The organism is Planktothrix paucivesiculata PCC 9631 (assembly GCF_900009265.2).
GTDB lineage: Bacteria > Cyanobacteriota > Cyanobacteriia > Cyanobacteriales > Microcoleaceae > Planktothrix > Planktothrix paucivesiculata.
Genome location: NZ_LR734992.1, coordinates 1 through 115343, shown reverse-complemented (window position 1 = coordinate 115343; position 115343 = coordinate 1). Strand labels below are relative to the sequence as shown.

Below are 115343 nucleotides of genomic sequence, written 5' to 3'. Positions count from 1 at the left end.
GATGAAAAAGAGCAAGATTGGTTTTAGTTCCTTCGCTGCTAACGCAGCTACAGAAGTGCTTTTAACACCAATTCTTAAAGTCCATGAATCTGCATTTACCTGTTCATCATTTATCAGGATTAAGCAAAATTAATAGCCGCCTGATCAAAAAACTGGGTATTAACACCATTTTTGACTTATTGTTTCACTTTCCCCGTGATTATATCAAGTACAAACGAGTCAAAATATCAGAGTTAACAATTGGTGATTCTGTTACCGTTGTTGGTAAAATTAAGAAACACGAAATCATCAGTCCGCCCAAAAATCCTCGCTTAACCATTCAGACCCTTATCGTTAGGGATAAAACGGGTAATATTGCCTGTAAACGTTTTTTTAACCATCCCTATTATCAATCTCAGCAGTGGAGAAACGAGCAAAACTCAATCTATATTCATCAAAGTATTATTGCTGTATCAGGAGTTGTTAAACCGGATTGTTATTACGGCAAAGTTTTAACTTCTCCTGAAATCCGATTAATTGACCTTGATGAAGCCAGAGATACGAAAAACTCAATTATCCCGATTTATCCATTAACAAAAGGGGTCAGTCATGAAATTATTCAAGATGCGGTATCCTCAGCTTTAGAAGCTGTCCAACAACTCATTGACCCTCTACCTCAATATCTCCGACAGAAACCGGGTTTAATGGAATTGCAAGAAGCGATCGCTTTCATTCACCAACCTCCCAATGAACCTCAACTCGAAGCGGCCCGTCGTCGCCTAACATTTGATGAGTTTTTCTATCTCCAACTTTCCTTCCTTCTGCGCCGCCATCGATGGTTCGTAAATTCGGCTGTAACTGAGATTACTCCTACTGGCCCACTACTCAAACAGTTTTACTCCCTACTTCCCTTTCCCCTCACCAAAGCTCAACGTCGGGTTATCAATGAGATTCTCAACGATATGACTTCCAAAACCCCGATGAACCGATTGGTACAAGGGGATGTGGGTTCAGGAAAAACCGTTGTTGCGGTTGCTGCGATTCTAGTTGCGATTCAGTCCGGCTATCAAACCGCATTGATGGCTCCTACAGAAGTGCTTGCTGAACAACACTATAGGAAAATTGTCACGTGGTTTGAACCCTTGGGTGTTTCTGTGCAATTGCTGACAGGTTCTGCTAAAGTCGCCAAGCGTAGAGAAATCCATGCTCAACTGGAGACAGGCGAACTTTCTTTATTAGTGGGAACTCACGCCTTGCTGCAAGAGAAAGTGAACTTCAACAAACTCGGTTTGGTTGTTATTGATGAACAACATCGATTTGGAGTGCAGCAGCGACAAGATTTACTGAACAAGGGAAATAAACCTCACGTCCTGACCCTGAGTGCCACTCCGATTCCCCGTACTTTAGCACTGACGTTGCACGGCGATTTGGATGTTAGCCAGATTGACGAATTACCTCCTGGGCGACAGAAAATCCAAACCAAAGTGATTAACCAAGGTACTCCAGCTTATAATTTCATCCGTCATCAGGTACTTCAAGGTCGCCAAGCCTACGTCATTCTGCCTCTAGTGGAAGAATCAGACAAACTAGATTTAAGAGCGGCTGTTGCAGAATATCAGCGATTATCAACCCAAATTTTCCCTGAATTTAGGGTGGGATTGCTGCACGGTCGCATGGCATCAGCCGAGAAAGATGAAGCTCTCAGGGCCTTTAGTGACAACACAACCCAAATTTTGGTTTCTACTACGGTTGTGGAAGTTGGGGTAGATGTTCCCAATGCTACCGTTATCTTAATCGACCATGCCGAGCGCTTTGGTTTAGCTCAACTGCATCAGTTAAGAGGTCGTGTGGGTCGAGGTTCCCATGGTTCCTATTGCTTCTTGCTGAATACCAGCCAAACCGCACAAGCCAAAGCGCGGCTTCAAGTCTTAGAAAAATCCACTGATGGGTTCTTCATCTCAGAGATGGATTTGCGACTGCGGGGGCCAGGTGTTGTGATGGGCTATCGCCAGTCGGGAATTTCGGAATTTGCACTAGCTAATATACTGGATGATGAGGATTTGCTAAATTTAGCTCGTGAAATGGCAGTAGCGATCGTCAAAAGTAACCCAAATTTAGACCAACATCTTTTGATGGTTGCAGAACTCAAACGACGGGGACTGGCAATTTGGGATTGTACCCTTAATTAATCAGTTAACAGCTATCAGTTTCAATTATTCGCGTATTGAACTGATAACTGATAACTGATAATTTTATAGAGGAGTTTTATAATGACTTATACCCTAGAAACACTTTTAACGTTTGAAACCTTCCTGGCTCAATATGGTGATAATCCCCGCTATGAACTTGCTGACGGAGAATTAGTTGAAATGGAACCAACCGGCCCCCACGAAACCGTCAGTGGTAAACTTGCTACTCAAATCGGTATTGCTATTACAACAGAAAAACTTCCTTGGTTTATTCCCCGAACTTGTTTAATTCGTCCTTTTACTGATGTCGCAACCGCCCGTCGTCCTGATATTGTTGTTTTAGATGAAACAGCACTTTCTAGTGAACCATTATGGGAAAGAGAACCTGTTATTACGCTAGGGCGCTCTATTAAATTAGTTGTGGAAGTTGTGAGTACAAACTGGGAAACAGATTATGCCCGAAAAGTTGAAGAATATGCTCTTTTTGGAATTTCTGAATATTGGATTGTAGATTATCGGGGTTTAGGTGGCGTCGCTTTTATTGGTAAACCCAAACAACCAACTGTTACGGTTTGTCAACTGATTGATGAAGATTACACCCAGCAACAATTTCGTCTAGGTGAACCGATTATTTCTCCTCTGTTCAAAAGTTTGCAACTTCGCCTAGATGATGTTCTTCCTCGTTTTAACTAGAGGAAATTCTATCTACATAGAAAATTATTCTTTAAATAAGACTGACGAAACTTTGTCTTCGCCATATAAACAGCTTCCTTAACTTTCCATTGTTTTTGGGGAACTAATTCTTTAACATTTTGTAGTTTAATTAAACCTCTATAATCACCTGTAATTTGAAAAATAACTTGAGCGATCGCTTTACAACACCCCTCTGGACATTTAACAACCTGATACTCGGAAAACCGAATTACAACCCAATTTCGTTCTAAAAAAAATCGATTGCGTTGCTGATCTTTATTTTGATCCACGCAATGATGAGGCTTTCCTGTTTTTCCATCATAAGGTTCGTCAATTTCAATATCTATTGCTAAACCTGTTGCTTGATGAATTAGAATAAAATCAGCCGTGTAACAGAAAGAGGTATTAGGTATAGGAAACTCAACACCCATACAGAAGTCATAAACACCAGAGAAATAACGACATAAGTAAATAAAAAATTGTTTTTCACTGACTCCTTGCTGTACTCCTGTATTCCCTTGATTAGATGGATGCTGAACAATCTTACTCAATAAAAATAAAAGCTCCTTAGAACGCTCTTCTAACAAATTATTATATTGCTGTATTTCCTGAGTTTGGCACTGCAAATGGTGTAATGAATTACTTTCGGATTTAGATCGCTGTTGTTGAGTTTTAGTAAGTTTAGGCTGATAGTGCTTGCACCATTTAAAATTAATAAACCACACATAAAAACAAGCTGTTACTGCACTCACTGACGCACATATCAGCGATAACCAAAAAGCTAGAATACTCATGCCAAATAGTTGATTAACTAACACGACTATTACAACACTCACGACCCAAATTACAATGATCCAATATAAATAAAAATTAGAATAAATATGCTGTTTTTTGGGAGTTAATTGCGGTTCAAAAGATAATCCTACCACTGAATTAGGGCTGCTATTCAATACTGGTATTGGGTTATTAATGCAGAAATAACGAATTGAATCAGGAATCACAATAACGGGATAAAAACCTCTGGGTGAATTCATAATATTAAGAATTGCTAAATTTAATAAAAGTTATAGGCTTTATAGTTTAATCAATTCCTACCCTATAACCTATTAGCGCATAACTTGATCATCCTTGAGAATTAAATAGAACTCGACTTCCTGTTGATTTTAATAAATGATTAATGGGCTAACGCCCAAGCCCAGAGGTGAAAATAACATTTTCTGAGTTATTAATTATGTTTACCAATCCAACCCATAGTACCGAAAGAACAACCCCTGATCCTTTGAAATCTACACGAGAAAAACTAGCCCGAAAAATTAAAACCGCATTGAAAACAACAAGCCCAGAAGAAACACTTCAAATCTGGATGTTAATCAAACAGCAAGAACTTAAGAGAACAACTCCTGGGTTATCTCAACAGCAAATAGAAAGCGTTCTGCAATCTTTAATTTTAGAGTTAGGCTATGATGTCATTGCTATGCCAACTCTACCATTGGCTGCCTCCCTAACATCAGAAGATACAAGAAACTCCAATCCCTTAGAATTAGATGAAGAACAGGAGGATAATCAAACGGATTTCGATAACTCTGATCTTGAGGATGATGAAGATAGTTACTCAGAAGTTTATAGAGAAAAAACTTCCTCTCGGAAACAACGAGTTCCTGCTTTGAAAAAAGTTGAGTCCTTAAGGGCTTCTAACCGAAATGGAAAACACTCCTAACAACCCCAAAATCGATGATGTTCCAAATTATCCTGGTGTTGTAATCACTAATTTCTGTGATGATTCATTCGCTTTGGAACCTTTTTTAGAAAGTTGTGAAGCTGATAATGAACTCACACCAGGAACCTTAGCGATTTTTGTCCAAATTGAAACGTTTGATGAGTATTTTCATTGTTGTGGAAAGTGGTAATTTATGTACTTAGCTAAAAATTTGTTAGCCCGATATTCAATCCAATCGGTTGAACTCTGGACTCAATTGGAAATGGCTGAAACTCCTGAACAAGAGGAGGCGATTGTTAAAGCAATTTGGGACAATCAAACAGACCAAGAAACGACTGTTGATAGTCACGCTGAATTAGCTGATCAATTAGATGCTGAAATTTGTGCAATTAAAGCTCGTTTAAAACATTTAGTTACACTGCATAATCAGGCAATTGAACGACTAGAACGGTGGCGTAGTAACCTTGATAAAACCTTACTTTATATTCACCAAATCGGGGTTATTTCTACTAATGTTGTTGGGCGATCGCGTCACATCCAACTAAAAGAAAATCCCCCAAGTTGCGAAGTTTTAATCGATCCTTCTGACTTACCCAGCGAGTATCGCACAGAAAAGCTTGTTGTTGCGCCCAACAAACGTAAAATCATTGAAGACTGGAAACAAGGTATTCCTGTTGATGGCACTCGTATTGAACGGAAACTTAGAGTAGAATACGCCCTAGTTCCGTCTAATCTAACTGGTACAATTGAAGTTATTTCTAATCGTAGCAGTTCCTCAACTACTCAGAATTTTGATTCAATGTCAATACCCAAAACCAAGCGAAAAGGAAAGACATTTTCTAAAAAAAATACTGAGAAGTCTAATCAGGGAATAAAAGCATAATAGTTTGATTTAAACTATCCCAAGGTTACAAATTATTGTGCTTTATTGATAGCAGATAGCTTTTGTAATAATAGAGCTATCTGTTATTTTTTATTTTCCATTTTTTCTGTAAAGAAGGGCTAACGCCCATCAACATGATGATAATTAATTCATATACCAAAAATGAAATGGTTAACCCCACAACGTGCCGTTGCTTCTGCTGATTTATCACTAACGAATGAGGAGATAATTGAATATACTCTTCAATCAGAAGAGCAAGAAACAATAGAAGAAAGATTTCAAAAAGTTGGCTTGCTATTTGATCGCGATCGCTGGCAAGCTAACAAACCTTATTTAGCTCTACTTTCTCCAGCCAATATCCAAAAAAAAGTAGCCAAACAACCCTCTAATTCTGCTACTGATTCAAATTTAATTAATGATGAAACTTTGGCAGAGGAAGATGAAGAAAACACTGTAACTGAACCAGAAGAACTTAATAATGCACAATCTCAGCAACAGGAAGAACCTTACAATTTTGAACAATGTACCATCGAACTACATCTAACATTTAAACCTGATAATGGTCATCCAGACGGGCGGATTGTGATTATTTCAGCTAGTAGTCACGGCGACTTCCCCATAGGTGAAAAAATTAGAGCCTCAGCCTTGGGAGCATTACCTCCTCCTGTTCAAACATTATTCAAGGAACTTGTTGCTGATTTTCCAAATCGCCAAGCACGACGACAAATGGCTAATATTCGCAACCACAAGAAACCAACTTCTAATCCCAATCAACCACCTACAAATGAAGCCAGTCAAACGGTTAAATCAGAAACTTCTACCCAACCCAAAACTACTGGAAATCAACTGAGTTTATTTTAAAATTGAACCCCTTACCTAACTTTAGGAGAACCCCATGAATTCAAAAAAGAAAGTGCTAGTTTTCTTTGAAGGACAACAGCATCCTGTTGATGAAGACATAGCCAATGATGATCAGGAACTTCGTAAATTGTTAACAACTTACTACCCTGATTGCGCTAACGCAGACATTATTAGAAAACCGGGAGAACTGATTACAATTGCTAAACGGAATGGTTCTAAAGGATGAAAATAACCATGAAAATCAGCCCCCTAGAATTTCTGATTAATGCTCCAGAGGAAGTAAATCCAGCCCTTTCTATGTGTCGAAAGCTCCAACGATTAGAGCTTGCTGGAGAACTCGATAGTACCACCATGAAACAAATGGTAAAAACAATTGAACTAGCAATTTCCCAAGCAACAGACGATATAAAAGCAGTTGAACAAACGAAAGAACGGCTGTTTAATAGTCCCTCTGTTGCTACGGCTATTCCAATAGGGTTTTAATATGCCTATAATTTGGAATGCTAAATTGGCTCTGCAATTGTTACACCAATGCCAACCCATCATCGATATTGAATCAGCAATTGACTATTTATGGTCTAAACTGAACACCTATCAGCTTCTAAATCTTTACCAAGAATTGTTTCCTATTGAATGGGAAAAAAGCCAATCTGAAATTTACTCTGAAAATAACGGTCATAGTCCCAAAGAGTTGGAGTTTATTTCACTGGTGAACGAACATTTATTTCCAATTGATGACCTAATTATCGAGACTGCTTATGAAGAACGTCTGTATCAAATTCCGGTCTCTCCTAAAGGAATAGATTGGCAAGATGAAGAAGAAGGAATTGAAGCCTTGCGAACAGGGTGGCAACTCCTTTTTCCCCTCTCAAAGTCAGGTCGATGGTGGTTGGAAACTGTTGAAGGTACTCAAGGAGAAGCTTGGTATAAATGCACGTTTGGATATAGCTTAAAAGACATTACTCATCCTGGAAGAATTAACCTTAACCTTCTCAAGAAATTAGCTTTTCGGGCAACATCTCCTATTAATGCTTTCCCCACTGCATTAGCACTCCTTGACTTAGAAACCGATAATATTTGGTTAGATAAGATTGTTTGTTCTGAAAGTTATTGGAGTCGTAATATTGAATTAAGACCTTGGAAGCTTGAAGAAGTTAAATTTCTCACTCATCAATGGAATCAAGCGACTCAACTCCTCAATCAAGCTTACGAATTAATTGAATGGATTGAAGCTGACCCAAACACTAATTTTTCACACCTTTTAGCATTATGGAATCTGACATTGGATCTGAAATAATTCAGGAAATTCTGGCAGTTTCCCCTCGGAAATTGTCTGCGATTCAAGCTGAACTTCTTTTTCTGGAGGGTGAGACTTACATTTTCCATTATCAATCCGAAAATGGTTCTAAGTACAAATGTTTGTCTCCAGCAACGCTGAGAACTGCTTTTGCAAATACACCGATTGATTCGGGTTGGATGAACCCAGAATTAGGAATAGTACGTTGGGGAACAGGTAGTAGTGGAGAATGGACAATTAAATTCATTCCCCCACAAAAACATGAAATTAATGTATTGGAATCAAAGTTCTTAATTCCTTTACCTGCATTGGTGTTTTTAGGAATGAAATCGGATTACTGGATTTGGGCAATTAAAGGCTCAAATTTTAACCCAGATGCAGAAGCTTTTCATGTTCCGTTACCCAACGTTTATTCACAGTCTTATCAATCCTGCGGGCGCATCTGTTGGGGAGATCATAAACCGCCTATCGCTTCGCCGAATACCATTACAAGTGCTTGGGAATTATTCATCTCAAGTTCCTTCAATGAGCATTTGAGCAATGGTAAATCTAAGGCGAAACCTAATGATGTTTGTCAGCAACTTGAAAAAGCCGTTAACCGTTCATCTTACCCCGTCAAAGATTTAATCAGTACCCACCAAACCATTACAAAATTAGTCTCAACAATAATTAATGATTGAATTACCGAGTTTTATTACGGATGTTACAGTGAAAAAAAAGAGGGATCAATTTGTAATTTTTACTCGAATTATATTGCAGCACCGTTGTTTAATAACCCGATGCAATTGTAAATTAAAATAGGAGATTTAGCTAATGTTTAATTATGATTATTTGGAAGCTTCGCCACTAATCATCAGACAAGCTGATTCGATTGATTTTTGGTTAATTGGAGCCGGAGGAACGGGTTCTTGGCTATCGTACCATATTGCCCGACTGGCGCGGAGTTTGGGCAAGTCGGGGAAGAAGGTGCAATTGGCGATCGCAGATCCCGATATAGTTGAAGAAGCCAACATCAGCAGGCAGGCTTTCTGTGACAAGGAAATCGGACTACCCAAGGCGCAGGCTCTAGTATTACGATACTCTATAGCTTGGGGAGTGGACGCGACGGCTTTCGTGCAGGAATTTGATCCTAAACTGATCCGAAGAGCTTACGACAAGCTGACCATCCTGGTAGGGTGTGTGGACACGGCTGCCGGGAGATCGGCTATTAACCAGGCCCTTGAGTTAAACCAATACTACAGCCGCTCTGAAATCCCCCGTGTGTGGTATTTGGATTGCGGAAATTATGCCGCAGCCGGACAAATCTTGCTGGGCAGTAGTTTGGAAACTGACCCGGAGTTTTATAATTTTGGGGGACTCGGATGTGCGAGGTTGCCATCTCCGATGCTTCAGGCTCCTGACCTTTTGAAACCAAAACCAGAGGAGTTGACAAATAACCTATCTTGTGATGAGATGGCAATGCTAAACTTGCAGAGCGAGAGTGTAAATGTCCGGGTGGCGGCTGAGGCGGCGGATTATCTGTACCGGATGGCTGCGGGAAATCTCAAGCGGTTTGCGACTTATTTTGATTTGGAGAGTGGGACGGGGCGATCGCTTTATATTACTCAGCAGTCAGTATGGACGGTGTTGAAATCTATCGCCAGTGAAATAACACCATGCTAACCTGATATTAAGCTTCAAAAAAATGTAGCTTTAACAATTGAATTTACTATGAGTTTAACGACTGGCTTGCTAAACCGAATTACCCAAACACCTGGTCAGTGTGGTGGTCGTCCTTGTATTCGAGGGATGCGAATTCGAGTCACCGATATTTTAGAAATGTTGGCTGAAAATGTTAGCGTTACTGAAATTTTAGAAGACTTTCCTGATTTGGAATTAGCAGATATTCAAGCTTGTTTGATCTTTGCTCCGCGACGCACTGATTTCCCTAGACTGACAGCATGAAGATTTGGGTTGATGGGGGGAAAGCCTTTTAACGGTGCATCTAGGGATTTGTCCGTTAGCCATTTGAGGGTGAGGGGTGTACTTTCTGTGGATTTGGAGCATATATTCAAAGGATTAATAAGGACTATGGCAAGCATTACGATTCAAGTTGATGAAGATATTAAGATGGCGTTTGAAGGGGCTACTTCTGAGACTCACAAACAGTTAAGCCACATTGTTCAATTGTTTTTGAGAGGAAATTTACAAAATAAAAGTTTAACTGAAGTTATGGCAGAAATTTCTGATAAGGTACAACAGCGAGGCTTAACGCCAGAAATTTTACAAGAAATTTTGGCGGATGATAATGACGAATAGATTTGTCGTAGATACGAATGTTTTAATCAGTGCTTTACTGTTTAAAAATTCAATCCCATTTCGGGCGATTGAATTGGCAGAAAAGCAAGGAATAATTTTATATTCTGAAGCGACTTTAAATGAATTAGAGCAAGTTTTGAATCGTAAAAAGTTTAACAAGTATCTTTCTTTAGAATACAGATAAGTATTTTTGCTTAAATTTATCAGCGCCTCCGAGTTAGTCTCTATTACAGAAACAATTGCCCTTTGTCGAGATGAAAAAGATAATAAGTTTTTAGAGTTGGCTGTTAGTGGTAATGCCAATATAATTGTTACGGGAGATTTAGATTTATTGGTATTAAATCCTTTTCAAGCAGTAGAAATTGTTACTCCCGATATGTTTATTGATAGATTTAGTTAATTGTAAGTTGATTTAGCGGTAGTTGGGTGGGTTGAGTTTATAGGTTATATTTCTAAAACAGTCCGTTGCAGCCAATTCATAATATTTTGAATCAGGTGCGGGTCTTGGGGTGAGAAGGTGGGAATGGTGGGATGGGGTGAGTCGGTGATAACGCCAATTGTAGCATCAAAGCGAGTGAGAGAATCGAGAAAAGTTTGGCTAAAACCTTGGGGTTTTGCTTCTTCGTAGAAAATGAGGATGGGGTGTTTATCCCAGTCTAGGAGTTGCCAGTAGATTTTGAGTTCGGTGAGGGTGCGCGGTGTGCCTTCTGTGGATTTTGGACAGTGGTGTTTTTTGACGAGTTGCAGGTAGATGTCGGCAGCGGGGTTATCGCGGTTATTGAATTTGCTACCGTCGATGCAGAGGAGTTGCAGGGTTTGGTGGAGGTTGGTTTCGGTGAGTTAGGGTGTTGCTATGGCATGATTAAAAGTAGCTCAGTACCGTGAGGGTTGGTCAATGATGACGTTCTTACTTATGATACCAAGATTTATAAAAATCAGAATAAATCATACTTTGAGAGCAATTCCAAAGTAGTGAGCGACAGGCATCATAGTTTGAACTATCTTTTTGTTCTGTCTCAGATAAATGGACACTTAATTGATAAATAATTTCATACCATTGTTGTTCTTCAAATTTTACTAAAGGTAATTTGTTTAAAATAGTAATTGAAAGGTATGAATTTGATTTAATTACTTTAAGTATATCTTTGACAGTAATTTCATCATAATATTTAATTCTTAGCAAATTTAGCAAATTATTTTTAAAATTGGGATCGTTGTCATTATTTCTCAACAAATGTATTAAAGTTTGTCTAGCAAGTAAATTTTCTGGCTCAATTAAGCCAAGAATTTCTGCTGCTTTCGAGCGTACCCATTCTTGACCATTTCTGTTGATTATTTCAACTAAAACATCAGTAAAAAGTGGATTGTATTTGTCAACTTGCCATAAACACCATACGGCTTCACAAATTTCTTCTTCCCTAAGCAAGTCAGACGAAAAAACGTTAATAAATTCTACTAAAGCATCAATAAAAGTTTGCTTATGTACACTATTTATATTTCTTGAAATATCCCAAGTTATGTTAAACCAGAAATTATCGAATGCTGACGAAAAAGCTTGAAGTACAAAATTGCTACTAATAAGTTCAGATTTTCCAAGTAAACACAAGTACCAAACACCTTCTATAGATGCTGTACTTCCATTACGAGGATCAGACAAAGAAACTAAGTAATCGACAAGCTCATCATTAATAACGGTAGGCAAATATTTACTAATTCTAATTAGGCTAAATACAGCATCCCTACGTATATAAATAGTATCGCCACTCTGGGCAAACCAGACTAACATATCAAACATATCATTAGCGAGTTGATTACGAGGTGCTAATTCTCCTAAAATCTCAGCGAAATGAATAAGATTAAAGCTAGATGTAGGAAATTTGTGACAAATATAATTAATTTCAGAAATGAAATTATCATAAACACGATCTGAATAGTAGAGTCGTTTTTCAGTAACGAATTTAATAATTGTTTTCATTAACCAATCAATGGCTTTAGTACGATCTGTTTCTAGTAGTGTCGCCTTAGCGACCCCTGCCAACAAATCACTCGTACTCCAATCAAAAACTGTGCTTATAATTTCTTGTGTTAATGCACAATCACGATACTCAGATATTCCAGCAGCAGCTAAAAAATAAGCTCTATATTTATAAAATTCTCCACATCCATCATCAAAATTCACCAACTTCTCAATAAACCCTTCCTTCTCCTCATCCGCAACATCCCCACGCCCTAACCACAACAAAATCACCTGCTTCCACTGCGGTTCAAAAATCCGATATTCCTTCCCCTCAACCGGAAAATTAACATGATTACGAGGTAAAAAATAATCCCAATCATCCACCGCCAACGCTGCAAAATACTCCTGAAACGTCGCATGATAAAACACGCAAATCGCCTCTGGAAACCGTTCCACCCGATTCAACCACCCCAATTTCATCACCGCCTGAAAAATCCGCCGACTTCCCAAAACCTTTAACACCCAACTTTCCCGCAACCGTAACCGCAAAAGCTCATCTTTCTGTTCCATCGCCGCCAACGCCAATCGCGCCAAGGCTGTATCAATTGCCTCCCGTTGGTCTAAAATCTCCTTATCCTCTTTCCAGTCATACACCCAATCCACAAACTGCCCGTATAACCCCGCCTGCGTTTCCGGTAAACCGCCCCCCGTCTGCCAAATTTGACACAACATCCACAACCGCAACGGATTTTGAATCAACTCCTTGAGACGGGAATTTTCCGACTCTGCTAACGCCGCCTCTAAACTCTCCCCCGTCGCTGCATCCCGCATCCCCGCAAACCAACGGCGAATATAGTCCGTCACCTGTTCCGGGTTAAACTCCAAATTGCGAAACACATCAAACCCCGAAAAAGCATTCTTATCCGCTTCCCAGACATTCACCCGACAAGTCACCACCACCCGCGCCCCTTGCACCCATCCCCCCAACAGTGCGGAAACATGGCGCGTTTCTACCCTCGATGTCATTTCATCCAACCCATCTAACAATAACCAAATCCGTTCTTTCTGTTGGGTGAGTTCCTCAATAGTGAGGCTTTTACCTGTTTGTTTGAGCCAGATATCTTCAATATATTGGGTAATTGTTGGTTGGGTTAAATCTGCCAAAGATATCCAAATTGGCAACCCCAAATCTTGCTCTAAAATCCAATCGGCAATTTTCTGTAACCGCGTGGTTTTACCCGAACCTGGTTCGCCAATAATGGCAATTTTTCGCCCTTGACTAATTTCGCTTTTCCCTTGTCGCAATACATCCTCAAAAAAGCATTCTTCCGCAATGGGAATAAGTTTTTCTTCTTCCTTTTCTTCTGGCTGATTTCTTGAGGGAAGTTTAGGCGGTTTGCGTTCAACAATCGCTAAAGGAACATAAATCTCATCCAGTTGCGGTGTCACCCCGTTGGCGTTGGTAAAGGGGTTGGTGGTGAGTTGTTTTTGTTGCGCCAGGTTTTGACGACAGATTTCTTGCCAGTCTTCTAACGTCAATGATTTGGGGTTGAGAATATCAATAATTTTTTGCACATTTTGGTCAGTGCGATTAACAACTGAGAGCATATCTGTCATCGTCAAAGCAACTTGCTCTTGTCCAATCCCAATCTCTGTTAAACTGGCATTAATTGCTGGTAAATATTCTAATTCAAAAGCTCTATAGGCACGGTCATTAATTTTTAATTGCTCGACAAAATGAGCGTATATTCTGGAAAATAAATTAGTCTGTATTTGATTTTTGTAATCTGGTGGTATATCAGCAATTCCTTGTAATGCTTGGCTGATTAGTCGGGTTTCTAATTCTTTGAGGCGATCGCCAATCGGTTTACCATGAGACAATAAGAGTTGCTCAATTTCTGCTGTATCTTGCAAAGGAGATGATATCTCTGTCTCGTTTTTGGCATTTTCTACCTGTTTTAACTCGGTTTTCCAGTATTCAATTTTTTGATCTAATTCTGTCGGTAAATAAAGGCGAAATGACTCAATTCTTCCCGCTTTAAACTCTTGGGTAATTTCTAGTAACGCTTGCAAGTAAGCAATCTTAATCGCCTTTTGTAAGTCGTGATTAATGGGCTTTTCCCGATTTTTAAGCCTCTTTAAGAGAACTTTGACATCAAGGGGAGCCGTGACGATGTTGATCATCACGGGCAACAGAATCATGGAAAAAGGATCGATAACCATAATGCCAGAGGTATTGATAGCCATGAAACATTTTAGCATTAAATTGTTACTTAAGGTTAATTTAATATGCGATCGCGCCATCTACCACTTTTGTATTTTCCAGGTTTTACTGTGCATCGGGATGGTTACTATTAACTTTGTTATATTGTGTTTAGATGCGTTGGCGAAAAGAAAGTCATCTTGAACCCAAAACTAAGAACAATATTCGCTATTAGCCAAACATAGAATCTTAAAAGGCGGCTACCACCGCCCACCGAACCCAGTAAAATACCGAACTTTACCGCTTTTTTCCTTACCTTATTGGTAATAAAGGCTATTTCCAGGTTCAAATCTACTTAGACTAATTCCACTAATCTAATCTCCGTTACTTTAAACGAAACCCGACTAACGATGGGGTAGCCGCCTGCCAAGGCATCGCATCAACCTTTAGTCCCATTTCAACCCCCTCAAAAACACTACCAACGGTCAACACCTGACCCAGTTTAAACCTGTTAACGCTTAAATAGTTCCCGCCATACCTTTCCAACAATTCCAACTCTAACCCTTCAACGATTAGGAGAAATCAACTCATGGTCACTACAACTGTTACCGAAGAAGGACTCAAAATTCCTGTCTTTGATGCTGCTTATACTGATGCCAAAGGGCGCAATGTAGGACAGTTTTATAATAACCCAGAAATCCTGCGACACTCAATTCTGCAAGCAATGTTTGAACCAGAGGAACTGCAATCCTTAATGATTGTCAAACTTGACAAATCCAATCCAGATCCTCGCCAACTCCGCGCCAGCATCCATGATCCAGAAGATAGCATCAAACGACGCATGATCTTTCAATCTGGAAACAGTTATTACTTCGGTGATGAAACCCTAGCTAAAAAGATAGGAGACTTATTCATAACCGAAAAAGATACCGCCTGTCGTTATGGTTCTCTTTTAGTCAGCACTTGTATGTCCGGTGTGTCAGAATGTGATACAAATTTACGAGTAAAAATTGTTGATTTCACCGACCCCCAATATGCACAATATCGAACTGGAGATTGTCACGGTGTTATCAGTTCTGAATTACTGAAAAGCATCGGAGGGGAGAAAAATCGAGCCAGTCAATTTCGTTTTGCTTGGCTACGGAGTTGGAATGCAGAAAATTCGGAATCCACGCCTCAAGTGAGCTTTTTAGCAAAAGGAACCCTCCGTCCTGATGATCATTTACTTCACTCATTAGCTGATTCTGAAGGCAATCAACCCCAACTTATTTTAGATCGTTCCAGTATTAAAGGCATCAACAAAAAACAACTCAAAGACCTGATTCCTTGTGGTGATTATGAGTTACCAAAAGCCATCCTGGGTAATCGCAAAAACAGTCAAATTGGCATCACTCAAACAAGCTGGCAATCTACTGGAGTTTGGTTCGATGAAGAAGCTCAAAGACAAGACTTAGTACCCGCCGCTAAAGCCGAATCTCAACGACTCTCAGCCTTGCAACGTGATCCGATGAAATTGCGCCAAGCGATGATTGAAGATCATGACCGACGGGAAACTTTTCTAGCTCGTTTGAACGAAAGAAAAATTCAAGAACAACAGGATAAACTTCCCAGAAATTGTGATGATGAAATGACCGTTGATCATGAAGATAATTCTGAAGAGCAAAAACGGGAAAGACAAGATATTCAGATGCTAAAAGCCGATAAATTAGGATTGATGATCGGAAGCCCTGAATTTACGAATATGGCTCAACGCTGGTTAGCTTCTAAATGGCGAAATCTAGCAACTAGAGGCGCTTTAGCGATGACTTCAGCCATGGCTTTACCTTGTGAAGATTTACCCAGAGGTATTGTTTGTGCCAACCATCTCGAACAAGGAGATTGTATTCAAGGACGATTTCCTATTCTCAATAAAGATGGTTTGAGACAATACCAAAATATCCATGCCAAAAACCTAGAAAATGTTCCTGAAGAAATTCGCACGGTTATGGCAAAAATTAAAGGGGTAATTTGGTTTCATCCTAAAGATTTAGAAAGATTCCACCAAGGGGATTTTGATGGAGATGAACCCTTTGGAATTGAATCTATAAAAATTCCCCATATTGCTCAACAAATCTTACCTGCACAAGAGGGATTATTTGACTTTGGGGAAGTGATTCAAGCTGAGAAAGTTCCTTATACCCAAGCTCGATATCGAGAAGATGACTCCGAAGTTTTAGAAGGTAAAGCCAAAGCAGGCGATCGCAAATTCACCACCCTAGAACAAATTGGTGTAGCCAGTTCTCAAAATGAAGTCGGACTTGTAGCTTTAGCCATTGGTAAAGTTGCGGCTGCACTTCCGAACTCTGGAGAAGATGAAAAGCTATTTCTTAAACAGCAAAAGCGATTTATCTCGGCTTTGAGTATTATGGAACAATACGAAGTTGATTACCAGAAAAATTCCTTACGGGGTAAAGATGCCAAAGAAGTCAAAGCGAAAACAGGTTTAAACCCCGATACTTTACTAGAAAAAGTTGATGAATGGTGCGAAAAACACAAAAGCTGCACTTACTTTTTCCAGTATAAAGGAGATGACCGACTTTATAAACAATTTCCCCTGCCCGCCGATTTTCCTAATGCTGTTTATGTTTTAGCTAAGGAAGCGGTGAACCCCTATTGGGAACAAACGCGACTGGTTTGCCGAAACCGAGATGAATTTCAACATATTCTTCCCCCAATTCCCGCTTATCTTATTGTATCAAAAGAACATCGCAAACAGTTAGATGCAGCAAAGATTGAATACGAAAAAGAAGGCAGTCAATTGCACATTCCTTACCCCTACAAAGATACTTTAATTAACAACAAAATTGAGTATCGTCCTAGCCCAGAAAATGACCTTAATTGGGAAGAAAACGAATTGCAGTGGGCAAAAGATTTAGTGCAACGCTTTCAAGAAGACAAAACGATTATCTACGAACGAACAGGCAATGATATCAAAATGCGAAAGGAGGAAATCGGCAAACTTTATGACAGTTATCGAGTCGAAATTGATGAAATTTGGGATACCCCTGAACGGAAAACCAGAGCCGCTCATGCCCTGTTCCAAGCCACCCACACTTGTGATAACCTCAGCAAACACCGGACAGTCGGTCAAAAGGTAGCCGAGGAACTAGAAATTACTTTTTCCCTCCAGGAAGACTATGAGTTACTCCACGAAGCTTTGCCACGAGATGTCTACGTCCTACAAGTTCCTTTCAAGAAAGTGAAAACTCAAGACGGCCGTAGTATTGACCTTCCTAACCAATGGAAAGATTCACTGGATAGAAAAGGCATTGAATATGAAGCCAGTGCTCATCACGAATTACCCTTAGTTGAATTTGCCTTTAAAGATTTACCCCAGAGCATGGCGGCGAAACTTGATGCTAAATACGGAGATAACTCTAATCACCATATCGATCCTGACGCTTTGAAGGTGACAAATTACTCAGGTAATGAAACCCGATTGCTCATTGTACCTCCGGTCGATTGTCGCTGGATTGAGTCTCACGATAAAGCGGGTCGAGGCGCACTGGTCTATAAACTATTTATGGATGAAATTTGCCATGCGTTGTCCAACTATCAGGTTAACCAAATCGAAGTTGTTAATGTCAAACATCCTGATAACGACTACTCCCAGGAAGATTTCTGCAAGTCTAAATGGAAAGACCGGACTGTGACTCTGCAAGTGGGAACCCTGGACTTACCTCCTACTCACGAGAAATATTACCGATTTCAAGGCACTCCTATTATTCAACTTGACGGGAAAAAATTGGGAACCTTCTCCCCCGATAGTCCAAAGTTGCCCCCTGGAACCACGTTTGAAGCAACGATAACGCTGAATCAAACTGGCAGATCCCTTACCAACAACGACAAGCGCAACTTCCTCCAGATCGCACCCAGCACTTCAAGTTTGGGGACAACCAATGGACAGCTTACGTGCAACCCAACGGGGATTGCTTTGTCAGAAACGAGTCTAAGCGCACCGTGTTTAAAGCCAACGTTCACACCGGAGAGGTTCAAATTCCCTTGACAGAAAAAGCCGCAACTCGTTTCCAAGAAATGATTATGGCGCGAGAGAAAGCGTTGTCCCAACCTCAAACAACTGTCATGTCTACGTCAGAATCAAAACCGAAAGAATTAGAACTGGTTTAGTCGAGAGGGTTGCAGATTTTAAGACGATGCCGCAAGGCGGCGGCTACGCCATCGCACAGGAGTCAATGGAAAATTTTCCATTGGCTCTTGTTACATTTGTAGTATTAAAGCTACAATTTGACTCTTTCTTTCCACACAAGCCCAAAAAACCGCTTGAAACAGGAAGGAAAAAGTAGGAAATAACTGCACTATTTTTCCTCTTATTTCCTTCTGTATTACGTTGTATTATTCAAAATTTGGTATCTTATATAACATTTTGCCGTCTAATCCAAATCACAAAGAGGGAGTTTATGCACTGTTTTCCCTTCTATTTTTCCCGCAGTGGAACAGCAAGCCATGTCAAAATTCCGTACACCAATTTAGTAAGTAAAATTACTCATTTTAGTAGGTTAGGATTTTGATTGTTGATTAATTTCTAAAGTGCTTTAACCCTTTGATTGTTTTGTCCTTGTTGCGATGCCCACAGGCCGTGGCTACGCGATCGCGGAGTCGTTGTTGATTAGCATTGCGATGTCAAGGCGCAGGCGGCTACGCGATCGCATAGACAGACACACATCACCTATCGGTATCGCACCTAGCCAACCTGTGATTAAAGTAGTTATCCACCCACAAAAGCATTAAATATCAGTCTTCAGCCGTCAGGGGGAAGCAGTAGCATCAATTAATCCTCTTAGTGTCTCAACCCAATGGATGATAGCTTTCCTAGTAATAACTTCCAATTTATCTAACTTGTGACTGAATCAAATATAAACCCAAAGAAACAACCTTATTTCAAGCACTATTACCGACAATTAATAACTATTAGAGCCAACAAAAATAATTAGCTGAAATGGAGATTAATAAATGGCTACAAAATCAGCAACTAAGCCTAAAAAGTTTTCCCCACCTAAACGGGATTGGTCTGTTCTAACCGCTACAGATCCCAAGCACGTTAAAAGGCTAGAGCATATTCAAGAAACTTTAGATGCTGCCATTGATGCTATTCAAGAAGAAGGCGGTGTTGAAGATTGGGAGGATTTCAAAAACTTTGTTGAGTCCTTCAATAAACGTCCTGATCGACTCAATGAATCAGGAAATCAAAAAGCCAGTATTAGTGTAGATTTAATCACTGAAGGAAAAAATGATGAAGTTTCTGGCTTTGTTTTCTACCTAACTAAAGATCCCAGTCAAAGAACCAGTGGGGTCTATTTAGTTAAAAATCTCAAACAGGCTGGAGTTGATACGAAAGAAAATAACAATTTCTACACGCCTTCTCATGTCAGCGATTTAATCGATTTAGAAGCTAATGATGAATTAGAAGATGATGACCTTTCAGAAGATTTTGATGATGATTTAACAGATTTAGAAGAAGATGAAGAACTCTCAAAACCCAAGAAAGCTACATCAAAATCAGCTTCTTCTCACCGAAATCGTCAAGAACCACAAAACCTAGAGGAAGATGATTTTGATGAACTACTATCAGAGGATAACGATACTCCTTTGAACACGGGAGCTTTAGGTAAAATCGCTAAGAATCGCACTTCCCAAAAGTCGATGAAAACTCCTGAAACTCAGCAACAAACACCTCAACAGTCAGAAGAACCATATCCACTGCTTGAGTCTTTGGAAGCGTTTCTCAAAGAAAGCCAACACCAAGGTTCAATCATTAATGCTAAATCCAGTGAAATTGATGGGCTAACCGTCACAGGTTTAACCCTTCAAGCGACTTCTTTAATGGGATTATTAGCAGTTAACAGCATCCAAGAACTTATTGATGGAATTACTCAAGCGAAAGAAAACAATCAAGCTAAAAAACTTGAGGAAATTCTGGAGCAAATTCAAACTTTAAATGAACGAACGGAGGAAATTAGCATTCGCGCTCGACAAACTGACGTAATAGCTGATTTAGAAACCTTAGCAGAACGAACTGAAAATCTTTCTGAACGAACTCAAAAGATTAAACCCAATAAAACTTTCCTAAACCAACCAATTAGCTCTAAAGAAGAGAAACAGCAAGTCACCTCCGAGCAAAAAGATCCCATCTTAATTGATGATACTGAAATTAAAGCTGTTGATATTGGAGAGAAAATTGATAAACTCGGAAACCAAATTGATCCGAATTATAAAAGGTCTCCTCCACTCGAAATTAATAAAAATGTCAGCCTTAATCAACAACTTGACCAAATTCAAGATTATTTAGGGAAGTTGTCAGAAAGGTTAGATCGGTTAGAACAAATTGTTGAGGAACTAGAGCAAACCATAAAACCTCAAGTTTCCACTCAATCCCATAGGGAACTTAACTCAACTCTGCCTGTTTCTAACCCTCTAAATTCTTCTGTTCCTTCTCCTTCGGAATCATTGATTGATGACGAACCTGAAGATCTCCTAAGCAAAATTGTGACTCAAAAAAAAGTACAACAGCAACGTGAAGCCGTCGCCGATTGCTTAGTTAATTATGCCATGGCGACGGGACAATCTCCCCCATCTGGAATTCCTTTTGATGGAGGTGGCACACTGTATGTTACTCCTGATCATCACAAAATTCAAGTTTTAGTCACAGGTAGTGATGGACAGGATATCTTCTCAGGGACAAAAGAAGGCGATCGCTGGAAATTTGGGGCCAATCAAGACAAATTAACCCCAGAGGAACGGGAAGCCATCTTTAAATTGCCTCAGACAGAAGCGGAATACGACAAACTGGCAACCGCCCAAGCCCTCGTTGAAACCTTCCAATCTGCCTTTCCCAAGCGATTTAAAGGAGAAACTGAACCCGTATTTTCTTGGAGAGAACCCCGTGAAAGTCAGAATACACCTGGGACTATCAAATACGAGTTTGAAATCCTTGATCTACCTAATGGGTCAAAACAATTAATTGGAACTGACCCACGCCAGAATGATGCTGCTGTATTTGACGCAATTTTAGTATCAGGAAAACCACCCGAAATTCGAGAGTGTCGTATTCCTATTGCTGAAATGGAGCAATTACTCGACTCCTCAGAACAGCCCAGCAAAACTCAATCTTCCTCACAAACTCCTCCAGAACGCAACCGCTCATTCCATGCTCCAAAACCCAAAAATGTGTCTTTGAATGACGACGAATTAGAAGTTTAAATTATCGAACGCAGGAGAAAAACTATGTACAAGAACTCTTTTTACTCCAAATCCTCATCTTCAACCGCTCAATCCATTTTTCATCGCTCTGCAAATCCCTTGAACAAATTAATACGAAAATTCAACCTTAATAAAGCTGACTTACTTTGCATTGCAATTTGTCTGATGGTCACGGTTTATTTAACTTTAGTTCAACCTTTATTCATCAGTGTTTTTAGTTGTGCTGCCTTAATTTTCTTTGGACTGCAAAAAATCCTGCAAACTATCCCCATTCTCGAAAAAGGGTTAGGCAGTAAAATTCGATTTTGGCATTTAGCGGTTGCTGTTATTACAGTGACAACTTTACTTAATAACTTCCAAACCCCAGCCCAAGCTATTTTCTTAAGCGGTCTTGAACAATTTATGACGAATTTAGCAACAGAAGCAGGAGCCGCTGGAGGGGGAACTGCCATTGATGCGACCACGATCGCATTAATTTTTAATGCCATTAGAGGTGTATTCCTTCTCCTGGTTGCCTCTGCCGCATTGTTTGCTTATAACCAAGCCCAACAAGGTAATGATTGGCGTCCGATTGTTACTCAAATTGCTTTAGCCTTCGGGATTGTCATTGCCATTGATGTTATCACTTTTCTATTCGTGGGTAATGGAACAGGCACACCTGCGGCATTTAATCCTAGTTTAGAACTTGGCACAATCTTCACGATTTTACAGTAATTATCAGGAGCCATCTATGACAATACGAGATCCAGAAAAAGACTTTATCCGAGTGAACAAAATCCTGGGAAAACAACCGAGTATTGGGTTTATTCCTGCCAATCAAATTATCCCTTGGTTCTTTCTAACCATTATTTCTTATCTGCTAACAATGGGATTTTTCAGCTTGGGTCTTGGTTGGTTTTTCACCGTCTCACTTTGGTTCATTGTTAGCTGGTGGCTCCTGACTGGAAATCAACCCCATTTGTTTACCGATCAATTCCGAAAACCGCCTGGGGATGAATGGTGCAACGGTGATAGCTTTTATATCTCTCCCTTGCCATCAAGGCATTCTTCCAGAATTGGCAAAAAAGGCAATCATTCACCCCTAAAAATTAAACTAAAACCAAAAATTGTCCCTAATCAATTTGGAGGAAATAGCAGATTTATGCCCTTTCAAAATGAAACTGATATCTGTTGTTTAGTTGAAATCAATAAAGATGGTAGACAAGCATCAGCAATACTGCTTAATCAAGGGTCTAACTATCAACTGGTTTTTGCATTTCGGACTCAAGGATTCCATGACTTACTCTTAAATAGTGAAGTCTCAGGATTTGCAGCATCCCTGGAAGAAGGCATGAGAGAACTGCCTCGGGGCGAAAAAATCACGTTTTGTACAGGTTGTTATAGCGATGACACCCCCAGATGCCAAGAATTAGAACAATTAGCCAATACCACTGACCTTAAAGCAGTGTCTGTACTCACCCGAAATGAGCAACGCCGAATTCAACAATTAACTTATCAAGGAACCCGACAAAATTGGGAACAAATTGCATTTTGTACTTGGACAATTAATGGAGATACACCAACTTCTACAGACTTCCTCGGTAAAGCAATTAATGGTGTTAAATCTTTAGTTGATCAACTGTTAGGAACCTTAACAGGTAACACCAGAATCTACAAAGAACAGTTTTATACTAAGCTGTTGCTCAGTGCCTTTGAAGAAGGATTTCTGCGGTGGGAAATTCTCTTAAATACTAAGATTGGATTAGACATTAATCCTTTGAATACAGTTGAAGTTTGGCAATGGCTTTGGAACCGATTGAACCCAGGTCAAGCTCCTTCTATTCCCCAAGTGATTCGTTTAGAAGAAACTGCAACTGGATATCATCTCAACGAAATTAAAACTACAGAAAAACACATTTGTACAGTTTTAATTGAAGGAATACAAGGTCGTTCTTCTTGTCCTGAGCATCGTCGCAGTAACAACCGTGTTTATTTAACAGGTAAGGGTAAAGAATGTGGTGTATTGACCATGTACGATTCCCCGATGGGTTGGACAAACACAAGGCAACAATTAAAATGGATGTGGCAAATCATGTCTTCAACCTCTGTCCATGATACAGAAGCTTGGGTGGAAATTAGTGTTGGGAATCCTTTGTTAATTCAAGATAACTTAGCTCGGCAAGCAAAAGGTGCAAAAACTGCGAGTATTAGAGCCGTAACGAAAGGACAGGGACGAGATATTGGTGCTGAAATTAAGCAAGAGGAGTCTTTTGATGCCCAACATCGGCTTTATAAAGGGGCGATTCCTTTAAATACAGCCGTTGCCTTTTTAGTATACAGAAATACGGCTGAAGAATTAAACCAAGCTTGCAACGCTCTTTCTAATAGTTTTGGAACTGCTAAAGTGATTCGTGAACGTAATATTGCTTGGGAAATTTGGTTGCAATGCCTTCCCATTACGTTTAAATGGTTGCTTCACAGTGGCTCATGGTTAAGCGAAAGACGTTTAACATTAGATACTGAAACGATAGCCGGAATTCTACCGTTAACGGTTCCCCGTGACATTGATCAAAAAGGAGTTGAATTATTAACTGAACGGGGCGGAAAACCGATTTTTATTGATTTGTTTTACAATCAAATTAGTCGGGCTTTAATTATGGGAGAATCGGGTTCTGGAAAAAGCGTTTTAGGATGGCGATTTGCCACAGAAGCTTTAGCGAATAATATTCCTGTTGTGGGGATGGATATTAGCAGTGGTGGCAACAGCACTTTCAAAACTGCTATTGAACTTTTAGGGAATCAAGGCGCTTATTATGATATCAGCGAAGGGTCAAGTAATTTATTAGAACCTCCTGATTTAAGAAAATTTCCTAAAGCTGAACGAGAACGGCGGATGGAATCTTGGAAAGAATTTATTCGTAAAGCATTAGTGGCGATCGCAATGGGAAAAATCCATAATCCCCACTTAGCACAACGAGTTGATTCTATTCTCTTACGAATGCTTGATTTCTACCTCAAAGATCCAGAAATTGTAGCTCGTTACAATCAAGCATTTGAAAACGGTTGGCAATCTTCTCAATGGCAACAAATGCCAACTTTCCAAGATTTATTGAGATTTTGTAGCAAAGAAAGACTTAATCTCAAATCCTTTGAAGATCTTGACAAATTGGCAATTAATCAAATCCTAAGTCAAGGTAATGCGTTATTAACATCCCGCTTAGGAAAAGCCATTGGTAGGCCTAGTACCTTTTCCCCAGAACCTGCGGTTAAGTTCTTCGCCCTATCGGGTTTATCAAATGAACAAGATGCTTATTTGATGGCGATTAATGCCCATACTGCCTGTATTCGGAATGCGCTTTCTCATCCAAAAAGTTTATTTTTAGGGGATGAATTGAGCGTGTTGTTAAAGAAAGATGGATTTGCATCTGTTGTAGGCGAACTTTGTGCAACGGGGCGAAAAGATGGCATAGCCGTTGTGCTATTAAGCCAAGATTTTGATGCAATTTGTGAGTGTTCAGCAGGTGCTCAAATTATGCAAAATATGGTCTACAAAATTACTGGAAGAATCACGAATACAGGCGTTGTCGCGGCTCAAAAGTATCTTGGTTATGACCCCCGACTCATCAGCCCAAATGCAACAGAAGCCTTCTTACCCAGAGTTTCTGATCTCTATTCCTGTTGGTTAGTTGAAAAAGGAGGTCGGTTTTGGCGAACTCGATTTTATCCGGCGGAGATGATGCTGGCTTCTGTTGCTAATAACTTACAGGAAAAAGAAGCTCGCGATCGCCTTTTCGCTCAGTACCCATCCACTCTCAAAGGGCGACTCCAAGCTTTAAAACAATTCACTCAAGACTATGTTGCAGCCCTCAAAGATGGAAAAGGTTTTGACTCCATCGGACGGAGTGACTCTGAAAAAGCTTCATCTACACCGGACACTACCCCTTCCAAAACACTTGTCACCTATCCATAGGTAATGTTTATGAAATCTCAAATTCTATTGATTACAAAACCAGTAGCCGTAAAAACTGCAATTGTGTTGGGACTGAGTTTAAGTTTAATAAGCTCAAACCAACCCACCTTGGCTCAAACGACTCCTCCTGTTGCAACACCCACCCAAACTTCTGTAGTTCAAACGTCATCAACTTCGGGTGATTTCTTCGCACCTATTGAAAACGTGATTAAGGAAGTTGATCAGTTTATTGGTGATGTGCGTGGCTTTGTACAAAACGACTTATTCGGCACACTAAATGAACTGCTTTCTTCGTCCTTGGGAGCGATTAAAATTCCCGATTTAAGTCAAATTAGTCGCGAAATTTTAAACGCGCCAACCTCCCGCTATGAAGGAACACAACTTTCAGATCAATTAGAGAACAAATTAGGCTCATCCGATAGCCAAGGTTCTACTGCAATTATGTCTGAACTTGATAGACAAGCTCAACGCAATACTGCGACAGGAATTGCAGATGGCTCCACCTTGAGTGAAGAGGCTCAAGCTCAAAGTCGCTCAGTTTTACAAGCCACAGAGCAAGATACAACCCAGAATGTTCAACTCGCTGAACAATCCCAAAGCCTTGATGTGAGCCAACATATTTTGCAAAACCTCTCTCAGCAAACAGCACTCAACGCTCATGTTAATGCTCGAGTTTTGCAAGAAGCTCAACAAGCTCGTACAGATCGGGCAATTAACAACATCTTACTATCCCAAGCGGCTCAGGAAATATCTGCTATCAATACGAGCGATCGCCGAGGCAGCATTACATCCGGCAATCAAGCAAGCTCCCAAGCGGGAATGCTCATGTTGCCAGGAGGGGGTTATCTAGGACAAACAACCCACGACAGCACGAATTAGATAGAGTGCAATAAGAGTGCGGAGTACAGGGTGCGGGGTGCGGTGTGGAGAGTGCGGTGTGCGTCAAGAGTGGGTTGTTTGCTGTCTAATTTTCGCTCTTCACCTGAGTCAACGAAAGGTCTTAAACCCTTATTCCACCGTTGGCGACGATGCTCCGCCCAGCCGAAGGCGATCGCAAACTGTCTGAAGTGTTGTTACTTGAATTGTTCTTATTAAACCCATACTCCGCACCCCACACTTTTATTGCACACAGCACCCCGCACTCTTATTGCACTCCGTACTCCGCACCCAGCACCCCGCACTCTCTCTTCTTGCACTCCGCACTCCGTACTCCGCACTTCGCACTTTCTTATCCGGTCAAACCCATGATGCAACTTTTAGGACAAATAACATCTCCCACCAGTGGTGGGGAAGGAGCAGCATTAGATATTGTTCGTGAATCGATCAATTTAGCTAGGGCCACTTCCGAATCCTGGGACAAAGTTTGGATTGGGACAATTGACCCTATTGCTTCAGGATTGTGGGTCGGTTTAGTATCGTTGGGAATTACCTTAGCCGCCATCAGTATTTTGTTCCTCACCCTTACCAGTGGCAAGGATATTATCGAAAAACAATCTTGGTCAGAACTTGCCTCATTGTTTGTTTGGCCCCTGGTCATCATGCTCTTTCTGGGCGCTAATGGTCGATTACTAGCCAATACCGTCATCGTTAGCCGCAGCTTTGCTTATCAACAAGTGCAAAGCGTTTTGGAAGCCCAATTGGGAGAACTCACTTTTAGAGATGCAATTACTAACGTTACCCTCAGTAGTATTGGTAAACAGCAGCTTGAAAATCTCTATAGTGAATGTCGAAATCAAGTCGGGGAAGAACTCGTAACCTGTTGGAATTCTAAACGCGAAGCGGCTCAAAAAATTGTTGATGAAGCTGAAAGACAAGCGGCTGGTTCTATTCCTTTACAAGCATTGCGAACCTTTGGACAAATGCTTTGGAATCGTACCTTATTCGGTGCTGCTGAAGATGCCGTTACTTTCGTCACTGACCCGGGTTCCGTGTTTCGCGAAAAAGCCATACCCATTCTTCGTTTTATTCTGTACAGCATTCAATGGGCTTTTGTTAACGTTCTTGAAGCTGCTTTACTGCTGACTGGTTTGTTTGCACCGATCGCAATGGGGTTGTCTCTCCTGCCGCTGCAAGGTCGTCCGATTTGGGCCTGGACAACAGGTTTTCTCAGCTTATTTGGTGTCCAGCTTGGTTACAACATTATCGTTGGACTGGCTGCCGTTGTTCTGGTGAACTCAGGAGCAGAACTGGCCAGTGATGTTGCTTTCCTCTTCTTCATCAGTATTTTTGCCCCTGCATTAGCTCTTCTCATCGCCGGAGGAGGGGGAATTGCTTTATACAACGGCATTGCGGGTCATGCTAAACAACTGGTCGATTTATTCAGCAATGCTCTTGGAGCCACAACTAATCTGATTATTTACAAAGGATTCAGATAATATGAAGCTTCAAAAATTAACACACCCTGCGCTACTTCCCGAAGCTAAAAATTGGCTTGCTTTGTGTTTTGTGATTTTAACATCTATCAATTTTGTCACTCTAATTCTGCATTTGTTTATTGCCTCCCGCATGAATTCATTGGCTAGTTTAAGAACAACCCAAGTTCAACTAATCAATGGTCAAACTTATTATGTTTCTGAACGAGATCAACGGTTCCGCTATCCATCAGTTATTCAAAATTTCATCAAGACTTGGGCTGAGTTAACCTTTAATTGGGATAGTAAACTTCCGGGTACGAATGAAACTGACTCAGGGATCAAAGTCAATTCAAAACGAGTTCCAACCAGTACCTACTTTGCTTCTTTATTAATGGAACCTGAATTTGGCAAGGCTTCTCTTGATAAAATTGCTGATTTGGTTCCGAGTACCGTTTTTTCGGGTCAAGTCCGCTCAACAATTATTATTTCGTTTCTTTCTGAACCCAGAGAAATTCGCCCTGGAGAATGGGAAATTGATATGATTGCCACTCGGTTAATTGTTGATCGGAGTTTAGGAAAAGATGAAAGAATTCCGTTCAATCGAACCTTTAGAATTAAAGCCGTTGAGATTCAAACGGCGACATTAGGAGACCAAGCGTCCGCATTTGAGCAAAAAGTTTATGAAATCCGCTCTGCGGGGTTAGAAATTAATAAGATTACTGAATTCAATCCCCAATAAAGTGAGGTCAAAATCATGAGTAATAATGGTTTTCAACATCAACCTGATTTTAACTCTGAATCTGATACGATTGAAGAAGGATTAACCACTTCTAATTTGAAGCAGCAAAATTCCTCTAAAACATCAATCTCTAGCTTTTCAGGAACAATGGATGAACTTAGCCCTGATGAAGAAAGACTATTAGCGGGCTATGATCAAGATGCTTTAGAATTGTTAGCTTCTGAATACAGAATTAAACAGGATGATGAACAAGTAGAAAGTCGAGAACTTTCTCAAAAACCATCCGTTCGGATGTTTTCTGTTTTGACTGCTACAGGTTTTATTTTAGGCGTTTTTGGCTTTTTATGGTTTGTCTTTTTTGCTCCTAAACCCGTTGCTCAACAACCGAAAACCTCAAAACCCGAAGTGACAACATTTTCCCCTAAAGATGAATCAGGCGAATTAAAAAGTCAACTCGCTTTTCAAGATCAGCAACGAACCCTAAACGCTCAATCTCCAACACCTAAAAAACCGCCTACTTCAAATGCAGCGCCACCTTCTAAACCCAAACCTACACCCGCATCTAATTCTGCAACCCCCCAACCTGTAAGACCTGTCCAAGCGACACCACCACCTAGACCCAGAACAGTACAAGTTGTTCCTCCCCCTGTACCGCCTGTACCTGCCCCTCGTCCTGCACCAACCGTAGCGTCTCGACCTTCAAATCCCCCATTAGAAGAAGTTGACCCCTATCAACGCTGGGCGGAGTTAGCGTCTTTAGGACAAAGCCAAGCCGATGTTACAGACTATCCAGCTATCGCTCGCAATTCTATTACACCTCCACCTTTTGGGATGACAACGGCCGTAGCAGCGCCAACATCTATTCCTCAAACTGAACAATTTATGCAGATCAGTTCACCCACTATCCCTTCTCCCAAACAGTCTGAACAACATCAAGAAATCAAAACGGTTGTTATTGGTAATCCTAGCCCAGAACGTTTAACTTCTACTTCAAGGGTTGATGAAATGAGTGCGGGAGAAATCGGTATTCTTAACCGCACAATAGTTGACGAGAACGGAACTGAATATACTTCTTCTAAACAGATTGCAATTGGTTCATCTGTTAAGGGAAAAGTGATTGTACCGATGATTTGGGATGAAACCAACCAAAGCCCAACGGCGGGAAGATTTGCAGTGGAATTAACAGAGGATTTGTTAGCTACTGATGGGGCGATCGCTTTACCCACAGGAACTATTTTAATTACCGAAGTTGATAATGTTACGCCTGGTAATCGCTTGGTTTCTCAAAGTGCTGTCGCAATTGTTTATCCCGATTCTACAGGCAATATTCAGCAGATGCCTATCCCTGAAGAAAGTTTACTGATTCGAGGTTCCAATAACAAACCGTTGATTGCTCAAGGATTATTTGATCGGCGTTCTACAATTGCTAAAACCGATATTTTAGTCGGTGTATTAAGTAGTTTAGGACGGGTTGGACAAATTATTAATCAACCCACTCAACGCACATTAAGTCAACACAGTGGGCTATTGGGAAGTAGCAGTGTGGAAACTCTTACCGGACGCGCTCAACCTAATATTTTAGCCGCCGCTTTGGAAGGTTTCTTTACACCTACGGCTCAACGTTTACGCGAACGCTCAGATCAAACTTTAGAAGAACTGATGAAGCGAGGTAATGTAGCAATTGTGCCGGAAGGGACGGAAGTTTCAATTTTCGTTAATGCTTTTATTACGGTCAATTAATCACTGAATTTAATTCGAGGTTATTGCATCATGAAAAAACTTCTTCAAAAGATGGGTCTAATTGTACTTTCTCCTGTTCTCTCAACAATTCTGATCACCAGTTTATCTTCCCAAAGTTCTGCTCAAAATCCAGCTTTACAACCGATGAGTCGGGATACGGCAACTCGTACAACCACCAATCTCCCAGTCTGGCCAGGTCGCTTTAGCGTGATTGACTTTAGCCAAACCGATGAAATTGTTACTTATATTCGATTAGCTGACCCTTCTAAAGCAGTTTTTAATACTGATATAGAATTAAAAACTAATCAAGCTCGGATGGTATTAGTTCAACCCATTCAACCCTTAAATTTTCCAGGGGCAACCACCACTTCTATTACTAATCTTGTCATTAAAACTCGCTCTAGTCAAGGTATTGAACGCCTCTATTTGTTTAATATTATTCCCCATTCAGGACAGCCAATTAGTAATGGAATTGCGATGACTACGAGTACACTAGGGCAGGAATCAACAGTGTTTGTAGATCGTCATCGTGTTGCTACACTTCAAGATATTGAACAAGGTTTAAAGATTGCTATTCAAAAAGGTTATACCCCTGCCACAGATCCGGTTGTTTTCAAAGTTCGAGAGTTTCTAACGTTGGTTAGAAATGGCATGGGAATTCCTGAAGCATCAGCCAAAACTCAACTGTCAATGCCGATTCTTATTTCCTTGGGAAAACTGGGGCTTGAGAAGCTATAAATTTGATAGAGCTACAATTACTGATTGTAACAAATGGGTAAATTCTTCTTATTCTCTCTAAACAAACCAGTTTTCTATGGTCAGTCCTTCAAAGTCCGCAAAGTCTGAAACATTACGAGTCACCAGAATCAAATGATTGACTTTAGCGATCGCTGCGATCTGCCCATCCGGGTATGACGGCATTCGACCCAAAGCAGTCAGTCTAGCCCGTTCCACCGCAAACCATCCGGCGGCAGCATGACAGTACGGCAAGATGATCATTTTTTCTTGGATCACCTGGGTTAAGTAATCAGATAAATTCTTTTTTCGCCGAGACTCCGGCAATCGATATAACCCATAAAGAAGTTCATGCCATGTCACCGATGCGATCGCCGATTCTTCAAGATTCTGTCGAAAATGTTCCAGAAAAATATCATTAGGCTGTAGTTTGATACTTTCGGAAATGATGTTAGTATCCAGGAGAAATTTCACGCTCATCACCAGCAAGGTTTTTCGGGAGTCGGGGTGCAGTCCCGAACATCAGCAAAGATTTCATCACTATCCAAATCAATTCCTTCTGAAACGATTTTGGAGCGAAAGCCATCGAAAGCCTCTAAAACACCCTCAGATTTAGCCGAAATAATTTTAGCAATCGGTTGGTCTGCTTGAAAAATCACAAAACTTTCTCCAGCTTTAGCCCGTTGAAGATAGTTGATCAAATCTTGAGTAATTTCTTCTAGGGTAATTTTATTCATGGGTTAATCTCCCGACAGAATTGTACGACTGGTCTAGTCTAGTTATATCTTAAATCAAAGCCAAATAGCCGCTTCGGACTGCCTCAATTGAATGAATGGTGATCGCAAAATGCCCCAACCAAAGAATTGGCATAACTCATTGGGAATTGCGATAGAGTATTTCACAGCTAACGCTGAACCCAATTAGTAGTCAACAAAAACCTAACCGTTATGACACAAAATTGGGTTCAACCATCTTTTCAACTCACCTCTCAACAAGATCAAGCTTTAAAACAAATTGAGCAATTTCTCAACAGTCCTCAACAAATCTTTGGATTATTTGGATATGCAGGCACAGGAAAATCAACGATTATTAATTTAATTGCTCAACAGCTTGTCAATACAGGAAAACGAGTTGCATTTACCGCTCCTACCAATAAAGCTGTGGGAGTTTTGCAACGCATGGCAACTGAGAAAAAAGTTAGAGGAGTAGATTTTATGACCATTCATCAACTCTTAGGATTAGCTCCTGTTAAACAAGGACAACATAAAATCCTCAAACAAGTTTTACCTTCATTACTGCATTTATACGATACAATTTTTCTGGATGAATGCAGTATGGTGACAACCGAATTGTGGAATATTATTCAACACCGAATCCAGAATACTTTACTTATTGGTAAAAATCGCCAACTCATCGTTATGGGAGATCCCGCTCAATTATCCCCAGTTAACGAGGATAACCATGAACGAAGATCACCATCTTTTAACGTAGAAAATAAAGTTGTTTTAACCGAAGTTGTTCGCCAAGGAAAAGATAGTCCTCTCCTAGAATTTGTAACCGCTTGTCGAACTGCTGTTAAAAGCAAAACCGTTTTCCAACCCTTCTCCAAATTTGACTTAGAGCGCAAAAATGGAGCCTTTATGGTTCGAGAAGAAAGGTTTCTCAAATACGCACTGAAGAAATTCTCTGCAACCTTTCCTTCAGATCCAGATTGCTTCCGAATTCTTTGTTACACTAATAAACGAGTTGCTTACTGGAACCATAAAATTCGAGCCAAACTCTACGGAAAAAATGCACCTAGATTTGTGGTGGGAGAAAGACTCATTAGTAAAGCTCCTGTGATTGCTCCTGACAAAAAAACCGTTATTCTTTCTACCTCAACAGAAGTAGAAGTGATGGAAGTGGTAGAAGATCGCTATTCGGGTTATAAAGCCTGGAAACTGAAGGTTAAAATCGAGAATAATGGGAGTTTTTATGCTTCCGAAGATTTGCGTCAAATCTATCTTCTTCATGAAGATGATGCTCAAAATTTTCACAAAGATAATATCAAATTATTACGAAACGCTAAAACTAATCCTAGCCTTTGGAAATCTTGGTATAATCATTGTGAAATCTTTGCGGATCTGCGAAATTGTTGGGCTTTAACTGTCCATAACGCTCAAGGCTCTACTTTCCGAGAAGTTGGAATTGATAGCAATGACATCTCCAAAAAAGTTGCTACTAAGTTTTTGTATTTAGCTCAACATCTTCCTAAGCAAAAACTTGAATTTATGAGGGACTATCGCAACAGTGTCTTAGCGTGTAACCAACTTTATTATGTCAGTTGTAGCCGAGCTAAAAATCGAGTTTTCATTATTCACTAATTAGAAGTCAACTACCCAATAGTTTGCAACCAACCAAGCACCCAGTCCTGAACCAATCCAACCCAATAAAGCCATTGCAATCAATGCCATGATTGCTTGACCTAACCCTCCCAACGATCCCGCTTCAGATGGGCCTGTTTGACGCTCATGAAGCTCGAAGTTGTAGTTGCACAAATACATCGCAGCGATCGCCATCAGCACAAATCCAACGATGCCACCGACCGGAATCAACAGTAGCCTCCAAGTCAACCCAAATCGCGCAAAAGCACCCCAGAGAATCAAAAGGCTTGGACTCAGCAATATTATCAAACCCACCATCCAAGGCAATAAAACTCCAATAAAAGCGAGGATAGAGTCAGCCCCGACCGTAACCACCCACTTCCAGGGTCGATGCACAACTGGTGCTGTGTCAATCTTTGAGTTAGACGATCTCAAGATTGTTTCTAGTGTTTCGGGGCTAGAATCAAACTTACCAAACCAGCCTCCGGTGTCCCCTCCAGCCCATCCTTCAACGCCAAACGTCTTACGACATAACGCTTTGAATTCGGGTATCGCACTGATGTCTTGATTTAAGTAGCCTTCGGGGTGAAAAATTCTGCCGATATATCTACCCTTAAGCCGAATTTGTCCCACCACATAAATTCCTCCCCCGACTGAATACACAGCCTTGGCCGGATCTCGCGAATAAAACGCCACATATCCACCGTCTGCACCCTTGTACTGATTGACGGTCGGTAAAATTCGCGGCTCAACTCCCTGCCCCTCACCCCTTGAAGTGCCAAATATACCCTGATTATCCATAAAGATGGGGAAATCTTCTGGTAGCCAGTAGGGAATGAGATCCGATTGCGATGGTTTTTCTGGGATTAAGCTAGGAATCATCGCATCAGGCTGCGGTAGGGGATTGGCGGTTTGTGAAGGTACTTTGGAGCGTGTCCCCATTTCTACAAACTGACTCCCACTCATGAACAAACTCCCATCTTCTTGTACAAGAAGGGTTTCAGTGAAGGGATCAGTTATCCAAGCCAGCAAAACCGAGCGACCATCGGGTAAGATGGTGTACTGACCTCGGCGATCTGTGCTTAACAATCGATAAGAGCCATCGACTTCAAATAAATAACAGTATTTGTCCCTGTGCAGCCAGATTGAGCGGATCAGTTTCTCCCGCAGACTGTTTTCTGGCTCTGTTATGAATGAAGGTGAGGAATTGCTAGGCATAGACGACTTGCGCTTTTTTCTTCTCAAATCTAGCTCAAACTCAATGAACTATATTCTAAAATGTTTCTGAATCAATAACGTTTCCTCCTCCTGCAATGGTCTATTAAATTTAACTCTAACCCAGATAACTAATGCCACAAATTCCCACCTCGGCAGTTACACTTGGATACCGTTCTCAGTCAGAAGACACTAGCATTGATGCAGATGTGCTGATGTTTCAACTACTTCGACAACTGACACCCCAACAGAAAACCCAAAGATTTCGACACTTCAATCAAGCTACTCGCAAACTAACGATAATAGCCATTAAAAATCATTATCCTAATGCTTCTTCATCCAAGATTTATCAAGAATTCATCAGAAGGCATTTAGGTTCAGAATGGCTAACCGTTTTAAAATTAAAAATAACAGAATTTGAAGAAAAATTTATGATTGAAGATCCTTTAGAAATCGCTAGTCGAATGGCAATCCTATTTGAGACTTTAAATATTCCCTATTTAGTGGGTGGGTCTGTAGCCAGTTCCCTGTTAGGAGAAAGTCGTTCAACTCAAGATATAGATTTAGTCATCAGCATTTCGCTGTCAAAAGCACAGCAACTCATTCAAGCAATGGAACGGGAGTTTTATATTAGTGAATCGGCGGTTATCGAAGCAGTGACTGAAAAACGCTCTTTTAATGTTATTCATTTAACCTCATTGGAAAAAATAGATATTTTTGTGATTGGAGATGATGCTTTTTCTCGTTCTAAAATGAATCGTCGCCAACTTTATAAAATTGATGAATCTGAAAAAGGTATTTATATTTATTCAGCCGAAGATATAATTCTACAAAAGTTATATTGGTATTTACTGTCTGCTACAGAATCTCAAAAACAGTGGAGAGATGTCTTGGGAGTTTTAAAAGTGCAAGGAGAACGTCTGGACTTCAACTATCTTAATCAATGGGCAGAAATTCTCCAAGTCCAATCTCTTTTAGAGTTAGCTTTACAACAAGCAGGGTTATAAAAAATAATAATAATGCCTCAGTTTGTAAGCAGCTATCGCTGCTAGGTTTTGATCTATATATTAATGGGAAAAATGCCAACTAAAACCCGACGTTCGGCAACTCAAAGCCGAATTAAAAAGACCAAATCCTCTGACCTTCAAACTGTTCCTTCTAAAACCTCCAAAATTTTAACAGAAGAAAAAAGCCAAGTTGTTAACACCTCTAAAACTTCCCCATCTTCCTCAACTTCAGATGCTACTCTGCAACTGCTTTGCACACAAAATGATTTAGCGACTCACCTCGAACTGGTTAGCCATGCTGTTCCTGCTAAACCAACCCATCCCATATTAGGTAATGTTCTGTTAGCAGCTTGCTCTAAAACTCAGCGTGTTTACTTAAGCGTATTTAATCTGAGTTTAGCCATTCAAACTTCCTTTGAAGCTAAGGTTAACACTCCAGGAGAAACGACAATTCCCGCCGAACTACTAAGTGAAATTGTTCGCAAATTTTCTTCGGGTGATCTCCAATTAAGTAACTCAATCTCCTTGAACGCTGAAAATAACCAGGATCACCCTTTAAATACAACTAAACCCGAACAAAATCCGATTTTAACTTTAGTTTCCGCCAGTGGACGCTACCAAGTTCGAGGGTTATCAAGTGATGAATTCCCCTCAATTCCTGAAGTCAATTCTTGCCAAAATCTGGCTATTGCTGCGGAAGCTCTAAAAAGTGGTATTAAAGGAGCATTATTTGCAACAGCGACCGATGAAACGAAGCAGATCTTAACTGGAGTGCATCTAAAAATTAACTCTAATACCTTAGAATTAGCTGCAACGGACGGTCATCGGTTAGCGGTGGTGGAAACCTCCATCCAAGGGTTCAAGAAAAAGAAAGAAGCCGAGAATACAGAACCTTTGCAATTTACCCTTCCCGCTAAATCTCTATTAGAACTAGAGCGGATTTTAGCGAGTCGGACTTCTGCTGAATCTGTACAACTCTCTTATAATCTGACCACGGGTTATGTAGAATTTTCTTGGGGCGTGCAGCGACTAATCACTCGTTGTTTAAAAGGGGAATATCCCGCCTACCAAGAGCTATTAAACCACGACTTCAAACATCAAGTTTACCTGGAAAAGTTGCCTTTTGTAAAAGCACTGGAACGGCTCTCAGTCTTGGCGGATAAAAAGGAAAAAATTATCAATATTGACTTTAGCCCTGAAAACCAGCAAGTTTCCTTATCCTTATTAAGGGAGTTTGGAAATGGAAGAGAAGAAATGATGGCAATTATCAACTTTAGTCATTCTTTGTCTATTTCTTTCAATATTAAGTATTTGTTGGAAGGGATTAAAGCGATCGCTAGTTCTGAAATTTTAATTCACCTCATTGATAGTGCTCATCCGGCTATCTTAAAACCCTTTGGTAATCGAGAACAACCCCATCTTTTAATCGATAGCCAATACTTGTTAATGCCTGTTGTCAAATCTTAACTTTTCTTGTCATTATGTACACTCCATTTCCTCAGAAATATCGTCCCCGTACTCTATCCCAATTAACCGGACAGGAGTACATTCAAAGAACTCTTTCTAACGCCATTCAAGCGAACAAAATTGCTCCTGCTTATTTGTTTACAGGAGAACGAGGGACTGGAAAAACTTCAACAGCCCGAATTTTAGCGAAGTCCTTAAATTGCACCGCTACCGACCAACCCACTGTTACTCCTTGCGGTCAATGTCAGTCCTGTCGTTCTATCGAAAAAGGAGGCAGTTTAGATGTCATGGAAATTGATGCAGCTTCCCATAACGGGGTTGAAGACGCTCGCAATTTGACTGAACGAGTCCACTTTGCTCCCGCTATCGGTCGTTACCGAATTTTTGTCTTAGACGAAGTTCATTGTCTCAGTTCCCAAGCTTTTAACACCCTTCTCAAGTGTCTTGAAGAACCACCCGCTCATGTTGTCTTCATTCTCTGCACAACAGAAGCACATAAAGTGCTACCTACTATTGTCAGCCGATGTCAAGTGTTTCGGTTTCAGCCGCTTTCTGTTGCTGCTATAGTTCAGCATTTAACCATGATTGCTGAAAAAGAAGCTATTTCTATTACCTCATCGGGTAAAATTGCGATCGCTCGCGCCTGTGGGGGTGGACTGCGAGACGCCTTGCAATTACTGGGTCAGTTAAGCTTGTTGGGAGAAGAAATTACCCATTCTCAAGTTCTAGCGCTATCGGGTCGTGTTTCAGAGTCCGACTTGGTAACAATACTGCACTCCATTAACACCGGAGACACCCTGAAGCTGCTACAACTGTCTCGTGAACTCCTCGATAGTGGAAAAACACCCCTGACTCTGCTAACCTCCTTGCTGAGTTGTTATCGAGACTTGCTGCTAGTCGCCAACGTCCCTGACTGTTCATCCTTACTCACCAGTGGGGTTTCTTATCCTAAACTCAAGGCGATCGCAAAAACTTGGAGTCAATCTTCAATTTATCAAGGTTTTGAACAATTAAGCACTTCAGAATGGCAGCTTAATAAAAGTGTGCAACCGAGTTTATGGCTAGAAGTTTGTTTACTGGGATTAATTCCTAAATCTCCTAAAAATAAACCCCGTAATCATCAAACTCATAAGCGAAATTCAACCTCTGTTTCCTCCTCAAAACCTATTGATCTAAAAAACACTATTTGGGAAACCGTGCTGTCAAAAGCATCTGAAAAGAACCGAGTTTTCCTCTCAGTTGCTTTCCTTGCGGAACTAACCGAGCAGAAAGCCACTTTAGCTGTACCTTCCCCATATCTTAACAAATTTAACCGCAATATTCGGAAGGTACAAAAACTATTTTTGGCAGCAACAGGAATTAACTATCAAGTCTTAATTCAGGAGGGAAATCAATGATTAGCTTGTTAGTCGGCGATGATCGGTATGCAATTTCCAAAAAACTCTTGACTTTCAAAAAAAGCCTTAACCCCGCTTGGCTTAGTTTCAACTATCATCGCTTTCATGCTTCTGCTGTAGATGAAGCCATTTATTGCGCTTTAACTCCGGCTTTTGGTTCGGTTAAAGCTAAATTAGTAATTGTGGAGGACTGCAACTTTAAACAGTTTGATGAATCGGTGATGGACATTTTTCAATTGCTCCCAAAAGTTCCCCAATCAACTGATTTGATTTTTGTAGCTTCCAGCATTGACAAACGATTAAAAGTCTCAAAATTTCTACTCTCCCAAAGTCAACTGTTTGAATTCAATTTGATTGCGCCTTGGCGAATTGATCTCATAGCCCAATATATCCGTACCCAAAGCCTTCGCATCGGTTTATCATTGGATCAAAATAGTAGAGAATATTTAGCTGATGCTATTGGCAATGATTCAGCCCGAATTGAATCTGAACTGCAACTTCTAGCTCTCTACAGTAACGGTGCAAAGCTGAGTTTAAAACAAGTGCGTTCTCTGATCCCTTCTACCACCCAAAATAGCCTCCAATTAGCTAAAGCAATTCGAGAAAATAATGCCCAAAAAGCGGTTAATTTACTCCACGAACTATTGACAAAAGAAACGTTTCCTGTTGCGATTTGCGCTACTCTCATTACCCAATTTAGAACTTGGCTGTGGGTTAAAGCAATAATTGTTAAGGGGGTTAAATCTGATTCTGAAATTGCCAATATTTGCCAAATTGCTAATTTTAAACGAGTCTATTTTCTTAAACAAGAGGTACAAACGATTCCTTTGCAATCTTTAGTAAAAGCTGTATCTTTGTTACTGGATTTAGAAATAGCTTTAAAACAGGGAAAACGAAACTTACTGCTGTCTTCTATTCTGGCAATTACCCAACTTTTTGCAAGCCAACCTGTTAAAACAGCAGCTAAATCGTTTGAATGATTAATAGTCCCTTTACCAATCTCAGGATTTTGTTAGCTAAGAACTAACAAAACTCTGGGATTATTTTTTTATTAATATCAAATTTAATAGAACTTGAAAGTTGATTGATAAAACATCAACTGGAAACGGATTGAGCAAAATTATGCTCTGGGGGATAGTGCTTGATCAAGATTCTCTCCACCTCATTACTGATTTTGCGGTCATCTTTTTGTGCCGCTTGTTTGATTCGTTCCAGCAAATCTTCATCTAAAGATAAGGTAATTCGTTTTCTTGCCATTGCATCCTCCTTGCGAATCGTTAGAGTCGATAGGAGCGTTACCACTCCTACCTCTCCTTCAGAACCGTGCATGAAACTTTCGCCTCACACGGCTCCTTGATATTTCCACTTTTGTTATTGGTACGATTCAAAACGGATTGATGTCGTAATTCTCAACTTGTTCTAAGGGATTAACCTTGTTTTTAGTTAAGGAGCCATCTTGAGCCGTTTTTGTGTCGTGACAATGTTTGTGTAGAAGTTGTAAATTATCATAGGTGTCTTTTCCACCTAATGATTTTGGTTTAATATGGTCAACTTCTACAATGTCTGTACTTGTGAAATACAAACCACAGTGAGGACAAATACCCTTTTGTTTTTTGATTAATTTGGAAACTCTGTTAGGAGTCTCAGGATATTCACCTCTACGTTTGCTCCAGTAAATCCAGTCTCCATTAAACGGACTATCTTCACCCTTAATCTTTGTATGCCTGACGATTGGCGTACTGCTATGGGTAAGTAGTTTTAATCCATCTTCTGTACTGAAACACCAATTTCTGTCATCTACTGTTCTCCAGTATTTGTCTTTGTTGATGTTCCCTTTTCCCCTCGTTCTTGCCCAGGCTCTTAGCTTATCATAGGTTAGATGGTCAACCTTTGAGAAGGTTTCTTTGCTAACCACTGTTGAGTAATAGTTTGACCATCCCCTAATAATTGGATTCAGCTTACTAATTAAAGCAGCTTGCGGGGCGTTCTTATGGGTATCTATTACTCCGGCTATTTTTGCGAGATGAGTCTTGATTTTGGCTTTTGAGGGTGTAATTAATGTTTTAAAACCCAGTATTTTTCCATGGGGATTCTTGGCACTTAAGTAGTTACCTACTTTGTGTTGTTGTATATGAAATCCTAGGAACTCAAACCCAACATTTCCATCAATTTCATTGAAGGTATGGGTTAATTTTGTCTTACTTGGTTTTAATTCCAATCCCATGTCACTTAACCATTTAACGATTATCTCTTGACATTTCTTGACAACTTTTAAATCCTCATGGATTATTACAAAGTCGTCAGAGTAACGGATTAAACTAAGAGATTGACGGTTAGCCAATTTTTTCCCTTTTAGAGTTTCTGCATATTGCATGACTCTTTCTTCCATACCATGTAGGGCAATATTTGCAAGTAAGGGTGAAATTACCCCGCCTTGTGGTGTACCCTCATTAGTAGGAAAAAGTTCTTTTCCGTCCATATATCCTGCTTTGAGCCATCTTTTGAGTAGGCGGTTTAATGTAGGGTATGTGTTTATTTTGGAGATTAACGCTTTGTGGTTTATGCGGTCGAAGCATTTAGTAATATCAGCATCTAGCACGTATTTGGCTTTTTGCTTGATATTGGCAAATATTGCTCCGATTGCATCGTGGCAGGAACGTCCTGGTCTGAAACCATAACTGTTTGGCTCAAATTTAGCCTCCCATTCTGGTTCTAACGCTAGTTTTACTAACGCTTGTAATGCGCGGTCGTTAATTGTGGGTATCCCTAATGGACGGGTTTCGGTTGTACCAGGTTTGGGAATGTTAACTCTGCGAGTTGGTTTTACCTTATTGGTTAACTTTAATCGTCCTACAAGGTTCATACGTTGTTTAGGATTCAGTGTTTTGATTCCGTCCACTCCGGCTGTATTTTTACCTTGGTTATCTTGTGTTACCCGACGAACCGCAATACATTTAGCACTCCAGGAATTAATCAGGGTCTTTTGAAGTTTACGAACTGCTTTAACATCGCCTCGTTCACTCGCTCGAAATATGCGCTTTTGCAACTTGAACGTCAATCTTTCAGCTTTACGCCAATTGATTTCGTTCCATTCCACCGTCTGATTTTTATTCAGCGTTTTAGACATATATATTGCTACTTGTTCTATTTCTTTGGAATTACCGAGCGTCTGTCAGCATATCCCTTGCATTACCAAGGGCATTCGCTTTTGACACCATCCCTTCCCCATATATCGTTCGTTAGCTACTTACTGGATTTCGACCTCTCCAGAAATATATGGGGATTACTTCGTTCCGATTACACATTTGTTTGAAGTCTTTAGCGTGATGCTATCCACCGGGTTTATTGGGAAGTGCTTATAAGTCGGACAGAAAACCGCTTATGCCCTATCCTTGCCTTTTGGCTTGGTGCTAATCAGTCTTTTACCGTATTTTTCAACGGGTTATCTTGATTTAGCCATTACACCATTTATAGTAACGATGGTTCGGACACATCTTTGCTTGCGCTACACATGGACTTCTTGCTCAATAGTTACCAGATTTGGCTTCTAGTAGTTCTACCTTTTAACCCCGCTTTAGCCTAATGGTTGCTACCCATTCAAACTAGGGGTTATGCTTTCACCTCAGCACTTGAGGGATGAGACTTGTCAGAACTTCTAACTCACTCATAAATGTAATCAGTTATCTCCAGTCTTTATAACTGGGTTAACCGTCCCATAAGCTTTTCAGCTTATTTTAGGTTAAACGAATCGCACCTCTGTTACTATATTGCACTTTCTGAGGCATTTTCGCGACATTTCCTGTACAGACGCGCCATGGCTCTACCCGTAACGCTCACCCTAATATTGCCTAAAAGTATGATCTTTATGAAACGTATGATGATTATGCTATCTTAAGGAGATACTGGCAGCAAGCTCAATCCCCAGATAAACGTCAGGGCGATATCATGAATACAAGCCAAACGCAATCGCTGAAAAGCTTTGATGTGATTGAGTACGTTCCGCTTAATCACCTCAAACCCCATCCTCGCAATGAGGCGATTTACGGTCGCAACGAGAATCTGACGGACTTGATGGAGGCGATCGCCCTCAAAGGTTATGTTCGTCCTCTACTAATCAAAACCGATGGGACAATTATTAGCGGTCATCGGCGTTGGCGAACCTTGCTTGCATTGGGGTGGGAAAAAGCTCCGGTTCAAGTCTGTCACTTTGAAAGCGAGGACGAGGAACTATTTGTCTTGATTGCAGAAAACCGTCAGCGACAACAGACAACGGTGCAGAAAATTCGAGAAGGCATGATTGTAGAACCCCTCGCCCGCAAACTCAGAAATTGTTACGCTTTTCAAACTACGCCACGCACTTCCGACTCAGAAATTACAGTTTCATCCCAGAACCCTCAACACCCTTCAATGGAAAATTTTCCATTGGCGAGGTTTAATCTGAATTTGAATGGAAAACAAATGCAATTGACTGAGAATATTGTGGCAGCGATTGTTGGGTTAGGTTGTGGTCGGACTTACCGAAAAGGGCGTGTAGCGATTCAAGCGGCGGATCTCCTCCATATAGATGAACCTAAACTGGCAGAGGTTTGGCTGGAGATGATGAATCAGCAAAGTATTGATGCGGGGTATCAGTTGGCGAAGATACCAGAGGAGAAACGGAAAATGATTCTTGATGCGATCGCCACAGGTGCAGCAAAAACGCCCAAACAAGCTAAAATTTTGCTCAAAGCGCAGACAATTTTTAACCCCATTGATATGAAGGCAGAACCCGATTCACAATCTCCAACTTCCGCAGAAAATCAATCCCTAACAGACGAACCAGATGATATTAAAACAACTCAACAAGAATTTACTCCCGCCATTGGAACTTGGGTGATCATTAAAATTCCTTTAGTACCCAAAGAGAGAATTCCTCAACGGAAATGGAATGGATTTTGGGGTCGAATTACGGCCGTAGGAATCACCGTCAAGGTTGATATGGGAAGCGAGATTTTATCGCTACTTTTATCCGATGTTGAAGTGATTGAAAATCCCCAGCCAGATTTTTGCCAAGTTGCAGAGCGAATTCTCAGATTGCAACGCTTTGATACTGTCCATGAGTTTGGAAAAATGATCTTAAACCGAATGCAAAAACGGTTATCCTGGGATGCAGCCACTTTAACTTATCTTGATGCGGTCGAACAAATTGAACTAGCGCATCGAGCTATTGAACAAGCGTTTTAGATATAGAATAAGCTAAGTTATGCAATAATATACTATCCCTATTGTTCTATCATTTTTTCTTTCATTTTTTCTTTCATCCACCCTACAATATCTGTAATTAAATTCGATTGTCTCGGTGAAAAAGTTTACAAATACCCAAATCCCCTAACCCCTTCCCTCGCAACGGAGAGGGAGTTGGGGAGGAGATTCTACTAAACTAATTCTTCTATAATAAACTATTCGATAGTTTGCTTAACCAAACCATAAGACTCAGCAGTATAGAGGTTAGAGTATTTATCCAACTCTACTGCAACACAAATCGCAAGTAGTCCTGAAACCAAATCAGCTGACGAATCTTCCATGTGAAACTGTACTAGAACTTGTTTTACAGACCATTGGAAAATAAAAGGCACTAGGCACTTACCATAAGGGTTTACAAAAATAAGTTCTCGACATTTCTCATCCAGCCAAGCTAAGAGTGATTCAGTGTCCAAGCCAATCTGCTCTGCAATCTCCTCAGCAGCAGCTACTATGTCTCCCTGAAAACTTTCAACCACATCGATAGCAGACAGTGCCTCTGAATATTCCTCTATAATTTCAGAAGAATCTTCAAATTTAGAGCGAATCTCAGCAATCTCTATTTTCGACAACGACTTTGCGTTCATTGAGCAAATCCCTTAGTTGTTAATCAGTAACTATTTATACTAGCTTATCAATTTTGGTAAAAACTGTCACTGCCATGATTAGATAACATCTGCCAGGCTTCATGGAAGGCTGGGTAAAGTACCCCCCCAGTCGCAAAAAATTGTGATCGCCTAATCCCTGAACGGGTGATAATTTCGTCTCTTTTTTCCTCGGAAAATATTTAATCTTAGAAAAAAGGCGCGCGATTAGTGGAAGGTACTTTTAGACCTCTAACCCCAAATTTAGTGGTGGAGAAAGAAACGAGCCTTGTGGGAAGTTAAGCTAGGAGTGCGATTAAGTTATACGATGGCAAATCCTGTATGTTTTATCAGTCAACTTGCTCTTAACTAATCCCGAACTCCAATGGAAAATTTTCCATTGGTGAAGGATCACTCTTCTCGTTTCCCAATCCCTCCAGTAGAAAAAACTCGTTTGGAACGTCCTGTCTGATGAGCGATCGCATCTAAAGGATCTGAACCATACTTACTGGTCGTCCTCGATGCGTCTGGCGATTGCGGGGGAACATTTCCCCCAGGATCAGGTAACGGTAACATCCGTTCAGCCTCCTCAATACGCTCGTATAATGCGGCGGTAAGTCCCTCCAGATTAGTCAGTTTAACCCGACTTTCCAAACGGGGTCTAACTTGTTCATCCCACAGCGCCTCACTTTCATCTTTGCGCTTCAAATCCGCTTTAGGAATGGGGATTGTCAGTGCGTAAGGAATCGACCCTTCGCCACCGGAACTGTAACCGGGATTGGTAATCACACATCGTCCTTGGGGAAATCGCAAAATTTCGTCAATGGAAAATAAAGGCATTTTTTGCAGAGATTCGTTCCAACTAATCGAGCGATTACTGGCAGATTGACCGCCAAAAGAGCGACTGGTAGACTTACTTTTGATCAAAATTTCTTGATCACCATAACGCTCTGAATATTTTTTTGCCGTGTCCGTATTTCCAGGGTTAAATAGAATGTGGGTGCTGCACGCAGAAGCGATCGCGGCTCCCATTTTCTCCCCATACCCTTCATAAAGTTGTTCCAAACTTTGAATTCCTAACAGAAAACAAGCTCCATTAGAACGATATTCATTAATCCATTGTGGCATCCGTTCTAATCGAATCGATGGAAATTCATCTAATGAAATAATCAACGGATCTTTTCGAGGACGACTTAAATTAGAAACCACCAACAAGTGAATAGCCGCCGCCAACAAAGGCCCAACAACAGAGCGTCGCTCATCATCAAGTTTAAAAACTATCATTTGACGACCTTCAAACCGAGTCGGAATATCCGATTTCCCCAAAAAAGCTCGCAGTAAATCAGCTTGAATAAAATTACTAAACGTTCCGGCTGCGGTTGTTAGAATTCCTGAGATGGTTTTTTCAGCATCTTTTGCACTCAAAAATTGATTAAAACTCGTGGCTACCCACTCATCAATTTGCCGAGATTGAATCGCATAATCAAGCCGTTTTACTAAATTCGGCAACCTCAAAATTGCATACAACATTGCCATATCAGGATACTTTGACCCTTTCACTAATTGCAGTAAAGCTTTAGCTAATAAATCTCCAGCTTTTGAGAAAAATTCATCACTTTTTCCTTGATTAGAACTTGCATTTCGATTAATAACTTGACCAATTTCTCCCGCCATTACCGAATCTTGAGGAGATTTCATAAAATCGAGGGGATTAATTACACCAGAATAAGCTTCCCCAGGTGCAAACACCCAAACTTTATAACCGTAACGAGCAGCTAAAGGAGCATGAAGTTTAAGTTGATCTCCTTTTTTATCGTAAAGAAGAATAGGAAATCCTTGCACCATTGCACTTTCAATTGCTCGATCAATCGTTGAAAATGTTTTACCAGATCCCGGCGCTCCAATCACTAAAATTGAGCGTTCTGCATGGGGTAACCAAACCGTTGGACTGGCGCCTAAAGCCGTTTGAAAAGTTGCTACAAAACCTCTTAATTTTAATCCCCGCCACCAATAGCGAGGACTCCCACACCACAACGTTACTTTATTATGTTTATTCTCTTTAATTTGTTGAAGTGCTAACCGAGTTGCACCTACTTTTTCCAGGGTTCCACATTGTTTTCCGGTGGTAATTTTTCCTCGACTCCCGCCTATAAATCGAGAGGCTACCAGTAGAACAATAAACATCCCTAGGGTTAAATATCCTTCTGGGTTATTATACTCTTGAAACAATCCTTTAAAATCTAATGAAAATAAAGGAAGGGGTTGTTCTGTTTTTTGAGAAGTCTGAGCCAAAATCGGATTAAAATTATTCATATTACAACTCCAATAAATTATCCTTAATTTACTGAATTAAAAGCAATTCACTATTCAAACCCAAGACAGATTAAATTAAAATTAGAATTACACCTCAAGAATGAATTAAAATAATTGCTTGATAACTCCCAACTGTTAACTGTTAACTGATAACTGTTAAGGGGAGGCTACCGCCTTGTAAGGGCGGAAAATTTATCTCTGTTTTTAAATGGTTAAGACGAATGGTAAAGTCAGAGCTAAAAGCTCTACGAATCTAAAAAGGGCTGAAGATCAAACTTCTTTACAGCCCGAAAACCTGAATTTTGAAATTGACTCAGAACTTTTAGAATCCCGTTACAATTTTGTTAGACGACCCATTCTTCCCTATGGGATTGTTGTTAATGAACAAGTTGCGGGTATTTTGATTCCCGAAGATCAATTAGAAAAAGCGAATTGGTTAGTTTTCCCAACCGATGAGGAAATGACAACCATTAGTTTAACAGAAGATGTAACGGGTTTATTACTGTCTAAATGTCGCTTTTGTGTATTAGCATTTATTCCTGAATACATTCGTTATAAAAACGATATTCCTGATTTGGGAGGTAGTGTTGTTGGCTTGTATGAAGAATACAAAAGTCAACTGAATAAAAAGATAATGGATGTTGTTAGTGAACACGCGCTCATTTTTTTAGATGAAATGAACCGTCCTTTACACAATACTCCGATTGTGGTTAGGTTTAAGAATGTTGCATTGTGGAGTTTTAAGGCGGTTCGAGAAGAATTTTATCGCTTACTGGAGAAAGCATTTTCTGACTACTTACAAATTCCTTTTAGTAGCAAAAACGATAAATGGCGCAGTTTGGGTATTCTTGATGTGCAATTCAAAGGTGTCAAGGAAGGTGAAGGTTCTAATAAAAGCTACTGCTGTAAAACCGTTAGCTATATTAAACCGACGGTTAACAATTTTCCTTCGCTCTATCTAGGAAAAACTCAGCAGAAAAAGTCAATTTGGGGTCTGCATGATACCATTTTAGGGTTTACAGAAACACCTGCAATACCTGGAACATCTGAACCTCAAATTCAAGTTCTTCCTCCTTCTTTCTCTGAGGAAGAAGATGGGAAAAAAGCAATCGCTTCCTCTAAACCTCCTCGTAAAATTATTGCATCTGTTGTTGAAGATGATGATGAGTTTGATGAAGATTTAGATTTAGATGAATTTGATCAAGATCTGGATGAATAAAGATCTCTCCAATTATTTCCTATAAAATTCCCTTTTTCCATTAGGATGAGGGGATTTTTTTCTTTACTTTTGTTTATCAGTAGATTCAATCACAGAAGTTTGTACAATTTGGTATTGATGATTATTAAAACACCATTTACTCTGTCGCATACTCTTTCCAATCGATTGCTGTATTTGTAAGCAAGGTAAATCAGAGGAGAGGGAAGGATCACTCACGATTTTAAATAATGGAGTTTGGGGAGGTAAGTTAGGGTTTAGATAGGTTGTCAATACAGGAACAGGGGTAGTATTTTTAGAAATTAGATAACCTACATATAAACACTTGGCTTTTCCACATAGTCCTTGATGATTGAAGTTAAAAACAGTTAATTGACCTGCTTTTCCTTTAATGGTAAAAGCGTTTACACTGGATAAAACTTCTTGAGGATTGAGTTGAGAATTTTCAGTAATCACTCTTTTGACTAAATCAACTGGAACAAGTTCAGTGGCTTTTAACCAAGATACTGATGTCGGGTTTGAACTACAACCGCTTGTTCCTAATAGCATTGATAAGAACAGAAATAACGCCACTCCAAACCGAAACCATCTTCCTACCCATAAAAAAGAACGAGGCGGTTTAGGTTCTATGTTTTGAGGTTTATACACAGGTATTAAAGCTCGATTAGGTAATACAAAAACTTTTGGGCTTAATCGAGCATTAATCGAATGATTAGAAACAATAATTTTGGGTTTCTGTCTGTTTCTTAGTAACATTTATTTAGCCTCCTTAACGGGTTAATCACTGGCTATTCAAGCTGGTATTGGTACTAATAACGGTTCCACCATTAACTTGATAACGTCCTAAAACATCAAGACCATAACTTTTTAAGGTCAACCGACCAAAAGCATCTGTGGCTTGACCATCAACCTGAGAAGAATCGCCGCCAAAGTGTTTTTGAGCGACTCGTTCAATTAAGCGTTCACCCTCAAACAATTGCCCTGTTGTTGGGTCAATTTCTGCAACGGTGGCGTTAAGTTTATCAATGAGACTTTGGACAAATACCGCCTCTTGATCCGCCGGGGGAAAATATTGAAATAGTTCTGTTTCTGTGGGTTGATATCCCTTAGCAAGTTGGGCTAAAAATGTTTCTCCTCCAGGTTTTGAGGCAATCATACCGCTTGCATATTCGTTGTAACTCATTAATTGATATTTGCCTAAAGCCCTACCACAATTGCGATTGTTATCTGCACAAACATAAGGGCCAATGGCTAAGTCTAAATTGCTGCTTTCTAAACTCGCGATCGCTTCAGACAACACTTCAATATTAACGCCTTGCACCTGTCCATAAGTTAACTTTGATTGAGTCTGACGAGAACGTGGAGAAAGCAAACTTTTTGGGGACATAACAGAAGATTCTGTTGAAACATCTGCTTGTGTTGGTATCGAGGAAAATCCAAGCGGCGAGGGTTCTAACACTCCAACAAAAATGGGAGAATTAACTCGATAGGTGAAGAAGGGAACGGGCCCAATAAAATACGGAGAGCAACCACAGGGAGAACAGAACCGAAAGAATAAAGCTGTTGATACGGTGTCGGTTTGTTCGTCAGGTTCCATCACAACAACTTTAAAAGCACTACCAAAAGGTAATCTACCTGTGGGTTCCTTACCTCCGTTGATTCCCTGAAGACAACCCCAACCGCCCTCAACTTCTTGGTATTTCCCACTCATCCATTGTTTCCCTTCCAAGGAACCCCGCGCACTGCGACCGATATTTTCTAAATCATCCAGTTCGATGTAAGCGCATTGACTCCCCTGACAATTAACAGAAAACCCTTCAACATCAGAACCCGAAATTGTGTTAGTTCGTCGTCCTTCTGCGGGGCCATAAATGGTATCAATTCGCATCACTAAATCACCGAATTCAGTCACAGAATTAGGAAAATCAGATAGGGGTAAGGTGTTCAGTCCTGGTACATCTTGAATTTGAGTAGTTTGCCATCCTGACAATGCACCGAGTTGTGTACTTTCTAAGTTAGGAAGAGAAGACATTGAATAGGAGGACAAATCAATTTGTCCGAGTTTTAATTCTCCAAGCTGGGGGTTGCTACTGAGCACCTGAGTTAAGGTTTGATTCCTCCAATTAAGATTAGCAGCTTGGGTGGTGAGTAGGTCTGCTACTGGCGCAATCTCTTCAACTTTGAATTGAGCTAAAAGGGGAATTGCTTCAATCAGTTGGTTTAAAGTTTGTTGACCTATTAGGGGGAAAGCACTTAAAGCAACCTGCTCTAAATTTAGTCCCGTTTGCTGTGCAATAAAACCCACTGATAAAAGTTCTGGTTTTAATGCTGGGCTAATATCTCCTAATGTTAGAAATTGATCGGGTGTTTGTCCTGTTGTCCAGGTTCGATTAAGTTCAGTTTCTTGTCCTTTAGGTTGATTAGAACCGGATTGACTAATAGGGGGCATTTGGGAAAAAGAAATTTGTGTCCAATCAGGGACAAGGGCATGAGTGAAAGTGGGGTTTCCTTGTTGATTAACACTAGGGATTTCTAAAATTCGAGTAGGCAGTTCGGTTGCATCAATATTGGTTTGGGTCGCGGTTAATTGGGATTGATGGAAACCCGTTGACAGGAATAACGTTAAACTGAAAGTCGCCAGCCCAAATTGCCCCGATTTTAATAATAATCTTCTGCTCATTGATAGATCGGATTATTTTGATTTGATTAGTCACTCTTGATAGTGTTTTGCCTTACAATTCCAGGTCATTTGCCTCAAAATTGGAATACCCCAAAGGATTTTTTATCCCATTATTAAATTGAGGGTTAGGATGGGATGCCGTTTCTGTCCAAGGGGTATCTGCTAAGTTCAAATCTCCCTCAAAAACGTTTTCTTGATAGCCATCTGCAAACCTATCGGGTACACCATAAGGCTTTGATTGCTGATTATTGTCATAGCCATTATTGCTATAACCAGATTCATTGGGATCGATATTGTTGGAGTTGTTCATAACAGGAATCTATAGGGTGAATGAAATTTATACCTTACTTTAACGACCCATATTGATTAGATCTTTCAGCCGATAGGAGTAATTAAAATCCCGCCTATCGGCGGATTCACAACGTAAAACCCTATTAGGAGTTGACTTGTGAACTATTCCCATCTCGTTTTAGTTGTAGATAAAGAAGTTAATCGCTGGCGACAACGGATATTTTGTCAGATTCATCAGTGTCGCAAAGAAACAACAAAATTTAAGTTATTACGAAATTGGCAGAAAAATATTGAATAATGGAAAATACATCTTTTGTGGAGACAATTCTATATCAGAAAGTTAAAGAAACTCCGCCTTATTCTTGGTTCCCGTCTTCTCCTCAACTGATTAAAATAATGCTGGAAGAAGCACAGATTACCCCAGGATTATATGGTTTAGAACCGACGGCAGGAGATGGAGTTTTGGCTGAAGCAATGGTTCAATCGGGTGCAATTGTAGATGTGATTGAAATTGACCTTCTATTGCGCCAGATTCTTTTTCAAAAAGGATTTAATTTAGTCGGGAGTGATTTCTTAACATCTCAACCTCAACGCCAATACAACCGGATTTTAATGAATCCTCCCTTTTCTACTTATAAAGTTCGGGGAATTGATTTAGATATGATTCAACGCGCTTATCATCTGTTTTTGGCATCTTCTGGTCGGTTGGTTAGCGTTGTCAGTAATTCAATGAATATCAAAAACGATGAGCGCTCGCAAACTTTCCGAGGATTTCTTAAACAAACGAAAGCCAACGTAATCAAACTCCCTTTAGAAATTTTTTGGGGTACTCTTCGTCCGGTTACAGTTGAAACGTATCTCATTGTAATTGATAAAGCTTCTGAAATCTAATTTTTTACCCTTTTCTTATCCACCACCTGCTTATGAACTATAACTTTATTACTAATGATGATCAGCTTAAAAAGGCTTTATTTCCTTTAATGAAAGCTCCTGTTCTGGCTATTGATACTGAAACAACAGGACTAGATCCATTCATAGATCGGATTTGCCTGATTCAAATTGCTGTTCCTCAACACCCGATTCTAATTATTGATTTAACTGCTATGGGAACGAGGGGGTGTCAACTTTTAAAAAAACTCCTCAATAGCCGTGCGCTGAAAATTTTCCAAAATGCTAAGTTTGATTGGAAAATGCTAGAAATGGCAAATCTTCGTCCATCAGGGCCTTTTTTTGATGTGATGTTAGCCAGTCAAGTATTACGTTCAGGACTCAAGAAAGATCATGATCTTCAATCTTTAGCTTGGGAATTTTTAAAGGTTAAACTTGATAAAAGTTTACAGTTTAGTAATTTTGGGGGTAAACTTTCAACGGCTCAGTTAGAATATGCAGCATTAGATGCGGCTGTATTACTGAAACTAAAAACTCGACTGCATTCTAAACTTCAAAATGCAGGATTATTAGAAACGGCTCAAATCGAGTTTGATGCGTTGCCCGCCGTTGCCCAAATGGAACTGAATGGAATGCGACTTGATGCAATAGCATGGCAGCAGGTAGGTTCTGAGTTAAAAGCTCAAGAACAGAGGGTATTAACTCAATTAATCAATGCGGGTTTAAAGCCAGCCCCTAGCCCCCAATTATCTCTATTTCCAGAATTAACAGAAACGCTTAATCCTCGTTCTACTTCCCAAGTTTTACAAGCTCTCCGTGCGCTTAATATTCCGGTTCAATCAACCCGTAAAAATGAATTAATTCCTAAAGCTCGTGAATATCCCATTCTACAATTTCTCCTCCACTATCGAAAGTTAGCATCTTTATGTTCTAACTTTGTAGAAGCTTTGCCTAAACATATTCATCCCAAAACAGGGAGAATTCACCCCAGTTATCGACAGTGTGGAGCGCGTTCAGGTCGCTTTAGTTGTCAACAACCTAATCTACAAAATATTCCCAGAAATTGTACTGCTCAAGGAATGCGAACCTGCTTTATTTGCGAACCAGGCTATCAAATTATTAAAGCAGATTATAGCCAAATTGAACTCAGAATTGTTGCTGAAATATCGAGCGATCGCCGGATGTTAAATGCTTATTCTAAAGGGGAGGATTTACACGCTTTAACGGCATCTTTAATTACAGGGAAATTGTTAGAACAGATTACGCCTGAAGATCGGCAAATTGCTAAATCTGTAAATTTTGGCTTAATTTATGGAATGGGGGCAGCTAAATTGCAAGCTTATGCTGAGGAAAAATATGATGTTTTGTTGACGTTGGAGGAAGCTAAACTTTTTAGAAAAAGGTTTTTTACGGCTTATCAAGGCGTTAAGAATTGGCATGAACAAGTGAGGAAAACGGTTTATGCTCAGGGACAAAGAGAGATTCGCACAATTGGCGGACGTCGAAGACGATGGGCCTCTAAACCCCGTCTGTGTGAGTTGCTCAATCATCCGATTCAGGGTACTTCAGCCGATTTGTTGAAAGTAGCGATCGCTCGTTTGTTTGAGGTTTTACCGGATACAGAAGCTAAGTTGATTGGTGTAGTCCATGATGAAATTCTCTTAGAATGTCCCCAACAAACCCTTAAAAAAACAACTCTTCTTCTTAAAAAAGTGATGATTGAGGCAGGGCAACAATATTTGCAGCAAGTTCCGATTGAAGTGGACGTGAAAACTGCCTTGAGTTGGGGTTAAGCATAGTAAAGATCTAAATTGGAAAAGGAACATGGTGGAAAATTTTCCACTATGTTTCCCACCCACAAAAATAGTCCCTCAATCATATTTTTCCGCAGGTTCCGGTTTCGTTAATTCCGTAGAGCATCAGTTGGCTTTTAGGACAGTAAATCTTCACTCTCCCGACTAAACGCTCCCAATTTGAATCTAGCAAATAATAACCGCTTTCAGGCTCAATGGCAACACACCAATTATAATGGGTTTCAAGCAAACGATTCCGAATTTTTTCAAAGTGTTTATAGCATCGTTGATCCAATTCTTTTTTTTCAGATTCCCTTCTGTTGATTTCTTCAGGTGTAAAGGAATCGAAATCAAAAATCCGAGACATAGCACGAGCAGTACGTTTGGCAACTAGAGGAGCCATATCGGTAACGAGTAAGATGTTGGGACAGGGACAGTTCTATTATAATTGTTATCTACCAATGAAACTCGTGTTCATTAAATCTCTTAAAAAATTATTAAGGAAATTTGGAACGAATGAAATTTTCAGACTTATCACAACAAACCCTAGAAAAAATAAACACTTTGCGCTGGGATAGAATTATTGAAAAGCATGAAGGCCCTGAAAGTTGGGAATCGGTTTTGCGCTGGCAGACCGTTGAAATTCTTGAAATTGAGGGTCGTTCAGTTCTTCTGCCTATAGATCAATCTCAGCATTACAATCTAACAATTTTAAGAACGATTTGGAGTGCAAATGGGAATTCGGTTACGCTCTTTCTAAAAGATACTACCTATTATGATGATTTTATGTCAGGATATTTAGCAATTTGTGATCAACTTAAAGAAGACAATTTATTTGTTGCTATCGTCTATCATGAATGGTTTATTATCGATAATAAAGAAGTGTTAGCCGGAGATTAACTCTCAATTACTTCGTTAACTATTGATTGTAATTCTGACTGATAACTCCTAGCTCCAGATTTAATCTTATGGCTCAAATTCTTCCTAAATTTACAATCAAACCGGGCTATCAACCTCAATCTCAAGATACAACACCAGAAGTTGATTTATTAGGATTCTGGCTATTAAAACAACGAACACCCGAACAGCGACTGTTGATGGGAAGCTCGATCAGGTGCAACAGTTTTTCTCGCCTCACCTGAAGATCTAATCCTTAATAAATTGTCTGGGCGAAAGTTTAACTCTTCCGAAAAACAATGGCGAGATGTATTGGGTATATTAAAAGTACAAGGAGACTCTTTAGATACAGTTTACCTCAATAACCAGGCTAAATCTCTGGATTTAGTTGAGGATTTAAACCGAGCTTTAATTGAAGCCGGACTTGAAGAAATAAGCGCCAAAACTTCAGTGTTCAATTCAGAATTAGGATAATTTTAAGTTAAGGGATAACTGCCCTGGGGAAATATTTCCTCGACTGCGACGATGACAAGCCAGATGGCAACTTGTACACAACGGAACCAAATTTTCTAAACGATTATCAGCCGGGTTATGATTCCAGTGATGGACTTGCAGTGTATAAGCTCGGCGACGTAATTTGATAGCATCTGATAAAGGTTCTCCAGGTTTTATACAGAATAAACCACATTTTTGACATTGCCAATTCGCTGCTTCTTTAACCGACCATGCTAGTTCCTTCCAATTTTCAGGATAACGCTCTGAAGCCATGAATAGATTGATTTGCTGAAAACCGAGTTTAATTTTAACACTGAATTGTCTAGCTTGCCAATGGGTCACCAACTGTAGTGTCAGTCAGCATTGACTGAAAAATGCTCTTCTCATCTTATTGATTGAGCAGACCACAATCAAAGGATTCCTATCAAACCGATTATGATCAAGATATCGATTTTAAACAATCCCCATCAATCATGCTGGACGTTAATCAAATACAATCCATCGCTCAATCTTATTCCCCTCAAGAACTCTTTGCCGCTTTGGTTTGGCAGCGTCGTTTTAATCAATTTGATGGTCAACAAGTGATTCATGACCTCTGCGTTCATCAAGGGTTATGGGCTAGTTTTCTATTTACCAAACCGATTTTTGCTCCCGATGAAGACGGTTTAAGCTTTGGCGGGTTGGTAGATACACTGCTGGCAATGGCTAATTATCGCCCTATGCCTGAAACCAGTATCATTCATTTTATTCCCTATCCAGCTGATACCCTTTATTTGCTCACCCAAAACCAAGACGTAACTGTATCAAAACTTTTGGACTTGGGTAAAAAATGGCAAGCCGATGTTGTAGAAGTTTGTGATGCTTCTGATCAACAATTAGAATGGCGGCTGAAAAAAGCACTCTGGAGTCCCGATTTTCCCAGTCGAACAGATGCCGTGATTATTTCCTATTGGTGGGATTAAAAGTTAACTTATTTATTTCAATACCCTGGACAGTTTTTGAGTAAAAGCCTAGAACCCTTATTCTACCGTTAGCGATGGGCTCCGCCCAGCCGAAGGCTATCGCCAACTGTCCGAAGTGCTGCTGTATAAGGAACCGGGACAAATTTAAACAACATAGTGGAAAATTTTCCACTATGTTCGGTTTGATTCATTTCGTTCAGTGAAGCGATCGCTTAAAATGGCGAGTATACTTAATCCCAAATCATTAAACTGTCAACGAACTATCCCACTTGTCCTCTCTACCCGATGCCCACTCCACTGTAACAACCGTAGACCCCAAAACCCTCAAACCCCATCCCCGCTACCTGAAAATCTATGGTCGGATGAACATCGAGGAATTGGTCGAACAAATTCAATTGTCCAATTGGATTAACCCCATTCTCATCACCCCAAAACAGATTATTGTTAGTGGTCATCGACGCTGGCAAGCTGCCCTACAATTAAAGTGGAGCGCCATTCCCGTTGAAATTCGAGCCTTTCCCAACCGACTCTGTGAACTCGAAGCCCTCCTGAGTGAAAATCTCGCCCGACCCAAAACCCGGGAACAAAAAGTTCGAGAAGCCAACTCTTGGAAAGAAATTGAATCGGCGCGCGCCAAACAACGGCAAGAAGCCGGACTTAAAATTGATGAACCCGACAACCTTATGGATATATTTTCAGAAGGTAGGAAGGGAACCACCCGTGATTTAGTTGCTGCTAAGGTGGGTTTGGGTTCGGGTGTCACTTATACTAAAGCGGCTAAAGTCGTGGCTCAGATTGATTGGGAAATCAAAGCCGGAAACGAAGAATGGGCTGATGCTTGGCGTTCAATTCTCAACACCGTTAGTATTCAAGCGGCTTATTCCTTACTGAAACTGCCTCGAAAACAACAAAAACAAATCTTAGATTTAATTGCTACAGGTCAAGCTCGGACTCCCAAAGAAGCTGCTCTACTGCTGGCCGAAGAAGCCAGTCTTGATGACCCCCGCTTATTTGTATCGGGGGACTTTGCCGTTGTCAACATTGACCCGAACCTAACCTTTGCTCCCTCGGACAATCGCTGGAATGGGTATTGGGGAAGGGTGGAAGGCACAGGAACTTCTGGGTTAATTGTGCTGAACTTGGGGAGTGAAATGCTGCAATTTTACAGTCGAGATTTAGTAGAAATTGATGAGCCAACAGAGGAATTTTTACAAGTTGCTTCAAAGGTATTACGACTCCGAAGTTTGGACTTAGATGAACTGGAAATCGCGTTGCTGGATGTGTTGCAACAGCGTGTAGAATTTACGCCTCGACAACTGCTGTATCTGGAATATTTGGAAAAAGTTTTAACGTTACCTCGGCTTTCCGTGTCTTAATTTCTCAACCCGTGTGAAAACAGCCTTCCCCAGAAGATGAAAGCTGTGTTGCTTGCGTAATAATAATTAGGGAGAGTTAGGTTAAGATAATACCCATTCTCTGACGCTTAGTTTTTCATCTACAAAGAGTGCGATGTTCTAGGATATTTTCTCGTGAACTTGCTTGCTGTGAAGTTATATTCAAGACATCGGGTTTTGGTAGAGAATATCAATGCACCAAGTTAACTTGAAAGAAGCTGAAACAAAACTAGCAGAATTGATTGAAGAAGCAGCAAGCGGAGAAGAAGTTGTAATCACACGCAGTGATGGGGCAGCTTTCCTAATTGTGCCGCTTGTTGGAGTGGGAGCTATCCCCAAATTCGGCAGTGCTAAGGGTAAGGTGATTATGTCGGATGATTTTGATGAGCCATTGGCAGATTTTGAGGAATACGCTCCATGAAAATCTTGCTTGACACTCATACGTTTTTATGGTTCATAGACGGTAGCCTTAATCTGAGTAATACAGCCAAAAAGTTGATCGAACAGCCAAGCAATCAAAGATTTTTGAGTATTGCCAGCTTATGGGAGATGTCTATCAAGATTAGTATCGGTAAACTACAACTGGGCATGACTATGACTGAGTTGGTCAAGCATCAGGTCTACGGTAATGCCATTGAGTTGCTGGAAATAAGACCAGAACATTTGGATGAGTTAGGCAAGCTACCTTTTCACCACAAAGACCCATTTGATCGCTTAATAATTTCTCAAAGTTTGGGAGAGAACATTTCTATAGTGACTAGAGATACCGTATTTGCAAGTTATCCTGTGCAATTAGTTTGGTAAAATGCTCTGACAATCAGCATTTTGGGTTATTCATACAGCAGATAAAAAGATTTTGCAAAGACGGTTATTACTATGTTTATTTGGATTAGGAACGAATACGGGTTTGAAACCCACATTCCGCAGATGANTTTTGGCGATTATCGGATTGATCTCGATACGATTCCACAAGCACTAGATGAAAAGTTAAATTTAGGCTTCTGAGTAATTTTGTTACACAACTTTACATCGTGATAAATTTTGCGCGTATCTTGTCTTTACCCCTACTTAAGTCTTCAAGTTGTTCAACCGATAGAGCCTCCACCTGGGATTGTATCTCTGGCGGTAGCCCATCTGCGAGCCAAGAAAAATCTTGTAATTTATGGTAGAGTTGATTAAGAATAATAGCCAGAGTCGCTTCTTTACGAACAGTAAGCCTCGTTTGAGTAATCAACGCTTTGATATCGGCATTGAAAGAAATCTCTTGGGCAGCAATACTCGCCTCTTCAACAATCCTATTGCCCAGACGAATATTATGGCAAGCATCCCACTCCGTTTCTGCCGTCAACTCGGTTTCATAATGGATAACAATCCAATAACGTTTCAAGTCACTCATATAACTTAACCATTTCAAGGGTTAATACTTTAAACTCTTTAAAAGTAAGGCTAGAACATCAGTACAAAAAATACTGGTATTCAAGGAGATGCGGCAATGACATCAAACCTGTTCAACGAATTTATCGACGCCGGCCCAGAAGCCAAACTAGAATTGATCGAATCCAAGCTAATCGTCGGTAATACCCTAGTTGGCAGCCGTCTGCTACTCAAACAAATTCTCACCGGATGGGGAGCGCGGGCCGCCATAGCCCTAGCCCCCATACAACAATGGCTAGAAGCTCTCCATCTTACCTATAACGCGCCCATTCCAGACAGTACAGAAGCCATCACCACCACCTTACAAACCTGGGCAGCCAGTTTCCACTACCAACCCGAAGACCTGCTACCCGGCTTTAGAGGAGAAGAAAACCATCACAATCCCATCCGCAGTTATATCAGCCACTCCTTGTGGGAAATCGCAGAAAGACTAGGAGGACAATCATTCAGCCGCGATTTTGTCATGCGCCTAGGCAACAATGGCTTCACCCCAGACATCCTATTATTTTTAGGGCCACCGCGCAACACACTCAGAGAATACTACCTGGAAGGGCCAGCCGAAATTGTCATCGAAGTGCTGCGACCCGGACATGAATACGCAGACCGCATCATCAAACGAGACTATTACGCAGCAGGTGGAGTGCCAGAGTACGTTATTCTCAATCCGGCCCAAAAGGAAATCGAATTTTGGCGCTTATTCAACGGAAAATACGAGCGAATGGCTCCTGACCCATCAGGATGCTACCGACCGCAAAGCGTACCTGGGTTAGTTTTTGCCCCCAACAATTTGTGGAGAGAAGATGAAGACTGGTATAGCTGGCCCCAAGACCCTCCCATTGTTTATATTGAAGACACACAGCCAGAAGGTCGAAGACTGCGAGCGGTAGAGAATGGTTTAGGCTGGGGATGTTTACCATTTAATCCCCAATTGCAGTTAGAGCCAGTACCGATTTCTTTTGAACAATACATTGCTTGGTCTCCAGAAGCCAAGTTTGAGTTCTGGGATGGGAAACCTCAAATTGGCGGTAAAGAAGGCATTCGCAATTTGATAGGGATGTTATTGATGACATGCGGTTTAGCAGATGCTTTAAAGGTCTTGCCACCCGTTGAGTGGGTAACCGCGTTATTAGAAACAGAAACTCTAAGCTGGCAAGATGCCCAACGAAAAGCAGTTTGGTGGGATTTGGCTCGTCAAGCAGCTACCCTATTGCGTTCTAAATATGGCATAACTCGCTTGGGAGTCATTGGAGATTTGGTCAAACCTGAACCCTTAAATTTTTGGTCTGAAATTACGCTGGTTGTTTGGGATTTACCCGGGAGGAAAGATTACGAGATTTACCAGGATTTGTCTAATTTGAGCAAGGAACCTGAGATTAACTTTATTGAGGCAGATAGCAAGTATGCTACGCTGGCTCAACAGCAGGCGATTTCTCAATCCGTGGTTGAGATTTAGTTCCCGTCGATTTCTGGTGTAAGTGTTTGACCAGGAAATTGGGATAAAATCAAACCTAAATCCTATTTTTGTATTCCTCTACTTTATCTCAATCGCACTCCGCACTCTTGATAGCCGCTATGAACACCCTCCCGTCTAATTCTGCTGTTGAAATTGTTCCAGCTTCTGTTGTTGGGACATTAGCTGAACGTAATGTGATGGAGGATTTATTAGCTACCAAGCGTTCTGAGAATACCCGGAAGGCTTATAATCGCGATTTGAAGGATTTCTTTTGGACAATTGCTCATCAAGAACCCACCGCCGAGTTAGTGATTGAGTTTTTACAGTTATCCAAGGAACAAGCTTTAAGTTTGGTATTAGGTTATAAGCAACAATTGTTATCTAAAAAGTTATCAGAAGCAACAATAAATCGACGTTTAGCTGCGATTAAAGCGTTGGTTACATTCGCTTATCGGATTGGACAATGTGCTTGGACACTAGCCGAATTAAAGGGAGAGAAGGTTAAGACTTATCGGGATACCACAGGAATTCCCCCGGTGGCGTTTAAGAGGATGTTGCAAATTCCCAATCGTCGCATACTGAAGGGCAAACGAGATTATGCGTTATTAAGGTTGTTATGGGATAATGTCCTACGGCGGGAGGAGTTGTGCCAAGCCAATCTTGAGGATTTGGATTTGGAGGGGAAGACACTGAAGATTTTGGGGAAGGGGAAGGGAACTCAGAAGGAAACGGTAACGTTATCAAAGCCGACGGTGGAAGCTCTACAAGATTGGTTGGTAGCTAGACGAGAATTAAAACGGTCTAAACCTTTGTTTATTGCCTTGGATAGAGCGAGTTATGGACATCGGCTGACGGGGACGGGGGTTTATAAGATTGTTAGTCAAATTGCTAGGGAAGCGGGGATTAATAAACCGTTATCGCCTCATCGGATTCGTCATTCGGGGATAACGGCGGCATTGGAAGCAACGAATGGGGATGTGCGAAAGGTGCAGAAGTTGAGCCGCCATTCAGATTTGAATACGTTGATGATTTATGACGATAATCGTAAAAATCAACAGGGGGAAGTCACGGATTTGTTGGCGGATTTGGTGTAATTGATTATTTAATAATTTGGCCATTTTAGCTTAATCAGTTGTTCAGCGTTTGTTTATGAATCTGCCATAAAAGCGAATGTCTGCATCTATCCCTCTTCTGTCACTCTCCGAAAAATCTTGCATTTTTGAGTCCTAGAGCGTAGACACAGTAAGTGATCACGCTATTTTTTCCGAGTAGCAGTTCCTGAGAGTGCGAAATTGGCTAAAATGCGATCGCCCTATCCCAGATAGTTGACTATAACGTGGCTTTGGAAATTACTAATCATAGGAAAAACCGGAGAGTGACAGAAGAGGGATATAGGTCTGCCTAATGGCTTTTTATATGCAGGAAGCCCCAATATTGTCAGCAGTTTGTGGACAGTAGATGACAAATCAACAGCATTTTTGATGATTCGGTTTTATCAAAATTTGCATCAGGGTTTATCGGTAGCCCTTTCACTGAATCAAGCTCAAATTTGGCTGCGGAATATAACAAAACTAGAATTAGAGAGATGGATTGAGGAAGATCGGCTATTGCTCGATCGGACGCAGAAAATAAATCTCAAGCCCCAGGTGAAGCTAATGCCAGATGAAGCTAAACCTTTTAAATCGCCGTTTTATTGGGCAGCGTTTTGCGCCATAGGTTAGTTATGAACTCTAAAATTCCCTCTAATCCCGAAGTTTATCTCGACTTTCTCCAGTTGATTCTCAAAACTGTAGGACAAAGCGATCGCAATCCCCAGCTCGTCTACTCTCTGTTGCAAGCTAATCTGGATAAACTGGATGAGTTTCTAGCACACATCTTGCAAGCTTGGGCTTTGTCAACCTTGCCTCAAGCAGAGCCAGAGATTGCCAGAGCTATTACTGAAGTAATCGTCAGCTTTTGTATCTTGCTTAGGCAGTTTCCGCTAGGTGACAAAGCCAGCCATCTAGAAATTATTATTACCGGACACGAAATTGCGAGTAATGTCTTTACCCGCAGGGAATTTCCTCGCGATTGGGGAATTGCTCAAAACAATCTGGGTAACGCCTACCTTTACCGCATTAGCGGCGATCGCGCTGAAAATTTAGAGATGGCGCTCGCTTACTTTCGTAGGGCGTTGCAAGTCCGCACTCCAGAGGCTTTTCCTACAAGTTGGGCAATTACTCAAAACAATTTAGGCGAAGCTTACCGCAATCGTATTCTAGGCGACCCCGCAGAAAACCTGGAAGTGGCGATCGCGGCTTTCCAATCTGCGTTGCAAGTCTTTACTTTAGAGGAATTTCCCCTGGATTGGGCAACCGCTCAAAATAATTTGGGAAATGCCTATCGCAACCGCATCTTAGGCAACCTGGAAGAAAACCTTGATCGAGCAATACAATGCTTCCAGCACGCCTTACAGGTTTTTACCCTAGAAACCGGGCCTCAAGATTGGGCGATGGTTCAAAATAATCTGGGAAATGCTTACCTCTACGGCGTTCGCGAACATCACACCCAAGACTTATCAAAAGCAATTCATTGCTACGAACGAGCTTTAACTGTGTACACCGAAGAGGACTTTCCTTTGGGTTGGGCGCTTGCCTATAACAATCTAGGCATTGCCTATCTCTGTAACTCCGAAGGGAATTTAACTGAGAACCTAGAGCAAGCCATCCATTGTTTTCAACAAGCACTGCGAGTTCGCACTCTAGAAGCATCTCCCAAAGACTGGGCCATGACTCAAAATAATCTGGGGGCGGCTTATCGAGATTTGGGTAAGGTTGATGAGGCAATTCACTGTTTTGGGCAAGTTCTAGAAGTTTATCAGCCTGGTGATTTTCCGGTTGATTGTTTGACAGCGGGGCGTAATTTGGGCAATTTAGCGTTTAGGGCGAACCGATGGCAGGAAGCGATCGCAGGTTATAGTGCTGCTATTGAGGCTGTAGAACAAAGCCGCAGTTGGGCGAATAGCGACAAGCGCAGGCAGGAAATTTTGTCGGCGGCGATCGATGTCTATGCCAAGATGGTGCAAGCGTGCATCAATACCGACCAAAGCGATCGGGCTTTGGAATATGTCGAACGCAGCAAAGCCCGCAATTTAGTTGAACTTCTAGCTGCACGCGAGCTTTATCCTAGAGGTAACGTTCCGCAAACAGTCATCGAGGAATTGGAGTGGCTGCGCCGAGAGATTGTTACGGAACAACGCCGGATTGAAATGCGATCAGGAGTCGGTGAGATAGCCAATCTGGAGACGTTACCCGCTCTAGCTGCGTTTCAGGAGTCTCGCACCTACCTGAACCAACTCCAACAACAACTGGACGAATTGATTCGGCAGGACATCCAACCCTACGACTCCACCTTCAGCCTGACTCAAAGAGTTGAACCTGTCACCTTTCAGCAAGTACGAGATTTGCTCCCCAATTCCCAAACGGCAATAATTGAGTGGTATATTGCTGAGGAAACATTTTTTGCTTTTATTGTTGCGCCGCACAGTCAAACTCCCTTCGTCTGGCAGTCATCCTCCCAAGACTATCAAGCACTAATGGGGTGGATTAGCATCTATCTTACGACATACTACGATAACAAGCAGCAGTGGCAAAGCACTCTAATTGAGCAACTTCAGCAACTTGCTACCATCCTGCACCTGGACTATCTCCTCTCTGTTATCCCCTCAGGCTGTTCTCAACTGATTCTCATTCCCCACCGATTTTTGCACCTGTTTCCGCTTCATGCCTTGCCTTTGGGTAAGGGGCGATCGCAACTGCCAGGGACGCAACTTTCTGATACTCTCTGCTTGCTAGATAAGTTTCCCGGCGGCGTGCGCTATGCTCCCAGTTGTCAGCTATTGCAGTTAACTCAAAGCTGGAACCGCACCAACTTCAGCCATCTGTTTGGGGTGCAAAACCCAACTTTGGATTTGACATACAGCGATATCGAGATGGCAATTGTCCGACAGGTTTTTCATCCCCACGCGGAGATTTTGGTGAAAGCAGAGGCGCGCAAAGAGGCGATCGGCAACCAGCGTTTGCAAGCTGCTCATTGCGTCCACTTTGCCTGTCACGGCATTTTCGATCTAGAATCTCCTCTACGCTCTGCCCTGGTGCTGGCGGGTGTCGATCTGAAGGTTCTTGAGTTGGAACGTTGTCTGACGCTGGGGGAAATTTTTGGACTAAATCTGAGTCAGTGCCGTTTGGTCGCGCTTTCGGCTTGCGAGACAGGTTTGACCGATCCGACTTCCCTCAGCGATGAGTACATTGGTTTACCCAGCGGGTTTCTGTATGCAGGAAGTCCCAGCGTCGTCAGTTCGCTGTGGACGATTAGCGATATATCTACGGCATTCTTGGTAGCCAAGTTTTACCAGAATTTGCAACAGGGGTCATCTGTGGCAGTAGCACTCAATCAGGCTCAACGCTGGTTGCGAGATGCTACTGGCGATGAGTTACAACAGTGGATGGAGGAACAACAGTTGCCCTTGGCTCCAACGCTGAAGATTTCGCTGTCACGACGGTTCCGGCAGAATCGACAGCCGTTTCAGTCTCCTTTTTATTGGGCAGCATTTTGTGCTGTAGGTCAATGATTATGGATGAACAACGCCAAGAAGCCTATCTAAAACTAATCCCAAAACTTATAAATTGTTCGGGTGAGAAGAGGACAGAGATTTTAAAAGAAAATCTAGATTTAGTCGATCCTGGATTAATAGAAACAATAAAGCAAGTTGCCGAAGTATTGACAAATAAAGAGGACAAATATACAGCCAATATTTTGCTGAATTTAGCAAACCAACTAACAAAGGTAGTAGGCTCTCCATCATCAATCCTTACCCTTTCTTCACAAGTCACCAACCCTTACTCTCAACAAATAGAATTTGTCCTAGAAGCATTGGCGATAACCAACGAGAGTAACGTTAATTCGCAATTACTTTATCGGTTTTTTACAGCTAATTTAGACCAGTTAAATGAGCAATTAATCGATATATTGCCACGGATTATGACGGATATATTAGAGAATATTGATAATATTAATGAAAGAATATATTTAGCAAGAGATTTGGGGAATTTCAGTACCTTGATTCGGGAATTCCCTGTGGGCAATATAGCTTTAAATTTAGAAATTGCTATTATTGGTTATACAATTGCTTTCACTGTTTTTTCCTACGAAAAATTTCCAGATTTGTGGGCAACGTTACAAAATAATCTTGGCAATGCTTATCTGAATCGCATTAGAGATAAAACAGCAAATAACATAGAACAAGCTATCAAGTGTTACTACCAAGCTTTGCACGTACACACTTATGAAATCTTCCCAAACGAATGGGCAATGACTCAAACTAATCTCGGTAACGCATACTTGAAGCGTATTCAAGGTAAAAAGGCAAAAAATATAGAACAAGCATTACATTACTATCATCAAGCTTTAGCTGTTTACAAAGTAGAAAGTTTTCCGCAAGAATGGGCAGGTATTCATAATCATCTTGGTATTGCTTATAGCGAGCGGATATTGGGAGATAAAGCAGATAATTTAGAAAAAGCTATCAATCACTATTGCCAAGCCTTATTAATTTACAACTGTAAAGATTTCCCTCAAGAATGGGCTATGACCAAAAACAATCTTGGTATTGCTTATTTTGACCGTATTTTGCATAATCAGGCAGAAAATTTAGAAAAAGCTATCGATTGTCATCATAAAGCTTTAGCAGTTTATACGCGCGAAGCTTTTCCGCAGAAGTGGGCAAGCGTAAAAAACCATCTTGGCAATAGTTATAGTAAGCGAATATTGGGAAACAGAACAGATAATTTAGAACAAGCTATTAACCACTACCACCAGACATTATCTTTACACAAATACCAAAAAATTTCCGACGAGCAATGGGCGATGATTCACAATAATCTTGGGCTACTATATTTTTATAGTAGTTATAATGCAGAAAGATTAAAACGATCTATTAGCCACTATTATCAAGCGTTAAAAGTATACAAGATCGACACTTTTCCTGAAAAATGGGCAAGAATTCAAAATCATTTGGGTATCGCTTATAAAGCTTTCAGCAAAGTTCAATATAATTCGGCTCGGTTATCTTTTATCAATAAATCTATTAAATGCTGTCAGAAAGCTTTACAGATATACACTTCTAATGCTTTTCCTCAAGACTATATTGGAACCGAATTAAACTTGGGCTTGATTTATCAAGAAGCTAATCAATTGCAATTAGCTCATGGTAGCTTTAAGTTAGCCATTAATGCCGTAGAATCCCTACGAGGTGAGATACTTTCTGGTGATGAAGCCAGAAGGAAGCTAGCTGAACAGTGGAATGAACTTTATCGTAGGATAGCACTAGTTTGTCTCCAGTTAGATAAGTCTGTTGAAGCTATTGAATATGCCGAGCGCAGCAAAACTCGCAACCTGGTGGAACTTATCCTCACCCGCGATCGCCACACTATTTTCCCAGCAGAAGTAGTCGCTCAACTAGATCGACTTCGAGATGAAATTGCCAGTGGTCAATACGAACTTCAAAATGCCACAGCAGAAGATCCAACTGCATTAGCCCAACATCTCCAACAGCTTCGACAGCAGCGCAACGAATTACAAGATCGATATCTGCCCATCGGTTCTGGGTTTCAGTTTGAGCAATTTCGATCGACTTTGAGCGATCGCACTGCAATTGTTGAGTTTTACATTACAACCGATAAGCTACTCGTTTTCATTATTACCAAGCAAACCCAACAACCAATTGTTTTATCACCAGATTTGATAGACCTGAACAAATTAGCAAATTGGGCAAACAGCTATCTGAAAGCCTATAGTAACAAAAAATCTCACTGGCAGCGTCGTTTAACTACCCGCCTACATCTGTTGGCAAAAATTCTGCACATTGATGAAATTCTTCAACGAATTCCAACAGAATGCGACAAATTAATTCTAATTCCCCATCGCTACTTACATTTGCTGCCACTTCATGCTTTACCACTGGCGGGAGGCTCCAGTCTTTTTGATAAATTTCTTGGAGGAGTCAGCTATGCTCCTAGCTGCCAACTGCTGCAACTCGCTCAAAACCGACAACGCCCCGACTTTACTCGTCTATTTGCCGTTCAGAATCCCACAGGCGACCTCTCTTATACCGATATTGAAGTTGAAACCATTCAACGCTATTTCAACACCAGCAATCTTCTCAAACAAAACATAGCAACTAAAGAAGCTATTGATGATGCTTCTCTTACTGCTGTCCATTGCGCCCACTTTAGTTGTCACGGCTACTTTAACGGAAGCGAACCTCGTAAATCTGCCCTTATTCTAGCTAATGCCGAGCTAAATTCGGCACCGACACAACCCGATACAGAAAACTATCTCAGTTTGGAAAATGGTGGCGTACTTGACCTCAACAAGTGTCTGACTTTAGATAGCGTTTTTACCTTGAATCTAGAACAATGTCGCCTCGTCACTCTATCTGCTTGTGAAACTGGATTAATTGATTTTCGGAATACCAGCGATGAATATATTGGCTTGCCCAGTGGTTTCCTTTATGCAGGTGCTTCTAGTGTTGTTAGTTCCCTCTGGACAGTGAATGACTTATCCACTGCCTTTTTGATGATTCGATTTTATCAGAATCTACAAAAGGGTTTGGCTGTGGGTTTGGCGCTCAATCAAGCTCAACTCTGGTTAAAGAATTTGACTAAGGGGGATTTGGAAAAATGGATTGAAGAAAATCAGTTACAATTGAAACCAGCGGTTAGGATAGGTCTGCGTCGTCGTCTTTATAAGTTAGAGGATGATGCGAAACCATTTCAGGAAACTTTTCACTGGGCAGGATTTAACACTATTGGTCAGTGATTATGGATGAACAACGCCAAAATGCTTATATCACGTTAATCCATCTGCTGCTAAGTTGCTCTAATAGCGATGAGGAGCTAGAGCTTTTAAAAATTAATACAGATTTACTTGATACAGGCTTAATAGAAGTCATGGAACAGACGGCAGCAATCATGGTAGCAGAAGGCAAGTTGGAAGGTGCTAATTATTTGAAAACTGTTGCTGCTAAACTCGCTGCTTCCCTTGCTAGTTTGTCTTCGTCAGTGCTTCCTAAAGATGAACAACGTCTAAATGCTTATATGAATTTGATTAATTTAGTGTTGAGATGCCCTACTGGTGAAGAACAGAAGATTTTGAATTCACACTCAGACTTAATTGATTCAGGCTTAGTAGAAATGATCCTACAGGTCGCTATGATAATGGGAAAACAGGGCAACCAAAGAGCGGCTCAGTTTTTAAAAAGTACAGCCGTTAAAGTCGAACAACGTATCAAGGCATATCTTAAGCTTATAGAGTTACTTTTAAATTGTCCTCAAGGTCAAGAATTAACACTTCTGAACAATAACTCACATTTGCTAGACGCTGGATGGGTACAGATGTTAGAAAAAGTGGGTACACAACTAGCGAAACAGGGAGATCGGAATGCTGCTGAATTTTTGATTCACGTTGCCCGTCAGCGACGATTTACTTTAGGCATATCTTCAAATATTACGCATAATATCACAGATTCTGAATACCGCTTTTTCTTGTTGCACCTTTTACAAATAACCCAAGATACAAGGGGAAATCGACAAGCAGTGTACGAATTACTTTCTGCAAACCTAGATAAACTAGACTCTAATTTAGCTAGAGTTTTACGCGGTTTGGTAACAGCAAAACTGTCTGAAGCGAAACCAGATGAAGCACGAAGCATAGCAGCAGTCACTGCTGAGTTCAGCACCCTAATTGCACAGTTTCCGCTAGGTATCCCAGCCTATAATGTGGAAATTGCTGTTACAGGATTAGAGATTTCTGCAACGGTTTTTACTCGCACAGATTGTCCAGATGAGTGGGCAGTCACTCAAATGAATTTGGGTAATGCATATCTTTATCGGCTTACAGACGATAAGGCTGACAATCTGGAGCGAGCAATTGTAGCTTATAAAGCCGCAATAGAAGTTTATACTTTAAAAGCATTTCCTGAACAATGGGCTACCATTAAAAACAATTTAGGAAACGCTTATTGCCAACGAATTTACGGCAATAAAGCCGAAAATATTGACAAGGCGATTGCAGCTTATGAAGAAGCAATAAAGTTCTACGATATTGAAAGATTTCCCGAACGTTCAGCAGGTATTCACCTAAATTTAGGTAATGCTTATCAGTACCGAATTAAAGGTAATCAAGAAGAAAACTTTGATAAGGCAATCGTAGCCTACCAAGCTGCCTTACAGGTTTACACGCTCCAAGCATTTCCTGAACAATGGGCTACAATCCATAATAATTTAGGTAATATCTATTGCAAGTGTATTCGTGGCAATCGCGCAGATAACCTAGATAAGGCAATAACAGCTTATGAAGTTGCAATGCAAGTCCGCACCCGCAAAGCGTTTCCAGAAAAGTGGGCAGATACCCAAAATAATCTTGGACTTGCCCACTTCTACAAGGGACAAATTGACAAGGCAAGTCAATGTTACTTATTAGTCCTGAAGGTTCTTACACCCACAGCTTTTCCCGATCAGTGCCTCCAGGCTGCACGCAATTTAGGTAGCATCGCCTTCGCAAGTGGGCGGTGGCCAGAGGCCAAAGAAGGATATCGCGTTGCTATTGAAGCAGTAGAACAGAAACGCATTTGGGCAAGTACCGATCTAGGGCGTCAAGTTATTCTTTCAGAAACCATTAGTCTTTACCGCAATATGGTGCAAGCCTGCATCAATAATAACCAGCCAGACACAGCCATTGAATACGTTGAGCGCAGCAAAGCCCGAAATCTGGTTGAACTTCTCGTCAATCGTGATATCTACCCTAAAGGCAATATTCCTGAAACTGTAGTCAACGAACTGAAGCGATTGCGTCGAGAAGTTGTAGCAGAGCAACGTCGCCTAGATATAACCGAGCAGAACCGTTCAGGCGGCATAATTTCTGGTACTGGTGAACCGATGCTGGATTCAGCAGCTTTGCTCAAAAACCGCGATCGCTTAAATCAATTGCTTCAACAACTAGATAATTTGATTACCACCGAAATCGATCCTATAGACCCCAACTTTAGAGCTACACAACAAGTTAAACCCATCTCCTCTAACGAGATTCAAAACCTTGTAGATGATCGTACTACTATTGTTGAGTGGTATATCACCGATGAGAACTTCCACACTTTCATCATCACTCACCAATCTCAGCATCCCAAAGTCTGGTCATCTTCTACTGAGGAACGACAAGCTTTCTGGGATTGGCAAGATGAATATTTGCAAGATTATCAGCAAAACCGAGAGCAATGGATTGAGAAACTTTTAGAACGCCTTTACCGCCTCTCGGAAATCCTACATATTGATGACATTATTAATAATCTCCCAAGTAACTGCAACCAAATCATTTTAATTCCCCATCGCTTTTTGCACCTGATTCCCCTCCATGCTTTACCTTTATCTAAAGGGGGCTGCCTTTTAGACCGCTTCCCCAGAGGTGTGCGTTATGCCCCCTCCTGTCAGCTACTGCAACTCACTCAAAACCAAGAGCGGACTAATTTCGATCGCCTCTTGGCTATTCAAAATCCCACTCAAGATTTAGGCTATACGAGTGTTGAAGTCGGAATTATTCAGCATTACTTCTCTCGGGCTGATATTTTTGTTGAGGATGCTGCCAAAAAAGCCGCCCTTGTAGAAGTAAAGATTAAAGATAATGATACGAGAGAGGTAGTCCAAAACTCCCAACTCAGTTTAGCAAACTGCATTCATTTTTCCTGTCATGGCGAGTTTAATTTTGAATCTCCTCTAGACTCAGCGCTGTTATTAGCAGAAGGGGAACGTCTTACTCTTGGAGAAATTTTTGACCTTGACCTTTCCCAATGTCGTCTGGTTACTCTTTCTGCCTGCGAAACAGGTCTAACTAATTACAAAATTCTCAGCGATGAATACGTTGGAATTCCCAGTAGCTTTCTCTATGCAGGAAGTCCCAGTGTTGTCAGCAGTTTATGGACAGTTCAAAATGTATCAACAGCTTTTTTAATGATTAAATTTTATCAAAATATTTCGGCGTGTAAGAAGGTAGCGATCGCCCTCAATCAGGCTCAAGTCTGGCTGCGAAACCTTACCAAAAAGGAATTAAAAGAATGGCTCTCAGAAAATAAAATCTCTCTAGATGCAACTCTCAACATGAGTTTGCGTCGCAGATTACATAAAATGCCAGATAACGAGCAACCCTTTAAATCGCCCTTTCACTGGGCAGCCTTCTGCGCGATAGGACAGTAATTTATAGAGGAATAAATGCCTGACACTATGAACCAGCTATCGCCGTCAAATTCTGTTGACTCTGAAGCCGATAAACTTTTTAATCAAGGAATTCAGCACTTTCAGGTAGGTCAATTTCAAGATGCCTCACACTGCTGGCAACAAGCTTTGACACTTTATCGACAACTCGGAAATCATCAAGGAGAAGCTCAATGTCTAGGAAATCTAGGTAACAGTTTCTACTTACAGGGAAATTATGAGCAAGCTATTGAATACCACGAGCAAGACATGACTCTTGCACGGGAAATAGGAGATCGCGAAGGAGAAGCCTACTCTCTAAACAATTTGGGTAGAGCTTACGAATCCCAATGGAAATACCAGCAGGCTATTGAATATTACGAACAATCCCTACTCGCTGCACGAGAAATAGGCAATTGGCAAGTAGAAGCGACTGTACTGAATAATTTAGGCAACACTTACAATTTTCAAGGAAAATACCAAGAAGCTATTGAAAGTCACAGACAGTTCCTAGTAATTGCACGGAAGGTAAATGATTCCCGTTGGGAAATCACTGCCCTGAACAGTTTAGGAACCGCTTATGATTCTTTAGGAAAGTACCAGCAGGCTATTGAAATGTATGATGAGTCACTGGTCATTGCAAGAAATATAGATGATCGCCTTGGGCAAGCCTACTCTCTACATAATCTAGCCAGTGCTTACTTTTCTCAGGGTAAGTACCAACAAGCCATCGAAAAGTATGAAGAATCATTAGTGATTAAACGAGGAAGAGGCGATCGCGGTGGGGAAGCGCGTACTCTGGGCAGCCTGGGTTTGGTTTACCACTGTGTGGGAAAATACCAGCAGGCAATTGATTACCACGACGAGAACCTAACTATTTCACGAGCAGTTGGCGATCGCCTTGGGGAAGCCAGCGCACTCGGAAATCTGGGCTTAACTTATCGTTCCCTGGGGCAGTATGGGCGAGCAATTAGAAATTATGAACAGCAATTGTTGATTGCACGAGAAATAGGCGATCGCCTTGGTGAAGTAACTTCCCTGGGAAATATGAGTTCGACTTATCAAGCCCAAAGCCAATATCAGGAGGCTATTACTAAGCTTGGTGAGGCGCTCACCATTGCACGACAGATAGGCTATCGTTCGGGGGAAGGTGCTTGTCTAGACAATCTGGGAAACATATACTACAGCCAAGGTCAACACCAACAGGCTATTGAGAACCACGAACAATCCCTCGCTATTACTAGGGAGATCGGAGATCGCCGTGCAGAAGCTAGTTGTCTGGGTCATCTAGGCTTAAATTACTACGCTTTAACGCAATACCAGCAAGCTATTCAAAATTACGAACAGCAATTGGTCATCGCACGAGAAATAGGCGATCGCTTTGGAGAGGGTGCATCTCTAAATAATTTAGGAGCAGTTTTTTGGGAATCTGGTCAGCTAACTGAAGCCGAGACAAACCTACGCAAGACAATAGAAATTTGGGAATCTATACGGACAAACTTAGGTAACAATGACACCCATAAAGTATCAATTTTTGATACACAGACAGCCGCTTACCGCCTACTGCAAAACGTTCTAGTGGCACAAAATAAACCCTTAGCTGCTTTGGAAATCGCCGAGCGCGGTCGTGCACGGGCATTTGTAGAATTACTGGAGAAACGTCTCTCCACAAAAGGGCAGCAAATGACTTTTACAGCGCCTCCCCCATCCATTACCCAAATTCAACGAATTGCCCAATCGCACAATGCAACTGTGGTTGAATATTCGCTGGTTTTCGAGCAAGAGATCTATATTTGGGTAATCCGTCCCAGTGGCGAAATTATATTTTGTTCAGTTGACCTTAAACTGCTAGGACAACAACCAGACGGCTCTTCCACTATTGCATTTGGCTCAGCTTTGTTCAACCTAGTTCTCCAAGCCCGTAAATTTCTCGGCATCGAAGACAACCTGCGCGATGGTATAACAGGTAGCAGTTTTAAAGCTATTTCTTCCGCCAGCAATATCTCTGAGCCTTTACGACAGTTACATCAATACTTAATTGAGCCGATTGCTCGCCTCCTGCCTACTCAACCCAATGAGTCTATAATTTTTATTCCCCAAGAAGCTCTATTTTTGGTTCCTTTTCCAGCGCTGCAAGATGCCACGGGCAAATACTTAGTCGAACAACATAGGATTTTAACGGCTCCATCTATCCAAGTTTTAGACTCGATTTGTCAACAGGGAAAAGCCCAATCTGCTGAAAATTACTTCGATGCTCTTGTAGTCGGTAATCCGACTATGCCAACAATTCACTTAACTGAACCACCAGTAAAATTGTTAGAGCTACCTTGGTCGGAAACTGAAGCAAAAGCGATCGCTCCCCTCCTGCAAACCCAACCCATCACGGGTGCAGCCGCCACAAAAGTTAAAATTCTAGAGCAGATGCAAAAGGCACGGCTGATTCATCTGGCTACTCACGGGCTATTAGATGATATCCGGCAGCTAGGCGTACCGGGGGCGATTGCCCTTGCTCCCAGCGATGGAGACAATGGCTTCCTCACGGCTGGCGAAATTTATAATATGAAGCTAAATGCTGAACTGGTTGTGTTGAGCGCCTGTAGTACCGGACAGGGTAAAATTACGGGGGATGGGGTGATTGGGCTGTCCCGCTGTCTGATTGCGGCAGGAGTCAAGAGTGTAATTGTGTCTCTGTGGTCAGTAGGCGACTTGTCTACAGCCTTCTTAATGGTGAAGTTCTACCAAATTTTCCAACAAGGAGTAGCCGCTAGCATTGCTCTCAACGAGGCTCAACGTTGGCTACTGGGAGTTACAAAAATGGAACTGGAAGACTGGATAGAAGCTAATCGCAGTTTCTTGAATCCTACTTTGAGAATGGGCTTGCGCCGCCGGTTGCATCAACTGGATGATAACTCCAAACCCTTTCAACATCCCCGTCATTGGGCAGCATTTAGCGCTATTGGTCAGTGATGAAGAAAGCTGGATAATAGATATTAGGCAGTCTAACCTATCCAAACATGAACGAAATACCCCAGAATTGGGGGCTGCGTAGCCCCAGTCTCACCCTCTACGCCTTCCATCTACGAAACAGCATCAACCAGGGACTAGAGCCGACTGTACCAGAAGCACCTCGGTTATGGGAACAGTTGGTAGATTTGGGAAATAAGCTTGACAGTCGAGAACTGCAAAATCTACCACAACAACTGATTAGCTATCAAAATAACCACTATTTTCCCGAAGCGGAAGATAACCAAGAAAGTGAATATTGTACTTTACTACTCAATAGAAAAAAAAGTTTAGATTTTCAAATAATTGCTCAACCAGATGGCTTACAATTTCAGGGATTACTCTGCCCATACCGATTGCATGATAGTTATGCGATCGATTTAACCCTGTCTTCTCAAGAAACATTTTTTCTGCCTCAATTATTGAACTTTAATCCACAATACCTATTACTGCCATCACATATTCAAGCTTCTCTGGGACAAACACTATTACTGTTTGGGCAACCAATTGAATTACAGGAAAACTACCAAGGTTTGGCAGATGATTGTGTTCTTCAATTAGTTCCAGAAACAGATAAACCTGAGCTAATAAACACGGGCTACTTGTTAGGAAATCCGATTTTTGAGTATGAAAGTCAACATAAAAACCCAAGTAAGCAACTCCATATTCTAGTTTGGTTTAAATGCCAAAGTATGAATTCAAACGATATGGATAAGGCATCTGAGTTATTGCTTTATCTTTTGTGGTGTCGCCATAAAATTCAGTATGTCTATCATGAATCTCGTTTCTGTGATCGCCAGCTAAAACAATCTTACAATCGCATAGAACAGCATGGGAATAACTTCGGTCAAATTTCCCAATCACCAGATCGGCAAAGGCACCTTCGGCAATTGTTGACAGAGTTACAGGGGATAGATATTGAGTATTTTGGCTACCTGGGAGAACTAGATGCCCACAAACATACCATCGCTATTAACGAACAGAATTACAGGATGAAACTGGACAAGCTAGGGGCATTACCAGACACTGACTTAACTTTGTGGGAAGCGTTTTTGGAGGATGTTCGCAATAAATTGCAATCTCAAATTCAAGCAGATCAGCTTTTACTTAATTTAGGATATAAGCGCCTGCAACATCTTAAAGCTACAGTAGAGGAAAGCCTTGCTAATGATGTTGTAAGCAAAGATATGCCAGGGATTCCAGCTCAACTCCATAATCAATTGTCTAAAGCTCTGTCAATGTGCAGCCAATTTGAAAGTAATGAGGAACTACGAAGCTTCTTTAGTTATGACCTGCTTTCTCCTTGGGCTAATAGTTTGCCCCAAGCTAATAGTACGGCTCAACGGGTAACACAGGTAATTAGTTTTTTAATGGATAAGTATCGTAGCGATACCAATGAGAATGTACTGACTATTTTAGTACGGCTGCTAAGTAATACAATTGATCCATTAGATAGTCGGCATCAAACTTTATCTGAACTAGCAGACGAGCTAGCAGATAAACTTAGTATTATTCGTAGCAGAAGTGGAGCTAATCCAGACTTAGCAGGTAGAAGTCCTCGAACTCCAATAACAATTAACCCCCGCGTTCCTAATCCAAAAGTAAATACAACTAATAATAGCTTTAGTTGGTTACACTTAACCGACTTTCATCAAGGTATGAGAGACCAGGATTGGCTTTGGCCTGGTGTCAAAGAAATATTTTTTGAAGATTTAAGGAGACTCCACGATAAAAGTGGGCCGTGGGACTTGGTTGTATTTACTGGTGACTTAACTCAGCGTGGCAGTGCTGAAGAATTTCAAAAAATCGAGCAACTTTTGACACAACTATGGAATTATTTTGCTCAATTGGGTTCCTCTCCTAAGCTACTGGCAGTACCAGGAAATCATGATTTAGTCAGACCTAACATAAAAGATCCTGCGGTAAAATTACTCCGGCGGTGGTTAGAGGAAGCGGATGTACAAGAAGATTTTTGGCATAATGCAGAATCGCCCTATCGCCAAGTTGTGACAAAAGCCTTTGAAAACTACATAGCATGGTGGGAACGGCAACCCTTTAAGCCAGAAAACTTAAAAGATGGTATTGTACCAGGGGATTTTTCAGCCACTCTTGAAAAGAATGGTGCCAAGCTGGGAATTTTAGGTTTGAATACAAGCTTTCTTCAGCTTACTGGTGAAAACTATGAGGGCAAGCTGGCTATCCATCCCCGGCAATTTCACCAGGTTTGTGACGGCGATAGCCCAACTTGGGCAAGGCAGCATCACGCCTGCCTGTTACTGACGCATCATCCACCAAGTTGGTTAACCCCTGATGCCCAAACGCACTTGAATGGAGAAATTACCGCTCGCGGTCGTTTTGCTGTTCACCTATGCGGTCATCTACATGAAGCTAATTCTAGAGAGATTGTTCAAGGCGGTACTGAAGCTAGACGAATTTGGCAAGGGCGATCGCTCTGTGGGTTAGAATACTATGAAACGAAAACAGGACAACGCCTCAATCGTCTGCATGGCTACACGGCTGGTAAAATTGAACTTAGTGAAAACAAGGGTAAGTTAATGTTTTGGCCTCGTGAAGCACGCCTGCAAGGGGGACAAAGAAAAATTGTCCCAGATTATTCGTTTGACTTGGATGATAACCAGCACACTTTATCGAGAGATTTTGAATTGTTTCAACGGTATGAATGAATTATCCTGTTATTTGCAAGAAGTCTTTAGTAGGGAGACTGAGCAAGAGTTTCCACAGTGGGGACGAAATTATCAAGATGGTGTCCAGGCATATCAGCGATTACTGGGCTGTTACAAGCTGTGGGAGATTGATTGTGAAAGCGCCACCATCTGAACTATATCAATTATGCAGAGAACTTCTTTTGGAGTGTGAACAGTTTGAAAGCTGTGAAAGTCTGCGTTCGCTTTGCGTTATTGATAGCCTTTCTTTTATAAGATTGCAACTAAAAGATGCTAAGAGTCCAAGAAATTTATTTGACTTCAACTTTAAGGTTTTGTTTTGCTCAGAGCATCGATTATATGGTTGGATATTTCCAATTTTTTTGAAACAATTAAGAGATCGCCAGCATCCAGATGATATGCTCTGGACTCAGCTTGATGACTTATGCACCAAGGTTGAAGCATGGAAGAACCAGCCTCAAGCTTGTCAGCAACAAGTACCTCAATCTGAACATAAACTTTTTAAATCGCTTCTCCGTATTGACTTTGACGAGCAGGAAGAAGCCGTGATGGAAGTATTAGATTCGCCAAGTTACAACAAAACAGCAGCTTTCCTGGTTCATGGTGAAGAAAAATTCGGGCAAGAGACTTTGGTTACCCGACTATCTCAATTATCTAAGTTACGAAATGGGCGACGAATAAAAATTAAAGTTGGTGGCATGGAGGACATATCCAACTTATGGAATGAAGTTGGCAAACACTTACTGGATAAGAACCAGACTAATTGGCTGCCAGAAACTAAAATAATAGATCAAATTTTTGAGCTTTTGCAAACTCAACATTTAATTTTTATCTTTTCAGATGCCCACCGTACTTATATAAGCTTTTTACCAGAGTTAATTCAGGAATTTTGGCAACCATTGGTACAAAAAAACAATCAGCGAGAAACATATTTAGCCATGTTTTTGGTAGATAATAAAGGATATATATGCAAATCAGGACTTTCTTTAGCTTGGCAAGTTAATCACCCAGATTTACCTAGAATTCCTCTTTCTTTACCTCCTGCTAGTCGATTTCCAGTAAGGAAGCTTAATGAATGGGTGGGCATGGCAGTAGCAGCAGAGGTAGTACCTGAAAATTTATGTGTTGAGACATTACTGGCAGAGTCTCAAGGAGGCGTTCCCGATTTGGTTTATCAAAGAATTTGTTACTACTGTGGTTTTAGCTGGGAAGGAGGATTAGCAAAATGGTTGATTCAGTGATACCTCGGATCTATACGGGTGAAAAGAAACCCTCCGCAGAGGAGCGCGAACTTTATGGACTTGAACCTTATATCCCTTCACTAGAATTGGTTGAAGCAGTTAATCTCACCATTTTTTTAAAGAAACGTCCTTTATTGCTCAAGGGGGAACCTGGTAGCGGTAAAACTCGCTTGGCTCGTGCTGTGGCTTATGAGCTAGGCTTGCCTTACGAGTCTTGGTATATTCAGTCTACAACCAAGGCGAAGGATGGTTGTTACACTTACGATGCGATCGCTCGCCTCCACGATGCCCAATTAGCACGTCTTGACGAACAGAAACTCTCGAAAGTTGATAATCTTTGGAATTATATCAAACTGGGGCCATTAGGTCGTGCTTTTGAAAATTCTCAACGTACTGTGATTCTAATTGATGAAATTGATAAGGCTGACCTTGATTTTCCTAACGACTTACTCCAGGTACTAGATGAAAAACGGTTTACGATACCGGAGATAAAAGTTAAGGAAAAAGAAGCAGAGAAAGAATACGAAATTAAGACGAAAGAACCACCGATTATATTCATCACCAGTAATGACGAAAAAGATTTACCAGATGCTTTCTTACGCCGTTGCCTATTTCATTATATAGAATTTCCAAAATATGCTGAATTAGTTAACATTATTAATGAGCATTTTCCAAATACAGCTTCACCAGTTGTTGTGGCTGCAACAAAGAAATTTCAGGAGCTAAGAGATGAGATGGATAATAGCAGAGGCAGAACGGGTAAAAACGTAAGTACCAGTGAACTAATTGATTGGTTTACTATACTGCGACAATATCCAGAAGACGAATTATTAGCAAAACTTCAAGGCGAACTTCCTTTTGCTGAAACTCTATTAAAAGATCGTTGGATAAATTATAGAGAATACCTGCGTGCCCCACAGCAGGAGAAAAAATGAATCCCATCGAAGAAATACCTTTGCTGAGAATTTTACTGCGTCTTTTTTACAGTTTGCGACAGTATGGTTTTTCATTGGGACTTCCAGACTATATGTTGGCGTTAGAGGCATTGCAAGGTGGATTTGGCATAGGCAATCGCGCCTCTTTAGAAAGACTATGTTGTACTCTGTGGACAAAATCTAAAGAAGAAGCTCGCCAGCTACATCGACTTCTAGATCAAATAATAACCAATGAATCTCTCTCTACTAAATTACCCCAACCTATCCAAGATATATCTCCTCCACTTTCAACTGGAACTTCAGCAAAGGAATCTGACAAAACTATTCAGTCTTCTTCATCACCACCTATTGTTAAAACATCGGAGCAACTTAAAGGGCAAACTTCATTAAAAGGGTCGGAAAAACCTATATCCGAGCCAACTCCAACGGCTGATATCCCTATAGAAAGAGATGAACCAGAGCAGGTTATTCAAGCTATCCGGTATCATAGGCCCAATAGTTTAGATATGATTTATTACGGCCAAGATTCAGCCGCTCAATATCTGCCAGTAACTCCTCGGCAGATTAAGCAAAGTTGGCGTTTTTTCCGTCGTCCAGTGCGCCAAGGTACATTACAGAAATTGAATGTGGAGGCTACCGTAGCAAAAATTAGTCAGCAGGGCATCTTAATTGAACCAGTGTTAATGCCGCGCTATGTAAACCGAGTAAAACTTGTCCTACTGGTTGACCAAGGTGGCTCAATGGTGCCTTTCCATCATTTATCCCGCCAATTAATAGATAAAGCTCTACGGGGTGGAAACCTTATCCAAACAAATGTTTACTATTTTTATAATTATCCTGAAAAATATTTTTATACCGATCAAACTCGCATCAAAGCCCAACTAACTACTGATGTTTTGAAATCGGTTGATGAAAGAGCAGGGGTACTGATTGTCAGCGATGCGGGAGCAGCTAGGGGTAACTATAACCCAGAGCGAGTTGAGTACACGCAGAAGTTTATCGAACAACTTCAGCAGTCAGTGCGTTATTATGCTTGGCTCAATCCCATGCCAAATGATAGCTGGCAGTACACTACTGCTGGCGAAATTGCTCGTTTTGTGCCAATGTTTGAGATGAGTCGTCAGGGACTCAATGCAGCTATTAATACTCTGCGCGGTCGCTATGTTTACTGGGAGCGTCCCTATCAGTGGATGTTGTAACAATCCTTATGAATGGAAGTAAAGCAACACATTCGGAAATAGCTATTGAGCGAGTCGTAGGATTTGCCCAACAATTCGATCGCGCACACCTCGACTTAGCTTGCCATGCAGCATTTCCACAGACACTTACTCCAGACTTGCTTTACCAAATTTGGCTTCGCTTTATACCCCAAGCTCCTTGGACAGCAGTTGCTCGCATACTTTTGTCTCGCTTGTGCCGCGAGGTAGGCTATGAGCTTTACGAGATGGATATGGCTGTCCGAAATCTATTATTGGAAGAACTAAAGGAAGATAAGTGCTTTGGGAAACCACGCTTAAAGGAACTAGCTGATTTCTACACCAAGTATGTAAAACAGCAGCTTGATAGTAACGATTCCAAAGTAGGAGAATTAGCCCAAGCTGAGTATTGGATATCCCTTGCTTGTACTCAGCCCTATCAGCTTAATCGCAAATTAGCACAGGCTATTGAAGAAAGATTAAAGCAGAAAAACTGGAAAGACTTGTTTCGGTTAGGGCTATTGATAGAAAGTTTTCCAAACGCTTTGGTAGAATTTGAACCACCACTGATCACCTATGCGCGTGGGATGATATCTTTTACAATAGGCGATTTAGAAGGCGCAACAGAACAATTCAGTAAGCTACCCAGGCAGGAACGTCAGGTTGAAATTGCTGGAGTAACTTTGTCAATCCCTGATGAAGTTAATCTAATTTCAGTTGACTTATCTTTTATAGAAGAATTGCTACAGTTCGTTTCTGATAATTATGATAATCCTCAATTAATTTATTCATTATTAAGCCGGAATTTAGGAAAATTAAATGAAGATTTAATTTGGTCGCTAAAACGATGGTCAACTGATATACTATTAAATATAGAACCAGAAAGATTATATGAAATTGCAACAGACGTAATTAATTTTAGTAGTTTATTAGAAGAATTTCCGTTAGGTAATAGAGCAAGTAACTTAGAAATTGCTATTACTGGATATCAAATTACTTGTGAAGTTTTTAGGCAAGAACAGTTTCCCGAACAATGGGGAATTATCCAAAACTATCTAGGTGTTGCTTACATTCATAGAATCCAGGGAGACAGAGCAGAAAATTTAGAATCTGCCATACATTATTTGCAGGCGGCGTTGGAACTCTACTCTCACTCCATCTTTGCCTTCCCAGAACAATTGGCACTCACTCAAAATAATCTTGGTACTGCTTACGCTCAACGTATTCGAGGCGAAAAGGCAGAAAACTTAGAATTTGCTATCCGCTGTTTTAATGATGTTTTGCAAGTACGCACTCGCGAAGCTTTTCCAGAACAATGGGCTATGACTCAGAAAAATTTGGGAATGGTTTATAGCGATCGCATTCGAGGAGAAAAAGCTCAAAATGTAGAAATGGCTATACACTGTTTCCAAACAGCTTTGGAAGTAAATACTTTACAAAATTATCCTCAAGAGTGGGCAGACATTCAAAATAATCTTGCAGTAGCTTATGCTGAAAGACTTAGAAGCGATCTAGCAGAAAATTTAGAGCTAGCTATTCGTTGTTTCCAGAATGCTTTACAGATTTATACTCGCGAAACCTTCCCCTACAATTGGGCTATGACCCAAAACAATTTAGCATTAGCTTACAGGAAACGCATTAGAGGTAAAGAAACAGAAAATTTAGAACGCGCAATTAATTGCTGCCAGAATGCTTTATCAGTATGGAGTCGCGAAGCTTTTCCAATGGATTGGGCGAATACCCAACTCAATTTGGGGAATGCCTACCGCGATTGCATTCGAGGAAATAGGTCAGAAAACTTGGAACAAGCTATTAGTTGTTTTCAGGAGGCTTTAACAGTTTACACTCGCGAATCTTTTCCTCAACAGTGGGCAGAAACTCAGAAAGATCTGGGTATTGTTTACCGCGAGCGCATTCGAGGAGAAAAAGCAGAAAATTTAGAACAGGCTATTAGTTGTTTTGAGCGTGCTTTAACAGTTTACACTCGCGAATCTTTTCCTCAGCAGTGGGCAGAAACTCAAAAGGATTTGGGTATTGTCTACCGTGATCGCATTCGAGGAGTTAGGACAGAAAACTTAGAACAGGCTATTAGTTGTTTTCAGGTTGCTTTACAAGTTTACACTCGCGAATCTTTTCCTCATAATTATTTAGAATGTCTATTTAATCTGGGTTCGGCATACCAAGAGGCGCAAGATTTTCCGAATGCTTACAATGCTTTTGTTGACAGTATTGATACAGTAGAATCTTTGCACAGAGGAAAAATATTGTTTAACTCAGAAATCGAAAAAGGCAAAGAAAACCTTGCGAAACAATGGACTAAGCTCTACCAAAATATGATTGAAGTATGTCTAGCTTTGGGTTATCCTGACCGAGCGCTTGAGTACGTTGAGCGTAGTAAAGCACGTAGCTTGGCAGAACTCCTTGCAACCATTGACATCTACCCAAAAGGCAATATTCCAGACTCTACCATTAACGAATTGAAACGTCTACGACGAGAAATAGCACTGGAGCAGAAAAGATTTAAAATTTCAGGAAGCAATTGGTTTATTGATGACGATTCTATTTTTAATGATGAGAATCTATTATCTGACTCTCAGCCAATCCAACCAACTCAGAATCGGCTAAGTCAATTGCAAAAACAGCTAGACGAGTTAATTAAGCATGATATTTTGCCTCTCGATCCAGCCTTTAATTTAACCCAAAGTGTTCAATCGATTTCTTTTAACGAAATTCAATCACTTTTAGATGAGGACACTGCCATAATAGAATGGTATATTGTAGAAGAAAAATTATATATATTTATTGTCACCAGGCAATCTGCTTACCCGTCTGTTCTGCAATTTCCACATCAATCAGCGTTGATTGAATGGGCTAATCAGTATTTAGAGGATTACACACAAAACCAACCATTTTGGCGCAAGAAACTATCAGTACAGCTCCAAACACTTACTCAGCTACTGCATATAGATCAAATTCTCAATTATATACCTGAAGCCTGCCAACAATTAATTTTAATTCCCCATCGTTTTTTGCACTGGTTACCTCTTCATGCTCTTCCATTGGTCGGCGGTTTATATTTTTTAGATCGTTTTTATGGTGGAGTAAGTTATGTACCTAGTTGCCAATTTTTAAAAATACTCCAAAATAGACAACGGCCAAACTTCCGCAATTTACTAGCTATTCAAAACCCTACTGACGGCCTAACATATACTGATATTGAAGTAGAAACGATTAAGAAGTATTTTCCCCCAACTAAGGTCTTTAGCAAAGAAAGTGTTGAAAACTCAGCAATTAAAGAGCAAATACTACATTTTACAGGTCATGGTTTCCATTTTACTGGCCGAAGCAGCTTTAATATTGATTCACCTCTAGAGTCCCCACTGTTATTATCTTCCCATGAAACTTTGACTGTACAAGAGATTCTTAATCTTAACTTGAGCCAATGTCGCTTAGTCACCCTTTCTGCTTGTGAAACAGGCTTAACGGACTTCAAAGAGTTTAGTAACGAGTTGATTGGCTTTCCTAGTGCTTTTTTAGTTGCAGGTAGTAAAAGTGTAGTTGGTAGCCTTTGGGCTCCTAGTGATTTGTCAACAGCTCTTTTGATGATCAAGTTTTATCAAAACCTACAAGCAGGTTCTATAATACCTATAGCCCTTAATCAAGCCCAACTCTGGCTTCGAGAAATCACAAAAAGAGAAATAGATCAATCAATAAAAAAGAATCTTTGGTATCTAAATCCAACACTTAAAATCAGCTTGCGTCGTCGTCTTCATAAAATGGCGAATGATGACCAGCCTTTTAAAGAACCTTTTCACTGGGCTGCATTTTGTGCTATTGGCGTATAGGAGGAAAAATGTCATTATCTGATTACGAAGAAAATATCATAACTTTTGTTTATTTAGTACAAACTCAACCCGAACTATTTACAGCAGAAGACCGTGCAGATTTAAAAGATTTACTTTCAACCCTCCCAGATGATGTTGAAGAAATCTCTAATGCAATAGCCCTCTGGTGTGAAGAACATCCGCTAATTCTAGATGCTATCCTTAATATACCGATTGATGATTTAGATAGCCTTCGAGCCGCCGATGGTCGTGCTACCTCCCTCACAGGAAAAGAAAGCAAAGAGATGCTCGAAAACTCGGTTACTCAGAGCAGTCAATCCAAGCAACGCCCATCTTCTTCATCCAAAACAAAAAATGAATGACAAACTTTCAAACGGAGATAAGCCTTCCATGCACTCTGGCCAAATAACAAACGTCACCCGACAAGATGGCGCTGGAGGTCGTATTACTCCAGTCACAAGGCAAGAAACTAAGCAGATAATTGAAAATTCAATTACTCAAAGTAGTCCGTATAAAGGATCAGAGTCTTCTTCATCCCAACTAAAAAATCAATGACATAAAATCTTTAAAAAGACTGCCTAAACTCGGATTGTATTTATCTATTGTCTCAATGTAAATGTATGATATCAGCTAGTTTTATCAAAAAGTGATCACCAAACTCCAAAAATGAGGAGTGACTGTTATTTCATTGCCTAAATGTTATGACGTTTGTCTTCGCATTCGCCGTCTTCGTCGAGGCAAATAAGTTATTTGATTAGGCTTCCTATCTAGAACTTCCAGAGCAACGCGAGCTTCTACCAGATTTAGAGAAAGTAATTTTTCAAATATAGATAATCCCCTTTCTCGATAGATGTCTTGACGATGCAATGTTAAAACTATATTTGTTAAACTTGCAGTTCCTAAAGGTAGAAAGGAACTCGCATTATTGAGATTTGAACTACCAGCATTGAGTATTGCTTGGCAGACCTCCGATACAAGACCAGGTTCCCGACCTGTCTCTGGTTCAAGTAACTCAATAAGATCGTAAGCTGCCTTAAGCAATACAGGCGGGTTCTCACAGGCAGCTTGGACAACTTTTCGCATTTCTAAGTTGAGTTTAAAATTATTTTGGTTCCAACAAAAAACATTAGCTACAGTATCTTGAATACAGGAGGAAGAGGATGATGCTAACATACATAGGATTGTTGTTGCTATTTTCCGACACTTTTTTTGTTCCCATAAATAACTAGCAGCCTGTGCTAAACCATAAAGAATAATTTCATCGCCTTGCTTAGTTAAATGGCTTTCTATTTGTTCCCTTGACCAGGTATCTTGATATTGGCAGTAGTAAATTAGGAGTAATTCTCCGTAAGCTTGACAACAAAAGCTAGAACCATCATCTAGCAGTTTCTCTATCCATCCCTGAATCTTTTCCTTTGGTTCAAACCATCCAATAGCGCAAGAAATACTATGCAATGCAAACTCATAACGCAATACTGCCGGATAAGTTTGGATAATTGCATCAAAAAGCTGTGTGGCTCGTTGTCGATCACCATTAAGTAACGGGGGCATATAGTTTAATATTAAAACCCAAATACTAGGGTGCCGCTCTCGCTGCAATTGTTCCTCAATAATGCGCGTCCAGTTCTCTAGATCGGGCGGTTGCTGATTAAGATAACCAGCAGCGATCGCGGGTAAAATAGAACCTCGTCCTTGTGGTAGGAAAAAGGTGCCACCTGAACCCCAAAAAATAGGTTCCTTTTGCTGTTCAGTTTTGTTTCTTGTCTCTTGTTCTTCCGTTGACAAAGTTGGTTCTACTTCTTCAACCAACCAATTTTCCAAACGGGAAAGGATCATACTGGGAAGACCATCGCGACGAGCGCGTTTTTCAAGAGCAGATGCAGCGCTAGAACGAAAATTTCTTGATGTAAACCCTCGACTTTCGAGAGCTTCAATGATACAAATTAACTCAGCAGTCGAAACATCAGTCTCAGCTAACCCTTCTATAGCTGCGCCTGCATAAGTTTCATGTTCGCCTGGTTGGAGGTACTGAACTAAGTTAGCAACGCGCTCAGGTACTCTTTTAGCCAGTTGACCAAACTCGCGAGACAATTGCACAGCACCTCCGGCACGGGAAAAGTCTTCAAACGATTGCCGTCTGGGGTTGTCCCATGCCATTTTATCTGGCAGTAAGTCAAACAATCGCAATATATCTTCATCTGAAGCACGAGCCATTTCGTCCAAAGTTATACGCGCTCCGATGAAACCACCGTACATACGGCTTGCATAATCATCAGTTTCAGGCAATGCCCGTTCTTCTTCATCTCTCAGTCGCTTAGTTTTTGAACTCAAATACTCAACCGGAAAGGCACGCAAAAGGCGTAGTCGGTCTTGGCGCTGCCATTTTAAAAATTGAAATTTTTCCTTCGCTGATAATTGTGGAGGTAGATGGTTATAGTATTTGAAAGCTATTATTACTTCCTCAATGCGAGTTCGTTCTAATGGGTCTAAGTAAGGAAAAACTGACGCTATTAGCCGTTTTGTTTCTCTGTAGTGGTCTTCGTGATCTCCCAAACTCAAGCGTCTTGGGTCGCCAATCAAATATTCTAACACCTGCTGTGGTTCCTCTTTAGCTATATGTTCCAATCCGCGAGCTAGCAAGCGATGGACAATTTGCAAATCGGAACCCAAATTTTTGCTTAGAAAATCCAAAAAATCATGAATATTTTGCTTGGCTAACTCTGAAATACCAATTAATAACGATCTCACAACAGCCCCTGATGGAAATTCTCCTTGAAAACTTTTATTTGTAGCACTATCGTCACGATAACCTACAGAAAGCGAATTTTTTTGATATGCAATTCGATTTATGGCATCCAGAAACCAGGGCCAGACAGAATCTAAAAAAGCTTTTGGTGTGGCTTCAGCAAAACTTTCTAACTTGTAAAAATCTTCTTTGCGTTCTATTAGATCTTCAACTTCCTTCAAGGGACGATGAAGGTAACCATGAATTGCTCGTTGCTCTTCAGTAGCATTTGATGGTAACTCTGGTAATGGTTCGTTTGCTTTTGTTAAAGCCTGCTCTAACTGCCAATCTAAATAAGCACGCCAAAGTCTAGGGGCAAGTTCCGGGGTGTTTTCTGCTATTCGCTCCACCAGTTCAGATATATCCCATTGAGAAGTTGGCGAACGTCTCACTATCTGGCTGGCTAAACTTACTGACCGCTCAGTCCATTGTTGAAGATTCAGCAGCACTCTAAAACTTAGAGTATCGTAGGTGCGATCGCTCAACCAACACTCTTCTAAAAGTTCTAAAACGTCTTCAGGAGCAAATAGCATAGCTGTACTGAGCAAGGATACGCAATAAACCGCTTGTTCGGGCGATTTATCCAACCACTGTCCAAAATCTGGGCGATCGCGCAAGCGAGAAAACCAACCAGGACTGCCAGTAACATTAGCTAATAGCCGTTGTCCCTCAGTTTCCAAATTTAAAAGTGGTAAGAAAAGTTGCGCTTCTGTGTCATCAGGATCTTTTTGTGATCCTACAAATTCCAGCAATAGGGTACTGATATGAAGTCGTAATTCTGACCGTAGTAATTTTTGTAATTGTCGATGATATTCTTTACGAGCCGTTTCCCTCAAGTAATTTAGGCTACTAAGAAGAACGGGTCGCACGAAAAGACCATCTTGCCGTTCCAGAACGTAGTCTGCTAAAGGGACAGAACCACGAGCGAAGGCACGAGCCTGTGTATAGTCGTAGTAAGTTTGATGTCGGAATCCAATCGTCAGACCGTTAGGACTTCGGGTCAGAATTTCTGCTTGTTCTAAAGCTCGACACGCTGATGAGTGAGTGTCTTCTGCGATCGCAGTTGGTAGCCAGAACTCTTCTTCATTACTGATGCGCTCGGCGAGTAACTCAAGCAACTCGCGGCGGTCTGATGGGCTATCTGGATCGACAACCCGTTGACTCCACAACTGATTGAGCAATGCTTGCAACGAATTAAATTCTTCTTCTGGCGCAGCCACTTCAAGAAAAAGCTTTAAATGAAGGGGCGTTTGCAACAATTCCCGCAACGGTTGCCCCATGCTATTAGGATTATGCTTCCCTTCAACTAAAATAGGTGCAATCTGCTCCCACTTTGGCAGTTGTAAATCCATTTTTTCTGCTTTAATGCAAGACAGCCGCACGTCATGACGAAATTCAAATTCACGCGAAGTAGCTATAATATGCACACCTGACGTTCCAGAAAGAGATTGGATTAGGTTTAACAAAATATTCAGTCGTTCAGATTTGCGATCCAATAGCTCAGAAACCGCATCAAGCTGGTCTATTAACAGTACAACGGGTTCCTTTTTAGCTAAGATTCTGATAGCGTCATGCGGGTTTATAGTCAGGTAAGGTCTGCACAAATCTTCCAGTGTATTCACTCCTCGTCCCAACTGGTCAGCCTTAATCGCCCATAAAGGGGCTTGGCGATCGGCGAGGTGATGTCCCAGAGTTGCCAGTAATGCAGATTTTCCCGTACCTGGACTTCCTAGAATTAGAGTTGTAGAGCTTTTTTCTTCTTGTATTCGATCCAGTAATTGCTGAAACTCAGGACGCTCAATCTGCCGATCATTTCCCAGAGTTATTGGCCAGTTTAGCAATCCCTGGGATGCTGCAATCAATTCTTGCTTTAATCTCTCAAAGTTGCTTTCTTCTGGTAAACTTGCTGAAGTTGTCAAAACTGCTTGCACAGATTCACAAAGTTCTGCCAGTTCTCCATGCCGTGCGTCCTTCGGGTCATAACGAGTGCGCAATTGTGCCAAAAAAATTGGTAAAACAGAACCCCCGTCACTCAAATGATTTTCAAGCAGATATTTTAGACAGAGATCTACCCGCCCCTTCCGACTATCCGCTGATTTTAATCCAGATTGGAAAGGGAAAAGTTCGGGAGTGATAAAAACTCCTTGAAGTGACTCATCGTTATCAAATTCTTGACATTTCAACAGGACTTGACGGCATTGACACACAATCTCGTTTGGTAGACTACTCATCATCGCTCTGCCGACAAATCACGCTCTATACTCGACGGCTTAAACAAATTTAACATATTCAGCCTGCTTATACTGCCGATAGAAATTCTTGCACAAAGGTTACGATTAGCACTTTATGGCTTATTTTACAAGATTTTCAAAGATTTTGCTAAGTGCCAAAGGTCACTGAGGAAACACTAGGTATATAATTGATTGGGGTTGTTTTTAGATCTTAACCAAAAAAGGATGCAAAAATTAAGTTTGGGATTCACAATAGGCAGTCCGGCACTAGCAAAATCATACATAAACATCAACTGAAGTAGTTCTGCACGGCATAATGATTGTTTCGTGAATTGCTTTAGCCAGTTCTATCTATCTCCATATATTTCTAATAAGACACTTTTTGATTTGTCACTGCAACTAGGCTTGTAAAAGAACAACATGGCTGGTATTCCTTCAGAACTGCATCATCAATTGCGTAAAGCACTGTTAGATTGCGAACAATTTGAGAGCCATAACAAACTCCGGTCAGTTTTTGCTTCTGAGCCACTCAAACCCTGGCTGAAAAATTTGCCCGAGGCTGATAGTCTTACCAGCAGGGTAGATGCTGTAATTGCCTTTTTAAGAGACAAGCATCGTGGCGATACCCAACAAAATGTGCTTGTCTTATTGGTTCGTCAGTTAAGCGAACTGATAGATGAAAATGATGAACGTCACCAGCACTTGGCAGATTTAGCTGAACAATTGGAAAATGCTCTGGGAAAAAAACTAACTACAAATAGTCATATACAAAAAGCTAATCCAGAAACTAATATTCGGGGTAACGCACAGATAAGAAATACCGAAATAGAAGAGCGTCGTCCTATTAAGAATCGTTGGGCATTTTTGGTAGGTGTCAACCGCTATAACGATCCATCAGTTCAACCCTTGAATTTCTGCGTAGAAGATGTGGTGGCATTAGACGAGAAACTCAAAGCACTTGGGTATACAGTTATTTGTTTACACGATCGTCTAGATTTGAGTAACGCCCGCTTCCCCACCCGCAACAATGTAGAGGCTGAATTAATTCAGCTTTGCAGCATCGTAGATCCAGATGACCTATTATTGGTACATTTTTCTTGTCACGGCAAGCTTTTGACCGATAAACAACCTGTGCTAATCATCAGGGATACTCGTTTACCAACTTTAGCAAAAACAGGCTTGCCGTTAGCAGAAGTAAAACAACAGATGTGTTCTAGTAAAGCAAGACGGCTGGTGCTGACGCTGGATGCTTGCCACATGGGAGTCGAAACCGAACGAGGAATAGACGATCCGCAGTTCATTCATAATGTTTATGAGTTAGCTGAGGGGTTTGCCCTAATTGCAGCTAGCACAGCCCAACAGAAAGCTCGAGAATCGCTCGATCGAAAATCAGGAGTTTTCACTTACTACTTGCTAGAAGGACTCAGTGGTAAAGCTGACCGAGGTAAAAAGGAATTTGTGACTGTGGACGATCTCAAGACTTACGTGCTGGATAGTTTGCGTCGTTGGAGCGTGGAAAACGGTGGGATAATCCAAGAGCCAACGGCTCAAACAGAAGGACTCGGAGACATAATTCTAGCGGATTATCGTAATAGTTCTAACTAGGTCAAGGTAGCATTAGAAACTCCAAAAAACCAGAATTAGGAAAGTTAGTATGAAGCGCGGTCAAAAAACTATGATGGGGCTGTTGAGCCTAACCCTCGGTTTAGTATTGGTAGCCCCCCCTGCCAAAGCCGAACCAGCAGTTACCATAACACCATCCAGCGTTACAGTGGTGGGAACTCAATGTCCGGTCTTTTTTAACTGTCCCCCTGTTAAACGCCACCTTCTCGTACAGACTAACCAAGCGATCGCAAACTTAAAAATACTCAGCCTCGACTTGAATCGAGCTGATGGAGCTACAGTGCTGCCAGCTACAGCCATACGTCCAATTTTAACTGCCACCTCAGTTCAACTCAATCAACCACTGACTGTCCCAGTCCAGTTCGACTTAAGTGTTGCCCATAGCGGTGAATTTAGTGGTGTTTTGCTGGCTATTTATCCAGATGGACAATTGACTGTTCCAGTTATAGTGCGAGTTAAAGACCATTGGCTTTGGCCACTGCTAATCTTGTTGTTAGGTGTTGGAGTAGGAATTGGAGTTTCAGCCTACCGCACCGAGGGCAGAAATCGTGATGAAATTGTGGTGCAAGTTGGTCGCATCCGCACCCAGATAAAGGCTGACCCTGAATTAGCAAAATCTTTCCAGGTGAAAATTGATGGGTATCTAATCGAGGTAGAAACAGCTTTAACAAACAAGCGCTGGGAGCAGGCACAGCAAGCAGTAGCGCAAGCCCAAACGATTTGGGATAAATGGCGTAAAGGTCGAGAAGACTGGCTAGCACTAATCAAGTCTCTCGCTTCGTTAGGTAATAGCTTAGAGAATCTGAATAATCCTGATGCACCTTATGTGCAGACAGTGCGTATCCAATTAGAGAATATTGAGCGACAAGTAGCTGACAAAGAAAGTCCCCAACAGTTAAGTGAGGATTTAATTAATTTGCGGCAACAGCTTGTCCGATACCTGCAAGGTCAAGCTAAAGTCAACCAATTTGACACCCTTAGAAATGAGTTGACTGAGTTAGCCCAAGAAGAGGATAAATCATTAAGACGTATATCTAAAAGCTTACAGCAGGAATTAGATAGCCTCTCTCCAACCGATCCAGAGGCTTTCAAAACATGGCAGCAGAAAGTAGAAGATGAGATCGATAGAATAGACCAAACGATTAAGCAACAGGCAGGAAACGAGAGAGCTAGAGGTCAGTTACTTATCACTGCTAGAGACTTCGATGACACATCACCTTCTAAGTTTCCCGATCAAGTGCCTGATGCTCGCCCTTTACAACTTAATCCTGTACAAGCTGCCCGCAATTTAATTGTGTTTAATTGGATTGGTTACGCGATCGCCGTAGCACTCTTGGCAGGCGTAGGATTTAGGCAACTATACGTTCAGCAACCAACATTTGGCGCTTATGGTTGGAGTGACTATTTTGCCTTGCTAGCCTGGGGTTTTGGGGCAGAGGCTACTCGCGATGCTGTTACAAAAGTTGTGCGTGATTGGAAACTACCAGGATTGAATTAATTCTCAACCTGAAACTGTAAACAGAGCTATCAGTCCCTCATCCACTGGGATAGAGTGAATAAGTTGCCTCATCGCCCAACGCATCGAACTTTGGATAATAGCAGCCACCTCAACAGCATAATCTTCTTGTGCGATCGCATCCACCTCATCTTTATCAACATTTCTTATCACCCCCATATTCCAGAGTAGTATTAATACTCTTGATTTTAAGGTAAATTAACATACTTTTGGCTAAATTAGTCCANATAGGCTTGGCTGTAGCTAAGGCGGCTGATCTGGAGGGTTTTGGGGTGCTGGGCGACAAATAAGGCGGTGGCCTGGGGAGGGCGAGTCCCCTGAATATAGCGTTCTAAGGCTTGGGCTGCATCGGCACTGTAGAAGCACCAGCGTCGTTTATTGCCTTTACCGATGACTTGGAATTTGCGGTCGGAGGAGTTGATTTGGTCGAGATCTAAGGCGAGGACTTCACTAACTCTGGCCCCACTGCGGTGTAGTAAACGGACTAATGCCATGAGTCGCCAGTTGGAGAGGTGGCGGATGGCTTGATATAGGGCGTTGAGTTGATGGGGTTTAAGGTAGCGGATCGTGCTGTCTTCGTGGTGTTCTCCTTGCTGGGCATCGGGTTTTCTGGGTTTGAGGCGGGCGATGGGGTTGAGGGGGATATAGCCTTCATCTACGGCAAAGTTCATGAGGGCGATGAGGATGCGTTGATGGCGGCGATGGGTGGTGTAACTCAGGTGGGTTAAGGAGTCGAGGTAGTCGCGCACTTGTTGGCGATCTAGCGTTTTAATGTCCGAGAAGCCATACTGTTGTAGGAAGGGAATCAGGGTGAGTTCATAAGACTTTCGGGTAGCGGGGGAAAGTTCAGGACGCTGTAAAAATTGGGTAGCAATTGTAGCAATTGTGGTTGTCATAAAACAGGAATTATGCTGAAATAAGAAGAGGTTAATCACTACTGTTTTTAGCATATTTTAATGCACACTTTAACATCGGAATTTCTGCCCCAACCCGAGGAAACCCTGGGGGAATACGTGCGACGACTGCGAGGACTGAAGCGTCTGAGTCAAGAGCAGTTGGCGCAAGGGTGTGGGTTGCATCTGCAAAGTATTGGCAAGATTGAGAGAGGGTTAACGACTCGTTTGAGCCAAAAGGCGAAACGGGGTCTGGCTCAGGTGTTGGGGGTTCCGGTTGCGTATTTGGAGGCGGCGGTGCGGGGGACGGGGGTGGAGGTGTCTCAGGCGCTGAAACTGTGTCTGTGCTGTTGGACACCGGGGACGGTGCCGGAGTTGGGGTGGCTTGACCCCAGGGCCAAGTTTTGTTTTTTGTGTGGGGGGGTTTTGTGCGATCGCTGTCCTGGCTGTTCTCACCCCATTACCTCTGAGCAATATCGGTTTTGTCCGATGTGTGGTCAGTCTTATCGGGATGGAAAGCACAAAGCTTGAGTAAGGGTTGGTGATTCGCGGTTGTTGAGGTTAGGGAGTTAATTCAAAAAAATCCCCTCAAAAACAGACCGAGACACCCGAAAATTAATGTCCCTGAGTTTTTGATATAATTCATTTTTATCCGCAATATTAATCTTACCCGTTTGGGTTAACTTTTTGATAATTCCTAAAGTTCCTTTAACATTTAATCCTAAATTAATCGCTTGTTTTCGAGCCGCTAAGTCATCTAATATGATATAATCCGCTTGCAGTTCTGTTGCTAAAGAGATCGCTTCCGACTCCCCTTGTCCTAAACTTTGATTAATGCGGTTTAATAAAGACAGTAAAGTTGTACGTCTCACCTGAAGTTTTCCCGTTTCAATTAACGGATTAATCACTGAAATAATCAAATCATCCTTCGCTTGAATTTCTTCAATAACAGCCGTCGGGACATAAAATTCATCCTCCGTTTCCAGAAATAATTCTAAAAACTCTAATTTACCGAGAAAAATTAACGGGGATGAGTTAATCACAATTTTCACAACGTTTACCAGTCCTTTTCCCGTTGAATATCTTCATCCTCTAAATAGGAAAATTCGATTCCTAATAAATCTAAAATTTGCAATAATCCCGCTTCATCTAAATTCATCACTTCCGCAGCTTTCCTCAAACTTATCACTCTAACGGTTAACGCACCCAAAACAAATAAAAATCGTTCTTTCTGTTCCACGTCCGTAAAAACAGGTAAAGAAACTGCGATATTTTGTAAAGCTATTGTAGAAGTCATCATTTACTCCTAAAATTGAACAAATTTATAATTCTCCAAACCGTTCTCGATACAACGCTAACTGTTCTTCTGGCGTTAAATAGCGAACGCCTTGTTGATTATACCAAGATAAAACCTCTAATGGCTCAAGAAGCTCACAAACCGATGTTTCATCTTAAACCCGCAGATGGAGGGATTGGTGCTCATCTTCAAGCTGTACAAAGTGCTTACCGAGACTTTAATCAACTAGCTCAAAAAATTGCTGTATTAGTACAAACTCCAATAAACTATTTAACCTAAGAAAATATGCTAAAATTGAAAAAATTATCAACAGTTTAAATGATGAATTTAAGAAACTTATTACAATAAAAACGAGAAGAAATTCTCAACCTGGCTACTCAATTCTGATTTAATATAATTTAAAATGGTTTTAAACTTAACGTTAAGTCAAATTCAAACCCCCAAACCGATTCAATATTCTTCTAATAATGAACATTATGTTTTGACAAGGAGGTTTTCTGCTAAAGAAGAAAAGAAGCGAGTTGTTGCTGTTGTTTATGATGCTAATTCCCTGAATTACCAATGGGTGGGTTTTGAAAACCATCTCAACTATTTTCATCACCAGGGCAAAGGATTACCCCTTTCTTTAGCAAGAGGACTAACGGCTTACTTAAATTCAACTTTAGTCGATTCATTCTTTCGCTTATTTAATGGGAATACTCAAGTTAATGCAACTGACTTGCGAAATCTCAAATATCCCACCTTAAAACAACTCTTAGAATTGGGAGAAAAAATCGGCAATTCATTTCCATCTCAGCAAACTATTGATGAACTGATTCAGCAAGATATTTTAAAAAATCAATCATGAGTTATCGTTATAATTGATAAAATTATGGCTTGACGAAGTTTGAAGTTAATCCCACCAAGCATACAATTTTTGAGAATTTATTTCAATTTCATCACAACCCCAAACGAATTGCACAAATTCACCCGCGAAATCTAAGTCTTTTACGCCAACAACTGTTATTGCATCAATTACTAAATCTGGTGTTGGTTCATCAGGAAATGCTATGCCATCAAAAGTTGGTGTGACTCCTTGTTTTTGACATCGTTGCCCAAATTCAATATATGAACTCACAGATGGAGCCGCATTAAATTTTGCAGAGGGTGTGGTGTATCCCTCTTCAAGAATCTGTTGTAATGTCTCTAAGGACAAGCCCTGAAATTTAATGGCATTGGGAGTATACTCAGTAATTGTTGTACCCAGTATTTCCTCTATTCGTTGAACCATAAAGCTACCCAAAAGTTAAGGCTAAGTTAGGTTTTGTTGAGTGCTAAACCTATTTTATTGTAATTCAAGTCCACTATAATTAATAAGGACTAACTCAAGTCTCTCTATCAAAACTGTTTGAGCAACAATGGCACAAATTACCATTGAAGTTCCCGACGCTCTCTCCACCCAACTGCTGCAACTAGGAGACCAACTCCCTGAACTGTTGCATCAATGTTTAAGGACTCTAGGCACTTCTAGGAAGTCTTCATATTGCAAAACTCCATGACGGGATTCATGGGCGATCGCTGTTGGAGTTGCGTAGCCGTCCCAGGCGGCGGCTACTAATCGCCTACGAACAAGCTAACGGTGCTACAGTAAACGAGTGGGTGAGTGCTTGTAACTTGCGCGATCGCTATTGGCTTGATATCGACTTATGGATGATTCGCAATTAGAGAGTTTATTACAAGATTTAGAATCCGATCGCGTAGAACGAAAAGCTTCCCTCTCATCGGATCGTAGTGCGCTGCGTCAGGCTATTTGTGCTTTTGCCAATGATTTACCCAACCACCAAAAACCAGGGATATTATTTATTGGTGTGAACGATGATGGAACTTGTGCCCATATCAGCGTTACTGACGAACTGTTGCGAACGCTCTCTGATATGCGCTCGGATGGCAATATCCTCCCTTTTCCCAGCATAACCGTGCAAAAGCGAACTTTAGCAGGTTGTGAGTTAGCTGTTGTGATTGTAGAACCGTCAGATGCTCCCCCCGTTCGCTTCAACGGACGAGTTTGGGTGCGAGTAGGGCCACGTCGCGCCACTGCTACCCCTGAAGAAGAACGCCGCCTATCAGAAAAACGTCGTTCTAGAGACTTACCTTTTGATATTCAATCTTTACCTTCGGCTACATTAGATGATCTAAATTTAAGCTTATTTCAGCAAGAATATTTACCTGCTAGCTTGCCTCTAGATATCTTAGAACAAAATCAAAGAACTGTTGAACAACAATTAGCATCAGTTCGGTTTACAACCCGTATCCAAACTCCTATTTTTCCAACTAACTTAGGCGCTTTAGTAATCGGTAAAGAGTCCAGACAATTCGTTCCTGGTGCTTATATTCAATTTTTACGAATTGAAGGGACTGAGTTAACCGACCCAATTAAAGACCAAAAAGAAATTTCTGGGCCGATTTCTATGATGCTGAGATTATTAGATGAAACCTTGTTAGCACATATTTCAATTGCTTCAAATCTTACGGCTCAACCTGTAGAAATAAAACAAGCTGATTATCCTTTAGTCGCTTTGCAACAGTTAGCTAGAAATGCTGTTTTACATCGGACTTATGAAGGAACTTACGCACCCGTGCGAATGACTTGGTTTAGCGATCGCATCGAAATTCAAAATCCTGGTGGCCCCTTCGGACAAGTTAACCGCGATAACTTTGGTCAACCGGGAATCACTGATTATCGTAATCCCAACCTAGCAGAAGCAATGAAAAATTTAGGCTATGTCCAGAGATTTGGTATCGGGATCTCACTAGCTCGAAAAGAACTACAAAAAAACGGCAATCCACTCCCAGAATTTGTGATTGGAGATGCTCATATATTAGTGATTATCAGGAGGCATCCATGACTGTTCCCATAATTACTTTTTTTAATAATAAAGGCGGGGTTGGAAAAACTTCGTTAGTTTACCATTTAGCCTGGATGTATTGTGATTTAGGACTGCGGGTTGTAGCAGCAGATTTAGACCCCCAAGCTAATCTTACCGCCGCATTTCTAGATGAAAACCGATTAGAAGAAATTTGGGAAGAAAGCCAACAACCCAACACTATATTTCGTTGTGTGCAACCTTTAATTAGAGGAATTGGCGATATTGCAACTCCACAATTAGAGCTAATAGAAGAAAATTTAGCTTTACTGGTGGGAGATTTATTACTCTCTGGATTTGAAGATGATCTTTCCGCAGAATGGTCAGGATGTATGGATAGAAAAGAACGTTCTTTTCGAGTCATTTCTGCTTTTTGGCGATTGCTACAAGCTGCTGCTCAAACCCATCAAGCTGATATTATTTTGGCAGACCTGGGCCCAAATTTAGGAGCGATTAACCGGGCTGCTTTAATTGCATCTGATTATGTAGTTGTTCCTCTATCCCCTGATTTATTCTCACTGCAAGGATTGAAAAATCTCGGCCCAACTCTTAGACGCTGGCGAGAAGAATGGAACGAACGATTAGCAAAGAATCCTGTCTCTGATTTAAGACTTCCAACTGGTCAAATGCAACCGCTTGGGTATATTGTCCTGCAACATTCAGTAAGGCTAGACCGTCCAGTTAAAGCTTATCAACGATGGATGGCTCGAATTCCTAATGTTTATCGGGAAGCCGTATTAATTGAAGAAGAAAATAGTAAGCTATTGCTATCAGAAGATCCCTACTGTTTAGCCTTACTAAAACACTATCAAAGTCTCATGCCTCTGGCTCAAGAAGCTCACAAACCGATGTTTCATCTTAAACCAGCAGATGGAGCGATCGGTGCTCATATTCAAGCTGTACAAAGTGCTTACCGAGACTTTAATCAACTAGCTCAAAAAATTGCTGCATTAGTACAAACTCCAATAGCACTGCCGAGGTTGTAATCATTTACAACTGACATGAAACAGCCAGAAGTATTATCCCTGTTCCCAGTTAAGGTGCAACCGCCCCTTCCGGCTCAAGTTAAATAGCAGTTAGAAAGAAATAAGCCTAAAAACAATACTCGATTAGCTTGTCAAGGAGTTGTATAATTTAGGGCATCAATAATCTGTTAGGAGAGTGTCAAATTCGAGGGCTTTTAAATTGATAAATAAATTGCGTAAACCTTTATGCCTTATCGTAAATTTACACTGAGTAAAGCGGTAGATGATTTTCAACTCACCATCGTTGAAGGCGATCGCTTTCTCCCTGAGATTTCCCCAGTTAATCCAACTGCTTTACTCAAAGATACGTTGAAAGAATCGTTACCTTGGGCGATCGCAGTCAGTAGTGAAAAAGCTCGTTCTGAAGCGATTATCAATCCTGTTTTGTTAGAAGTTAAACGTCAGCTTAATGGACAGATTAGTATTTTTTCCGGTGAAGAATTCAACGTGCAGCCAGAGGTTGATTTAACAGGTTATGTCGATTTTCTGATTAGTCGCTCTCCAGAGCAGTTGTTTATTAAAGCCCCGGCGGTGGTTTTGGTGGAAGCGAAGAAAGAAGATTTGAAACCAGGACTAGGACAATGTTTAGCCGAGATGGTGGCTGCCCAACGCTTCAATCAACAGAAGCAACAACCGATTTCAACGATTTACGGAACAGTGACGAGCGGTACAGTTTGGCGGTTTCTCAAACTGGAAGGGCAAACTGTGACGATTGATTTGACTGATTATCCGCTCCCTCCGGTTGAGCAAATTTTGGGTTTTCTGGTTTGGATGGTGCAGAATGGCTGAGAATTGGGATTTGGTATACTAGGTTGGAACTACATCTCTAGTTCAGAGCGAGGAGAGGAGAAAATTGCGGTGGAAGTTAAAAGTTTTTTGGCGCTTTACATCGGCAATTTCTGAGTTTCATACAGCGTTGGGTACATCATTAATATCACCTCATAAGAATCAAGAGATATCGCCAATAAGTTACAATATTCTGATCAGGTAATTTGCGAATTACAAGTATCACTCGCAAAATATCAAAGCCAGAAGCGGGGGCTTATGCAAGACCTCCTCACTGGCAAAGTCCGAGTTACTCCCTTACTACAAACTGGAGGAGATAGCCACCTATGACTCCAGCCTTACCACCCCAGGAAACCCTAACCATTGAGTTCAAAAGCGACAGAAACAAACTTGCTGATCGGGACTTGATCGAGGCAATTACCTGTAGCAAACTGCAAACATAAACGCTTCAAACTGCAAACAAGTCAATTTTCAAACCACATTAACTGCAAATAAGGGGGGTCTCCAAACCACAATAGTTGCAAATGAAACCACAATAGTTGCAAACAAACCACAATCACTGCAAATAAAACCACAATCACTGCAAATAAGCTGTAACTCTTGCAGTGGTTGGATTACAACATTTATCACCTCAAGAGTGTCCAATTTATACGAACTTTTATATTGGACATATATGTACGCTTTTCGTGGTTTAATTTGGACTAATACCGTTCAATTAAATCTATAAAGCGGTTTTTACCGACTCTTGTAGGGATATGGCTATTTATGCTTATCTGAGGGTCTCCAGCGACAAACAAGACTTACACAACCAACGACACGGCATTTTAGAATATGCCAACATCCATGGTTTGAGTCCCATCGAGTTTATAGAGGACACAATTTCTGGGCGGGAGAAATGGTTAGAGCGAGGTGTAGGACAACTACTGAATCAAACAGCACAAGAATCCGATGTCGTCATTTTTTCAGAAGTGAGTCGGATGGCACGCTCCACCTTACAAGTCTTAGAAATGCTGGAGTGCTGTGTGCGTCGAGGAATCAACGTCCATATCGCCAAACAAGGTATGGTACTGGATGACTCCATGCAAAGTCGAATTACAGCAACGGTTTTAGGCTTGGCAGCAGAAATCGAACGGGAATTGATTGTACTGAGAACAACCGAAGCCCTAGCCAAGCGTAAAGCCGAGGGAAAAACGTTGGGACGACCTAAAGGACGACAATCTGCACATTTAAAACTGGACACAAGGGAAGCAGAAATTCGTAGCTATCTAGCCAAAGGGATTAGCAAACGCTCAATTGCCAAACTGGTCGATTGTTCACCTTCGACTCTCTACGATTGGTTGTCACGTAAACATCTCCACCCACGCCCCGATAAATTAGTGGAGAAATCATAGGATGCCCAAGAAACAAATACCAATTGATGCCATCGTAGACCTACGTCGCCGCTTAGACCAACTACCACCGCGCAGTCCATCCCGTCGGGTATTAGTCCAAGAAATAGCGCAACTGTATGGCATTTCCGAAGATACGGTGTATCGAACACTGCGAGAAGGCAATGGAATTCGCCCAGTACGTCGCGCTGATTGTGATGTCCCGCGTGTAATTCCAAAAGCAACTCTGGAGCGATATTGCGAAATCATTGCTGCCATTAAAATACGCACATCTAACCGTAAAGGTCGCCATTTATCTACCGTGCAAGCAATTCGCTTATTGGAAGAAGATGGCATCAACACACCAGATGGTCATGTCACCGTGCCAGTAGGTTTGCTCAAACCAACCACCGTCAATCGTTATCTCAACAAATGGGGCTACGACCGCAATACCCTGCTGCGACAACCACCTGCTGTTCGCTTCCAGGCAGAACAGAGCAATCAATGTTGGCATTTTGACCTGAGTCCATCCGACCTCAAGCACGTAAAAACACCAGCCTTTATAGAACCGGGGCGGGGGCATCCCTTGTTAATGCTTTATAGTGTCGTGGATGACCGAAGTGGTGTGGCATACCAAGAATACCACGCTGTTTACGGCGAGGATGTGGAAGCAGCACTGCGGTTTATGTTTGCCGCCATGTCACCTAAAAAAGAGACAGACTTTCCCTTTCAAGGCATTCCCCAAATGCTGTACATGGACAATGGCCCCATTGCTAAGAGCTTGGTGTTTCAAAAAGTTATGGGTTATTTGGGAATTGAAGTACGTACCCATTTACCGAATGGCAAGGATGGACGACGGGTAACGGCTCGTTCTAAAGGCAAGGTGGAACGACCGTTTCGCACTGTGAAAGAAATGCACGAAACTCTCTACCACCTGCATGAACCGGAGACCGAAGCTGAGGCGAATGCTTGGTTGATGAAGTTTTTGCTCCATTACAATAGCCGACCCCATCGCAGCGAACCTCATTCCCGGATAGAGGACTGGGTGAGCAATTTACCTGAGTTAGGCATCCGTCAAATGTGTAATTGGGAGCGTTTTTGTACATTCGCACGTTCACCCGAATGTCGCAAAGTCGGCATCGATGCTCGCGTTACGGTTGAGGGTGTGGCTTATGAGGTGGAGCCTGATTTGGCTGGAGAAACTGTAGTTCTGTGGTGGGGCTTGTTCGATAACGAACTGTATGTAGAACATGGTGAACGTCGCTATGGGCCGTTTCTACCCGTAGATGGCCCAATCCCCCTACATCGCTACCGTAGTTTCAAGAAAACACGAACGCAGAAACGGGCGGAGCGGATTGAATCTTTAGCTAAACAGTTGTCTTTACCAAACTCTGTCATTAGTAAAGGCAACCAGAATGATTTCGAGAATAATACAACCCAATTGAAAGTGCAGCCTTTTGTTGAGCCTAACCCATTTCAAGAACTGACATTTAGCACGGTGATTGCAGCCAAATTAGCGATTGCTGATTATTTGGCACGTCCATTAGCCAAACTTACCCCTGAACAGATGGCTTATATTGATGCGGTTCTTCTCACTACTCTCAATAAGCAGGAGGTAATGAAACAAATTCGAGATTTCTTTAACCCCATTACAGGTACGAGCCATGTTGAGTGATGTCATGACTTATTTTGGTCTTAAACGTACCTTAGATCATGTGGGATATTTTGAGACTCAGGAGCAGACAAATCTATTCAAAGAACTGAAACCCCAAATTAGGCAAGGTCGTTTGATTGCGATAACAGGTGTTGTTGGCTGTGGTAAAACAACAACTTTACAACGACTGCAATTGGAATTGTCCTCCGAAAAAGACATCATTATTTCTCGTTGCCTTGCCCTTGACAAAGATAAGGTCAACGTCGGGGTTTTGATGAGTGCTTTGTTTTTGGATTTAAGCATAGAAAAGGATGCTAAACCACCGACTCACCCAGAACTTAGAGAACGAAAATTGTTGGCTTTAATTCAAAAACGCCGTAAACCTATAGTGCTTTTTGTCGATGAAGCTCATGATATTCATCATAGTACGTTAGTCAAAATTAAGCGTTTAATTGAATTGGTACGTCAAAGCGGTTGCACTTTATCTGTAGTGCTACTGGGTCATCCCAAGTTGAAAAACGATCTGCGCCGACCCTCTTTGGAAGAGATTGGTGCTCGAACCAATATTTTTAGTTTAGAAGGGATTAGAGGACATCAGGTTGAGTATATAAAGTGGCTGTTGAGCGAGTGTATTTATGATGATTATCTGCCTGAAGATTTGATTACCGATGAAGCTATTGCATTTTTAGCAGAACGATTGACGACTCCATTGCAAATCGAACATTATTTGCAGAGGGCTTTTGAAGACGCTTATCAAGCAGCAACAAAACCTGTCACCCCTGATCTGGCTGAAGCTGTCTTGAACGTAGGACTTAACGATTTAGAACCCCGCTTAATACGGCATGGTTACACTTCTAAAGTTTTAGCTGAGTTATTAAATATACGAGTAAGTGAAGTCAATTCTTTTATACACGCTCAGTTGCCTCCAGGTCGAACCCAAGATTTGAGAGACCAGATGTTAAAAATGGGGATTCCCTTGTATGCGTCAGAGGGAAGTTAAATTAATCTGAGAAAGACTGCATATAGAGTTTTTCTATTCTTTGTGTTCAGTTTATATCTAAATAAATAAACATATATGTCCAGTGCAAAACTTCTTGTAAATTGGACAGTTTTGACGCTATAAATTCTCTATCCCAATCACCGTAAGGGTTACGAATTATTTGCAAATAATGTGGTTTCATTTGCAAATAATTTGGTTTGTTTACAGATAATGTGGTTTCATTTGCAAATAATTTGGTTTTGAGCCCCCCTTATTTGCAGATAATGTGGTTTCAAAATTGCCTTGTTTGCAGTTTGAAGCGTTTATGTTTGCAGTTCGCTACAATTACCTGCCTAGCCAACACCGACGGCGGCGAACTGTGGTTAGGCGTTGAAGATGATGGCACTCCCACCGGGTTACATCCCGACCATCAAATGGTTGAAGGAGTTATCGGACTGGTCGCAGCACGAACCTCCCCCGCTCTCACCTTACAAGTTGATCGCCTCACCATTCAGGGTGTCCAGGTGGCTCGGATTTTAGTCCCCCAAGCCAAGGGTGAGGTAGCCACCAGCAACGGGGTGTATGTGCGTCGTCGTTTGCGTCCTGACGGGACTCCCGAATGTGTTCCCATGTTGCCCCATGAGCGCACCAGCCGCGCCACGACCTTCGGACTCCTTGATGCCTCTGCCCAACCCGTTTTAGGCAGTACCCTGCAAGATTTTGATCCCATCGAACGCGATCGCCTGCGCCAAGCCATTCAAATCTATGGGGGCGATGCCGCAAGGCGGCGGCTACGCCATCGCATCCTGCTCGACCTGGATGACGAAGCCCTGGATGGTGCTTTGGGCTTAACCGCTCGACAGCCCGATGGGAGTCGCATCCCCACCCTAACCGGACTATTACTGATCGGACGGGAGCCTACCCTGCGGGAGCTTGTCCCCACCCATGAATTCGCCTTTCAGGTCTTAGCCCAGGAAGCCGTGCGGTTTAACGAATTTCGGCGCTTCCCCCTCCTCAAAGCCCTAGACTGGCTCCAAACAAACTTTCGCCCCTATAACCCAGAAGAAGAGCTACAAATTGGACTGTTTCGGGTGCCTGTACCTAAAGTTGATCTGGGCGCTTTTCGGGAGGCGATCGCCAACGCCCTCGTTCATCGGGATTACCATCAACGGGGAGCCATCCACGTTCGCCTGGAAGACGAAGCCCTAGTGATCAGTAACCCCGGCGGTTTAGTTGATGGTGTCACCCTTGCCAACCTCCTGACAACTGAACCCCGTCCCCGCAATCCCCGCCTTGCCGATGTTATGAAACGAGTGGGGATTGTAGAGCGATCTGGTCGTGGTATTGATAACATCTATCGCGGGTTACTTCGGTACGGCCGCACTGCTCCAGACTACAGCCGCACCGATGCCAATAACGTCGTTCTCAGCCTCTCCACTGCCGAAGCGGATCTTGAATTTCTCCGGTTAGTCGTTGAAGAGGAAAACAAGCAAACCAGACCCTTACCCATTGATAGCCTAATAGCCCTTTCAGCGTTACGAGAGAGCAAGCGGCTGAGTGCTGATGAATTAGCAACCCGAATCCAGCGAGACACTCATCAAGCTCGAAAAACCCTTGAAATTTTGAATGAAGCTGGGCTAGTTCAAGCGCATGGGATAACGCGCAGCCGTACCTATACCCTTGCTCCCAATCTTTACCAAGCAGCAGGCAACAAAGCAGAGTATACCCGACAAGTTGGTTTTTCAGATCTGCAAAACGAGCAACTGGTGATGAACTATGTAAAACAGTATGGTCAAATTAAACGAGCAGATGTAATGCAGCTTTGTCGATTAACTAAAGATCCAGCAGCCCGCCTTCTGCAAAAACTCTACAACGATGGGCGACTCGTTCGGCAAGGTAAAAGCCGAGCAACTTTTTATGTCTTAGCATCACCCGATACATGAAGTTATGAGCGGTTATGAGCGATTATGAGCGGTTATGAGCGGTTAATCAGACAGTATTTCTAAAATTGAACAAGGAGTAGACCATCCCATTGAAGCCACAGCTTTGACTAAATCTTTAGCATACTAGATACTGAAGAACCAAAGTTTTTTAGCTAATACATCAGCGATTTCCGAGTTTCATACAGCGCTGGGGCAGTATATTAATTATCGGGCTGCATTGCGGCAGATTTAGTTTTTGGGCGTACCCAAACAAGATATTGTGTTAGGTTTTTATCCTCCTTTCATGCGGGAAATGAGCGACTATGCTGTGGGCTAAAAGCAGAAGGATTAAAAAGCCGATCGCTTGTATTGTTTACCAAAGTCGCTCTTTCAGGGTAATGGTTGAATTTTTATTTTTAAGCTAAATCAAATTCTTATTTTTAGTTTTGACTCGTTTGTAAAACTCTTCCATAACTTGAATAAAAGAATGCTCTTTTTTCCAAAAAGCCGGAAAATCTCCTTGTTTTTTAATTAAAATTGCAGGTAAACTCACAGAAGAAGATTCTTCAACAACTTGAGGAAGTCGATGGTTTCCTAACCAAAACTCCCGCGCACTCATTTTCTCTGACACCCCTTCTGTTTCAACAGTTGTATAGAAAGATGTTGAAGGTTGTACAGAAACTTCCTGGGTTGTCAATTCTTGAGATAAAATCTGCCCTAACGGAGATTGAGATAACTCAGCTTTGAGGACATCTTTAGATAAACCCCTCAATTGAAAAAGCAAAAAAGGATCATCATCTAATTGGGATGCTACTAAATAATAAACCCCCGCAATATGTTTACAAGGATTTGACCAATCTGGACAAGAACAAGTTGTTTTAAAGTCTTTTTCGCTTTGGGGAAGTAAATGTAAACCTAAATCCGAAAACACATCCTCAATATTATTGGGAACTTCATTCATTAATAATTTAGACACAAAACTTGCTTTTGAAGACAAAACTTTAATCGCTTTCGACCAATCACTAGAACTAATCGGTGTAATTTCAATATTAATCTTATATCGGGGTTCTTTATAAACTCCAAAGTAGGGATTAATTGAACCTTTAACCGTTGCCGTAATGCGATTTTGATCAATACTCGACTTAAGAATCTTACCATTCCTTGCATAAGAACGTCCTCGACCCAAACGTGCAGGGTCGCTAAACGCTTCTAATGCTTCAATAAATTGTTTTCCCCACCAAGTCCGACTAAATTGAGCCATAATAGATCATACTCCTTTTAAACACGACAAAATTAACTACTCTAATAAAGCAACCTTATTCAATTGAATAAGCTGTTTAAACGCTTCATTATCCAATTCCGTTAACCAAGATTCATCACTACCAATGACCTGAGAAGAAAGTTTTTTCTTATCTTCTATCATCAAGTCAATTTTTTCTTCCAAAGTTCCCAAAGCCACAAATTTATGAACAAATACATTTTTAGTTTGACCAATCCGAAAAGCTCGATCCGTTGCTTGATCTTCCACCGCCGGATTCCACCAGCGATCAAAGTGAAATACATGATTTGCTTTGGTTAAAGTAATTCCCACACCTCCAGCTTTCAAAGACAGAATAAATACAGAAGGTTCGGTCTCAGGATTTTGAAATTCAGTAATCATTTGTTCCCGTTTTGTGCGATTTGTACCCCCATGAATATAATAGGTGTTATAATGATAATGATGTTTAAAATGCCGTTCTAAACCATCACAAACGTCTTTAAATTGGCTAAAGACTAATAAACTTTCGCCTTCGGAAATAGCTTCTTCTGCCATCTCTGCTAATCGTTGTAATTTCTGCGATCGCGCCGCCGAAAATTCACTTCCATCCTGTAAAAACTGCGCCGGATGATTACAAATTTGTTTTAACTTCATCAGCGTCGATAAAATTAATCCTCTTCGCTTAATCCCTTCAACCTCATTAATTTTTTCAGCCACATCCTTCACTAACGCCTCATACAGAGAGGCTTGCTCTTTTGTTAAATTACAATAAACTTTTTGCTCAACTTTATCGGGTAAATCATTAATAATTAACGGATCGGTCTTAACTCGTCTCAAAATTAACGGCTCTACCAGTTTCTTCAAAGTTGCAGATTTCATCCGGTCATTATCCTTTTGAATAGGAATTTCAAAGGACTTGCGAAATTGAGCTTCTTTCCCCAAATATCCCGGATTCAGGAAATTAAATATTGACCATAAATCCAGGAGACGATTTTCAACGGGAGTTCCGGTTAAAGCTAATCGATATTGAGCCGAAAGTTTTAAAATCGCACGAGTTTGAGCGGTTTTGGGATTTTTGATATTTTGAGCTTCATCAACAACAATTCGTCGCCATTCAAGATGATTGAATAGTTTTTCATCTTGACGAACTAAGGTAAAAGAGGTAATCACAACATCACAGTTAAGACAAGTCGATTTAAAGGCTTCTATATCTTGAATTCGACCGCTACCATGATGTATAATAGTTTGCAAATGAGGGGCAAACTTTTCAATCTCTTTTTGCCAATTCCCAATCACTGAAGTCGGTGCAATTAATAACGTGGGTAAAATAGAATCTGTTCTTTCTTTTTCTTGAACTAATCGAGCAATAACCTGAACGGATTTTCCCAAACCCATATCATCCGCTAAACAGCCATTTAACCCTAAGTTTTCTAAATATTGTAACCAGGATACTCCCCGCTTTTGATAATCCCTTAACGTTCCTTGTAATTGGGGAATATCACCCACCATTGTAAGTTGACTTTTATCCTGCAATTTTCCCATCAAATCGGATATCACTGAGTCATGTTCGATTTCTAATTCATCCTCTAAGGAAGCCGACATTTTCACGAAATCTAATAGCTTGATTTCCGGTTGTTCTTCTGTGTGTTTTTGCCAAAATTCCAACATTTGCTGCATTTTCTGTTGGTCTAATTCCATCCACTGACCGCGAAATTGAATCAGATGTGTTTTAGCATTAACGAGTTGTTCCCATTCTTTTGGCGTAACAACTTCACCACCAATGGATAGGGAATATTGATATTGAATTAACGTATCTAAATAAAAAAATCCTTTGCTAACCGATGCTTGTTCTGAAGAACGAGAGGACGTTTTTAAACGAATTTTAGCGCGATGACGACCTTGGGGTGTCCACCAAGCGGGAATGATGACTTTATATCCTGAATCTTCCAGTATCCAGGCACTTTCTTTGAGAAATTCAAAGGCTTCAATCAGATTTAATTCTAATCCAACGGGTTGATCTGTTTCTAATCCCTGCCAAAGTTTAGGATACATTCTGGCGGCATATCCTAAATTAAGTAATAGGTATTTCTCAAAATCTTTTCCTACATAATTATGCAGTTCTTTTTTCTTTTTTTGAGTTTGTTGCCAATAATCTTTTAATAATAGCTTAAAGGAGGGATCTTGTTTCGAGGAAACTGAAAAATGAATTAGCCAATTATCCTGTTCCTGAGTGGCTTCTTGGAGTTGAAAGCACAGGTCAAAGGAGGCTGCGGTTTGGCTGTGGATGAGTTTTTCTTTCCAAACTAACCATTGTTTATATTCTTCCAAATCTGCTGAACTGGTTCTGGGATTCTGGGGATTTGGATGAATACAATAATGCACTAATGTATCAGCAATTTGTTGATTAAACTTAGCCGTTAAGGGAGTTTGGGTGACAATTTGATGCAGTAAGCATTCAGAAAAGTGACGCAGTAAGGTTTCTGGGTTATAAAATTTAATCGGATTTTGAGCAACGAGAGAACCCGATACACAGGCTAAAGGCATCGCGTTGACAGATTGAGTGATTAAAGATTGATATTGTTCTGATATGATTTCCCAGCCGGAATAAATTTCAAATAACGGAGTTTGAGTTGCACGTTTGCCTTCGGTTTTAGTAGAAGCAAGCTGACGATATTTAAGAGCGGGTATATATTGATCTTTGTAAAGAATTTGTTTAAATAATTGGGTATAGTGATACCAAAAGAAGATGTCAGAACCGAGGCTCATTTCTGAGGGTTTTTGTTGAGCGAAGAAGTGAATCTCTTTAAGAAGTTTTATAATCGTGTTGAGGGAATTAAATGTATTCCGACTAGATGCTAATTGATAAGTTGTAATTTCCCATGTAGCAAATTCTTCAAATTCTAAGTTTAGGTCAGTTTCTAAGTATTTTGCTAATTCCGGTGAAGGAAGCGGTTGCTGATTAAGGGTTGGGAGGGCAAAATATTTAATAGAAATCCGATTCGAGATTAAACGCGAATAAGCTTCAGAAATCCCGATTTCATTTTGCAGAAACGCTTCTAAACTCGATGCTGTTAGATGTTGGGGATGAAGTGGGTTCGGGTTTCGTTTTGTTTTGCGGGTCGAAGTTTCAACCCAAAGGTAAAATGCACCTTGTTCGATGAAATCACCTGTTGTTTCAGGAATCCAGGTTCCGTGCAGGATTTTCATGGCGGGATGTTATTTTTATTTGTTTATATTTTATATCGGCTTCTAACAATCATACTCGATCTGTTTGTCAATTGGTTGTATAATTTAGGGTATCGATAAATTAATCACGATTGTCAATTAAAGTTTTAGGTACCTGTAAACCCAAGGTAATTGTTCTAGCTGCCATAAAGGAAGATAACCCAAACCATAACATCTGATTATTACGGAACTGCCAAGCCGCAATAACCCAAGGCGCAAATCCAAATATTGCTGACAGCAGCATTGAGGTTCGCAAGATTCGACCTTTTGTTAACCCTAAAAAATATCCATCTAAAATATAAGCGATTGAACCAAATCCCAACACAGGGATTAACCAAACGACATCCGCGCGAATTCCTTCAATCACATCCGAGTGATTCGTTAACAGTCGAAAAATAGAATTGGGAAATACTATAAATACCGTTGCAAAAGTTAAGCCTAAACCCAAACTAACACCACAAGACATTCGCAAAAGATTGGCTTGTTTCTGTTTATCATTTTGACCTTGAAAAATCCCAGCAAAACTTTCAGTCGCAAATGCTAATCCATCAATAAAGTGTGCAGCTAAACTGACAACCTTTAACAATAATGTATTCGTTGCTAACACCAAAGTTCCTAAACCTGCACTTAAATTAGTAAAGACCGCAAAGGTAGAAATTAAAGCTAAGGTTCGCACCAAGATATCTTTGTTTAGCTTGAAATTGGCTAACATGGCATCCCGTTCAAAAATGCGAAAACCAGCCCGTGATACTTTGCTAAACCATCCCTCACTCCTGACTAAAATGATTCCAACTAACAACATTAAATATTGACTCGCCGCCGTTGCAGCACCCGCCCCGGCACTTTCCCATCCCCACTGCATCATGAATAAGTAGTCTAGGGCGACGTTTCCCCCGTTAGCAACAGCCGACAGCAGCCAAACTTTACCCCCTTGTTCACGACCGAGAAACCAACCCATCAAAACGAAATTAAGTAGAGTAGCAGGTGCGCCCCAAATCAGGGCATTATAATAAGCTCGACCTGACGCTTTTACTTCGGGTGTGGCATTTAATAAAGCAAATCCCAACTCTCGCAACGGATGCTGCAAAATGATGATGATTAACCCTAAGCTTAATGCGAGTACCCCATTGCGTAAGCCCGCCAGTAGGACAGCATCGGGGTCAGAACGTCCCACAGCTTGGGCTGTTGTGCCTGTTGTCCCCATGCGGAGGAACCCAAATGTCCAGTAAATATAGCTAAATAAGACAGTAGCGAGCGCCACCCCTGCTAAATGACGAATTTCTGCTAAGTGTCCTAAAAATGCAATGTCCACTAAACCGGACAGGGGAACCATCAGATTAGATAAAATATTGACAACGGATAGTTGGAAGAAGCGATGCTTGAAATCGGGTTCATTAAGATTAGATGTTGGCTGAATTGACATAAAAAACTTGTTTTAATTTTTCTGTTTAAAATATTAGAGGAAAACTTGATTTACTCATGTTCTCTCAAAACCTTTTGTAAGGATAACATTAAATTTTATGACGGGATATTTTGAAAAGGTTTATGAAGAAGTTTACAAAGGCTATTTAATTGAAGTTTATAAGCACTCCAGTTTTGCACCGGGAGGAGTGGGTTCGACTCACTTCACTGTCCGAGTTAATGGTAAGTATTTGCCGGGAAGTTTTGATGGATACTATTATAATCATTTTCAGCAGTTGCAGAAGAAAAATCCTCCGCCAAATCCTTCGGAATCATTGGCACTGATGGAGGCAAAAAAGTATTGCGATGCTGCTGTTGAAGCCTTAGAGCAACGCGGAAATGAACGAATTTCTTTGAATTTAGCCGATTTATTCTCTCATGTAAGTAAGTGGTCATAATTAAAGTTAAAATACTAAATGCTGTAAGTCTTTCAGGATAAGGGTTTTAGCTTTAGGTTTGTTGACGTTATTTATGTCCACCTACTTATTTAGGAAAATATGTCACTGAATTGGGATTAAGTTCCTTTAAACACAAGTGCTTTCGTTGGTGTATATAATTAAAAAGGGCGATGCCGACAGGCGGCGGCTACGCCATCGCTTGATGATTTTGATCAATTTCTAATCGAATTGTGTTGGGATCTCAATAGGGGAAACTAACAAGAAACGAAGCGTCTGAACTAGAAATGAATTGATTAGTTTGTTGATAGGGAGTTGACCCGCTGTTGATCCAGAATAAACGGCAACAGTTTAGCAATATTTCTGGCATCATCAATGCCTCGGTGATGGGTTCCTTCCAGTGGAATTCCTGCCAGTTGCAGAGCTTGTGCCATGCCGTATCGCTTCGGTAAACCTTGAGTGCGACTGAATAACTGTTTAAGGTTGATGTGAGGATAAGCAATAGGCAAGGGTACGTTGTGAAATTCTCTATGTGGCAAACCTTGTATTCGTGGAATGCGAATTACAGTTTATGATGTATTGTCCTACTTGGCTTCAGGCATGACTTATGAGGAAATCTTGGATGATTTTCCCTATCTAACTCAAGATGATATTCTGGCTTGCTTGAGTTATGCCCCTGATCGAGATTGAAGAGATTTTGCGATCGCACAACGAAGAGAGCCTCCAATTCAACGAGAACCGCTCTATAGGAATATTAACATATACTAGCTGATGGCGCTCGCTGCCACTTCATACGCTTTCGACCCGACCTATCGCTCATTACGATCACCTCTTTGGTATGAGCAACTTGCTATTTGTCATACTGAAAGCTATGAATTCTTCACCTAAGATTCTAAATTCTCAGATTTGTCAAAATGCTCAATTAAATCAGAAATAACTTCTGGTTCTGTAATCCTATAACCAAGTTCTCTCTCTGCACTTTTTCCGCTTGATGCGAGAACATTATGACTACCTATCACTGCAAATTGATTATGATTATCACAAATAAAAAACTTTTCATGTGTTCCGAGAAGCTTAAGTTTAAATCTTTCAGAATATTCTTGCTCTAACAATTCTAAATCGGGTAAAGCACCATACTTCCATTCCTGAGAGGCTTGAGAAACTGAAACTAAAAAATCTTTGCGGCTGATATGAACAGAACGTCTTTTGCCAAGATCATTAAGATATCCCCATCCTATATAAACGCGAGCGTTAGTCTTTTGAAGAACTTCTCTAATTTTTCTTAGTAACAATTTATCACAGCCATACTTAGTGATCCAGGGACTAACAATAATTAGCCGATTTGTAACTCTCTCTAGAGCTTCTAGCAGAACTGCTCGACTGCCTGAGCGATTAATAACTAACTGTGTCTTATAATCTTTAATCCAAGATTTAATAGTTTTACTGATCTGAGATTTAAGTTCTTCATGTAATTTACTATCTAAATTTTCCTGCCAGTATTCATAAGTTTTAATCAACTCCTTCTCTAGGATATATATTTCATTTAATTCTGATTCGGTAAAGAATTCGCATAAAATTGAAGGTAAATAATCATCAACATCTCGAATCTGGATCAAATCCTTTTGAGAAAAGCTGTAATAGGGCTCAACCTCAGTGCATTGAAGCAGCAAAAGAGCATTTTTCTGCCAAATAATGTTTTCCCTGATATTGTTGCCATGCTTTAAATCATATACTCGCCATCCTGAAAGGAGATTACTGCCAACATACCAGCGAGTTCTATGCTTACTACAGCAGAACCAATAATGTCTCCCTATATTCGCATATCCATTTGTTAAATGGCAGATAGGGCAAGAGCCAAAATGGTCATCAAAATATCTTTCTGATTCAAGATTCATATTAGTAATAGACAATACCCAGTACAAAGGGTATGGACATTGCCTATTCTAACTTCAGTTGGCTTTATGGTTTGGAAAGTTGCTTCCGAATCAATCGAATTTCCTTTTTGCTACATTGCTGTTTTCTAGCCGCATACATTCTCCGATTGTTCATCCATCTGGCATCAGCACAACGGATTGTACCATCCAGAACATCCATGACCCATGCTGTGGGTGGTGCGGGGACTTCCTCAAAGGTAATTAGATACCAAATTCCGTTAAGTTGGTGATACTCATGATCCTGATCTAGAGCCACCACATCTCTCCGTGATGGATTCCATCTTTTTTGAGGTTGCCTTGCAGACGCACACAGAATTCCTGTCTCTGGATGCACATAAAATTGGTCTGTGTAATAGGTATCTAAGCGATGAGGAAAACGCCGATCCGTTCTTTTACTGTAAGGGATGTTATCAATCAATTCAACGTATCGTTCAACATAGTCCCATAGATGAGTCAGAACGTGCTGTCCTGCCATAGTTTTAGGATCTAATTGCTGGCACAATTTACTGTAAACATCATTCCAGGGTTGCCCAACGTGCGATCGCAAAAATCGACGCAAAGGGCCGAGATGATCAGAGAGATACTTCGATTTATTTCTGGGTTTGATCAGGTAAGGACTCAGTAATCCATCCTCAGTTGCTTCTTCGGTGAGTTTGTGTAATTGTTTCTTAAAACCTTTCAGCTTTTTTAAACTAATTCGCATCCCACCACGAGGACGTTCAATCACAATTTCGCTTAAACGATATTCGCTCATATAGCAGGGAATAGGGAACAGGGAACAGTAAGCTGTGAAAGGGTTTCAGGATTCGGAATCGAAGCGATGTCTACCTATTGCATCACAGGGGCAATTATTACTCAACCAATGGTTGAACATGGGTCGCCAGAGATTTGAACTCTGACCCGTCTGCTTAAAAGGCAGCTACTCTAACCGTTAAGCTAACGACCCGAATCATCTAAGTTATGAGGATTGACTCAGAAACCTCCCAACTGCCCCGCCAGGATTTGAACCTGGAATCTTCGCTTTCAAAGAGCGAGATGTTGCCAGTTACACCACAGGGCATTGGATGCAGGAGTTGGGGTCAAACCAATTTCGCTCTGACTCTGAGTCAGAACGACGTCCATGCCGGACAACCTCCATTTTTTGCTGCTCATACTTGAGCAAATTTGGCAGTGCCGACGGGAGTTGAACCCGCAAACACAGGATTGAAAGACCTGTGGCTTTACCGATTTGCCTACGGCACCAAACCTTGAGGTTTCTACAGTGTGCAAGTTTAAGAAGCTGTTTTCAGCCTCCAGACTTAAAGGAGGCTGTAGGATTTGAACCCACGCTCTCTCGCGTGACAGGCGAGTGCTTTGAGCCAGACTAAGCTACACCCCCAAAGGTGGCATTTACTAAGTTTTCAAGGTGCTGGCTGCTGATGTCAGCAGGAGTTAGAGGAAGCAGCGTCGCTCCAGAGCATAGATTTGCTGAAGCTGACGGAGTGCTTGCTGGTACCGAGTTGAAAATGGATTTTTCTGACCAGGTAAGTTGTCTCGAAGCAACGCAGAAGGCTGCTCTGAACGCTTCGAGGAAAGACCTATTTGTTTAAGAGAACGAGCAGTCATTGGATTCGCTCCTCTGTGTCTCATCTCATACTACAATCATAAAACATTATACTACAAACTGTCAAGAGCGTACTACAAATTTTTTTGAAAAGGGATAGAACCCTTAGTAAGCCTGAGTTGTGGGAAACTAGACTGACACTGAAACGATGAATTGGAGCCAAGCCCAAAGGAGGCATTGATCAGCGTCGATGTTGGGTCAGAAGTAGCGAGCGTGTCATGAAGTGCAAAGTAGCAAGTTAAACTACTGCTGTCATTGGAAGGATAATATTGCCGTTTCGGCAAGTTTATGCTTCCAATTGACTCCGGCAAATATATGCTTCC

Annotated in this window: 97 protein-coding genes, 4 tRNA genes and 2 pseudogenes (1 of these 103 running past the window's edge); 72 read left to right on the top strand and 31 right to left on the bottom strand. The window is 41.1% G+C overall.

Going from position 1 to position 115343, the window contains the following annotated elements:
* From PL9631_RS03095 to PL9631_RS03085, 3 genes are all read left to right on the top strand, one after another.
* Positions 1–2 carry a 2-nt sliver of a hypothetical protein gene (locus tag PL9631_RS03095; protein ID WP_083616843.1) on the top strand. The gene continues 1291 nt to the left of window position 1, outside the view, so a 2-nt sliver of its 1293-nt coding sequence is all that appears in the window; its start codon lies beyond the left edge, outside the window; its stop codon straddles the left edge of the window (only 2 of its three bases are visible, at positions 1–2).
* Between the two features lie 81 nt (positions 3–83).
* Positions 84–2168, top strand: coding sequence for an ATP-dependent DNA helicase RecG (gene recG / locus PL9631_RS03090; RefSeq protein WP_083616841.1), 2085 nt, complete (start codon positions 84–86; stop codon positions 2166–2168).
* 81 nt (positions 2169–2249) lie between these two features.
* Positions 2250–2861 carry a Uma2 family endonuclease gene (locus PL9631_RS03085; protein WP_083616839.1) on the top strand — a complete coding sequence of 204 codons (612 nt, stop codon included), beginning with the start codon at positions 2250–2252 and terminating at the stop codon, positions 2859–2861.
* Positions 2862–2869: 8 nt separating this feature from the next.
* On the opposite strand, the gene PL9631_RS03080 is transcribed toward PL9631_RS03085, so the two are convergent.
* Entirely contained in the window at positions 2870–3895 is a 1026-nt protein-coding gene (locus PL9631_RS03080; protein WP_083616837.1) for a PDDEXK family nuclease, read from the bottom strand.
* A 197-nt stretch (positions 3896–4092) separates the two neighbouring features.
* On the opposite strand from PL9631_RS03080, the gene PL9631_RS03075 reads away from it, so the two are divergent.
* The 12 genes and pseudogenes from PL9631_RS03075 (at position 4093) to PL9631_RS03020 (ending at position 10317) form a co-directional block, all read left to right on the top strand.
* On the top strand, positions 4093–4578 hold the full coding sequence (locus PL9631_RS03075) for a hypothetical protein (protein WP_083616835.1): 486 nt from the start codon (positions 4093–4095) through the stop codon (positions 4576–4578).
* Entirely contained in the window at positions 4562–4768 is a 207-nt protein-coding gene (locus tag PL9631_RS03070) for a ferritin family protein (RefSeq protein WP_083616833.1), read from the top strand. Before PL9631_RS03075 ends, PL9631_RS03070 begins: the two co-directional genes overlap by 17 nt.
* A 3-nt stretch (positions 4769–4771) precedes the next feature.
* Positions 4772–5461 carry a siphovirus Gp157 family protein gene (locus PL9631_RS03065; RefSeq protein WP_083616831.1) on the top strand — a complete coding sequence of 230 codons (690 nt, stop codon included), beginning with the start codon at positions 4772–4774 and terminating at the stop codon, positions 5459–5461.
* 162 nt (positions 5462–5623) lie between these two features.
* Positions 5624–6322 carry a hypothetical protein gene (locus PL9631_RS03060; protein WP_083616829.1) on the top strand — a complete coding sequence of 233 codons (699 nt, stop codon included), beginning with the start codon at positions 5624–5626 and terminating at the stop codon, positions 6320–6322.
* A gap of 34 nt (positions 6323–6356) precedes the next feature.
* Positions 6357–6548 carry a hypothetical protein gene (locus PL9631_RS03055; protein ID WP_083616827.1) on the top strand — a complete coding sequence of 64 codons (192 nt, stop codon included), beginning with the start codon at positions 6357–6359 and terminating at the stop codon, positions 6546–6548.
* A gap of 8 nt (positions 6549–6556) precedes the next feature.
* The gene (locus tag PL9631_RS03050) at positions 6557–6805 is read left to right on the top strand and encodes a hypothetical protein (protein ID WP_083616965.1); all 249 of its coding nucleotides are present in this window, start codon (positions 6557–6559) and stop codon (positions 6803–6805) included.
* A 1-nt stretch (position 6806) separates the two neighbouring features.
* The gene (locus PL9631_RS03045; protein ID WP_083616825.1) at positions 6807–7619 is read left to right on the top strand and encodes a hypothetical protein; all 813 of its coding nucleotides are present in this window, start codon (positions 6807–6809) and stop codon (positions 7617–7619) included.
* Entirely contained in the window at positions 7592–8299 is a 708-nt protein-coding gene (locus PL9631_RS03040; RefSeq protein ID WP_083616823.1) for a hypothetical protein, read from the top strand. The genes PL9631_RS03045 and PL9631_RS03040 overlap by 28 nt, the downstream gene beginning before the upstream one ends.
* A 133-nt stretch (positions 8300–8432) precedes the next feature.
* Positions 8433–9281, top strand: coding sequence for a ThiF family adenylyltransferase (locus PL9631_RS03035; RefSeq protein WP_083616821.1), 849 nt, complete (start codon positions 8433–8435; stop codon positions 9279–9281).
* 48 nt (positions 9282–9329) lie between these two features.
* Positions 9330–9563 (top strand): DUF433 domain-containing protein, encoded by a 234-nt coding sequence (locus PL9631_RS03030; protein WP_083616819.1) that lies wholly within the window; start codon positions 9330–9332, stop codon positions 9561–9563.
* A 126-nt stretch (positions 9564–9689) separates the two neighbouring features.
* Complete coding sequence (locus PL9631_RS03025) at positions 9690–9917, top strand: hypothetical protein (RefSeq protein ID WP_079680004.1); 228 nt, start codon at positions 9690–9692, stop codon at positions 9915–9917.
* Positions 9901–10317 (top strand): annotated as a pseudogene (locus tag PL9631_RS03020) (putative toxin-antitoxin system toxin component, PIN family). The gene PL9631_RS03025 and the pseudogene PL9631_RS03020 overlap by 17 nt, the downstream one beginning before the upstream one ends.
* 44 nt (positions 10318–10361) lie before the next feature.
* On the opposite strand, the pseudogene PL9631_RS27270 reads toward PL9631_RS03020, so the two are convergent.
* Together PL9631_RS27270 and PL9631_RS03010 are read right to left on the bottom strand one after the other, a co-directional pair.
* A pseudogene (locus PL9631_RS27270) lies at positions 10362–10739 on the bottom strand (NACHT C-terminal alpha/beta 1 domain-containing protein); the annotation flags it as partial.
* A gap of 85 nt (positions 10740–10824) precedes the next feature.
* Positions 10825–14121, bottom strand: a complete 3297-nt coding sequence (locus PL9631_RS03010) for an NACHT domain-containing protein (protein WP_231516626.1) — start codon at positions 14119–14121, stop codon at positions 10825–10827.
* 545 nt (positions 14122–14666) lie between these two features.
* Here PL9631_RS03010 and PL9631_RS03000 point away from each other — a divergent pair.
* From PL9631_RS03000 to PL9631_RS02960, 10 genes are all read left to right on the top strand, one after another.
* Entirely contained in the window at positions 14667–18122 is a 3456-nt protein-coding gene (locus PL9631_RS03000) for a hypothetical protein (protein WP_231516625.1), read from the top strand.
* A complete protein-coding gene (locus PL9631_RS26930; RefSeq protein ID WP_269321678.1) occupies positions 18119–18244 on the top strand; it encodes a hypothetical protein in 126 nt (41 codons plus the stop codon). Before PL9631_RS03000 ends, PL9631_RS26930 begins: the two co-directional genes overlap by 4 nt.
* 843 nt (positions 18245–19087) lie before the next feature.
* Entirely contained in the window at positions 19088–21334 is a 2247-nt protein-coding gene (locus PL9631_RS02995; RefSeq protein WP_083616813.1) for a hypothetical protein, read from the top strand.
* Positions 21335–21499: 165 nt separating this feature from the next.
* Positions 21500–22048, top strand: coding sequence for a hypothetical protein (locus PL9631_RS02990; RefSeq protein ID WP_231516624.1), 549 nt, complete (start codon positions 21500–21502; stop codon positions 22046–22048).
* Positions 22049–22064: 16 nt separating this feature from the next.
* A complete protein-coding gene (locus PL9631_RS02985) occupies positions 22065–25283 on the top strand; it encodes a hypothetical protein (RefSeq protein WP_083616810.1) in 3219 nt (1072 codons plus the stop codon).
* A 9-nt stretch (positions 25284–25292) separates the two neighbouring features.
* Positions 25293–26162, top strand: a complete 870-nt coding sequence (locus tag PL9631_RS02980; RefSeq protein ID WP_083616807.1) for a hypothetical protein — start codon at positions 25293–25295, stop codon at positions 26160–26162.
* Between the two features lie 365 nt (positions 26163–26527).
* Positions 26528–27658, top strand: coding sequence for a hypothetical protein (locus PL9631_RS02975; RefSeq protein ID WP_083616805.1), 1131 nt, complete (start codon positions 26528–26530; stop codon positions 27656–27658).
* Between the two features lies 1 nt (position 27659).
* The gene (locus PL9631_RS02970; RefSeq protein WP_083616802.1) at positions 27660–28376 is read left to right on the top strand and encodes a hypothetical protein; all 717 of its coding nucleotides are present in this window, start codon (positions 27660–27662) and stop codon (positions 28374–28376) included.
* A gap of 15 nt (positions 28377–28391) precedes the next feature.
* The gene (locus PL9631_RS02965; protein ID WP_083616800.1) at positions 28392–30116 is read left to right on the top strand and encodes a TrbI/VirB10 family protein; all 1725 of its coding nucleotides are present in this window, start codon (positions 28392–28394) and stop codon (positions 30114–30116) included.
* Between the two features lie 30 nt (positions 30117–30146).
* Entirely contained in the window at positions 30147–30854 is a 708-nt protein-coding gene (locus PL9631_RS02960; protein ID WP_083616798.1) for a hypothetical protein, read from the top strand.
* Between the two features lie 57 nt (positions 30855–30911).
* Here the strand turns inward: PL9631_RS02960 and PL9631_RS02955 are convergent, their stop codons facing one another.
* The gene (locus PL9631_RS02955) at positions 30912–31331 is read right to left on the bottom strand and encodes a type II toxin-antitoxin system VapC family toxin (RefSeq protein WP_079679989.1); all 420 of its coding nucleotides are present in this window, start codon (positions 31329–31331) and stop codon (positions 30912–30914) included.
* Positions 31331–31588 (bottom strand): type II toxin-antitoxin system Phd/YefM family antitoxin, encoded by a 258-nt coding sequence (locus PL9631_RS02950; RefSeq protein ID WP_083616796.1) that lies wholly within the window; start codon positions 31586–31588, stop codon positions 31331–31333. The genes PL9631_RS02955 and PL9631_RS02950 overlap by 1 nt, the downstream gene beginning before the upstream one ends.
* A 210-nt stretch (positions 31589–31798) precedes the next feature.
* Here PL9631_RS02950 and PL9631_RS02945 point away from each other — a divergent pair, with 210 nt between their 5' ends.
* Positions 31799–33214: an ATP-dependent DNA helicase gene (locus PL9631_RS02945; protein WP_083616794.1), complete on the top strand. Its 1416-nt coding sequence runs from the start codon at positions 31799–31801 to the stop codon at positions 33212–33214.
* Here PL9631_RS02945 and PL9631_RS25995 read toward each other — a convergent pair whose 3' ends face one another.
* Positions 33215–34432 (bottom strand): hypothetical protein, encoded by a 1218-nt coding sequence (locus PL9631_RS25995; RefSeq protein WP_197046247.1) that lies wholly within the window; start codon positions 34430–34432, stop codon positions 33215–33217.
* A gap of 131 nt (positions 34433–34563) precedes the next feature.
* On the opposite strand from PL9631_RS25995, the gene PL9631_RS02935 reads away from it, so the two are divergent.
* From PL9631_RS02935 to holA, 4 genes are all read left to right on the top strand, one after another.
* Positions 34564–35436: a hypothetical protein gene (locus tag PL9631_RS02935; protein ID WP_083616792.1), complete on the top strand. Its 873-nt coding sequence runs from the start codon at positions 34564–34566 to the stop codon at positions 35434–35436.
* Between the two features lie 72 nt (positions 35437–35508).
* On the top strand, positions 35509–36903 hold the full coding sequence (dnaN, locus tag PL9631_RS02930) for a DNA polymerase III subunit beta (protein WP_083616961.1): 1395 nt from the start codon (positions 35509–35511) through the stop codon (positions 36901–36903).
* Positions 36904–36917: 14 nt separating this feature from the next.
* Complete coding sequence (dnaX, locus tag PL9631_RS02925; RefSeq protein WP_083616789.1) at positions 36918–38300, top strand: DNA polymerase III subunit gamma/tau; 1383 nt, start codon at positions 36918–36920, stop codon at positions 38298–38300.
* Positions 38297–39280 (top strand): DNA polymerase III subunit delta, encoded by a 984-nt coding sequence (gene holA, locus PL9631_RS02920; protein WP_083616787.1) that lies wholly within the window; start codon positions 38297–38299, stop codon positions 39278–39280. The genes dnaX and holA overlap by 4 nt, the downstream gene beginning before the upstream one ends.
* Positions 39281–39395: 115 nt before the next feature.
* Here holA and PL9631_RS02915 read toward each other — a convergent pair whose 3' ends face one another.
* Positions 39396–39629 carry a DUF6364 family protein gene (locus PL9631_RS02915; protein ID WP_156090429.1) on the bottom strand — a complete coding sequence of 78 codons (234 nt, stop codon included), beginning with the start codon at positions 39627–39629 and terminating at the stop codon, positions 39396–39398.
* 55 nt (positions 39630–39684) lie between these two features.
* Positions 39685–41427, bottom strand: a complete 1743-nt coding sequence (gene ltrA, locus PL9631_RS02910; protein WP_083616786.1) for a group II intron reverse transcriptase/maturase — start codon at positions 41425–41427, stop codon at positions 39685–39687.
* A gap of 818 nt (positions 41428–42245) precedes the next feature.
* Between ltrA and PL9631_RS02905 the strand changes: the two genes are divergently transcribed.
* Entirely contained in the window at positions 42246–43523 is a 1278-nt protein-coding gene (locus PL9631_RS02905) for a ParB/RepB/Spo0J family partition protein (protein ID WP_083616784.1), read from the top strand.
* A 215-nt stretch (positions 43524–43738) separates the two neighbouring features.
* Here the strand turns inward: PL9631_RS02905 and PL9631_RS02900 are convergent, their stop codons facing one another.
* Entirely contained in the window at positions 43739–44167 is a 429-nt protein-coding gene (locus PL9631_RS02900) for a hypothetical protein (RefSeq protein ID WP_083616782.1), read from the bottom strand.
* Between the two features lie 408 nt (positions 44168–44575).
* Positions 44576–46477 (bottom strand): type IV secretory system conjugative DNA transfer family protein, encoded by a 1902-nt coding sequence (locus PL9631_RS02895; protein ID WP_083616780.1) that lies wholly within the window; start codon positions 46475–46477, stop codon positions 44576–44578.
* Between the two features lie 208 nt (positions 46478–46685).
* On the opposite strand from PL9631_RS02895, the gene PL9631_RS02890 reads away from it, so the two are divergent.
* Entirely contained in the window at positions 46686–47696 is a 1011-nt protein-coding gene (locus tag PL9631_RS02890) for a DUF5895 domain-containing protein (protein ID WP_083616778.1), read from the top strand.
* Between the two features lie 63 nt (positions 47697–47759).
* Here the strand turns inward: PL9631_RS02890 and PL9631_RS02885 are convergent, their stop codons facing one another.
* The 3 genes from PL9631_RS02885 to PL9631_RS02875 are packed head-to-tail and all read right to left on the bottom strand — an operon-like array spanning position 47760 to position 50683.
* A complete protein-coding gene (locus tag PL9631_RS02885; RefSeq protein ID WP_083616776.1) occupies positions 47760–48449 on the bottom strand; it encodes a hypothetical protein in 690 nt (229 codons plus the stop codon).
* A gap of 25 nt (positions 48450–48474) precedes the next feature.
* Positions 48475–50373 carry a M23 family peptidase gene (locus tag PL9631_RS02880; RefSeq protein ID WP_197046246.1) on the bottom strand — a complete coding sequence of 633 codons (1899 nt, stop codon included), beginning with the start codon at positions 50371–50373 and terminating at the stop codon, positions 48475–48477.
* A 52-nt stretch (positions 50374–50425) separates the two neighbouring features.
* Complete coding sequence (locus PL9631_RS02875; RefSeq protein ID WP_083616774.1) at positions 50426–50683, bottom strand: hypothetical protein; 258 nt, start codon at positions 50681–50683, stop codon at positions 50426–50428.
* A 138-nt stretch (positions 50684–50821) separates the two neighbouring features.
* Between PL9631_RS02875 and PL9631_RS02870 the strand changes: the two genes are divergently transcribed.
* The 3 genes from PL9631_RS02870 to PL9631_RS02860 are packed head-to-tail and all read left to right on the top strand — an operon-like array spanning position 50822 to position 53345.
* A complete protein-coding gene (locus tag PL9631_RS02870; RefSeq protein ID WP_156090427.1) occupies positions 50822–50962 on the top strand; it encodes a hypothetical protein in 141 nt (46 codons plus the stop codon).
* Positions 50962–51555, top strand: coding sequence for a methyltransferase (locus PL9631_RS02865; protein WP_083616772.1), 594 nt, complete (start codon positions 50962–50964; stop codon positions 51553–51555). Before PL9631_RS02870 ends, PL9631_RS02865 begins: the two co-directional genes overlap by 1 nt.
* Before the next feature lie 32 nt (positions 51556–51587).
* A complete protein-coding gene (locus tag PL9631_RS02860; RefSeq protein ID WP_083616770.1) occupies positions 51588–53345 on the top strand; it encodes a bifunctional 3'-5' exonuclease/DNA polymerase in 1758 nt (585 codons plus the stop codon).
* Between the two features lie 82 nt (positions 53346–53427).
* Here PL9631_RS02860 and PL9631_RS02855 read toward each other — a convergent pair whose 3' ends face one another.
* Positions 53428–53748 carry a hypothetical protein gene (locus PL9631_RS02855; protein WP_083616768.1) on the bottom strand — a complete coding sequence of 107 codons (321 nt, stop codon included), beginning with the start codon at positions 53746–53748 and terminating at the stop codon, positions 53428–53430.
* Positions 53749–53861: 113 nt separating this feature from the next.
* Between PL9631_RS02855 and PL9631_RS02850 the strand changes: the two genes are divergently transcribed.
* From PL9631_RS02850 to PL9631_RS02840, 3 genes are all read left to right on the top strand, one after another.
* Positions 53862–54245 carry a hypothetical protein gene (locus tag PL9631_RS02850; RefSeq protein WP_083616766.1) on the top strand — a complete coding sequence of 128 codons (384 nt, stop codon included), beginning with the start codon at positions 53862–53864 and terminating at the stop codon, positions 54243–54245.
* Positions 54246–54313: 68 nt separating this feature from the next.
* On the top strand, positions 54314–54487 hold the full coding sequence (locus tag PL9631_RS02845; protein ID WP_156090426.1) for a hypothetical protein: 174 nt from the start codon (positions 54314–54316) through the stop codon (positions 54485–54487).
* Between the two features lie 19 nt (positions 54488–54506).
* Positions 54507–54716, top strand: a complete 210-nt coding sequence (locus PL9631_RS02840) for a hypothetical protein (RefSeq protein ID WP_083616764.1) — start codon at positions 54507–54509, stop codon at positions 54714–54716.
* Here the strand turns inward: PL9631_RS02840 and PL9631_RS02835 are convergent.
* On the bottom strand, positions 54708–55010 hold the full coding sequence (locus tag PL9631_RS02835) for an HNH endonuclease (protein ID WP_083616956.1): 303 nt from the start codon (positions 55008–55010) through the stop codon (positions 54708–54710). The two genes, PL9631_RS02840 and PL9631_RS02835, sit on opposite strands and share 9 nt — an antisense overlap.
* A gap of 122 nt (positions 55011–55132) precedes the next feature.
* Here PL9631_RS02835 and PL9631_RS02830 point away from each other — a divergent pair, with 122 nt between their 5' ends.
* The 4 genes from PL9631_RS02830 to PL9631_RS02815 all read left to right on the top strand — a co-directional run bounded on the left by PL9631_RS02830 (position 55133) and on the right by PL9631_RS02815 (position 57897).
* Positions 55133–55699, top strand: coding sequence for a hypothetical protein (locus PL9631_RS02830; protein WP_231516623.1), 567 nt, complete (start codon positions 55133–55135; stop codon positions 55697–55699).
* Between the two features lie 269 nt (positions 55700–55968).
* Complete coding sequence (locus PL9631_RS02825) at positions 55969–57075, top strand: ParB N-terminal domain-containing protein (RefSeq protein ID WP_083616762.1); 1107 nt, start codon at positions 55969–55971, stop codon at positions 57073–57075.
* A 211-nt stretch (positions 57076–57286) separates the two neighbouring features.
* Positions 57287–57514: a type II toxin-antitoxin system Phd/YefM family antitoxin gene (locus PL9631_RS02820; RefSeq protein WP_083616760.1), complete on the top strand. Its 228-nt coding sequence runs from the start codon at positions 57287–57289 to the stop codon at positions 57512–57514.
* On the top strand, positions 57511–57897 hold the full coding sequence (locus PL9631_RS02815) for a type II toxin-antitoxin system VapC family toxin (protein WP_083616758.1): 387 nt from the start codon (positions 57511–57513) through the stop codon (positions 57895–57897). The genes PL9631_RS02820 and PL9631_RS02815 overlap by 4 nt, the downstream gene beginning before the upstream one ends.
* A 220-nt stretch (positions 57898–58117) precedes the next feature.
* On the opposite strand, the gene PL9631_RS02810 is transcribed toward PL9631_RS02815, so the two are convergent.
* Entirely contained in the window at positions 58118–58489 is a 372-nt protein-coding gene (locus PL9631_RS02810) for a DUF4351 domain-containing protein (protein ID WP_083616756.1), read from the bottom strand.
* Between the two features lie 96 nt (positions 58490–58585).
* On the opposite strand from PL9631_RS02810, the gene PL9631_RS02805 reads away from it, so the two are divergent.
* The 13 genes from PL9631_RS02805 (at position 58586) to PL9631_RS02745 (ending at position 84525) form a co-directional block, all read left to right on the top strand.
* Entirely contained in the window at positions 58586–59980 is a 1395-nt protein-coding gene (locus tag PL9631_RS02805) for a Uma2 family endonuclease (RefSeq protein WP_083616754.1), read from the top strand.
* A gap of 119 nt (positions 59981–60099) precedes the next feature.
* The gene (locus PL9631_RS02800) at positions 60100–61074 is read left to right on the top strand and encodes a tyrosine-type recombinase/integrase (protein ID WP_083616752.1); all 975 of its coding nucleotides are present in this window, start codon (positions 60100–60102) and stop codon (positions 61072–61074) included.
* Between the two features lie 351 nt (positions 61075–61425).
* Positions 61426–61701: a CHAT domain-containing protein gene (locus tag PL9631_RS02795; RefSeq protein ID WP_231516622.1), complete on the top strand. Its 276-nt coding sequence runs from the start codon at positions 61426–61428 to the stop codon at positions 61699–61701.
* A gap of 242 nt (positions 61702–61943) precedes the next feature.
* A complete protein-coding gene (locus tag PL9631_RS02790; RefSeq protein WP_197046245.1) occupies positions 61944–64589 on the top strand; it encodes a CHAT domain-containing protein in 2646 nt (881 codons plus the stop codon).
* Between the two features lie 2 nt (positions 64590–64591).
* On the top strand, positions 64592–67837 hold the full coding sequence (locus PL9631_RS02785; RefSeq protein WP_083616951.1) for a CHAT domain-containing protein: 3246 nt from the start codon (positions 64592–64594) through the stop codon (positions 67835–67837).
* Positions 67838–67839: 2 nt separating this feature from the next.
* A complete protein-coding gene (locus tag PL9631_RS02780; RefSeq protein WP_083616746.1) occupies positions 67840–71262 on the top strand; it encodes a CHAT domain-containing protein in 3423 nt (1140 codons plus the stop codon).
* A 15-nt stretch (positions 71263–71277) separates the two neighbouring features.
* Entirely contained in the window at positions 71278–74226 is a 2949-nt protein-coding gene (locus PL9631_RS02775; RefSeq protein ID WP_083616744.1) for a CHAT domain-containing tetratricopeptide repeat protein, read from the top strand.
* Between the two features lie 47 nt (positions 74227–74273).
* Positions 74274–76946 carry a metallophosphoesterase family protein gene (locus tag PL9631_RS02770; protein WP_083616742.1) on the top strand — a complete coding sequence of 891 codons (2673 nt, stop codon included), beginning with the start codon at positions 74274–74276 and terminating at the stop codon, positions 76944–76946.
* Positions 76947–77080: 134 nt separating this feature from the next.
* Positions 77081–78187, top strand: a complete 1107-nt coding sequence (locus tag PL9631_RS02765) for a hypothetical protein (protein ID WP_156090425.1) — start codon at positions 77081–77083, stop codon at positions 78185–78187.
* On the top strand, positions 78172–79122 hold the full coding sequence (locus tag PL9631_RS02760; protein WP_083616738.1) for an AAA family ATPase: 951 nt from the start codon (positions 78172–78174) through the stop codon (positions 79120–79122). Before PL9631_RS02765 ends, PL9631_RS02760 begins: the two co-directional genes overlap by 16 nt.
* Positions 79119–80321 carry a hypothetical protein gene (locus tag PL9631_RS02755; RefSeq protein WP_083616736.1) on the top strand — a complete coding sequence of 401 codons (1203 nt, stop codon included), beginning with the start codon at positions 79119–79121 and terminating at the stop codon, positions 80319–80321. Before PL9631_RS02760 ends, PL9631_RS02755 begins: the two co-directional genes overlap by 4 nt.
* A gap of 8 nt (positions 80322–80329) precedes the next feature.
* Positions 80330–84163: a CHAT domain-containing protein gene (locus PL9631_RS02750; protein WP_083616734.1), complete on the top strand. Its 3834-nt coding sequence runs from the start codon at positions 80330–80332 to the stop codon at positions 84161–84163.
* 8 nt (positions 84164–84171) lie between these two features.
* Positions 84172–84525, top strand: coding sequence for a hypothetical protein (locus PL9631_RS02745; RefSeq protein ID WP_083616732.1), 354 nt, complete (start codon positions 84172–84174; stop codon positions 84523–84525).
* Positions 84526–84862: 337 nt separating this feature from the next.
* Here the strand turns inward: PL9631_RS02745 and PL9631_RS02740 are convergent, their stop codons facing one another.
* On the bottom strand, positions 84863–89179 hold the full coding sequence (locus tag PL9631_RS02740; RefSeq protein ID WP_331281247.1) for an NACHT domain-containing protein: 4317 nt from the start codon (positions 89177–89179) through the stop codon (positions 84863–84865).
* Between the two features lie 420 nt (positions 89180–89599).
* Here PL9631_RS02740 and PL9631_RS02735 point away from each other — a divergent pair, with 420 nt between their 5' ends.
* Entirely contained in the window at positions 89600–90784 is a 1185-nt protein-coding gene (locus PL9631_RS02735) for a caspase family protein (RefSeq protein ID WP_083616728.1), read from the top strand.
* A gap of 49 nt (positions 90785–90833) precedes the next feature.
* Positions 90834–92300 (top strand): GAS domain-containing protein, encoded by a 1467-nt coding sequence (locus PL9631_RS02730; RefSeq protein ID WP_083616726.1) that lies wholly within the window; start codon positions 90834–90836, stop codon positions 92298–92300.
* A gap of 236 nt (positions 92301–92536) precedes the next feature.
* Here the strand turns inward: PL9631_RS02730 and PL9631_RS02720 are convergent, their stop codons facing one another.
* A complete protein-coding gene (locus tag PL9631_RS02720) occupies positions 92537–92989 on the bottom strand; it encodes a tyrosine-type recombinase/integrase (protein WP_456238465.1) in 453 nt (150 codons plus the stop codon).
* Positions 92990–93274: 285 nt separating this feature from the next.
* Here PL9631_RS02720 and PL9631_RS02715 point away from each other — a divergent pair, with 285 nt between their 5' ends.
* Positions 93275–93742 carry a helix-turn-helix domain-containing protein gene (locus tag PL9631_RS02715; RefSeq protein ID WP_079680084.1) on the top strand — a complete coding sequence of 156 codons (468 nt, stop codon included), beginning with the start codon at positions 93275–93277 and terminating at the stop codon, positions 93740–93742.
* 38 nt (positions 93743–93780) lie between these two features.
* Here the strand turns inward: PL9631_RS02715 and PL9631_RS02710 are convergent, their stop codons facing one another.
* Both PL9631_RS02710 and PL9631_RS02705 read right to left on the bottom strand, forming a co-directional pair.
* Positions 93781–94254, bottom strand: coding sequence for a DUF3368 domain-containing protein (locus PL9631_RS02710; protein ID WP_231516621.1), 474 nt, complete (start codon positions 94252–94254; stop codon positions 93781–93783).
* 14 nt (positions 94255–94268) lie between these two features.
* Entirely contained in the window at positions 94269–94511 is a 243-nt protein-coding gene (locus PL9631_RS02705; protein WP_231516620.1) for a hypothetical protein, read from the bottom strand.
* Between the two features lie 117 nt (positions 94512–94628).
* On the opposite strand from PL9631_RS02705, the gene PL9631_RS26610 reads away from it, so the two are divergent.
* Together PL9631_RS26610 and PL9631_RS02695 are read left to right on the top strand one after the other, a co-directional pair.
* The gene (locus PL9631_RS26610) at positions 94629–94787 is read left to right on the top strand and encodes a hypothetical protein (protein ID WP_156090423.1); all 159 of its coding nucleotides are present in this window, start codon (positions 94629–94631) and stop codon (positions 94785–94787) included.
* A gap of 124 nt (positions 94788–94911) precedes the next feature.
* Positions 94912–95355 carry a hypothetical protein gene (locus PL9631_RS02695; protein ID WP_197046242.1) on the top strand — a complete coding sequence of 148 codons (444 nt, stop codon included), beginning with the start codon at positions 94912–94914 and terminating at the stop codon, positions 95353–95355.
* Positions 95356–95400: 45 nt separating this feature from the next.
* Here the strand turns inward: PL9631_RS02695 and PL9631_RS02690 are convergent, their stop codons facing one another.
* Complete coding sequence (locus PL9631_RS02690) at positions 95401–95778, bottom strand: hypothetical protein (protein WP_083616720.1); 378 nt, start codon at positions 95776–95778, stop codon at positions 95401–95403.
* Positions 95779–96068: 290 nt separating this feature from the next.
* On the opposite strand from PL9631_RS02690, the gene PL9631_RS02685 reads away from it, so the two are divergent.
* From PL9631_RS02685 to PL9631_RS27265, 10 genes are all read left to right on the top strand, one after another.
* Positions 96069–96212 carry a hypothetical protein gene (locus PL9631_RS02685; protein ID WP_156090422.1) on the top strand — a complete coding sequence of 48 codons (144 nt, stop codon included), beginning with the start codon at positions 96069–96071 and terminating at the stop codon, positions 96210–96212.
* A complete protein-coding gene (locus PL9631_RS02680; RefSeq protein ID WP_083616718.1) occupies positions 96194–97393 on the top strand; it encodes an ATP-binding protein in 1200 nt (399 codons plus the stop codon). The genes PL9631_RS02685 and PL9631_RS02680 overlap by 19 nt, the downstream gene beginning before the upstream one ends.
* Positions 97390–98397: a ParA family protein gene (locus PL9631_RS02675; RefSeq protein WP_083616716.1), complete on the top strand. Its 1008-nt coding sequence runs from the start codon at positions 97390–97392 to the stop codon at positions 98395–98397. Before PL9631_RS02680 ends, PL9631_RS02675 begins: the two co-directional genes overlap by 4 nt.
* Before the next feature lie 225 nt (positions 98398–98622).
* Positions 98623–99225: a hypothetical protein gene (locus PL9631_RS02670; RefSeq protein ID WP_083616714.1), complete on the top strand. Its 603-nt coding sequence runs from the start codon at positions 98623–98625 to the stop codon at positions 99223–99225.
* A gap of 752 nt (positions 99226–99977) precedes the next feature.
* Positions 99978–100613: a recombinase family protein gene (locus tag PL9631_RS02665; protein ID WP_083616712.1), complete on the top strand. Its 636-nt coding sequence runs from the start codon at positions 99978–99980 to the stop codon at positions 100611–100613.
* 16 nt (positions 100614–100629) lie between these two features.
* Entirely contained in the window at positions 100630–102264 is a 1635-nt protein-coding gene (locus tag PL9631_RS02660; RefSeq protein WP_156090438.1) for a DDE-type integrase/transposase/recombinase, read from the top strand.
* Positions 102265–102268: 4 nt separating this feature from the next.
* Positions 102269–103243, top strand: a complete 975-nt coding sequence (locus tag PL9631_RS02655) for an ExeA family protein (RefSeq protein WP_231516619.1) — start codon at positions 102269–102271, stop codon at positions 103241–103243.
* Positions 103244–103551: 308 nt separating this feature from the next.
* Complete coding sequence (locus tag PL9631_RS02650; protein WP_197046241.1) at positions 103552–105165, top strand: DNA glycosylase AlkZ-like family protein; 1614 nt, start codon at positions 103552–103554, stop codon at positions 105163–105165.
* Between the two features lie 127 nt (positions 105166–105292).
* Positions 105293–105397 (top strand): element excision factor XisH family protein, encoded by a 105-nt coding sequence (locus PL9631_RS26925; RefSeq protein WP_144017800.1) that lies wholly within the window; start codon positions 105293–105295, stop codon positions 105395–105397.
* Positions 105398–105424: 27 nt separating this feature from the next.
* Positions 105425–105481 (top strand): hypothetical protein, encoded by a 57-nt coding sequence (locus PL9631_RS27265; RefSeq protein WP_231516628.1) that lies wholly within the window; start codon positions 105425–105427, stop codon positions 105479–105481.
* An 84-nt stretch (positions 105482–105565) separates the two neighbouring features.
* Here PL9631_RS27265 and PL9631_RS02635 read toward each other — a convergent pair whose 3' ends face one another.
* The 3 genes from PL9631_RS02635 to gntT form a co-directional block, all read right to left on the bottom strand.
* Positions 105566–106405 (bottom strand): SWIM zinc finger family protein, encoded by an 840-nt coding sequence (locus PL9631_RS02635; RefSeq protein WP_083616702.1) that lies wholly within the window; start codon positions 106403–106405, stop codon positions 105566–105568.
* 36 nt (positions 106406–106441) lie between these two features.
* Positions 106442–109609, bottom strand: a complete 3168-nt coding sequence (locus PL9631_RS02630) for a DEAD/DEAH box helicase (RefSeq protein ID WP_083616700.1) — start codon at positions 109607–109609, stop codon at positions 106442–106444.
* A 100-nt stretch (positions 109610–109709) separates the two neighbouring features.
* A complete protein-coding gene (gntT, locus tag PL9631_RS02625; RefSeq protein ID WP_197046240.1) occupies positions 109710–111050 on the bottom strand; it encodes a guanitoxin biosynthesis MATE family efflux transporter GntT in 1341 nt (446 codons plus the stop codon).
* A 97-nt stretch (positions 111051–111147) separates the two neighbouring features.
* Here gntT and PL9631_RS02620 point away from each other — a divergent pair, with 97 nt between their 5' ends.
* The gene (locus PL9631_RS02620; protein WP_083616698.1) at positions 111148–111486 is read left to right on the top strand and encodes a hypothetical protein; all 339 of its coding nucleotides are present in this window, start codon (positions 111148–111150) and stop codon (positions 111484–111486) included.
* Between the two features lie 293 nt (positions 111487–111779).
* Here PL9631_RS02620 and PL9631_RS02615 read toward each other — a convergent pair whose 3' ends face one another.
* Positions 111780–112022, bottom strand: a complete 243-nt coding sequence (locus PL9631_RS02615; RefSeq protein ID WP_231516618.1) for a 3'-5' exonuclease family protein — start codon at positions 112020–112022, stop codon at positions 111780–111782.
* Between the two features lie 7 nt (positions 112023–112029).
* Between PL9631_RS02615 and PL9631_RS02610 the strand changes: the two genes are divergently transcribed.
* Positions 112030–112173 (top strand): DUF433 domain-containing protein, encoded by a 144-nt coding sequence (locus PL9631_RS02610; protein WP_083616696.1) that lies wholly within the window; start codon positions 112030–112032, stop codon positions 112171–112173.
* Positions 112174–112367: 194 nt separating this feature from the next.
* On the opposite strand, the gene PL9631_RS02605 is transcribed toward PL9631_RS02610, so the two are convergent.
* From PL9631_RS02605 to PL9631_RS02580, 6 genes are all read right to left on the bottom strand, one after another.
* A complete protein-coding gene (locus PL9631_RS02605) occupies positions 112368–113378 on the bottom strand; it encodes a phospholipase D-like domain-containing protein (protein WP_083616695.1) in 1011 nt (336 codons plus the stop codon).
* A 64-nt stretch (positions 113379–113442) separates the two neighbouring features.
* The gene (locus tag PL9631_RS02600) at positions 113443–114171 is read right to left on the bottom strand and encodes a hypothetical protein (protein WP_083616693.1); all 729 of its coding nucleotides are present in this window, start codon (positions 114169–114171) and stop codon (positions 113443–113445) included.
* A gap of 119 nt (positions 114172–114290) precedes the next feature.
* A tRNA-Lys gene (locus PL9631_RS02595) sits at positions 114291–114363 on the bottom strand.
* Positions 114364–114404: 41 nt separating this feature from the next.
* Positions 114405–114477: transfer RNA gene (locus PL9631_RS02590), tRNA-Gln, on the bottom strand.
* Between the two features lie 105 nt (positions 114478–114582).
* A tRNA-Glu gene (locus tag PL9631_RS02585) sits at positions 114583–114659 on the bottom strand.
* Between the two features lie 60 nt (positions 114660–114719).
* Positions 114720–114795 (bottom strand) — tRNA-Asp (locus tag PL9631_RS02580).
* Positions 114796–115343: the final 548 nt, after the last annotated feature.

Excerpts from the sequence above, each read along its gene's own strand:
- PL9631_RS02780 (WP_083616746.1), top strand. The coding sequence starts at position 67,840 with ATGGATGAACAACGCCAAAATGCTTATATCACGTTAATCCATCTGCTG.
- PL9631_RS03055 (WP_083616827.1), top strand. The coding sequence starts at position 6,357 with ATGAATTCAAAAAAGAAAGTGCTAGTTTTCTTTGAAGGACAACAGCAT.
- PL9631_RS02745 (WP_083616732.1), top strand. The coding sequence starts at position 84,172 with ATGTCATTATCTGATTACGAAGAAAATATCATAACTTTTGTTTATTTA.
- PL9631_RS02635 (WP_083616702.1), bottom strand. The coding sequence starts at position 106,405 with ATGGCTCAATTTAGTCGGACTTGGTGGGGAAAACAATTTATTGAAGCA.
- PL9631_RS02860 (WP_083616770.1), top strand. The coding sequence starts at position 51,588 with ATGAACTATAACTTTATTACTAATGATGATCAGCTTAAAAAGGCTTTA.
- PL9631_RS02900 (WP_083616782.1), bottom strand. The coding sequence starts at position 44,167 with ATGAACGCAAAGTCGTTGTCGAAAATAGAGATTGCTGAGATTCGCTCT.
- ltrA (WP_083616786.1), bottom strand. The coding sequence starts at position 41,427 with ATGTCTAAAACGCTGAATAAAAATCAGACGGTGGAATGGAACGAAATC.
- PL9631_RS02605 (WP_083616695.1), bottom strand. The coding sequence starts at position 113,378 with ATGAATCTTGAATCAGAAAGATATTTTGATGACCATTTTGGCTCTTGC.
- recG (WP_083616841.1), top strand. The coding sequence starts at position 84 with ATGAATCTGCATTTACCTGTTCATCATTTATCAGGATTAAGCAAAATT.
- PL9631_RS02740 (WP_331281247.1), bottom strand. The coding sequence starts at position 89,179 with ATGAGTAGTCTACCAAACGAGATTGTGTGTCAATGCCGTCAAGTCCTG.
- PL9631_RS02695 (WP_197046242.1), top strand. The coding sequence starts at position 94,912 with ATGGTTTTAAACTTAACGTTAAGTCAAATTCAAACCCCCAAACCGATT.
- PL9631_RS02935 (WP_083616792.1), top strand. The coding sequence starts at position 34,564 with ATGCCACAAATTCCCACCTCGGCAGTTACACTTGGATACCGTTCTCAG.
- PL9631_RS02980 (WP_083616807.1), top strand. The coding sequence starts at position 25,293 with ATGAAATCTCAAATTCTATTGATTACAAAACCAGTAGCCGTAAAAACT.
- PL9631_RS02670 (WP_083616714.1), top strand. The coding sequence starts at position 98,623 with ATGCCTTATCGTAAATTTACACTGAGTAAAGCGGTAGATGATTTTCAA.
- PL9631_RS03045 (WP_083616825.1), top strand. The coding sequence starts at position 6,807 with ATGCCTATAATTTGGAATGCTAAATTGGCTCTGCAATTGTTACACCAA.
- PL9631_RS02735 (WP_083616728.1), top strand. The coding sequence starts at position 89,600 with ATGGCTGGTATTCCTTCAGAACTGCATCATCAATTGCGTAAAGCACTG.
- PL9631_RS02820 (WP_083616760.1), top strand. The coding sequence starts at position 57,287 with ATGCACCAAGTTAACTTGAAAGAAGCTGAAACAAAACTAGCAGAATTG.
- PL9631_RS03040 (WP_083616823.1), top strand. The coding sequence starts at position 7,592 with ATGGAATCTGACATTGGATCTGAAATAATTCAGGAAATTCTGGCAGTT.
- PL9631_RS02975 (WP_083616805.1), top strand. The coding sequence starts at position 26,528 with ATGATGCAACTTTTAGGACAAATAACATCTCCCACCAGTGGTGGGGAA.
- PL9631_RS02755 (WP_083616736.1), top strand. The coding sequence starts at position 79,119 with ATGAATCCCATCGAAGAAATACCTTTGCTGAGAATTTTACTGCGTCTT.
- PL9631_RS02875 (WP_083616774.1), bottom strand. The coding sequence starts at position 50,683 with ATGAACAACTCCAACAATATCGATCCCAATGAATCTGGTTATAGCAAT.
- PL9631_RS03035 (WP_083616821.1), top strand. The coding sequence starts at position 8,433 with ATGTTTAATTATGATTATTTGGAAGCTTCGCCACTAATCATCAGACAA.
- PL9631_RS02750 (WP_083616734.1), top strand. The coding sequence starts at position 80,330 with ATGAATGGAAGTAAAGCAACACATTCGGAAATAGCTATTGAGCGAGTC.
- PL9631_RS02945 (WP_083616794.1), top strand. The coding sequence starts at position 31,799 with ATGACACAAAATTGGGTTCAACCATCTTTTCAACTCACCTCTCAACAA.
- PL9631_RS02915 (WP_156090429.1), bottom strand. The coding sequence starts at position 39,629 with ATGCACGGTTCTGAAGGAGAGGTAGGAGTGGTAACGCTCCTATCGACT.
- PL9631_RS02990 (WP_231516624.1), top strand. The coding sequence starts at position 21,500 with ATGGTCACGGTTTATTTAACTTTAGTTCAACCTTTATTCATCAGTGTT.
- PL9631_RS03025 (WP_079680004.1), top strand. The coding sequence starts at position 9,690 with ATGGCAAGCATTACGATTCAAGTTGATGAAGATATTAAGATGGCGTTT.
- PL9631_RS02620 (WP_083616698.1), top strand. The coding sequence starts at position 111,148 with ATGACGGGATATTTTGAAAAGGTTTATGAAGAAGTTTACAAAGGCTAT.
- PL9631_RS02960 (WP_083616798.1), top strand. The coding sequence starts at position 30,147 with ATGAAAAAACTTCTTCAAAAGATGGGTCTAATTGTACTTTCTCCTGTT.
- PL9631_RS02715 (WP_079680084.1), top strand. The coding sequence starts at position 93,275 with ATGCACACTTTAACATCGGAATTTCTGCCCCAACCCGAGGAAACCCTG.
- PL9631_RS02810 (WP_083616756.1), bottom strand. The coding sequence starts at position 58,489 with ATGAGTGACTTGAAACGTTATTGGATTGTTATCCATTATGAAACCGAG.
- PL9631_RS02785 (WP_083616951.1), top strand. The coding sequence starts at position 64,592 with ATGGATGAACAACGCCAAGAAGCCTATCTAAAACTAATCCCAAAACTT.
- PL9631_RS02665 (WP_083616712.1), top strand. The coding sequence starts at position 99,978 with ATGGCTATTTATGCTTATCTGAGGGTCTCCAGCGACAAACAAGACTTA.
- PL9631_RS02770 (WP_083616742.1), top strand. The coding sequence starts at position 74,274 with ATGAACGAAATACCCCAGAATTGGGGGCTGCGTAGCCCCAGTCTCACC.
- PL9631_RS03030 (WP_083616819.1), top strand. The coding sequence starts at position 9,330 with ATGAGTTTAACGACTGGCTTGCTAAACCGAATTACCCAAACACCTGGT.
- PL9631_RS02800 (WP_083616752.1), top strand. The coding sequence starts at position 60,100 with ATGAACACCCTCCCGTCTAATTCTGCTGTTGAAATTGTTCCAGCTTCT.
- PL9631_RS02600 (WP_083616693.1), bottom strand. The coding sequence starts at position 114,171 with ATGAGCGAATATCGTTTAAGCGAAATTGTGATTGAACGTCCTCGTGGT.
- PL9631_RS02905 (WP_083616784.1), top strand. The coding sequence starts at position 42,246 with ATGAATACAAGCCAAACGCAATCGCTGAAAAGCTTTGATGTGATTGAG.
- PL9631_RS02850 (WP_083616766.1), top strand. The coding sequence starts at position 53,862 with ATGAAATTTTCAGACTTATCACAACAAACCCTAGAAAAAATAAACACT.
- PL9631_RS02995 (WP_083616813.1), top strand. The coding sequence starts at position 19,088 with ATGGCTACAAAATCAGCAACTAAGCCTAAAAAGTTTTCCCCACCTAAA.
- gntT (WP_197046240.1), bottom strand. The coding sequence starts at position 111,050 with ATGTCAATTCAGCCAACATCTAATCTTAATGAACCCGATTTCAAGCAT.
- PL9631_RS02970 (WP_083616802.1), top strand. The coding sequence starts at position 27,660 with ATGAAGCTTCAAAAATTAACACACCCTGCGCTACTTCCCGAAGCTAAA.
- PL9631_RS02690 (WP_083616720.1), bottom strand. The coding sequence starts at position 95,778 with ATGGTTCAACGAATAGAGGAAATACTGGGTACAACAATTACTGAGTAT.
- PL9631_RS02805 (WP_083616754.1), top strand. The coding sequence starts at position 58,586 with ATGACATCAAACCTGTTCAACGAATTTATCGACGCCGGCCCAGAAGCC.
- PL9631_RS02730 (WP_083616726.1), top strand. The coding sequence starts at position 90,834 with ATGAAGCGCGGTCAAAAAACTATGATGGGGCTGTTGAGCCTAACCCTC.
- dnaX (WP_083616789.1), top strand. The coding sequence starts at position 36,918 with ATGTACACTCCATTTCCTCAGAAATATCGTCCCCGTACTCTATCCCAA.
- PL9631_RS02955 (WP_079679989.1), bottom strand. The coding sequence starts at position 31,331 with ATGAGCGTGAAATTTCTCCTGGATACTAACATCATTTCCGAAAGTATC.
- PL9631_RS03060 (WP_083616829.1), top strand. The coding sequence starts at position 5,624 with ATGAAATGGTTAACCCCACAACGTGCCGTTGCTTCTGCTGATTTATCA.
- PL9631_RS02885 (WP_083616776.1), bottom strand. The coding sequence starts at position 48,449 with ATGTTACTAAGAAACAGACAGAAACCCAAAATTATTGTTTCTAATCAT.
- PL9631_RS02895 (WP_083616780.1), bottom strand. The coding sequence starts at position 46,477 with ATGAATAATTTTAATCCGATTTTGGCTCAGACTTCTCAAAAAACAGAA.
- PL9631_RS03075 (WP_083616835.1), top strand. The coding sequence starts at position 4,093 with ATGTTTACCAATCCAACCCATAGTACCGAAAGAACAACCCCTGATCCT.
- PL9631_RS02705 (WP_231516620.1), bottom strand. The coding sequence starts at position 94,511 with ATGATGACTTCTACAATAGCTTTACAAAATATCGCAGTTTCTTTACCT.
- PL9631_RS02890 (WP_083616778.1), top strand. The coding sequence starts at position 46,686 with ATGGTTAAGACGAATGGTAAAGTCAGAGCTAAAAGCTCTACGAATCTA.
- PL9631_RS02630 (WP_083616700.1), bottom strand. The coding sequence starts at position 109,609 with ATGAAAATCCTGCACGGAACCTGGATTCCTGAAACAACAGGTGATTTC.
- PL9631_RS02865 (WP_083616772.1), top strand. The coding sequence starts at position 50,962 with ATGGAAAATACATCTTTTGTGGAGACAATTCTATATCAGAAAGTTAAA.
- PL9631_RS02675 (WP_083616716.1), top strand. The coding sequence starts at position 97,390 with ATGACTGTTCCCATAATTACTTTTTTTAATAATAAAGGCGGGGTTGGA.
- PL9631_RS02845 (WP_156090426.1), top strand. The coding sequence starts at position 54,314 with ATGGCTCAAATTCTTCCTAAATTTACAATCAAACCGGGCTATCAACCT.
- PL9631_RS02880 (WP_197046246.1), bottom strand. The coding sequence starts at position 50,373 with ATGAGCAGAAGATTATTATTAAAATCGGGGCAATTTGGGCTGGCGACT.
- PL9631_RS02855 (WP_083616768.1), bottom strand. The coding sequence starts at position 53,748 with ATGGCTCCTCTAGTTGCCAAACGTACTGCTCGTGCTATGTCTCGGATT.
- PL9631_RS02775 (WP_083616744.1), top strand. The coding sequence starts at position 71,278 with ATGCCTGACACTATGAACCAGCTATCGCCGTCAAATTCTGTTGACTCT.
- PL9631_RS02985 (WP_083616810.1), top strand. The coding sequence starts at position 22,065 with ATGACAATACGAGATCCAGAAAAAGACTTTATCCGAGTGAACAAAATC.
- holA (WP_083616787.1), top strand. The coding sequence starts at position 38,297 with ATGATTAGCTTGTTAGTCGGCGATGATCGGTATGCAATTTCCAAAAAA.
- PL9631_RS02835 (WP_083616956.1), bottom strand. The coding sequence starts at position 55,010 with ATGGCTTCAGAGCGTTATCCTGAAAATTGGAAGGAACTAGCATGGTCG.
- PL9631_RS02965 (WP_083616800.1), top strand. The coding sequence starts at position 28,392 with ATGAGTAATAATGGTTTTCAACATCAACCTGATTTTAACTCTGAATCT.
- PL9631_RS02950 (WP_083616796.1), bottom strand. The coding sequence starts at position 31,588 with ATGAATAAAATTACCCTAGAAGAAATTACTCAAGATTTGATCAACTAT.
- PL9631_RS02760 (WP_083616738.1), top strand. The coding sequence starts at position 78,172 with ATGGTTGATTCAGTGATACCTCGGATCTATACGGGTGAAAAGAAACCC.
- PL9631_RS03010 (WP_231516626.1), bottom strand. The coding sequence starts at position 14,121 with ATGGCTATCAATACCTCTGGCATTATGGTTATCGATCCTTTTTCCATG.
- PL9631_RS02815 (WP_083616758.1), top strand. The coding sequence starts at position 57,511 with ATGAAAATCTTGCTTGACACTCATACGTTTTTATGGTTCATAGACGGT.
- PL9631_RS25995 (WP_197046247.1), bottom strand. The coding sequence starts at position 34,432 with ATGCCTAGCAATTCCTCACCTTCATTCATAACAGAGCCAGAAAACAGT.
- PL9631_RS03080 (WP_083616837.1), bottom strand. The coding sequence starts at position 3,895 with ATGAATTCACCCAGAGGTTTTTATCCCGTTATTGTGATTCCTGATTCA.
- PL9631_RS03065 (WP_083616831.1), top strand. The coding sequence starts at position 4,772 with ATGTACTTAGCTAAAAATTTGTTAGCCCGATATTCAATCCAATCGGTT.
- PL9631_RS03050 (WP_083616965.1), top strand. The coding sequence starts at position 6,557 with ATGAAAATCAGCCCCCTAGAATTTCTGATTAATGCTCCAGAGGAAGTA.
- PL9631_RS02655 (WP_231516619.1), top strand. The coding sequence starts at position 102,269 with ATGACTTATTTTGGTCTTAAACGTACCTTAGATCATGTGGGATATTTT.
- PL9631_RS26610 (WP_156090423.1), top strand. The coding sequence starts at position 94,629 with ATGGCTCAAGAAGCTCACAAACCGATGTTTCATCTTAAACCCGCAGAT.
- PL9631_RS03000 (WP_231516625.1), top strand. The coding sequence starts at position 14,667 with ATGGTCACTACAACTGTTACCGAAGAAGGACTCAAAATTCCTGTCTTT.
- dnaN (WP_083616961.1), top strand. The coding sequence starts at position 35,509 with ATGCCAACTAAAACCCGACGTTCGGCAACTCAAAGCCGAATTAAAAAG.
- PL9631_RS02680 (WP_083616718.1), top strand. The coding sequence starts at position 96,194 with ATGGATGATTCGCAATTAGAGAGTTTATTACAAGATTTAGAATCCGAT.
- PL9631_RS03085 (WP_083616839.1), top strand. The coding sequence starts at position 2,250 with ATGACTTATACCCTAGAAACACTTTTAACGTTTGAAACCTTCCTGGCT.
- PL9631_RS03070 (WP_083616833.1), top strand. The coding sequence starts at position 4,562 with ATGGAAAACACTCCTAACAACCCCAAAATCGATGATGTTCCAAATTAT.